Source organism: Colwellia sp. PAMC 21821 (assembly GCF_002077175.1).
Lineage (GTDB): Bacteria > Pseudomonadota > Gammaproteobacteria > Enterobacterales > Alteromonadaceae > Cognaticolwellia.
Window position 1 is genome coordinate 2,998,915 of record NZ_CP014943.1, and the last position, 115,343, is coordinate 3,114,257.

Here is a 115,343-nt window from a genome sequence, read left to right on the forward strand (position 1 = left end):
ATTAACGCGATAAAGCGAGAAGATTAATGAGGTTTTAGTTCGAACATTGTCGTTCTTTCACATGAACATAAAAAAGCAGCATTAAATGCTGCTTTTTTTGATGCTACTATTTGTTACTTCAATTTATCAATTCAATTTATCAATTCAATACACGATACTTTTATAGCGTGGCCGTTAAGCCTTGGTTAATGTCCGCTAAATCTTGTTCAGTAATCGTTCCGCCAGCGCGTTTTAGTGCTAATACATTTTGAATGTAATCATAACGAGTAGAAGATAAGTTACGTTTTGCATTGTATAGGTTTCTAGTGCTGTTAAGTACATCAACAATGGTACGAGTACCCACTTCAAAGCCTGCTTCAGTTGCTTTTAATGCGCTTTGTGCGCTCACTACTGATTGCTCTAATGAACGTATGGCTGATACTGCGGCAATAACGGTATTGTAGGCGTTACGTGTATTTCGCACTACGTTGCGATGTGCTTGTTCCATATTCTGGCTTGCGGCAACATAATTGCTTTGTGCTTGACGAACACTGCTTGTTATTGCGCCGCCTGAATAAATAGGCACAGATAAAGCAATGCCAATTGAGTGGCTATCTAGTGATGGATTATTAAAGTTAGCACCGTTGACTTCATTATCTTGATCGCTGCTACCGTAGCTGCCCGTTAAGCTTAACGTTGGGTAATGTCCTGATCTAGCAATGTTGATATTCTCTTTAGCAATATCAATACTGATTCTTTCTGCGATTAATTCTAAGTTTTTAGCTTCTGCAGTTTGTTGCCATTCGTTAGCACTATCAGGAGATGGGCGAGAAGTACTGAAGCGCTCAGTATTTAAAATATTTAAATCACGAGGATAAATATTGGTGATAACACGTAAAGCTTCTTCGGCATTAAAAACCTTATTTTCGGCTCTGATTTCATCCGTTACGGCATTATCATATTGCGCCTGTGCTTCATGAACATCAGTAATTGCGGTTAAACCAACAGAAAATCTTTGTTTAGTTTGTTCTAACTGGCGTTCGATAGCTGTTTTTTCAGCAATTGAGAATTCTAAATCATCTTTAGCGCTTAATACTTGAAAATATGCTTGTGTAACGCGGACAATTAAATCTTGTTTGGCTAACTGGTAAGTAACATCACTTTGGTGGGCAACTTTTTTGGCATTATCGAGTTTTAACCAAGAGCTATGATTATATAACTGCATGTCTAAGTTAATACCGTAACGAGTAGTATCACTTTTATTCGTTAGAAGTATGCCTGATGATTGGCCAGTATCTGATGTAGGAATAAATTCACTTTCACTTTCTGTATAGCTTGCTGATGCACTTAATTGTGGCAATAATATAGCTCTAGCTTGTTCAATACCTTCTTCTGTCGCTAAAAATTGCGCATGTGCTCTAAGAACAACCGGATCATTGTTTTTTGCTTGCTGATATACTGACAGTAAATCTTCGGCATTAGCTAAAGCGCTACTTGCAGCACATGCAAAGCCAATAAATAGTGCGGTTATTGTTTTTTTCATCTTGAAGCGATTCCTGTAATAATGAACTTGCTATTATCTTTCTAATTGTAACTATCTTATCGCGAATAGGGAATTAGCTAAATAAAATAAGTGTTTAGGGAAGTACTCTAGTGTAACAAAATGTTAAGTGCGAGTGAATCGAAAATTATTTAATTAAACAGAAGAGAGTGAATCATGAGTATGACAAAAGATCCTTTATTACGCTTTAGTTTAGCGGATGTTGAGGTCGTTGAAAAATCGAGAAAATTTCAAGGTTTTTTCGCAATTGATGAGTATCTGTTTCGCCATAAGCTTTATGCGGGTGGCTACAGTAAAGTATTAAAACGAGAGGTTTTTGAACGAGGAGATGCTGTTGGGTTATTACCTTATGATCCGAAAACAGATTCGGTAATATTAATTGAACAATTTCGCTCAGGGGCATTGCGCAGTAACACAGGTCCTTGGCAGTTAGAGCTTATTGCCGGCATGTTTTCAGAAAATGAAATACCACTAGACGTCGCGATTCGCGAAGCCAAAGAAGAGGCTAATTTAGATTTAGCGCCTGAAAACGTGACTAAAGTGATGGATTATCTTTCAAGCGCTGGCGGTATGAGTGAATGTATTCATCTTTATTGTGCGTGTGTAGATAGCGAAAATGTTTCAGGTGTTTATGGTTTAGAGTCAGAAGGTGAAGATATTTTAGTCCACGTGGTTTCGCGAAAAGATGCACAGAAATTACTTGAACAGGGAAAGATCCTTAATGCTGCCACTATTATTGCGTTACAATGGTTAGATCTAAATCTTGATAAGCTTAAATCAAGCTGGAAATAAATGTCTGTTGTTGCAAAAAAATATCGCCCACATTTACCAACGTTAATGTCCTTGTTTGAGGTTAATTATATGTTGCTGCTGCGTGTGCTTGCTGATAAAGAATTGGTCGGAGAGCAGCGCTGTTTCTTTATTTCTGACTTTTTAAGTTATCGAGTTCAGATTAATGAAGTTACAAAATACACAACATTACTGACGATTAACCAAGAAGCAAATATTCACGGCTATAATTTAACCGCATTATTTCGTCCGAAAATGGTGATTCGCTTGTATCATGACGCCCGCATGGCTGAAGTGATCAGTAATCAAGATGTAAAGCAGATACAGCCACGTTATGATTACCCCAATGACAAAATGCATTTACCTGATGAAAAACAACAAGTGAACTATTTTTTAAAAGAATGGTTACAGCTTTGTTTACAATTAGGCCAAGTGCATATCAATATGACTAAAAACTCTTAAGCTGATGTCGCAGAAAATGATCCCTAAAGCACTTACCGTAGCGCAATTGAGTGACAGTCACTTGTTCGCAGATCGCAATGGCAAACACCACCAAGCGAATGTATACCAAAATTTAAAAAATGTGCTGTTGGCAATTAAAAAACAGCCATTGATAGATGCCATTGTTTTCACGGGTGATTTAACTCAAGACCATACAGCAGCATCTTATCAACTGTTTGTTCATGCTTTTGAAGAATGTGAAATTACTACACCGGTCTATTATGTGGCGGGAAACCATGACGAACCAGCACTGCTAAAACAGCACCTTGCCCGTGCACCATTTTGTCAAAATAGCGTAATCGAAAATGATTATTGGCAAGTATTGTTGTTAGAAAGTAAAAGTGCGACCCCTGCAGGTGTTATTGATGAAGTGGAATGTGATAGGGCGGGCAGTATTATTAACTCAACCAAATCGCAATTGTTATTAACCCATCATCATGCTGTTGATGCTGGTTTTTTTATTGATCAACATGGTTTGCTTAATAAAGCACCTTTGCAACAATTACTAACAGCGTATCCTTCAATTAAAGCACTTGGTTGTGGTCATATTCATCAAGCATTAACTTTGCCGGTAAAGCTGCCTCACAGAGAGATAAGTTTATATACCTGTCCTGCTACATCAATTCAGTTTGATGTAAATTCAGAGACTGCGAAGTCGAATGGACAACCACCAGGCTATCAACTATTTACCCTTAAGGATACAGGCGAAATAACCTGTACAGTGTTCTTTGTCTAAACATAAAGAGAAAACAAGTCACGATGATTAATATTTTATACATTCATGGTTTTAACTCGTCGCCACTGTCGATGAAAGCGGAGAATACGCGGAAGTATTTTGCACAACATTTTCCTGAAATAAATTTTCACTGCCCACAAATAGCGTCTTCACCTAATGCGGCTATTAAACAACTTGAAGATATTATTGCCCTTGAGCCTAGTGCTAACTGGTTATTAATGGGGTCATCTTTGGGCGGCTACTTTGCTACTTACTTAGCTGAAAAATATCAACTACAAGCTGTGCTGATTAACCCTGCGGTTAAGCCATTCGAATTAATGACCGATTATCTCGGTGAACAGGTAAACCCTTATACAAAAGAGCGCTATCAAGTTAACGTACAACATATCGTTGAACTAAAAGCGCTCGAACAGCAAAATATATCTAAAAATAATTACTTGGTCATGGTACAAACCGGTGATGAAGTGTTAGATTACCAACAAGCCGTTGAAAAATACCGCCATTGCCAATTGGTGGTGGAGCAAGGTGGCGATCATAGTTTTATTAACTATGAAAATTCCTTGCCTAAAATCGCGTTATTTTTCAATTTACCACTATTACAGCCTAATGATCAGAACATATAAATGAGCGAACAATATAATTCCGACTCCATTGAGGTCTTAAGTGGCCTTGACCCTGTACGCCATCGTCCTGGCATGTATACCGATACCACGCGTCCTAATCATATAGGCCAAGAGGTTATCGATAACTCTGTTGATGAAGCATTAGCAGGGCATGCACAAAATATTACTGTGATTCTTGATAAAGATCAGTCATTAGAAGTTATTGATGATGGCCGTGGTATGCCAATTGATATTCATCCAGAAGAGGGAGTGTCAGGGGTAGAGCTTATTTTTTGTAAGTTGCATGCCGGCGGTAAGTTCTCCAATAAAAATTATCAATTTTCTGGTGGTTTGCACGGTGTGGGGATCTCTGTCGTTAATGCCTTGTCTACCCGAGTAGACGTGTCAGTTAGGCGTGATGGTAAAGTATACGAAATGGCTTTCGAAAGTGGCTATAAAGTAGAAGAGTTAAGAGAAACGGGCACAGTGGGTCGTCGTAATACCGGTACACGTGTTAAATTTTGGCCAGATGCTAGTTACTTTGATTCTGCCAAGTTTTCAGCTCGGAGACTTGTGCATTTATTAAAAGCCAAAGCTGTACTTTGTCCTGGGTTAACCATTAAGTTTCATGATAAAAACGAAGATGAAAAATATCAATGGTGCTACGAAGATGGTTTAGTCGATTACTTAAAAGAGTCGGTTAAAGGTTATGAAAGCTTGCCTGAAGAACCTTTTGTGGGCAGTTTTACTTCGCAACATGAAGCGGCTGACTGGGCGGTGACTTGGTTACCTGAAGGTGGCGAGTCTGTTGGTGAAAGTTATGTAAACTTAATTCCGACAGTACAAGGCGGAACGCATGTTAACGGGCTGCGCCAAGGCTTATTAGAGTCAATGCGTGAATTTTGTGAATTTAGAAACTTGATGCCACGAGGTGTTAAGTTAACGCCAGATGATATTTGGGATAAGTGTTCTTATATTCTTTCAGTAAAAATGGAAGACCCACAATTTGCCGGTCAAACGAAAGAACGACTTTCTTCTCGCCAATGTGCAGCATTTGTTACTGGGGTAGTAAAAGACTCTTTTAGTTTATGGTTGAACGAGCATACAAGTATTGCGGAAACATTAGCTGAATTTTGTATCTTTAATGCTCAACGCCGTTTACGTGCTAGCAAAAAAATTATTCGTAAAAAAGTCACCCAAGGGCCCGCCTTACCAGGTAAGTTAACGGACTGTGGTAGCCAAGATATTTTGCGTACTGAGCTATTTTTAGTTGAGGGTGACTCGGCGGGCGGTAGTGCAAAACAAGCAAGAGATCGTGAAATTCAAGCTATTATGCCGCTGCGGGGTAAAATTTTAAATACTTGGGAAGTTGACCCAGGACAAATATTAGCTTCAGAAGAAGTACATAATATTTCTGTGGCTTTAGGTATTGACCCTGATAGCGATGATTTGTCGGGACTACGTTATGGTAAAATTTGTATTCTTGCCGATGCCGATTCCGATGGTTTACATATTGCGACCTTACTTTGCGCGCTATTTACTCAACATTTCCTGCCTTTGGTACAAGCTGGGCATGTTTATGTTGCTATGCCGCCACTGTATCGTGTTGATGTGGGTAAAGAAGTATTTTACGCCCTAGATGAAGCAGAAAAAGACGGTATTTTGGACCGTATAGAAGCAGAGAAAAAGCGTGGTAAAGTCAACGTACAACGATTCAAAGGTCTAGGTGAAATGAATCCGTTACAATTACGTGAAACTACCATGGATCCGAACACGCGTCGCCTAGTACAGTTGACTGTAGATGACCACTCAGAAACCATGGAATTGATGGACATGTTACTCTCTAAAAAGCGGGCAGGCGATCGTAAAAATTGGTTGCAATCTAAAGGTGATATGGTTGAATTGGATTGATTTTCATCGCTTTATTAACATAGAGCGATGAATCCATTTTATTAATAAGTGTTAAATCGTTTTACACTAATTTAGCATTAACTAAACATTAACTAAAAAAGGTATAGCCGCCAGACTATACCTTTTTGCGTTTATAGGAGAGTTTATGATTGAGCATCGTCTTTTACGCAGTATATGTCATGCGTCTGTGGGCACTAATGACTTAACGGGGGCAAAATCATTTTACACGCCAATATTAGCCATTTTGGGTATAGAGTTGGTCAGCGAATATGAACACGCGGTAGCATACGGTAAAGGCTATCCAGAATTTTGGCTGCAACAACCTTTTGATAAAATGCCGGCGACACTGGGTAACGGTGTTCATTTTGGTTTTGTGGCCTTAAGTAAAAAACAAGTTGATGACTTTTATCATTGCGCAATTGCCTTAGGCGGACGTTGTAATGGCGAACCAGGGGCAAGGCCAGAGTATGGTGACCCTTATTATGGTTGTTTTATTATTGATCTTGATGGTAATAAAATAGAAGCCAGCTATTGGCAAATGACTGAAAAATAATGTTAAAAATTATTTTAGCATGCTATTGTTATCGAAATATTTTTCACTAAAAATAATAGTTTATCATTTACACTAATTCGTTTTATACTGTAATTTGTACATTATCGCGTAAGCTGTTGGGGCGAGAATTTGTTGAAAAGCGTTGTAAAATTAATCTTTCAAAATAGTGCCCCCATTCTGTTTTTTTTATTGTTAATATCTTGTAAATCAAATGCTTTGCAGTCATTAACGGATAATGACTTTAATACATTTTTGATACGGGCAGAGCAGCTCAACAACAGTGATCCCAAAGCCGCATTAATTTTATTAAATAAACACAAAGAAGCCTTAAGCACCCAATCTATCACCAACCAAGTGAATTACTATCGTATTCAGTCTGCGGCGTATGCCGACCAAGCCCTTTATAGTTTAAGCGAAGCATCGTCAGAGTTAGGCTTACAACTCGCTAAAAAAATGAATAACCCAAGCATATTTATCGCAGACCTTGCATATACAAAAGGTTTTTCAATGGAGAGCCTTGGTGATTTCGACGGCGCTTTTCAGCTTTATCAAAATGGTTTAGACGTCGCACGCTCAATGAATGATCAGGAATTAACCGCTCGAGGTTTGATCAATATTGGCGCGATATTATATTTAAAGAAAGATTTTAAACAATCACTCATAATTCTGAATCAGGCATTACAAATTGCTGATCAATTATCAGATGATGCCTTGTTAGGTGATATTAATAGTGAATTGGGCATTTTATATGGTTACATAGGTGAAAAAAGTCAAGCCAACACCTATTTTGAACAGGCCTATCAATACTTTAAGAAAGCAGGTAAGCATAATTATGCGCTTAATAGTTTGCATAATGTTGCTATAAATCATACGAACCATGAGCTTTATGAAGAAGCAATTATAGTTAATAGAATACTGGAAAGTGAAATTCAGCCTAATACTAGCAATCAATTTATTGCTAGTATTTATCGAAACTTATCAAGAGCGTTGTTGAAAAAAGAAGAGCCAGATATTGAAAATGCGTATCGGTATATTATTCTTGCGGGCGAGTACGTTAAAGAAGTTGAGCAGCACTATGTAAAGCTTCAATATTTGATAGAAAAAGCCTTTATACTTGAAAAAATGGAAAACTATCAAGAAGCATTACATAACCTAGAGCAAGCGCAAGTTTTACTCGAAGGAAAATCGAGTGAGGTTTATGATACCAGTGCATTAAATTTACTCAATTTAAGTGCTAGGTTGCATTATGCTTTAGGCCATTACAATCAAGCATATAAAATTCAATCGCAATACTTAACTCAGTCAATAGCTTATAAAAAGGTACGTGAAACCACCGAAATTGATGAGTTAAGATTACAATATGAAAGTGAAGCCGCTCATCGTCATAGAATTATACTAGAGAAAAAACAACGCTTACAAAACTTACAGTTACAACAAATGACCCTGGCGGCTAAGAATCGTCAAGCACTTGTGGCCGTGTTAGCTGTTTTTACGTTGGTATTAGCATGGTGTTTGTTTAGAATTGTTAAAGGCCAAAGAAGGTTAATTCGGGCAACGAGAACTGATGTTTTAACCGGGGTCGCAAATCGTCGTAGATTACTCGAATTAGGCGAAACATATTTCTCGACAGCGAAGTCGAATAAGCAGGCTTTTAGTGTGTACATGATCGATATTGATTTCTTTAAACATATTAATGATCAGTTTGGCCACAGCATTGGCGATAAAGCATTGAAGGAAGTTGCGCTTCAAGGTCAACGTTTAATGAGAGAAAATGACTTTTTTGGCCGCTATGGCGGTGAAGAATTTATCGCGTTATTGCCAAATACCTCTAAGAGTGAAGCCATTGAGGTGGCACAGAGCCTGAGAAAAAATATTGAAAGTGCGAAATGGAAAACTCAACAGATAAAGAAATTAACGATAAGCATTGGTGTTACTACTTTTGAGCAAGACAATTATGCTAACTTTTCAACCTTATTAAAAGCTGCACACGAGCAACTTAGCAAAGCTAAGCAGTCTGGTCGTAATAAGGTTAGCTGTGATGAATAAAGCTATTTTGTTACGGGTCGCCGCATTCGTTGGTTTATCTTTATTAATGAATGCTTTAGCCAATACTAGTGCAATTGCTGAAGAATTTCAGGGTAAGCAACAGGGAGCTAATATACTCGAAAGCTCTGATGTTCAGCCGCAAGAGTCACTGGAAGTTTTGGCTGTAAATGCAGAAATATTATCGCTAGTAAGCTTAAGTGAGCAAGACAAAGCTGCTGCACAAATAGAGTTATTAGCGTTGAATGAGTCTTCGGTGAGGCTTAATGTTGCAGAGCAATACTTACTACTTGTTGTACGCGGCAATATAGCTAACTTACCAGGCCAAGAGCATAAAGTGATTAATTGGCTCAATAAAGCGATAAAGCTTGAGCCGTCGCTGGCTAAAAAACAACTCGATACTCCTTTATTTGCTAATATTTATCTAACATTGGCAAACCTTTATGAAAAACAAGGCGAAGATCAGCAGGCTTATGACAGCAAAAAACAATACATTGAAAAGTATTTTTCGCACTTAAAAGAACAAAAAGAACATCGGGTTAAGCAACTCAATGAAAAATACAATATAGAAAAAAAGCGTGAAGAAAATGAGTTACTTACCCAGAACAGCCAAATAAAGCATTACGCACTAGCAAGTGCAGAGTCGGAGCGTATTCAGCAGCATCGTAATATTGCTATTTTTATTGTTGCTGGAATGGTCTTGTTTTTGCTGCTTTTACGACAGTTTAAAATTCGAAGAGCGTTAAAGTTACTCGCCAAAAGAGACAGTTTAACGCGCTTGCCTAATCGTCGCTCTTTCTTTTCCAGTGGCGATAACTATATGACACAAGCACTGACAGCTGATAAAGAGCTGAGTGTTTTGATGATGGGCATCGATAACTTCAAAACTATTAACGATGAACTTGGACATGAAGTTGGCGACAAGGTTATTTGTCGTGTTGCGGTATTAGCTAGCGAGACTATGCGCTCAAGAGATTTTTTCTCCCGTATTAGTGATGAAGAGTTTGCCGCGATTCTGCCAGATGCCAGTATTGAGCAAGCACGTGCAATTGCAGAACATATACGTGAAAAAATTCAAAACGACACTAAGGTAAATCAAATAAATAATCTTCAAGTTACTGTCAGTATTGGCATTGCCAGCATTCAAGATGTTAAAGGGAACTTTGATAACTTATTACATGCGGCAGATATGGCTATGTATCAAGCAAAAGCCGATGGTCATAACCAAGTGTGTAGCTATTCTACCGATATAAAAGAAAATTAAATTATCAAATTTCTATGACATTTATCGTCTAAAAGTGTTCTTTCCACCGGTATAATCAGCTAAGCTACCCCCAGAACAATAATAATAAAAGTTACGCTTAATAATTCGGCATTAATCGAACTTTTTAGGAAAATACTTCATGTCAGATGCAATCGACTTTAGTTTAGACGGTATTGAACAGCGCCCATTAAGACAGTTCACTGAAGAAGCATATTTAAATTACTCTATGTACGTCATTATGGATCGAGCTTTACCGCATATTGGTGATGGCTTAAAACCGGTGCAACGTCGTATTGTTTATGCAATGTCAGAGCTTGGCTTGTCGGCATTAGCAAAATATAAAAAATCTGCCCGTACTGTTGGTGACGTATTAGGTAAATTTCATCCCCACGGTGACTCTGCTTGCTATGAAGCTATGGTATTAATGGCGCAGCCATTCTCATACCGATACCCGTTAGTTGACGGGCAAGGTAACTGGGGCGCACCAGATGATCCAAAATCTTTTGCGGCCATGCGTTATACCGAAGCGCGTTTATCACGCTTTAGTGAAGTGTTACTGGCAGAATTAGGTCAAGGAACGGTTGATTGGTCGCCTAACTTTGATGGCACCATGAAGGAGCCTAAAACCTTACCTGCGCGTTTACCGCACATATTACTCAATGGTATTACCGGCATTGCGGTGGGTATGGCGACAGATATACCGCCACACAATGTCAGAGAAGTGGCCAATGCGTGTATTCACCTTATTGAACAACCCAAGGCAGAGCTGTCGGAACTACTCGACTTTATCCAAGGGCCCGATTACCCAACAGACGCTGAAATTATAACGCCTAAAGCCGATATTGAAAAAATCTATCAAACCGGTCGCGGTAGCATAAAAATGCGTGCTGTCTATGAACAGTTGCATGGGGAAGTGGTCATTACCGCACTGCCGCATCAGGCATCAGGTGGAAAAATATTAGAACAAATTGCCAATCAAATGCAGGCCAAAAAGCTGCCAATGGTGATTGATTTGCGTGATGAATCAGATCATGAAAACCCGATTCGTTTAGTTGTTGTTCCACGTTCAAATCGTGTTGATATCGAACAACTTATGCAGCACTTGTTTGCCACCACAGATTTGGAAAAAAACTTTCGTGTTAATTTAAACATGATTGGTTTGAACAATAAGCCTGCCGTTAAAGATATTAGAACAATATTAAGTGAATGGTTAGAGTATCGACGTGAAACCGTGCGTCGTCGCTTACAATATCGCTTAGATAAAGTTTTGGCACGCCTGCATCTTTTAGATGGTTTATTAATCGCCTATCTTAATATCGATGAAGTTATCGAGATAATTCGAGGATTTGATAACCCGAAAGCGGAGTTAATCTCTCGTTTTGCTCTTTCAGAAGTCCAAGCCGAATCGATACTAGAAATTAAGCTTCGCCAACTTGCCAAGCTTGAAGAAATTAAGATCCGTGCTGAGCAAGCAGAATTAAATATAGAACGTGAATACCTTGAGAAAATTCTTGGTTCTAAAGCTCGCATGAATACCTTAATGAAAAAAGAAATTCTAGAAGCCGCTGAAAAATATGGTGATGATCGCCGCTCCGTTATTGTTGAGCGCAGTGAGGCAAAAGCCTTATCTGAAAAAGATCTTATGCCAAGTGAGTCAGTGACCGTCGTTGTTTCTCAAAAAGGTTGGGCACGTTGCGCTAAAGGTCATGACATTGACGCAGAAGCCTTAAGCTATAAGTCAGGTGATGAATTTTTATGCTTAGCCAAAGGGCGTAGTAATCGTCCTGTGGTGTTTATTGACTCCGCTGGTAGGGCGTATGCCACTGACGCCCATAGTCTTCCTACAGCGCGTAGCCAAGGTGAACCGCTAACAGGGCGTTTTAATTTGGCCAGTGGTGAATACTTTGAAAAAGTACTTATGGCCGATGACGACTGCCGTTACTTATTAAGTAGTGATGCAGGCTATGGCTTTGTTGGCAGCTTTGCCGATATGGTGAGTCGTAATAAAAATGGTAAGGCATTATTAAGTTTATCTGCGGCCGCGAAGGTGATGACGCCAAAAGTGATCAGCAGTTTAGACACAGAGTTAGTGCTTTCAATTACTTCGGAAGGACGCATGCTGGTTTTTCCTATTAAAGACTTACCTATTTTAAGTAAAGGTAAAGGCAATAAAATTATTAATATTCCGACAGCAAGAGCGAAAGCGCGCGAAGAATATGTAACATTGCTCGAAGTTTTACCCCCTGGTAGCGCTGTTACCTTGCATGCTGGCAAACGCAAGCTCACACTAAAAGCTAGCGATATTGAGCATTATAAAGGAGAGCGAGGTCGTCGAGGTAATAAACTACCAAGAGGTCTACAACGGGTTGACCGTATTGTGGTAGAACAGACAGCTCCGGATATCGAGCCCGAAATCCCTGAAATTTAATCCCTCAGAGTTATTACTGATTAAGCCTTAAGCGTTATTTCTTAGGGCTTTTTTATGTTTGTCAGCTTAGCTGAGAAGTATAAAATAAATCAATGAGGGGTGATATTGGTATTGTTGTGCTTTAATGAATTAGTTTATCAAGGTGCTATAGAAAATCAATGGGAACAACGTTAGTGGTGTTGTTGTTGTTGTTGTTGTTGTTGTTGCAAAAATTAATTTTTTCAATCAATAGTTATAGAAGTCTAACAGTGCCGTATGAATGATTATTTAATATTGAAGATACAATGCATCAGACACAAAAAACCGTAATTAAGTGTTTTTTTCAATATAGGCTGTTACCAACCCATGGCCAAATCTATAAGTTACTAGGTATAACTAATGGGCTAAAAAAGGACTTTATCTTGTTGACCGGGGGGAATCGAACCCCCGTCCGAAAAGCCTACATCCTCGGTATTACATACTTAGTCGATTTTTTATGTAACCACTTGGACGACAATCGACAGGCTTCCTCATGGTAAACTTAATACTATTTCACGGCTCTATCAATTAGTCAGGGGTATTGATACTGAAAATGACTGGATTTGATTTGGAAGAGTGAGAAGTCTAGCCATCGTCCAAAAACCTAAATCCTCTGTAGATGCTTTAAATGTCTAATTTTACTTAAAGTAAATGAATTGGGATGACTACTTTTAAGCGCTCTAGATCGCCATCGCCAACGCCATGTTTTTTGAAATAATAAGACCACTGAGATACTAACTCTACGCTTTCCTTGATAATTTTCTCTGCTTTAAAGCGCTTTAAGCCAAATCGTTCTGATTGCGATAGTAAGTTTTCTATAGTGCCATTACGTCCATCTAAACCTATACCCATTCCATGTTGATTACTTGCACTAATTGGAAGAACGTCATAGGCAGGAGATAAACGCCAGTCTTTATTTTTAAATGAATATAAACACGCGTGATTACGGGTATGGTCATCCGTATTGCCTATTAAAACGTTAAACACCATTCTATGGAATAATTCTGATGCATCATCTGGAACGCTACTATATTTTAAAATAAACTCTGATAAAAAACCGTAACTATAACGATCAACTAACGATGAGTTATTGACTGTATTTAAATTTATTAATGAATTGGCACTAATAAAATGGTGAGTTGGGCGAGCGCCTAACACATCAAAACGTTCTACAAGTAATACGTCGCCATTGTTTGTTTCTAACACTTTGGTGGTGGCAACTCTGCTGGTTAGTTCTTTCAGCATATTCATGGAAGCATGCTCTACTTTCGCATGATTAAATAAGTCTTCTGGGCGATTAAATTTCGCTAAATATGTGATGTCAGCATCTGATACAATTGTTTTTGGCCTAGCCCCCCCATACTTGAACCGTATTCAAAAGCTTTTCTAGCTTCTTTTGGAATTGCATCATCATTTAATATGGCATCTTTAGCTTTTAGAAGCATTGGAATATCTCCCAATGTATTCTTATTTACTTTTGACTTTGAAGAGCTGCTAGAAAGGCTAAAAACTAATGAACCAACCCCCATACCTGCACCAGCTAGCAAAAATTCAAGCGGGTTTTTAGGCTTGGTATTATGTAAAGAAAGTATAACTTTCTCTCCCCAAGAATCAGCCCCAGCATCAGAAAGAACACCAAATGCACCTTTGTGGTTGGTTGTTGAAAATATATTGCTATTCAGAGGTAGGTTAAGTGGGTCAAGTGCAAAAGCGTCGTCTCTTAATAGGTAGCTTTTACCATATCGAAATTCACCATACTTTTTTTTACTATCAAGTGTAACAACCCCACAAATGATAGGTTTATCTTCAAGGCCATCAATAAAGACAAATGCTTTAGAAGTCATTGGATAGCTCCTCACGAACTTTTCTTGATTTACGTGAGCGGTTAACCTCAAGTAATTCAAAGCGCTCATTAACTGCTTCTTGTATTACGTCTGCTAAATCTAAAAAGGAGATAACTTTAAATAGTGCTTTTGAATTCACTCCAATACCGCGTTCAATAGAAGATATTGTGGTACGACTTACACCCACTCTTTTTCCAAGTTCGGTTTGATCCATTGTTTCAGATCTTACAGCCTTCACAAGTTTACCAATAGATTTTAGTAGGTGATCAGTGCTTTTTTGCATTATATTTACATCATTATCCTCTTATGCTTTAAATATAATGCATAAGTTGTGTTTAAGCAATCTTGCATTAAATAAGAAGCAATAGTGGTTAATGCGTTATATTTAAATCAAAAAATAATTTTCTGCGTGTGTTTTAAATTTATGATGATCTTATACCAAATGTAATAAGTTATTGACCAATTTTAAGCGAGGATAAATTGTTCAAGAATACATGTTTATTGTTCCAGACTAAACATAAGTACCTGCATATATGGACCCACTCCGTTTGCAAGACATTTAATCGTTATGTAAGAGAAAATCATTGCTCTCATATATCCGGCCTGTTTATGAAGGATTTTTACCTTCTGGCCCCGATGGTTTTTTGCGCTCACACTCCTCATCATCCCTCCGGCTTTTTTATTAGCCAATGCAGGTACCAGGTTTTGTGCAAGCCAGTCTGACTATCTTACCATCCGATTAATTTATCTTTTGCAACTGAAGTAAAAGGGTTTTACTGTTATCTCATCACTGAAACCAATCTAACTTGCTTCAGTTTTGAGCTTTATTTATATAGCCGGGCGATAACTTTCCCCCTTCGCCATTATTACCCAAGCCATTCTTGCTATTTTATTCGCCACAGCAACGCATGCTTTGTTGTGTCCTCGTCGGGATTTTAACGCTTGTGCCCACAAACTAAATCGGTCAGTTTTGTTTTCACTGTGCCTTAATACTGCCCGGGCCCCGTGGATGTATAGTGTTCTTAAATAACTATTACCGCGTTTACTTATACCGAGTAAGGTGGCCTTTCCACCCGTTGAATGCTGCCCAGGAACAAGCCCAAGCCATGCCGAAAAATGTCGACCATTTACAAAGTCTTTTCCATCTCCTGCAGCTGCATAAGTAGCGCTAGCTGTGATTGCTCCAATACCTAATATTTCATCTAAGCGAACACATATTTCATTTTCTTTATTCATCGTGTTTAAGCGAACTTCACACGCTTTAAACTTCACTTCTGTGACTTGAAATTCAAGCCATAACTCATTAAATATCTCCCGACTTAAATACGTTAACTCATTTGTCGCATCCTCTAAAATATCCGGCAGTTCATTGCGAATTGCAGAAATACCTTTATTGATGACAATGCCATATTCTCCTAACAAGCCTCGTATCTGACTTGCTAATGCTTTACGTTCTTTCTTTATGCGTTCACGTTGTCGATGGAAGTTTTGAATATCTTGTTGTTCTATCGATTTAATTGGCACAAACCTCATGGTCGGGCGTTGCGCTGCCTCTGCAATACCTTCGGCATCGTTATAATCATTTTTATTGCCTTTAACGAAGGGTTTTACATATTGAGGCGCAATAAGTTTTACTTGGTGCCCCAATTCAATAAATTTTCTAGCCCAGTAGTTCGCACTGCCACAAGCTTCCATTACAATTAGGCAAGGCTCTAATGTTGCCATGAAACTCAACACTTGTTTTCTTCTTAATTGTTTCTTTTTTACAAATCGCCCATTTTTATTCACAGCGAACATGTGAAAAATTGATTTTGCAATGTCTAAACCGATTGTAGTAATCTTCATGTTGATCCACTCCGCTTTTATAAATGATTGTTATCACTTTCATTTTGGCCCTAAAGAGGCCTGAAATAAAGTTGGAGTGGGTCCATACCATTATCCCTGCAGGCAAGGCGTTTGATTGATTAGGGCATGGATGCCCGTAAGTAGAACAATGCAGGAGCAATTGTCGAGTAATAGCGGGCGTGTGTGATTGAAAACAACGCAGTTATTGACGATTTAAACCGCCTTAAAATGATCGATTATTTATTTCAATTGGTATTATAGAGTAAGAATGGTTGATTTTGCTTGATTGACTATGGAAAAATTTGAGGAAGGGATTACTTAATATTTCAATAACAATATTTCAATAAAAAATAGCAGACATAAAAAAACCGCAATTAAGCGGTTTTTTCAATATAGACTGTTACCAATCTATTGCCAAATCTATAAGTTACTAGGTATAACGAATAAACTAAAAAAGGACTTTATTTTGGTGGAGCGGGGGACATCTGTCTTTGCTTGTTATCTTATTGTTTTTTAATGCTATAATGTATATTGTGTTTTGGTTGTGGTACTAATTGTGGTACTAAAAATAAAATTCACATCAAAGATGTAAACTCCAGTAGCTTAATAATTCACTTCTTAATTTTTACTTGTTTAACGCCAATGAGTCAGAGAAGAAATACAGGCTTGAATACAAATTAATGGTCAGTTTTACTTGACCACTACAAAGTATCTAAACGTTGTAGTGCGTGCATGCATCGTTTGATTAGAAGTAATAGTAATTAGAGTTTGATGTCAATGCTCACTGAAGTGACTTTATTCTGAGTTTTTCCGTTTTATCCAACTAACAAACTTCTGAAATGATGTTATCTCTTTCGCGTTTGTTTCTGATTGTACTAAAGGCTCTACTTTCGGGTTATGTAACTCATTATGCGTCTTTACCATCAACGACGCTATTTGATATGAATCATTGTTTTCAGAAATAAACCTTATGATTAACTTATCGGGTAAAATATCTCCTAACTTTCTATTAAGGGCGAATACAAAAGCCTTATTTTGTTCTGTAATGGCGTCACGAATCTCCATGTTACTTTACCTCGTACTTGTAAAATATAGACTCAATAGTATTTAGGCCTTCCTTCCATTCATCTTTAGAGTTTGGAGACGTAGCATCATAAACTTGGACGAAAAACCTACATTCAGGCACGCTGTTGACAGCTTTTGTGTAAAAGACACCAAATTGGATCTTAAACTCCTGTAATGAAAAACGTTTATCAAGGGAGCTTTTGCCCATTAGAGATATATAACTTTCTTCACGAGAACTAGGGTAGATTGTATTCACATGAAGTGAATCATCATAGACAGTAACTCTATAAGTATACTGAGCTTTTCCTTCTTCTGTTGCCCAACAAGGTGGGAACTCTAGCCCATTTGATAAATTTGCGACCTGTCCAGTTAGGTTTTTATTATCTACTAAAGCTTTTTTTAGCTGTTTTTTTGTATCAGTTAATTCTTTTTCTATAGCCTCCAAGTTCCTAAACCGGTCACTTACATTATCTAGTTTTTCAGACAATTCAGTATTTTTTGATAGGCAATCTTCTAACTCTTTATTAAGCTTTGTCAAAGCCTTAATCAACTCTGGAATATCTAGGTTGTCTTCTTTTATTCGAGACAGAGTGGTCCAAACATCATTTAATTTCATCTTGGCTAATACCTGCTCGGCAGCATCAGACTCAACAGACTTCTTCAGTGCTTGAACTAACGATCTCATTTGAGCCACAGCTTCGTTTAATTCTAGATTAATTTCTTTTTTGACCGGGTCTTTTAATCCTAATTGAGTATTGATTTTCTCTAACTCATTTGCTAATTCTGTATATTCTTTGGAAGCCTCACGTTTTTTTTCTATTTCTTCACTTAACGTGGAATTCAGTAATACCATCACCACCAATAATGAAAACATTATGATAAGAAGTAGCTCAGTTACTGATAAATTAAATACGTCATCTTGCTTTGTTGCCATTACGTGACGGGCTCTATTGTTCGAGAATCAGGTGTACTTAATTCCATAGTGATAAACTTAGAGGTTTTAACTAAGTTCTCAGCAAATAGTTCAGCGTTCTTTGACATATCCTCGACATCTTTATTCCATTGAGAGGATAGTTTTTGTAGACCTTTACGTCGTTCTTTCAGAGTTTGAATTAGTTTGTTTTCTTCTTCGGTAATAGCTTGAAGGTTTGTATGTTCAGGTATATCTTTATACTCTTCTAAAACATCTTTGTATTCTTTCACAAGGTCAACTAAATGTATTTTGATGCCATCGTCAAGGGTGGAGATGTTTTCAACCTTCTCTTTAATGCTTAAAGTTAGTTTGTCTAATCCACGTACGAATTCTTTTTGACTAGCATCTATTGCTTTGAAATCAGGACTGACATTTTCTATTTCCTGCATTTTTGTGGTAATTGAACTAGTTACTTCCAATAGAGAGTGGTTAAGATCTTTGATTTCTTTATTTGTGCCCTTAAATGTATTACTTAAATCGCCTGTAGATTTAGAGATAACCTTGATTGATTCGCCATACTCTTGCGTGACCTGGTCAAAAAAGTTAGTTAGTGACCCTTTCAGGTGTTCATTCAAGTTTGATAATGATTTTTTGAGGTTAGCTTCAATATTTTCTGAAAGAGTTTCTGCAGATTTTAACCCCTTCATTGAAATATTATCTTGTATTAATTCAAAAGCCTCAATGCTCTTAGTAGTTCTAGACTCAGCTTCCTTTATATTATTAACAATGCATGAGGATAAGAAGTCGTTGGATTTTTTTGTCAGTTCAGATATTGATGTAGATGACTTTTCAGTGAAGTTATTTATAGCAGATAGAGAATCTAGAATTCTATCATCAATTCTTGTAGATAAGTCTTTAATCGATGCCTCACCTAGCTGTATTAATTTATTCTGAGTCGATTCGTAAAGCTCTAGGGACTTTTCATTTCTTAGTTCTGTATCTTCAATATTTTTATCAATAGTTTTAGCTAATCTTGCTAATGTTTTATTTGTCGATCGCATTTGAATATTAAATGTTCTAACGGTTTCATCCAATGATTCTCTAGCAGATAATTGCGATGACTCTATTGTTGTATCAAACTGTTTATAAATAATTCTGAATACTAAACCAAGAAGAGTAGTAGTCATTGCTGCACCAAACTGGGTTAGCATATAAGATGCAGAAAGCACTCCATCTTTAAGGTCAAAATTCATCATTGCAACAATTAATGAAATTAATGTCATGATGAAACCTAAATAATAAATACTATCGGAAAATGTATCTATCAAACTGTGCGGCTCTCCTCCCTTTCTAAACTGGTAATAATAAGAGCACATTATTACGCTTCCCGTGATTATCGCCCAGAAAACATTAGCGCTAGAAATTCTGAGGATTAATATTGCTAGCCCTCCAAATATGCAGTGATAGATGAACGATTTTCTCAGTTGCTCAGCATCAATTTTATATTCCTTGGGAGAAAGGGTTCCTAGTTTTTCTTTCATTGAATTTTCCTCCATTATCTTATCTTCCGTACTTTAAATTCATTAGCTTCTGATGTGATAAAAACATTCTCCCACCACTCCAGTACTCCAGTATTCTGGATTGTTTTTTCTCGGCCTTCCCTCAATAGCCAGTATATTTCAACATCAACACCAAAAAAATCAGGTACTAATGATAGCTTCTGAGAATCTAATTTTATTGACGAGTTATTATAAAAACTAAAATCATCTGAATGTTGTAAAAGATCTGATATTAATATTATATTCTTTAACCTGAGTTTCTTATTGATACCATATAAAGATGATATGTCCGCTAGACTCTCCATAATTGGCGAGGAGTTAGCGTCACCTTTTTCAGTTAAACTTTCAGTGATTGAATATAAATCGGCCATAAAAGACTCATTAAAAGTTTTTGCAATCATATGCTTATTTTCAATAAGTTCGTTAACAGTCTCTTCACTTTGAGGTAGGCACTTATCAAAGAGCGGCAAGGATAAACCTTTGTACTCTCTATCATCCAACTTAAATATAGTTAGCCTTTCACCTTCAGTTAAATCACTCACTTTTGATTCAATAACTTTTGTTATCATTCTGCTCTGACGGGTTAAAAATCCCCCCGTTTTATCAAATAAAATTACTGTCACATCATGGTTAGTATCGACTTCACATAAAGTAGTACTATCAATTTCAGTGGTTGTAGATATGCTCCAAATGGCTAAACCCCTAGTGTTATCAATAACAATAGGCCAATGTATAAAGGTATGTTGTGATTCGAAACATCATTCTCTTCTAAAAGACTCAAGCTGTAATATCCTTCTCTAAAACAAGCTGGTTAACAATGGATAAAAAATCATTTCGAATATCAGAGTATTCATTTTCTCTGAAGTTTTTAATTTTTTGTTTCAGTTCTTTCTGGTGAGCTATGTCTTGCTCAGTCAAAAATAGCTCTAGTTCATCGAAAGTAATGCTATTCATAGAGTCTGGAAGAATCGATTTTTTATCCAGTAATTGGATACAGTCATGAGTAAAACGTTGTCTGCATTCCTGACAAAAACTCTCAAATTCCAATGACTGTTGAGACATAAATGATAAGTAATCTCTTCGTAGCTGGGAAAGTGACTCTTCATCTTCGTCGAAGCTATTAGCAATTGAGTTTAAATTTTCATACTCCTGCTCTAGCTCTTCTTTTAAGTCTGTACGAATATTTTGTACCATTTCATTTGCTTTAGTTTTAATACGAGAAAATTTGTTTTTAGCATTTTCTGCTTTTCGACTTATATCTCCATATCCCGGATATGGTTCATCGTTTTTATAAAATTTAAAGGTTACGAATATAAAGATAGCAATTGTAATAATTACAAGCATCCAACTATCAAAAGTTGATATACCTAAAGGAGATTCAAGTATGGTATTTACAGCCAGCGAAGATGCCGATATGTTGTCTTGATCTAGGGCCGCTCGGTAGTGTCCGATAAAAAGGGATATAAACCCTAGGCAGGAGGCAGCACCAAAAGTACCTAAAATACCTAAAAGACTATTTCTTGGCTCTATATGATGTATATGCATTAAGGAACGAGACATGAAAAATGCAATTAAAATATTAACTCCAGAAATAATAATGGCCATTGCAAAGCCGCCAGCAAGCCCAAATTCACTTCCTTTAGATAGAAAGAATGCATTCAAAATAGCTTCTAAAACCCCCATTAATAAAAGGATCCCATACAGTTTTTCTCTATTTTCTGGGTAATGCGCGGCATGAGTAAGTTTGTTCTTCTCTCTAAACTTATTAACTTCTGCTATAGCTGAATTTTTTCGATTGTTTTCAGTTTGTAAGTCCTTTTTGATATTTTCAAGCATTTGCTTTTTATCTTGATAGCTTGTTTTAGTTAGCTCTCTAATTTTTGACATTCCATCATGCGCTTTAGAGCTTTTTATGTTTTTTTTATGCGAACTTACAACTTCAAAAAGAGCCTTTCTGCATTTTCTCTCATGCTCAATAACTCGTTTCTTACCTTGAAGTTCAATGACTTCATCGTAGGTTTCATTGTTCTGATTGTTGATATTACTAGTTATGGTATGAAAAGCGTTTATTTCAGTAAGGATTACTTCAGATTTAAGTGCGTCAAATATTTTCATGGTTAAAACTTCCTTTTAAATTTGGACACTCAATTTGGCATCTCTACAAGGCAGAAACTATATGAAATTCATAGGTTTCTGTCAATAAAAGCACAGTTAGTTTTATTGTTGTTTTGATATAAATGCATAATAAATGTACCAATATTAAAATTAATGAGTCAAAACCATGGTTTATTCGTCAATATACAAGCTAAAAGTGGTTTAACCTTTACCCAGAGATTGGAGCTATTAATGGCCTAAGAAGTAATTGAAACTTCACTATGTTACCTATTGACAGTAGTGAGTATTAATGAAATTTGTGATGTGATTGGCTAGATAAGCAGATTAGATTGGGTTTAACAGTGGTTTTTGATTGAATACCTCACCAGACCTAGCTTTATCTTCAATGCTGTAAGCTTCTGAGCTGGTATCAACAATAATATACTGATACTCAAAGTTGTCGCGAATATAGCTTTTGGTCATATAATCAAGTTTGTATTCACCAGTAGAAAACTTAGATAAATCATTTGTTGTTAGTGTTGGTATTACAAGGCGGTTTGCAACATAAACGCAAAACTGATTACCGCTAAGCCTGCCTTGTGCGTGACTATTTAACCGAGTTATTAAACCGTATTTTTTCTTATTTTCTTTAACTGCCTTCTCAATTTCTCGACCAGACATGCCGCAATAAATCAATTCGTCACCATGCCATATCGCGTATACGCCAGCAGCTACTGCAAGTATATCTCGATTAGGCCAGTCAGAAAACTTAAAGCGTTTGGAAAAATTCATTGTTAACGCTTCACTAAAATAGCATTGAGCCATTTTTCATTTCTACTAGGACGGTTATCTTCTGATATCCAAGTAAAAATAATACCTATATTATTTAAATTTGAAACAAGAGTGGTAAGGCGTTGTTCGTTGATGTCGGTAAATGAACGGCCATCTTTTTCTCGCTGCTTATCACCATACTTAAATGACATATACCAAGTACCGCCAGGTTTTAGCGCTTCAGCTAGCTTATTAAGTGTTAAAGGTAACTCCACTTCAGGTACATGAAGCAATGAAGCACAACACCAAATAGCTTCATACTTTGCAAGGCTATCAACATCATTAAATAGTGCTAGTTTCACTTCTATGCCAGTATATTCGTTGGCGCGAGAAACAAGCTCAGAACTAGCGTCAAACGCTTCTACGCTATACCCCATATCAAGAAATGCTTTAGTATCCCGACCTGATCCGCAACCAGCATCGAGTATCAATGCACCCTTGCTTAAATTCTTAGTAAAGTGGTGATAGATATTACTCATATCGACATTTACAGTGCCTTCAAAAAAGTCATCTGCGTTGTCTTGGTAAAATTGAATAGTCATATTAAAACGTCATTATGCCTTTTATTTCTGGTTGCCATTCATGTATTAGAGCAGACTTAGCAGAACTATAGCTTTGCTGTAAAAATTGCTTTCGCTTTAGCTCATTGTTACCAGTTTGTTGGATTAGAGTTTCACGCAAGGGCAGGTGGCTATTGATAAAGTATTCGTTTCTCTTATGTAGCCTTCCAAGTAACTCAATTGTTGGTACTCTAGCAAACTTGCCATTTTCACCACGATTACAATTTTTACACGCAAGAACAAGGTTCCATACACCGTTAAGGTTATATACGTGCTCTTTTAGTGTCCAAGGTAAGAAGTGGTCTACATCAGCTAGATTATCAGTTTTAATGCTAATGCTTATTGATGAGTAACAATAAAAACAACGACCTTTTTGGTAGCCGTTTAAGCTATCTCTACAACTCGTAATATCAACTCTACGTTCTTGGCTACCAGTAAATAGTGTATTTAAGTCTCGGTCGTATTCAACAGTAATTAAGTTTCGAGCAAGACCCATTTTCCAGCCTTGCTCAACTAACTTCCAGCGTGCTTCAGTTTCATGTTCCAAGTTATTGAACTGCTCATGCTCAGCAAGTTTAAAGAAGTTGTCCGTTATTCTTATGCCACCGCTCTGTTTACGTTCATCAATAAAAAAACGTTGTTCTATCTCGCTATTGTTTACTACATGAAACGCATCAATAACATTAGCAAAGCCTAGCTTTACCGTTTGCTTGATAAGTTCATCATGACGTAACTTTTCCGTATTAAAGTCGTTACAAGCTGATAGGAACTTACTTGATTTTGAGGTGATTTGTTTAGGTTCAAGCTTTAAGTGCTCACAAAGATTACGACTAAAAGGCTCTGCTAGTTGCTCCATCTTAACCAAATCATTAGATACTGCATTAAGCTCGTAGAGCGACTTGGCTAAAGCAAACTTGTATGAGGCAACATTACGTCCAAACAATATTATTGCTCGCCAGTAATTATCTAAAGTTGGTTCGACTTCGTAAAATTCCATGTTTTTATAAATAAGAGAATAAAAAAGAAACCTTACGGTTAGAATTACTCTATAGCAAGCAATAATCAATTAATAATGACAAGGAGGTTTAAAGTGAGCTTATAAACTTTATTACTGCAATATTTACCAATAAAGTTGCTTAATTTACTAAGGGGCTTCATAACCATGACACTTCCTGTGGTAAGCCAAATTTTCAATATTTATGTTGTGCTTTTTATCAAGGATTAATTTACCTGACTCTTCACCAATAAATTCATAGTTATTTGTGACGGTAAAGCTACCTTTATCAAACATCACATGATGATTTGGACATAAGCATAAAATATTATCTGTACTATCGTCACCGTCATGAGGTTTTCCTAAAGCCCTAATGTGTGCACCTTCAGCATAAAACCCTTTTTTCGTTTTCAACGCTATACCACAAACCTGACATTTAAATTTATATAACTTCTTTATATTCTGAGATATTTTAGTATCTCGGACAATTCTTAGGACTGTACCAGTCTTTCTTTTTACATCTTTCTTATTGTAATCTAGTTCAACTTGCTCTGGCTTCAGTCTTGCTGAGTTATCACCACAATAAATAAGTCTAAATCTACATATTTTGAAATTACTTCTACCAACTTCTTCCCATGCATCAACTACACTAAATAGCCCCGCATAACTATAGCCTTCGGGTGGAGAATAATCTGATTTGTGCTGATGGCCTCTAACAACTCTTACTGGTAATCCCATATCCATACTAACTAATAAGCCTGCATTCCCCGATGTATTCCATGACTGGTTTGCTGTTTGTTTACCGTTTTCATTTCCCCCTGCACCGGTATAAATCATTTCATCACCAAAATCTTCATCGTCCTCATACCCACCTGATAATACAATTGCGCTGGTACCTTCTTTACCATTGCCATCTATACCTTGACCATGATTACGGTGAAAACTACTTGGCATCATTACCTTTCTGTTAGATATCCAATCGCCTTCCTCGAACCCTTCAATACCACCAAAAATTATAGGTCTTGTGGCCATTTTTATTCCTCATTTATTAATTACACATACTATCGCAGAACTTACTAAGTACATTTTTCACTCGTGTTGATTACCTATTAAAGGATAATTATTTTCAATATCACCATAATTTTTCCATTGTTGATTATCTTCCCAATATTTATTTTCTTTTGATAATTCTATCACTTCATTTTCTGATTCAGGCATAGCTAGCTTCATTACCAGCTATTTAAGTGAATCGCTTACTGTTGCGATAGTGTTTATTAGATTCGTAGGGTTTCCTAGAGCTTAAAAGAAATATTATTTTTACCCGAGTACTCTCCAAGTTTGCCTTTACTGGCTTGATTTCAGCTTCTAATACTTTAATTATTTTCTGAGCACCTTCTGCTTTATATAATTGCTTTTGTTTGACAAATTACCAATTAGACGAATAGCCTTTATGGCCTTACTAACTCTTGCTTTTGCTAATGATACAAATTTCTCTCTAGTTCTTTCTTTAGGCATGTTTCATTTCCCGTGTACACCGTTTACTTCTATAAAATTAGGCTATATATCTATTGGTGTAGTACATATTTAATGTGTACGATTACATATTCATTTTGTACTAGATCTTAATGCAAACCCACCTTCACAATATCAATACTGTGACTTCTATTTACGATAATAACCTAATCCAGCACCATTGTTACGGCATAAATCAGGAACACTGCTCTCAACTGATTCACCTTTTTATCATCCGCTTAACTTGCCCATGAACTACCGCAAATTTTATCTAGGCTAAGCCTGTACACCTTATTCACGCATTGAACTAGCTAAGCATTATTCGCATATTAAACTTAAACTTAAACTTACAAGAGTAAAAATGAAAGCACTAACAATCTTGTTAATAACAAGCTTGATCAGCACGACAACCTTAGCGGCCAACCAAGAAATTCAATCGTTTAATAAAGCTAAAAAACTCTTAGAAAATCAGGTTTACAATAATCACCGTAAAACACTCTATTGCGGTGCTAGCTTTGATGCAAAGAAAAAGGTAACACCACCTAAAGGTTTCACTACGACTAAATATGTCAAACGCGCTAAAAAATAGAGTGGGAAGATGTTGTACCGGCAGAGAACTTTGGCCGTAACTATAGCGAGTGGCGTGATGGCCATAAAAAATGTGTTAGTAGTAAAGGGAAATAATTTAGAGGCCGTAAGTGCGCTGAGAAAGTAAATACTGAGTATCGCTATATGCAGGCAGATACGTTTAACCTTTACCCTGCCATTGGCTCTGTGAACGCATTAAGAAGTAACTACAACTTCACTATGCTACCAAGTGCTAAAAGTGACTTTGGTAGTTGCGCAATGAAGATAGATAATCGTACAGCAGAACCGCCAGAAATTGCTAGAGGTCAAATAGCTCGAACTTACCTGTACATGGAGGTCGCTTACAAGCGATATAACATGAGTAAATCACAGCGCCAGCTTATGAATGCTTGGGATAAGATGTATCCTGTAGATGCTTGGGAGTGCACGAGAGCGAAGAAAATAGCTAGCTTGCAACAGAGCGAGAATAAGGTTATCAAAAACAGGTGTAAGTCAGCTGGTGTTTGGTAACTAACCGCCCGTGATAGTACTTAATAGAAGCTATTACAGTCACTAGTTAAAAGCTATTGATACCACAAAAAAGAAATTAGCATAAATGCAGTAATACAGTTTTATATTAGATTTATTGAAAAATAACCATAGTCTCTTGTTAGCTTATGGTTGCAATAGATTCTAGCCAATCTGTAGATGTCTGCATATTGGCTTCTTCAAACCACAGAATACCAATATCCATCCATTTTAATAATTGAATAGCCTTATTATCAGGTTTTTCTGGGAGGAGAATAGCTATATGTGGCTCTTCATCTCCTTTTAGTTCATACCAATAATCAAATAGCTGACCAATAGCCATACGTATATTTGGTTGTTCTATTGAGCTTTTTACCTCAATAACTAAATCGTTTTTATCACCGTTATAGTTTTTAACAAGAACGTCAAACATACATGAGTCGTTACACCCCTCCAATAGGGTAAAACTTGAAAGGCTATTTATTACTTTGTTCGTAAGCTGGTTATGAATTCTTCTTTGCTTGATCGTTCCCGCATGCTTAATGACTTCCACATCAGTTTCATCTTTCAATGAAAGCTCTGTTGTACTTTTTGTGCCTTTCTTTTCTAATAATTTCTTTTTTGCTTTCGCATCTGGAGAACTTATGAAGTCAGGGATGTCTCTTCCTACTTGGTCAACATCAGCAGCATCATTAATACCACCTACTCCGTAAAGCTTGATCATGGCATCATACTGAACAGGTAAACTTTTTCCTTGAACTTCTAATTTATTTAATAAGTTTTTCACCCATTTATTCCCATTGATGAGTGGGAACTTTATTTCTTCATCAAGCATAAAGAAAGTAGGCGTTAAAAAGTACTCCGCCTTCATCAATATATCTGGATGATTTGCCTTTGGTATTCCAGGGGTGTCCTCTATTTGCATAATAATTCGTCTTCTGTCTTCTGAACTCTTGGCAGAGAAAGCGCTTTTATACATAGGTAGTAGTAGGTCAAAATTATCTTCTATCCATATGTAAGCACTATTACGATATGCTTTGTAAAAGTTGGTAAATCCAGTATGCTTCAACACTTCCACGGAAAAGTTTGAGTCTTCAACTATACTTGCAACATCCTTAGCAACAAAATCAATATTTACTTTTTTATAGTTCCTGCTGAATATTGCCGCTAAAGCAGGGATTTTAGTACTTGATATGTAGCTAGCATTTTCACCTTCATAGCTATTGGTTATCCAAGATAATTTTGATAAACCATAAAGTTGCTCAGCTGAAACACTATCTTTTGAAAAGATATACTTTGCAATTCTACGAACTAATCTATTTGTATCTCTTTGTCTATTTGCCCAATCTAAAGACATACTAAGCTTCCTATTCAGTGAGCTAACAACTAATTATGGAGACATTATCAGTAATGCCCGTCCATAACCTTAATTTGATTCGTATTAACACCCCATATTTTCAGCACCTTATAAACAAACATTTGTTCATAAGGTTTTAGATATTACTGACACTTCTAAGTAATGCGACACAATAAATTTATTAGAGAATATAGGGTAAAAAATTAAATGCTAATGTCTTCAATGCGCACGAATAAGTCATTGCAGCGAACTATCTTTCACTGTTCATTGGTTAAAAGCTAAGGCTGACTTTACTAAAAAAGAATTGGCTCTAGGTTAAAATTATTTTAAAAACTTAAACATATTTTTATAAATATTGAAATCTATTCTGCTAATTACTCTCTATGTATCAACGATGTTTTTAACTGTTATTTACTGTAAAAGCAATGTTAATTTCACCCTCATTCGTATTTTGAAAATTAAGTGGTCTGATGTTGTTTATATTTTGAAGAAAGCTGTTTGTGAAAAATATTAGTTGTTTGAAATATAAGGTTATTTTGTTTTTCTGTGTTTTGGATACAATTACCTAACAGCAGCATATGTTTTTTAAACTGCGAATTTGATAAATCAATCCGACTATTTTTATTATTTTGGTTGTTGAAAGTGCATATTTATCGCCTAAATAGTCTATTTAGTCCGTTAAAGTACAGATTTAGTACGTTAAATAATCAAACATCCATGTTAAGTGCTAATTTAGCCCGATAAAGTGTAATTTTAACTAGTTTAAGTGCATTTTTAGGCTGTTAAACTGCGAAAAAAGTGAAAATTATGGGGTTCTACCACGAGTTTTCGCGAAAAAACTGCGAATTTTACACATGTTTTAGGTAGATTAATCATGATATTTAAGTCTACTTGATTGGTAGCTTTTAGCTCTCTTATTGTCATATTGTTTAGAAAAGTTTTTAGCTAAATAACTGATACGGTAAATGCATCCGAAAATAGTATCAAGATAATCAGCTCGACTCCTATCGATAAAGTAAAAGCAGTCTTTAGGGATTGATGAATGACCAGAGAATTCATCTTTCCACATAGTCATAATTAGTTCATTGAATCGGGAAGGGTAATTTATCTTGTGGCCATTTAAAAAGTACGCAACGTGATAATGTTGCTTAATTGATTTATTTATTTCTCTAACCCAGATATAACCTAGGGTTTTACCATATATCTTCTTTATTTTTCTGTTTATCTTTGTATTAAAATCACTCAACGATTTATTATTAACAGAATAGTTATTTACATGAAAGTCTATACGAGTAACTAAAACCCTACTGTACTTGCATAACATAATGTCAAGTTGTTCAATAATTCTATCTAGTATTTGATAATTGATCCCATGTGTAAATTTCATAACTTTAATAACCATTGGCTGATCATTCATTATTGGGTGCAATATATACCCGTACTTTTCTTGAGCTTTTTGATTACGAGATAGCATAATAATCTCTTATATTATAAATAATGCGGCGTTAATACTGCTCCCTCTATACTGGTAGATATAAAGGGAGGGTATAAATAGGGGTGAGGAAAAAGCCAGTTTTATGACTTTTTTAGTTGAAGACGTTCATTAAGGATTAATATTGGCATTATTCATCCAATGACTAATTATGAAGTAAGACCATCCAATAGCTTTACCATTTATCATTAGTGGGGGAGGAAAGTTGCCATTGTTAATACCTTGTATCAGTACTCTCTTTGAAATAGATAAATAAGAACATACTGTTTCAATACGGATTATTCTAAACTCAACAGGAATCTCTATATCGTATAAGGTAGTGAACTTCATATTAGACCTCTCTCGCAGAGCACTTTTCATCAATCCAGTTCAATATTTCCTGATATTTCCAGCGTACGGATCGCCCATTAAGAGATAACTTTATACGACGAGGGAAGCCGCCTGCTTTTTCAAGCATGAAAAGGGAAGTGCGTGATTGCCCTGTTAATATTAGTACTTCCTCTTCGCGAAGTAGACGATTAGGGGAGTTTTCAATTACAAGCATATTTTTCATAAGTTTCCTTGGAATATTAAAAATAATTCAACGCTATTCGATATGTATCGATAACAGTCGTTAATGTTCGAAGGTATTTTGGAGTATTTCTTTGATGTCTTAAATGCCGTATTCCCCCCAAAAATGGCTTTTATGATGGAATTGGATAATTACATCGGTTATGCGACCCAATTGCATTAGAACTACCGGTTATTAACATTAACTACTGCCACTAAATAACATTGACCATCTAATACCAATCTGCACAAAGATGTGATCTAATGCTATTTATTTTTGAAGCAGATACCACGTTTTGGAACAACTCACCTCAGTAGATTTACTCAAGTTATCACGAAAGGAACAAAATGGGCGAAAGCGTATGCGTTTTCTTGCTGTCTCATATTTTTTAGATGGTCTGAGCAGAACCGATATATCAACGACATTAAAAGTCGCTCGTTCAAGTGTTAATCGTTGGGTCACTGCATATTTTTCAAAAGGCTTGTCGGGCCTTGATAGTGTTAGCCCGAAAGGAAGACCGTCCATGCTTTCTCCAAAGCAACTCAGCCAACTTGCTCAATACGTTGAAAATCAGAGTTGCTCAGCGGAGGGAGGTCGACTTATGGGGCAAGACTTTTGTACCTTTATCAAAAAAGAATTCGACATAGATTATCATCGAGATCATGTATATAAAATACTGAAGAAACTAGGATACTCCTGGATAACAAGCCGATCCAAGCATCCTAAGCAATCACAAAGCGTCCAGGACGTTTTTAAAAAGCTTCCAGATGGAAACGATCCTTAACATCCCCTTTAATATTAGCTTAGATAAAGTTGATGTTTGGTTTCAAGATGAAGCACGATTCGGCCAGCAAAATACAACAACAAGGTTATGGGCGAAAACGGGTAGTAGACCGAGAGCAGTAAGACAACAACAGTTCGAATATGCATACATGTTCGGGGCTGTTTGTCCTTCGACAGGCGCTACAGAGGCATTGATCTCACCTGTAATGAATAAAGACGTTATGAAAAAGCATTTAGAACAAATATCACAGGCGACACCCGAAGGTAGATATGCTGTTGTAGTAATGGATGGAGCTGGGTGGCATACGGAAGACACATTTGAAGATTTAAAAAATCTAACCATGATCAAGTTACCCCCTTATTCCCCAGAGTTAAACCCAATTGAGCAAGTGTGGCAATGGCTAAGACAAAACTGCTTGGCCAATAGATGTTTTAATGGCTATGAAAATATAGTTGATGAATGCAGCAATGCTTGGAATATCTTCAGAAGTGACATAAAAAGAGTAATGTCGTTATGCAATCGTGACTGGATTAATCTGATTTAATGCTTATGCAGATTGGTATAATATCATTTAGGTTAACCATTAATTTTAATAAGTAAATCATTGTAATTTTAGGAAAGCAGCCTTTAAGACTAATTTTTATAATGGCAACTGTTCCGACATTGCGGACATTAGCTGTTTTTTGTGTTTTACGGCAGCAGCTAGCCAGGCTTTTGTTAACTTATAAACATATCAGGGGGTGATTTTAACTACAAATCACATATGTTTCAGGGATTGATGTAAGGTCATAGCGGCCAGTTTTTTTCATCTCAGAATGCTAGTTTTACTTGTTGCCCACCTCAGGGCGTGTTGTTATATTTTAAATACTACTAAAAGTAATAGTATTAACAAGTGCATGCAGCACAATGCAACTAATATATTACGTATTACAGTATTATGTTGGCGACCTATCATTGATGGAATTGAGAGTAAAATAAAGACTATTGCTCCTGCACCTATGATTATCATCATAAGTTCAATCTCAGCAAGCCAAGCAACATCGTGCTCTAGACCAAAATGCTCGTATATATATTGGCCTTGTAAAGTAAGTAAAAAACCTAAAAAGACAACTGCTAATAAGTGGAAAAACTTTAAATATTTCACAAGCCTCCAATTAAAATATAACGCCCGCATTTGCGAGTGGCTTGGAGCGTAGCGCAAAGATAGTCCGACAACATGCGCTTGTTAAGCCATTAGTTCTTTCAGGTCAATTTCGAACTCTGATTCAAGAAACTGAATTGTGATTGGTTGATTGTCTAATGATGCTTTAACCTTTTGCGGAGTATAGATGCCGGATTTACTCTTAAATTTTGCATCTTCTCGCTTTAGTGTGACAATCCAATTAACTAAAGCCACATACTCAGACTTTTCTTCTGATTCAGAATTATCCGCCATGTTTTGGCATTTCAATGGCAGTGATAACAAGGGAGAGCCGTTGATATGTACCTGTTGAATAGATAAAGCTTCTTTTGTGATTTTACCTATACCCAAATACCCGCTCTTTGGAAGATAGGCTGCGATTACATCGCCCACTTCAAAACTAAGCATTGCATCTCTAAACCGCGGCTCTTGACCAGCAGAGATGAATCCGTATTTTACGTAATCGTCCCAGTTTCTATGTGGCCCTTCACCGATATTGTAATAATAAAGGCCATTTTGAAAGTCAAACCCTGGGAGCTTTTTGTATAACGTATCGTGTGGGCGGAAATTTTTTGAGTAATGGCCAGATGATACATTCGTAAGCTGCTTACCCAATTTCCACAACAGCGTTTTCTCTACCAATAACGCATCATGCTCTGACAAGCCACGTGCAATCACACGAATAATTGGCTCCAAACCTTCCGTTATTATTGCTCTGATGCGTTTTGATTTCTCACTATCGCTATTTTCGAATAGATGCACATCCTTTCGAGAACCTTTACCTTTCCCGTAATAGAACTCCTCAAAATTTCGAGGATCTATGTAAACGTAAACATAATAATCGGTCATGACTTCCTTAGGGCTTAACAATTTAGTATTTATGCGACACGTAGTTTGTGTTGTATAATCGCTTGTTGGACTGAGGCGATACTTGCTCGGTATATCAGCGTTGGTATTATTTATGCTATGAGGATTTGCTTTTTTGAACTAAACCGCTATAAGGCTCATTTAACTAGGTCACTTGGCTTTCTTGCATCATCCCTGCATGCTCAGCGTTTAATTTAGTCTCCATTACACCTAATTTCGCTCGATTAATCAATCATCTTTTATTCACACACAGCATTACGCTCCAGAGCAGCTAAGCAGGTTACGTCTTGATTTGATTCAGCATACTATGCTGCTAACTCGTTCGTGCTAGATTTACTACCGCTGCCATTAAATTAATCACACCCGTAGGTCTTAAAATGTCGATATTACACAGTTTACAGGGCCATTGCGGGATTATCGAGGGCTTTCTGTGTATGTCTTTGCCTGCTGATAAGGTTGAATTTTATGACTTATAAACCTTAATGTTCGTTGATGACACGCATTCGCTAAAAAGCCGTAGTATTTAAGTGGGGTCAGGTACACTTTATTAATTATCAGACTACCCATAATAACTTCAACAGCAGCAATATTTTAAATTAGGTGTGTTTATTCTGCCCTTATAGTCCGCTTTAGGCTATTTTTAGCCTTTAGAATATGACTAACAAAGATAAGAGTTCCGGCATTAGCTGTTTGTTTAGGTTTACGGCAGCAGCTAGACCATGGAAGAAATATCCATTGTCTGAATTCGCATTCTAAAAATAATGTTCTATAGTTAAATAACGGTACATTAAGGATGATGACGTTATGAAAGGATACCCACCAGTCGTACTTGTTGATACTTGGTTATTTATCGCGACTAATCAACACACAGAGCTAACTCACTCTAAATCACACGCCCTTAACGCCATCGATATTTACATCTAGCATCTTTATACATTGAACAAGTAAAACAGGGTGATGTAGATTCATTCTTATTTGATAAGATTGATTACAATCCCGAATTTACTGCCTTTATGTGATGTGTCTCAATTAAAGTTTAAAGCTTCACAACGACTTTTAAGAATGTTATTTTGGTTTTTCTGTAGAATTGTGATTTTCTCTGCTCTACTACATTCCCATGCATCTACAGGGTACATTTTATCCCATGCTGTCATTAATTGGCGTTGAGCTTTACTCATGTTATATCGCTTATAAGTGTCTTCCATGTAAAGGTAAGTTCGCGCTATCTTTCCTCTCGCGGCTTCAGGTGGCTCTGCCTTACGATTTTCAATTTTCATTGCGCAACTACCAAAATCACTTTTAACATCAGGTAGCATGGTGAAATTATAGTTACTTCTTAAAGCATTAACTGCACCTATGGCAGGATAAAGGTTGAACATGTCTGCTTGCATATATCGATATTCAATATTTACTTTCTCAGCACATTTACGGCCTTTAAATGACTTTCCTCTACTGCTAACGCACTGCTCATGACCATCACGCCATTCACTAAAAGTGCGTCCAAAATTCTCTGCTGGTAATGCGTGTTCCCATTCTATTTTTTTAGCGCGTTTCACATATTTAGCTGTTGTAAAACCCTTCGGCGGTATTACTTCCTTGTTAATAGTAAATGTCGCATCACAATAAAGTGTTTTGCGGTGTTCGCTATACACTTTTTGCTCTAATAACCTTTTGGCTTTACTAAAAGACTGTATCTCTTGGTTTGCTGCTATTGCGGAGGGGGCGATTAAAATGGCAAGCAATAAGCTTATAATTGTTTTCATTCGTATACCTGAGATAAACTATTGTATGAATATGCCTGTCATCTATATTTAGTGCAAGACCTAGCTCTATTTTAGTGGTTTACGTGTTATAGAGAGGGCATTGTCTTTTGTAAAATCATAAAAAAATTAGAGGGAAATTTTAACCATAATTAACTAAACTTCCTGATAGTTTAGCTGAGTTACGATCATTGGAAGACTTGGACTTGAGTTATAATCGATTAATCAACATCCCTGATAAATTGTGTGATTTGAAATTTAAATATCTAAAGTTAGATGATAATCCATTGGTTAAACTATCTAATAGCTTGAGTGGTTGATAAGTGTTAAAAGGATCACGTTATAAGAAATCTATTAACCTTAAGAAAGTGAACATGCTACAGTCAATGCATATACAATAATGTAAAATCAATTAGAAGAACACCTCTGATGGTGGCTTTGTTCACAATCATGCTGAGCGACCTAATGGCAAAAATCTGTCATAAAAATCCAGTATCCTCATCTGTGGAGAACGTCCGCTTTCGTATATTTGATGACATTATTGGGCCATTGACGAGTTACAAAAATAATCTCAGGTGTAACTCAAATGTTAAGTTTTCTCATGCTGTGACGCATTTCTCATTATTTATGACGCACTACAAACGCCCGCTTAAGCGGAAAAATATAGCGGGCTAAAATGTTGAACGAAGTGAAAACAGCCAGCTGTATTTTTCCGTTTGAAGCGCTTGTTATGTTTACTAATCACCATCTACAGTTTCAGCATCCGACCATATAGTTCCATGCTCATCTATAAATGCTTGCTCCGAAGAAGATAAAATTATTAATATAGAATTAAATTCAGCAGGATTTACAAAATCAAGCTCTGTTGTTTCAGCATTTGAGAGCTGAAGGTGGATTTTACCGCCACGAGTGGTGGTATTCCATCCTGAACGAAATTTCACTATTTTGTTCATATTAAATCCTTATAGTTAAATAGAAATATTTTAAATGGCGCTCGAAAGCTAGTTCTGTTTAATTTATCGTCACTTGGTATGATTTACCTATACAGCTATCTGTGACAGGCAGGCTTTCATTACCAACAAACTGCATAGCAACAATTCGTTGCGATGATAAAGTTCCACCTTCAACTATACAAAGCCCATTGTCACAATCATCCCAGTAGAATGGGTATTTGGCTGGATGTTTTGCTGTTCTAGATTTTATATCATATTCAGCATTCATTAATGATGACGCTTCATAATTGAAAAGTAAAAAACCTTTGGTTTTATTTTCAGGGAAACTAATATTCAACTCCGCACAAACACCATCACCACCATTGTATATAACTAGCCTGCTCGTTTCGGTCTCTATTTCTTTTACTAATAAATCTAGAGCTGCTTCTTTTGGAGTCGAGTATAACGCGTAGACTGAAAAAGCTAATGCAGCCAAAACACCAATAGTGGAAAATATGGCACCAAGAGAGTAATTCATCTTTATAATTTTTTAAAACATTCACCAAAACCTTCTTGTAAACATAACGAGGCTGTAGAATTTCTCTTTTAGAAAAAACAGCCTCAAAATTTATTAAAAATTAAGCCTCAAATTGCGTTGCTACGTGAATTCTGAGGCAATATTCCACTAGAAAGTGAACTTTAAAGGCTGTATGAACACAAAAATCATACGTCATTTTTTACTTTGGAGTAACTCTACAACCTCAACGCTTCACTAAGATGCAAATAACAGTTGGTTAAAATAGGCGACGAAGGAGCAAAAGCCAACTATTTTGTTATTTTAGCGATCTGTTAGGCATCAATCTTGACGAAAAGTTTTGAATATCTTCAATAGTAAGTTCGTTACTCGAATTCTCTATCTGTGTAATCAAAAGGCTCAAATCTTCATCACTTAGGTTTTTTTTCGGTGGTTCTATTAACTTAGTTTCATATTCAGCGGGAATTTCATCTACCATCCATTTTTGTACTGAATTATTTTGACTCTCGCTGTTGTCGAAAACATGTTTAGATCTAACTACTTGCTTTTCTTTAGTTAAAACTAGTTTTTTATGGGGCCACCTTGGACCCGCGTGATAAACAACAGCGTACATTACTTTTGCTTTAACACTATTTACTCCAGAGGCCCGCATTGCATAATAGAATGCTAAATGCACCGACTCCCAAGTTCTTATTTTATCTTCACATGCAATATCATGAATAACAGAAGCATTTCTATATTTTCCAGAAAAAGGTGAACCAATAAACGACCAAACCAACTTAGGTATTGATGCGCCATCTATATCCCTATTTTTCGGAGCTAACCAAATCATTCCGTTTGGGTCAGTAAAACTAAAGTCTGAAAGTAATTTCATTTTCCGATTTGTATCAAGCCATTCAGTTTTAACTTTTCCTTTATATTCACCGAAATATTCAGTCGCGGCAAACACAGGTGTATTTATCAATACCAAAACTATTAAATAAATATAAGATCTCATTAGATACTCCTTGCTGTTAATCTCATAGCCAAAGCTCTTAATTCGTCATTATGGGAATATATATCATCGGTAATAAATAAAACCACAAGAACTTAGAATGAAAATGCTAAGCCAACACCAACGTTTGTAACGGAACGCGTGTAATTCGATAAATTCTCAAAAGGACCGAAGTGAGCTTTTATAAAAATAGGTAAATCTATTCGTTCAGATTTAAGGGGTAAAAGAAGGGATACATCAAGCGAGTCTGCATCAGTGAACTCTTTACCAAACCTGTAAAGTCCAGATAATTTCGCATCTTTAAATAACCAAAAGCTCATATCTAATGGGTAATTTAAACTAATATTGATTAGGTCATAATCTTCAAACTTAATACCTTTGTTAGCTAGAGGCCCCCAATTCACATCGGAATCTTGATGCCAATAATATTTCGCACTTATTTGCCAGCTAATATTACTAATGTTGTTGTTTTTTCCTATACTAAAATTTATATAGTTTGCACCGCGGCTTAATCCATCAAAATACTCATAGTCGTTAGTCTCATATGCCTCTTGTGTCCTCAGCTTACCATCTCTATTTCTCCAATGGTTTTCTATTGTTTGTCCATCTGAACGATGCTCTACACCTATATCAACATAGTTAAAGAGAATATCTTCTTTAGGAAGTAGCCACTGAAAATGTATGGCAGGATTACTTATTCTATTAACAACAGGCCCTGAATGCCTAGTGCCCATATAAAAATCAAATTGTCCTGTATATGAAAGATATGAAGCGAAGTTGACTTTGTTATCAGGTAAACATGTATCAAAAGACAGGTTTGTTTCTGTCTTACCTTCATTACCTCGCCTACAATCAAACCATGTATAGGAAAAAGAATAGTTTCCTTCAAGTGCGTCGTTGTCATCTTGCTTGCTATTGAATTGCCAAGTCGCACTGTTTAAGCCGTAAGAATTGAAACGCTGCTCTTTAGCATTATCACTAATGCTAACCGAGTAAGGTAAAGATTTTGAAAAGGAATCAGGTTGAGCTAAAACATTAATGCTGTTTAATAATGTCAGCAGTATTAAAAATCTAGAGTTAATTATCATCATGCTTACCTTCCTTAAAGTTAATTTTTTCTTTAAAGCTATACTTTCTAATTAATTCGTTAAATTTTGGAGTGTTTATCTGATTAGCATTAGTCATTTGCATTAGTTTAATCTGCATTTCTACTTGTTCCGTAGAGGGGGATTCTGTCCTTATCCAACTAAATATTTCCCGAATTTCATTATCTTCTAAAATTCTGGGGGCATATTGATAGCCTGATAACTCTTTCGAAAATTCGAAGCTCTTCAACCTATTTGATGCCTCATCATGCATCGATGGAGAATCTAATAGATGGCTATATTTTTTATCAAAGTAATCACTTGAGTTCTCAGAATCCCATTTACAGGAATTCGTTCCTAATATTACTACCGAGATTATATTTATAGCTTCTTTGGTAACTCTAGATGCTGACAGCGCATCTAAAAACATATTATGAACATCTTGGTAGGGAGCAGTTTGGGCTTTACAATAATAATCGTGAATTACGGATGCTTTACGATATTTTCCAATATAAGGGGAGCCAGTATCACTCCAAAATCTTTTTGGAATCGAAGCGCCATCAATCAGCGAACCTGAAGGTGCTTCCCAAAGATAATTAAACTGGTCTACATAAGCAAAGTCATCTAACAAATACATTTGAACATCATCTATTGCCCATTCAGTTTTAACGCTATTGATGAATTTTTGTGGCTTATTAGATGTTATATATATAGGTGATCGCTTTGGGATATCTCTCCCTATATTTGGCTCCTTAACAAGTTGTGAATCGTTAATAAAAAAAAAGTTTACCAACAAGCTTGTGGCGAATAGTAAGAGTAGTACTCCTATTAGTAAAAGGAGTACTTTTTGAGATGTAGATTTATTTATTAAATTCATTTATTAAAACTTGGAAGAAACAATAAGCATCCAACCTTTTTCGTCAACGCTTCTTAATGCTTTTGATGGGTCGGTATAAGAGGTTATATCACCATCTTTCAAGCTATCTCTTGTTACTTGAAAGTCAGTATCAATGAAATAGCCAAGACCTATAGAAATACCACTTGAATTATCCTTATTTTTAACTGCTACCATCCAGCCAAAGCTTATTATTGAGAGAGGATCATTTTCCTTTTTATACACATTGGTAGCTATAAAAGGACCATGCCCCCACTGCCTTTTTAATAAATGATCTCCCCGCTCAAACAAGTAATGGGTTTCTAGCATTATGGCAATATTAGAGTCAACTTCCTTGTCGATATAAAATGTATTAACTTGATTATCAGCTTCGTCTGTAGTTTCAATCCTGACGTCACTTATATATGTTTCATTGTAATTGAGTAACGCTATACCGGGTGCCCAGTTAAAACCATAAAACTTATTTGTGTCGTCTTGTTCCTTGGCTTCCACAGCTTTGGCTTCAGCAACCACTTTTTTGTTTCCATCGTTTAATGTCTCTATTGCAGCTACTTTAGCTTTAGCATCAGCGATTTGTTGGTCCGTTGCACTACCTGTTTTCAATAGGTTTTCAAGCTCTTCTTTGTATTTAGAAAGTAATAATTCATTTTGTATAAGTACAAGTTCTGGGAAGCGCTTTTGGTCTACTTTTCGTAGTCTATTCTCATCGAGGACACACTCTTTAAGTGAACCAAAACTTTTATATTGAGGATCATTATTTTTGGCTTTAGTATATAGCCCATCATAATGTTGGCTTAAAAGTAGAGGGTGGCAAATAGCTGAAGATATCTTTATTGCCGCTTTTTGAGATATTGAATATACATCAATATCATCGCTGGCAATGGATAGTGTCGAATAAACAAGTGGAATGGCTAGAAGTAAATTTTTCATGATAGTCCCTTAACTATTTTGTTACTTAAGAAGGACTAACTACTTATAAATCAGTTTCATTCCCTAAACTGCATAGAAAAAACCTTTCATCCTTGTTTAAAATAAATATAGCGCAAAACACGAACAACGCAAAGTTATGATACTTAAATCGCAGTTAACCACTTTCTGCACGTTTTGGACGGCTTTCGTAAGGTAGGATTTTGCTTCTTAGACAACAATGGCGGCTGAGCCGAAACCTAAGCGATTTGATAAATAAGTTGTAACCTCTGCTCTCCAATAGAAACGACTATTTATTACTGAAAATTGACCTAAATAATCAAGAGACATAGGGGGCATCACTACCTTGCATAATATTAATCTTATACTAAGATTATTTATTACTAATTAACTTTCAAGGATTGAATGTAATGTATCAAAAACTCCCACCTCCAGCACTCGTCACAACTTGGCTTGATATAATCAACAATAAAGATATGCCTATAGATATTATTAATAAGCGCACCAAGTTAATTAATTATTTTTTTGGCTCTGTTGAGTTTGCTAATAGGTATATTAAACAAAGTCAGTTTAACCACCAGAAGGCATCATAAGGTATTACATATATAACTTTATGCTTTAGATGCTGAGATAAAGATATGACCACTTAGTTACCATATCTTTATCAGGATGATATTTAATATCAAGTGAGTTGTAACTCTTAATATCTGGCTGAAGCTATGTATTAGCAGCCGAGTCTTTTTAGTATTTCTCTTGAGTCTGCAAAGCTAGGCATAGTATAAGAAGTTTTATTATTAATGTTCTTATTACTCGTTTGTTGTTCACAATAATTAGCTTTCCTTGGAAGATCTTGGTCAAAGAAAAAACTAGCCGCATTGCCGTTTAAGTCATAAACAACTTTAAAATATGCTGAGGGGATAGTATGTGTTTCGTCGGCTCCGGGTAATGGTTTTTCAGGCTCTAAATACAAAGTTCCGGTAATAACATATAGTGAGTTTCTGAAACTTACGGCTTTGCGCACAGCAACTTCTAATGCAACCCATGAGCCTTGATTTAAAGCTGACTTTTGAGGCGTTATGTTGGATAGGTAATTTAGCTCTGCCCAATTTTTATGTCCAGCAAAGCTAGCTAATGGCACTTGATGCCCCTTATCTGACTCTAATAACTTATAAATACCTAAAGTTTTTTAGGGTGGCAACGCTAGATGCAATTGGGTGGCACTGATGGTATATACTTTCCAGGAATAGTTAACTAAAGAGTAATTTTTAACTAGAAACCTTTAATTGTTTTATCTTCTTGGGCAGCAAAATAAACCTTAGAAAAAGATTTTCTATGCAAATAGCTCGGAGTTATATTAATTGTCTCCTTATAAAGCTGGCTATGTTTAACCTTAATTTCAAGTTCAATAATATTTTTAAAGTGGGCTATTTTGAGATCAGTAAAAGCTGTATTTAAAGTTAACTTTTCAACAATACCTGCAGAGATCGCTTTTATGGGGAGTTTTAGTAATTGTGTTTTGTATTTCCTTGAAGAAAATAATGAATTACAGCAAGCAATCATGTTTACTTCAAGTTTGATTGGACTATGTAACGTAGGATCGGAACTTGTTTGGTTCTTTTTTGACTCAACAGTGGAGTTGTATAATTCACTGATATTATATTTGAAATCAGACTTGTATACCTCAGATAGATAAGCTTTTAATTTTTGTCCTTGTTCTTTATCAACTTTAGTTCTGGTACCTTTCTTAGGAGTTATAAAACCTTCTTTAATGTACTTATCCATTGTGTCTTTAATAATTGGAAGGTTTGATATTTTAGATTGTAAAAACTCATCAAGTTGTGGCATGGATATATCATTACTAAAAGATTTAAAAGATTCATCATCGGATAGTTTATTAAAAATCATTTGAAATATATCGAAATAACTTTCCCTTTTAATCTTCTTCATTGTTATTGATTTAAGCATGCCTTGTGCTGACTGCTGACCAGCTTCAAAATATTGTTGAAATCCTAGCGCCATATTATAACTACCAATGTTTTGACCTAGTTCAAAAGCGACATTCAGTAAATCAGCTGTAGAAGCATCAATACCTTGTTCTGCTATGATTTTCTCAATATATTTTTTACCATGATATATCTCAGCTCGTTCCGTTTCAGCTAAGTCATAAATAGCTTTTTCGTCCAATGTTACAGGATGATTTTTACCTAGAATTTTTAGAGATTTATTGATGTTTACTAATTTGTTGTAAATATCACTCTTGCTTTTGTCTTTATTAATGATGTCATCAATGTTTTTTTTATCTGCGCTAAATTTTATAAAATCAGCATCGTTAGTAGAAATTGTTTTTTTCCAACTTTTTTCTAGCTTGTCAAAACATAACATATTATAAATCCATATAATTAATTTGAGACTTCTTAATGATAAATTCACTCCACCAATTCATGACTTCCCGTCTTGCTTCAAGGTAATCTGCTCGGTCATATGCCGCTTTAGATTTATCTTCTTCTTGATGAGCTAATGCAACTTCTACTAATTTAGGATCAAATTTTTTCGTATTATTAATAGTGCTACTAGCTAAAGCTCTTAATCCATGTGCTACTAGCCTCCCTTTAAAACCCATACGTTTGATTGCTGCATTTGCTGTTTGTTCATTTGTATGTTTTTTTGGGTCTCTATCTGCGGGGAATATATATTCACGGTGTCCACTAATAGGTTTCATCAACTTAAGTAAATGGTGGGTGTATGGTGTTAGAGGTATTTTATGTTCGCGTCTCATTTTCATTATTGATGCAGGTATTATCCAAGCATCTTTTACCAAATCAATATCTTCCCATTTTGCTCGAGCAGCTTCGTTAGGTCTAGTCATGGTATGAAGCTCCCACTCAATCAGGCATCTTGTTGTGAACTTGATGCTGGCGCGGGCGAGGGTACTTAAAAACTCAGGAAGCTCATCACTATGTATAGTTGGCATCGGTGTCTTTTTAGGTGATTCAAAAGCAGCGCGAATACCTGCTAGTGGATTATGGTGTACAACACCTGTATTAACTGCATAAACCATTATTTCATTTAAGCGTTGGCATAATCGCTTAACTGTTTCTAATGCACCCTTAGCTGCTATTGGTTGGATGGTTTCAATAACTACTTTTGCTTCTAATGAGTGAAGAGGTCTTGCTCCCAGCTCAGGAAAAATATGATTTACCAAAGATTGCCATATATCATCAGCATATTCGGATGATACTTTTGTTCTTTTTAGTATCATCCAATCAGCAGTTACCTTCTCTAATGTATTTATATTAGCTTGTGCTTGCTGGGAATATTGCTGCTCTTTAAACTCTTTTGGGTCTATATCTTTAGCTAATAGCTCCCTCGCTTCTTCTCGTTTTCTTCTTGCATCAGCTAGGCTTGTTGTAGGATATTGACCAAAACTTAAATTGGTTCTTTTTTTACTGAGGGGTTTGTAGTACTTAAAAAGCCAAGTTTTAGTACCTGAAGGTTTAATTGAGAGTAACAATCCATAACCATCAGATTTACTATATTCTTTATCTTTGGCTTTTAACTTACTTATTTGTGAGTCATTTAGCGGCATTACAGTCTTAGCCATTTTTTAGTACCTTAACCATTTCAGTATTATGTAGAGGTTATAGTCATATTTAGTACCACAAGTTTTTATGTTTTATCTTTGTGGTACCATCTATGGTACTAAATTAGTTGAATGTTAGTAAACATCTTTGAATGCTATAGATATAAAAAAACCCGCTATCTCAATGAAATAGCGGGTTAATAATTGTATTCGAATCTCTTCGAATATTGATTTGGTGGAGCGGGGGGAATCGAACCCCCGTCCGAAAAGCCTACATCCTCGGTACTACATGCTTAGTCGATTTTTTATTTAACCAATTGGACGCCAACCGACAGGCTTCGTCATGGTGAGCTTAATACTATTTCGCGGTTCAGCCTTAAGCGTGCTTCCCTCGCTATCCTATTTGGGGTGACCATCGATCCTCTAAACAATAGGAGAATTTTTGAGGCGATGGCTAGCCTAAGCGGCTAGTGCGAACGTTTCGTCGTTTGCAATTATAGTTTTGCGGCTTTTTACCAGGCAAACCGCCCCTGGGCATGCACCTTGGGTTTCATGAATCTCGTCGAATCCTAGATCCGCCCCAAAGCTTTACTCTTTTTCTATAAGCTATATTAGCCTATGTGGTGCATTGTACAATGCTTAGTTTAAATAGACAACGTGGTATTTTTTAACCAGTTACCTGTCTAAGTTTTTATTTTTCATTAAACGACCTTTATCAACCGCCCACTCGCGGTCTTTTATGTCAGCGCGTTTATCGTGATCTTTTTTACCTTTACCTAAATGAAACTCTAATTTAACCCAGCACGCTTTCCAATACATTGCGGTAGCAATTAAAGAATAGCCATCGCGCTCTACAGAAGCGGTGATTTTTTCTAACTCTCTGCGGTTTAATAGTAGTTTTCGGTCACGGTTAGGATCACATACTACGTGGCTAGAAGCGGCATTAAGCGGCATAATTTCAGCGCCGAGTAAATAGGCTTCACCCTCTTTAATGTGCACGTAGCAGTCAGATATATTTACTTTACCGCTGCGTATACTTTTAATTTCCCAGCCTTGTAAGCTCATGCCACCTTCAAACTTATCAGTTAAGGTGTAGTTATGACGCGCTTTTTTATTTAGAGCAATAGTATTGCTGCTTGATGATTTTTTTTTCTTTGCCATTATATTTCCATTCTGTTTACTACCAAAAATAGCAATCGCCAACATTATACGGAGAATCGTTGTTATTTAAATGGCTTATTTATCATTTTTCACTTTAATGCGTTTTTATAAGACATTTGTTATGATAGCGCCCTTGAGAATTGGAGGGCGAATGCCGAACATAAGCCGTAGTGCATTAGTGATGCACAGTGTAGATGATATGTATAATTTAATTAATGATGTGCTTGCTTACCCAAAGTTTCTACCTGATTGTAGCGATAGTAAAATAATTGCTCAAGATGAACAGGGTATGACAGCCGCGTTATTAGTCTCTAAAGGCGGCCTGAAAAAATGGTTTACAACGCAAAACGAGTTAATTAGTAATCAAGAAATTAAAATGAGCTTGGTTGATGGACCATTTAAGTACCTTGTTGGCGGCTGGCAATTAAAAGCATTATCAGATGATGCCTGTAAGATTGAGTTAACGTTAGATTATGAATTTTCTAATAAAATGTTTGATTTAGCCTTCGGTCGGGTATTTAATAATTTAGCTAATAATATGGTACAAGCCTTTACCCAACGAGCAAAAGAAGTTTACGGTTAGTGGTAGTAGCAACGCATTAAAAGAGTTTACAGAAACATGAGCGAACAGGTTATGAATGAAGAGAGTAGTGTGCAAGAGCAATTCGCCATTGAGGTGGTTTATGGCACACCCACGCGACAAGAAATTATTAGCTGTACTGTTGAGCCAAATACTACAATAGAGCAAGCTATTTTAGCTTCTGGCATTATTGATGAGTTTCCTGAAATAGATTTAACGGTTAATAATGTCGGCATATGGAATCGCGCGGCTAAATTAACTGATTTAGTAAAAGACTTAGATCGTATCGAAGTTTATCGCCCGTTGCTTGCCGACCCGAAAGAAGTACGCAAACGCCGAGCAGAAAAAGCCAAGGAAGAAGGCCGAGCTAATAAAATTACGGGTGGTCGGGTTGATCCTCGTCAAGGTAAAACAGGCGAAGCTTGATCTATTATTTCGCTTATATTTAAATAACTCAATACAACTCCACACTAGAAACAAAAAAGCATGCCGTATAGACATGCTTTATATTTCACAAAAACTAATGTTTAGCTTAACGTTTAGTTAGTATGTTAGTTAACCATAGGCACGTGATAGCTTTCTGGTAATTCAAAATCACCTTCGGCATTAACAACTTTGTTGTCATTAAACGTGATGGTAAATTGTTTTTTTGCGTCAAAATCTGTGCTTTTACCTGATTTAAAACGATAAACATAATGCCAAATATCTTTATTAAATGCATCTTCAACAACAGGGCTGCCTAATACAAACTTAACTTGTTCTTTTGTCATGCCAATTTGAAGTTTGTCGATATCTTTTTGCTCTAAATAGTTTCCTTGTGGAATATCTATACGATAAACCCAACTAGAACAGGCAGAAACAGACAAGGCGATTACAATAGCTAATACTCGAAACAACATGGTAATTATATTTATCCTTTATAGTTTGAACGGGGATAATAGCGAAGCGGGCTGACAGATACAAAATAATTTTTAGTTTATTTTACCCGCTTGCTGATGTTTGCTTTATCCAGCTAATAATTCTTGTGCGTTTGCCAGGCTATTTTCGGTAATTTTATCACCTGCTAATAAACGGGCAATTTCTTGGACGCGGCCATTGCTAGAAAGTTCCGTAACGGTTGTTTCTGTATGCTCACCATCGGTTAACTTAGCGACAAATAACTGTTGATGACCTTTACTCGCGACTTGTGGTAAATGCGTTACACAAATTACTTGGGTATTTTTCGCTAACTGTTTTAGTTTAGTACCTACCATTGCCGCCGTAGGCCCGCTGATGCCGACATCCACTTCATCGAATATAAGCGTAGGTGTAACAATTTTGTCAGCTAAAATAACTTGCATCGCTAAACTGATTCTTGACAATTCACCGCCAGAGGCGACTTTGTTCATGGCCTCAAGGGCTTGGCCAGGGTTTAAACTTGCTAAGTAACTCACGGTGTCGCTGCCGTTTACTGATAAGTGTTCATTTTTATCTTGGCAAATATCAATAAAAAATTTGCCATGCTGCATGTTAAGTTCGCCCATGCTTTTCGTGATCATTTTACTGAGTTTAGTTGCGGCTTTTTTTCTTGAATCAGACAAGGTTAATGCCGCGTGCTGATATTTTTGTTTTGCAGTTTCGATATCATCATTAATTTGCGTTAAGCGTGTTTCGTCAGAGCTAAATAGTTGTAACTCTTGTAATAACTGTTGATGAAAACTGGCTAACGCATCAGGCGAAATTTGATGCTTTTTAGCGAGTAACACAGCGGTTGAGTAACGTTCTTCTATTAATGTGTAGGCTTGTGGGTCTAGCTCTAAGCTTTCGTAATAATGCTTAAGTTCTTGGCTTGCGTCTTCTACTTGAATTAATGCTTCGGTAAGTTGCTCTGCAATAGCTTTTAATGCTGGGTCGTAATTACCTAAGGCGGCAATTTGCTCTGCACTGTGTTGTAAACTGTCGACGACATTAAATTGTTCACTTTCAGATAACAGCTGCACAGCAACTAAAGTTTCACTTAAAATGTGTTGACCGTTACTTTGGCGTTTGTAGTCAGTTTCTAGGGTTTCAAATTCGTCAATTTGTAATGAAAACTCGTCTAATTCATTAACTTGATACTGTAGTAGTTGCTGTTTAGATTCGCGTTGGAGTTTGCTTTCTTGTAATAGCTTTGCTTCTTGGGTTAGTTCGCGCCATTGATGATAATAATATTTCACCTCATCTAACAGGTGTTGGTGGCTGGCATAAGCGTCGAGAATATTGCGTTGTTCGGTGGCTTTAACAATTAGCTGATGGTCGTGTTGACCGTGAATGTTGATCAGTAATTGGCCTATTTCTTTAAGTTGCGCTAATGGAACTTGGCTACCATTAATATAAGCTTTCGATCGGCCTTCAGCAGAAATTACCCGGCGAAGAATACATTCGTTATCGAGCAACATGTCATTCTTTTTTAACCAGTTTTTAGCGTGTTTATTCTTAGTTGTATCAAAGGTAGCCGCTAATTCAGCTTTAGCGCAGTTAGGTCGTACTACATTAGTTACCGCTCGATCACCTAGGCAAAGTCCTAGGGCGTCGATAGCAATAGATTTACCTGCACCAGTCTCGCCGGTAATGGTGGTCATGCCTTGCTGCCAATCAATGTCGAGTGAACGCACGATGGCAAAATTTTGAATGTTGAGATGCAATAACATAGTCAGTCCTAGTACCGTTATATAAATGCTCAACCCATGATGAGCGTAAAATAACGACCTTTGATTACAAAAAAACCAGATACTGTTAATTTATACAGTATCTGGTTTTTATTCAAGCTATGTTTGAAATTTTATTTATATTTGGCCATTTTATCGGCCACTGTTTTACGTAAAGTTAGTAGAGTTTATTACCCCAACTTAATTTATTTCTTAGGACATTAAAGTAGTTATGATCAAGTGGGTGTATTAAGCGCAAGGTAAATTCACTTTTTTTAATGATAACTTCATCACCCGGCATAACGGCTAAAATTACATGGCCGTCGCAGCTAACTTGCAAGTTCTCATAGTTTTCATTCGCTAATTTCAGTTTGATTTCACTGTTACCGTCAACCACAATTGGCCGACTAGACAGAGTATGAGGAAACATAGGCACCAGTGAAAGCGCGTTTAAATTAGGCGTTAATATTGGGCCGCCCGCTGACATGGAGTAAGCCGTTGAACCTGTAGGGGTTGACACAATTAGCCCGTCAGAACGTTGGCTGAACATAAAACTGCCATCAATATAAACTTCAAACTCGATCATGTTGGCAACTTTACCCGCATGCAGTACAGCTTCATTAACCGCACTGTTAGAGCTTTTAAGTTTACCGTGGCGATAAACTTCGGCTTCAATAATAAAGCGTTGCTCAGAACGTGACTCGCCTTTTAAAATAGCTTCTAGTGGGGCAATTAAATCGTCAGGAGATAAGTCAGTAAGAAAGCCTAAGTTACCGCGGTTAACACCGATTACGCCAATGTTATAGCAAGCTAAAACTCTTGCGGCGCCAAGCATATAACCGTCACCACCAATAACAATAGCGAGATCAGCTTGATCGCCAATATTGGTTAGTGAAGCCATGTTTACATTGTCAATATTAACGGTTTGCGCGACAGAGTTTTCTATCAGCACTTTATAACCTTGCTGTGACAAATATTGGTGTAATGCTTCTATAGTGGAACTGGCACCTTCATGATGAGGTTTGCCAATTAAGCCAATGGTGTTGTATAAATTACTCATACGGTGCTTATAAATATGTAATATAATTAAGGACTATAAGCAGTTTCGCGCTATTTTACTCGCTTGTAAAGTTGACTTTTTTTTAAATGATTTACTTTTGTGCTTGAATCATAAAAACAAGCCCCCATAATTAGCGTTATTGGTTTTACCTATTTTGAATTTTTAGACCTACTTTGGAGTTTTTCATGGCCAACGAGTCAACAGAGAATAAAAGTGCTGAAGAAATTGCAGCAGACGCATTAGCCGCTGAAATTATTGAGCATGCAGAAGAGCAAGTTGAAGTTCAACTTGATGCTGCCGCTGAAAATATCAGTGCTGAACAAGAAAAAATAAACGCGCTTGAATTAGCCTTAGCTACCGCTAAAGCTACGGTTGCTGATCAAAAAGATTCAGTAATTCGTGCAAAGGCAGAAGTAGACAATGTTCGCCGACGTGCAGCACAAGATGTTGAAAAAGCACGTAAGTTTGCTTTAGAAAAGTTTGCTGCTGAAATGTTAACTACGGTTGATAACCTAGAGCGCGCGTTGCAAAGTATCGATAAAGATGACGAGCGTAATACCGCTATCATTGAAGGTATTGAGTTAACACATCAGGGTTTACTTAGCTCATTAGAGAAGTTTTCGATTCAATCGATTGATCCTCAAGATCAACCATTTAATCCTGAATTACATCAAGCAATGTCAATGCAAGAAGTTGAAGGTGTTGCACCTAATACTGTTATTGCCGTAATGCAAAAAGGTTATGAGCTAAATGGTCGTTTAATTCGACCTGCTATGGTTATGGTGTCAAAAGCTAAACCAAGTGTTGATACTACTGCATAATTTTATTATCCGGTAGTTTGCCATAAGAAAAACCAGACAAGTGTCTGGTTTTTTTATGTGCAAAATTTGTTATCTACCAATGTGCCCAAACAGTTATAAAACAGAGCTCACTAATGTAAATAAGAGAAAAGAAACCCCCGACCTTACTTTTATAGCCTTCACTTCTCGATTCAGGACAAAGCATCCTCGGTGCCTCGGTGGTGAATATCTTTTGTTGTGTTCTTTTGGCTTTTGCGCTTTTACCACTGAGTTCTTTTTAGTAAGAGACTAAGGGCTTCTACCACCGAGGCACCGAGGCGCTGCGCGCTACACCGAGGAGAGATTAGTGATAAGACAGTGAATATGGGTAAGATCTTACTTTCATGTTTTTTGCTCTTCTCGGTGTAGGACGAAGTCCCTCTGTGCCTCGGTGGTGAAATATCTTTTGTTGTGTTCTTTTGGCTTTTGCGCTTTTACCACTGAGTTCTTTTTAGTAAGAGACTAAGGACTTCTACCACCAAGGCACCGAGGCGCTGCGCGCTACACCGAGAAGTGATTGGTGATAAGAAAAGTAAATGTGGGGTGAAATATGTTTTGTGGTTTTTTTTGGTTTTTCGTATTAAGAGATTAAAAGATATTACCACCAAGCGGAGACTCTTATGAATCAGACCTGCATAAAACCGCAACCGTGATGCTAATCAAAAATTCATATTTATTGTTTCGTAAAATTATTAGCTTGTTATTTTAATCTCCTTAATAAATAACGTACCTACTGTGTTTCACTTGCTTTGCTATAAATTGCAAATGCTTAAAGTACTTTCCTAATCGGCTTTAATAAAGAACAGAGCAAAAATAATTTATATTTTTTAAAATTTTTCGATAAAAATAGTTGAAAAGACTTTTTCCTGCCCCCACTAACTGTTCATCAAAAGATTTAATCTTTATTTTTAATATATAAGTATTCGGAGATCGTCAAAATGGGTAAAATTATTGGTATTGATCTAGGAACAACAAACTCTTGTGTTGCTGTTCTAGATGGTGGTAAAGCACGTGTAATTGAAAATGCAGAAGGCGATCGTACAACTCCTTCAATCATTGCTTACACAGAAGAAGGCGAGACTTTAGTTGGACAACCTGCTAAGCGTCAGTCTGTAACTAACCCAAAAAATACATTGTTCGCTATTAAGCGTTTAATCGGTCGTCGTTTTGAAGATGAAGAAGTTCAACGCGATATTAAAATTATGCCTTTTGGCATTGTTAAAGCTGACAACGGTGATGCTTGGGTTACGGCGCGTGATAAAAATATCGCTCCTCCACAAGTTTCTGCTGAAGTTTTAGCAAAAATGAAAAAAACAGCCGAAGACTACTTAGGCGAAAAAGTCACTGAAGCGGTAATTACGGTTCCTGCTTACTTTAACGATGCACAACGTCAAGCAACTAAAGATGCGGGTCGTATTGCTGGTCTTGATGTTAAACGTATCATCAACGAGCCAACGGCTGCTGCACTTGCTTACGGCATGGACAAGCAAGAAGGCGACAAAGTTGTTGCAGTATACGATTTAGGTGGCGGTACATTTGATATCTCTATCATCGAAATTGATGAAGTTGAAGGTGAGCACACGTTTGAAGTACTTGCGACAAACGGCGACACTCACTTAGGTGGTGAAGATTTTGATAACCGTTTAATCAACTACCTAGTAGCTGAATTTAAGAAAGATCAAGGCATGGACTTAACGCAAGATCCATTAGCTATGCAACGTTTGAAAGAAGCAGCAGAAAAAGCGAAATGTGAGCTTTCTTCAGCACAACAAACAGACGTTAACTTGCCTTACATTACTGCTGACGGTTCAGGCCCTAAGCACATGAACATCAAAGTAACGCGTGCTAAATTAGAATCTCTAGTTGAAGACATGGTTAAAGCTACTTTAGGTCCGCTTAAACAAGCACTTAAAGATGCTGACCTTTCAATTAGCGACATTAACGACGTAATCATGGTTGGTGGTCAAACACGTATGCCAATGGTACAAAAAGTTGTTACTGAATTCTTTGGTAAAGAGCCACGTAAAGATGTTAACCCTGATGAAGCTGTAGCGGCAGGTGCTGCGATTCAAGCGGGTGTACTTTCTGGTGATGTAACTGACGTTCTATTATTAGACGTTACACCATTATCATTAGGTATTGAGACAATGGGCGGCGTGATGACGAAAGTTATCGATAAAAACACCACTATCCCAACTAAACAGTCTCAAACGTTCTCAACGGCTGATGATAACCAAGCTGCTGTAACAGTACATGTTATGCAAGGTGAGCGTAAGCAAGCTTCTGCAAACAAATCTTTGGGTCAATTTAACCTTGAAGGTATTGATGCTGCTCCTCGTGGAACGCCACAAATTGAAGTAACATTCGATTTAGATGCTGATGGTATTTTGCACGTAACAGCTAAAGATAAGAACACAGGTAAAGAGCAAAAAATTACCATTAAAGCCTCTTCTGGTTTATCAGATGAAGAAGTAGAGCAAATGGTACGTGACGCTGAAGCAAATGCTGACGAAGATGCGAAATTTGAAGAGCTAGTTCAAGCTCGTAACCAAGCTGATGGCATGGTTCACGCAACACGTAAGCAAATTGAAGAAGCAGGCGACGATTTACCAAGCGAAGACAAAGAAAAAATTGAAGCGGCATTAGCTGAACTTGAAGTTGCGCTTAAAGGCGACAGCAAAGAAGAAATCGATGCTAAGTCTCAAGCGGTTATCGAAGCTTCTGCTAAGTTAATGGAAATTGCTCAAGCTAAAGCGCAAGCACAAAGTGGCGCACCTGAAGGCGAAGCTCCAGAAGCTGATGCATCAGGCGGTGACGATGTAGTTGACGCTGAGTTTGAAGAAGTTAAAGACGACAAATAATTAGTTGTTAGGTTGTAACTGTAACGCTCAATAGCTGCGTTGGACATGCTCACATACACTTGTATGCTCCGCGTGACCGCCTTGCTCTAGAGCGATACAGTGACAACAAAAAACAATTAAACTTTGTGGTTTAGTTCAAACAAATTAAAGCGTCGATAATTATCGGCGCTTTATTATGTAAAAAACTATGTAAAAACTACGTAAAACAGCAACGAAACTTAATTAATACATGATGGTAATTTGCTTAGATTTTTAAGGTGTTAAAGAGAATTCATACCGCGTCTAAGAAAGAAGTTAAACAAATTAGTATCCATAAATTTGAAGTAAAGAAATAAAACCTATGTCAAAACGCGATTATTATGAAGTGCTTGGTGTATCAAAAGATGCAGAAGAGCGAGATATCAAAAAAGCTTACAAACGTTTAGCAATGAAATTTCACCCAGATAGAACGCAAGGTGATAAAGCTAAAGAAGAACAGTTTAAAGAAGTTAAAGAAGCTTATGAAATATTAAACAATGATCAAAAACGCGCGGCGTATGATCAATACGGCCACGCGGCGTTTGAACAAGGCGGTCACGGCGGAGGCGGCGGTTTTGGCGGCGGACAAGACTTCGGTGATGCTTTTGGTGATATTTTTGGTGACATTTTTGGTGGCGGCGGTCGCGGACGTGGTGGTCAATCTCGCCAACGTCGCGGCTCAGATTTACGCTATAACCTCGACCTAAGTCTTGAAGAAGCGGTTAAGGGTAAAACCTTAGAAATTAAAGTACCTACTTTCGTAAGTTGTGATCCATGTGACGGTAGTGGCGCTAAAAAAGGCACCAGTGCAAAAACGTGTTCAACGTGTCACGGCCATGGCCAAGTACAAATGCGTCAGGGCTTATTCGCTGTACAACAAACGTGTCCAACGTGTTCTGGCCAAGGTAAAGTTATTTCAGACCCTTGTACTTCATGTCGCGGTAAAGGGCGTGTAGAGAAAAATAAAACGCTTTCAGTTAAAATTCCACCGGGTGTTGATACCGGCGACAGAATTCGTTTGTCAGGTGAAGGTGAAGCCGGTGAGCATGGTGCACCAGCAGGTGACTTATATGTGCAAGCCAATGTTCGCGACCATAAAATATTTGTTCGTGATGAAAATCATTTGTACTGCGAAGTGCCAATTAGCTTCACAACTGCTGCTTTAGGTGGCGACATTGAAGTACCAACACTTGAAGGCAAAGTTAAGCTTAAAATACCGAAAGAAACTCAAACGGGCAAAATGTTCCGTTTGCGTGGCAAAGGTGTTAAATCAGTTCGCAGTCATTCAGTGGGCGACTTAATGTGTAAAGTTGTGATTGAAACACCGGTAAGTTTATCGGGTGATCAAGCTGACTTATTACGCCAATTAGAAGAAAAAATGGGTAAAAGCACCAGTAAGCATAGCCCGAAAGAAACCGGTTTTTTCGACGGAGTGAAAAAATTCTTCGATGATCTTAAAAGCTAAGATTACTCAAGTATAAACCGACACTAAAATCCCGCACCCTGTTGCGGGATTTTATGTTCAGGCCGTTCCTAGCCATCCATGGCTTCACGGCATTAGTGCATCCATGCACGTCGACGAACGGTATGTCACGATCACATGGATGTGAAAGAGTGACGATGTTCAGGCCGCTCCTAGCCATCCATGGCTTCACGGCATTAGTGCATCCATGCACGTCGCCGTTCTTAGTCATCTCGATAATTGCTAGAGGTGTTGCTGTGATTGAATTTTCAGTTTTATCAGTGTGAATATCATCTTTTTATTTAATCATTTGATTTTGATTATTCTGATATAGTTAACTCGCCTTGATAATTTACCGTGAAGAGAGTGACATTGAATGAGAGTTTTATTTGTTTGCCTGCTAATGGCCTCAGTGAGTTTATATAGTTTTGCTGAGTCTACTCCTGAAGAACTACCGCCGCTTGATCCTGCTTATGTAGGAATTCATGGTATGGTATTACTGAATAAGTCTTCGGGCATTTTTGCGTATAACTTCTCGGGTTATCAAAAACCGCACGATGTGCAATTATTGTATAAACTCGATGTCACAAATATCGCGTTAGTACAATTAGTTCGTGACAACGATATGGTCACGATTAAGCCTAAAGCTTTTAATTTACAGCGTTTAATGCGAGGTGAAAAAGTTGCGCTTGAAGCTGATGTTTACTTGGGGCATTTTGAACGCGATGGCATGTTGGTTTACGAGAGCATGACCTTAAAATTTGCAAAGCAATTGTATATGCGCAAGCTCGATGATATTAAACCTTCAAGTAATCAGCAGGAGTATGATGTTGTAACTTATCGAAAAAACAACAAAATTTATATTCATCGCCTACAACAGCCACCCAGTTATGATCACGTCATCCAAATAGACGTAAATGCGGGGTGTTTGACCAAATTCAATACCACATCCGCGGTCCCGAAACGCAACGAATTACAATATAAGTTTTATAACTGCGGCACCATGAAACCGCTATATTATGAGACGGAAAATTTTGTAACAAATTAGTATTGTTATGCCGGCTAATTAACTAAAAAACAGCTGATAAATCAGCTGTTTTTTAGTTTTATACCAACTTGTTATTATAATATTCGGTGTTATTCTTCATCAAAAATCGGTAATACACCGCTACGGCTGTGCTCAAAAATAAGTGAAGTTTCAACGGTGGTGACTTCTTCGCGCGAAGTAATCGCGTTGAATACAAATTGACGTAAGTGTTCACTATCTTTTACCGACATATGAATAAAATAATCATAACTACCACCCATATGATACAAACTAACTATTTCAGGTAGTTTAAGTAAGTCATCTCTGAGCTTATTCACAATTAATTCTGAGTAAGGTTGCAACTTAATGGCAGCTATCGCTTCAATGTTTCCGCCAATACTTTTGAAGTTAATATCAATAAAGGCATTATTTATAACGCCATTGTGTTTCATACGCTTAACGCGTTCCAAACAGGTTGATGGAGCAATACCAATTTGTGAAGCTAACTCTTTATTGGTGATATCAGCGTCTTTATAGAGTAATGTCAGAATACGTAAATCTATATCATCAAGTTTTTTCATTGCTACTTTCGCCCCTGCGGAATATCACTTAGTTAAATTTTTCTAGTAATTGCTAGATTTATTAAATGCCATATTACCAGTTAAAACATATTAAAAATGAACCTTTATCGATATATCTGTATATTTTCGAATTTTTATCGATTTATTCATTATTTAATATAAAGTTTTTTACAAAATAATACATTTACATATTTGTAAAAAAACACTTTGTGACATATTATGTCCTATTGAAAATAAATAATGAGAACCAATGATTATTAAAAGCGTAAACGATTTCTTAAAGCTTGAAGCTGCCAGTGGCATTATTTTAATGTTTGCTGCTGTAGCGGCCATGATTATCGCCAACTCACCGTTTATGGTTTATTACGACATGCTGTTGAATATTCCTGTTCAAATATCTGTAGGTACTTTCGAAATAGCTAAACCATTATTACTATGGATAAATGACGGCCTAATGGCGCTGTTCTTCTTCCTCGTTGGTTTGGAGCTTAAACGCGAATTTATTGAAGGTGATTTATCGCAACCTGGGCAGGTAACATTGCCCGCTATAGGTGCTTTAGGCGGAATGTTGATACCGGCTTTATGTTATGTTGCTTTTAATTATAATGATCCTGATGCGATTAACGGCTGGGCAATTCCAACCGCAACTGATATTGCTTTTGCCTTAGGTATATTGTCTATCATAGGGAGTAAAGTACCTTTGCAACTTAAGGTGTTTTTAACTTCGTTAGCGATATTTGACGATTTAGGCGCGATTATCGTAATAGCATTATTCTACACCGACCAGCTGTCATTATTATCCTTAGTGGTTGCGGCTAGTATTTTAGCTATTTTATTTGTGATGAATAAACGTGGTGTCACTAATACCGCACCTTATATCTTTTTAGGCATTGTTCTTTGGATAGCGGTACTTAAGTCTGGTGTTCATGCAACATTAGCTGGTGTGGTATTAGCGTTCTTTATTCCTATCAAAGGAAAGGAAGGTGAACCTTCACCATTAAAGTCGCTAGAAGACAATTTACATTCGTTAGTGGCCTTTATTATTTTACCTGTATTTGCCTTTGCCAATGCAGGAATAAGTTTTGCTGGTATTGGTATGGAGCAAGTGATGGCACCCGTACCATTAGGTATTATTGTTGGCTTAGTTGTCGGCAAGCAGCTTGGCGTTTTTGGCTTTTGCTTTATTGCCATCAAGTTAGGTTGGGCAAAATTACCCACTAACGTCAACTGGCGTTTACTTTATGGCGCGGCAATATTGTGTGGTGTCGGCTTTACCATGAGCTTATTTATTGGGTCTTTAGCTTTCGAGCAAGGTAATGGCGTGAATCTAATGTTTCAAGACAGATTAGGTATAGTAATAGGATCATTAATATCAGGTGTTTTTGGCTACTTTATTATTAAAGGTGGAGTCAAAAATATTGAAGAAACTGACGAAATAACCATAAATCCAAATAATACAAAATAAAAAAGGAATAGTTATGAAAGTTGAAAAATTTAATATCCCAGTAAAATCTATCATTGTCGTTGCGGCGATAGTGATCGGTGGCATTAGTTCTGTTTATACCGTCAATGAAGGTCATATAGGCATTGTCAAGCGCTTTAGTGAAGCCAAAGAGCAGGTAAATCCTGGTTTGCATTTTAAAGTGCCATTTATTGATAGTGTTGAAGAAATAGAAGTACGTACCCGTAAAAATGAGGAGAAAATGGCCTCAAGTACTAAAGAGCAAATGCCTGTAACCATAAGTGTTAGTGTAAACTGGACTGTCGATAAAACTGCAGCTTTAGAGTTATTTCGACAATATGGTGGTTTGTCTCAATTTGAGAACAGAATTCTAGATCCGCGTTTTCGAGCGGCAACTAAAGATGTTATACCTCAGTATGATGCAGAAAAGCTAATTCAAGATAGAGCCAGCGCCATTCAAGCAATTGAAGCTAACTTTATTGAAGAAATGAAGGGCTTTCCTGTTACGGTTGATAATATTCAGATTGAGAACATCAGTTTACCGGCAAAATACTTAACCTCTATTGAAACCAAGCAAACAGAGAAAAACTTAGCCGATGCTGAAAAGCATAAGCTAGCAAGACAAAACCTTGAAGCACAACGTGATGTAAATACAGCGAAAGCAAAAGCCGATGGTATTAAGTTAGTGGCAATTGCTGAAGCAGAGTCTATTCGAATAAAAGGGCTGGCAGAAGCAGAGGCCATTACGGCTAAAGCTAAAGCGTTGGGTAATAACCCATTGATTGTTAAGTTAACTGAAGCGCAAAACTGGGATGGAAAATTACCTGCTACCGTATTAGGTAGCAGTAATATGCCTATTTTAGATATGAGAACGACTAAAAATTAAATTTTTAGTGAACACAGTTATTCGGCTTTAATGTTTCTAATATTTTTAAAACGGCGATGTAATAATCGTCGTTTTTCGTTAGAATAGCGTCAATTTTAATAGGCCATAGCGAATTGAACATGCTGAGTGCTTGAGTATTTAAAAGTTTATTTTTATGTCTATACCTAAGCCCATAACATTTACCGACGAAACTGCTGTTGATAATACCGCGCTTCATTATCGCGACTTGATTCAGTTATTCGATAAAGCTTTTTTCGCTGCCTACAATACGCGACTAGTTAAAGGCGGCGATGAGCCTATTTATTTGCCTAGCAACGATCAAACGGCTTTTAATCAAATAATTTTTACTCATGGTTATTTTGCTAGTGCGTTACATGAAATTTCTCATTGGTGCTTGGCAGGTGCCTCACGGCGATTAGTTGAAGACTATGGTTATTGGTATATTCCCGATGGCCGAGATCATGAGCAACAAGCTAAGTTTGAAAGCGTAGAAATAAAACCACAAGCAATAGAGTGGGCGCTTTGTGTTGCCACAGGAAAATACTTTGATGTTTCTACCGATAATCTTTTGGGTGAAGGTGAAACTGACCGAGTGGCGTTTAAAGCTAAGGTATATAAGCAAGTGCTAACTTATTTAGAACAAGGTTTTCCTAAAGATGCTGCAACATTCATTGCCAAATTAGCTAAGCATTACCAAAAGCCTTGGCCTTTAGCCCCTGAACACTTTCAATTTAAGATTAATTAATGTGCTTTTAAGTAGCCATTTGACAAAGATATGCCAAAAATAAAAGAGATTAATGAATGAAAAAATTTAAATTAGGCTTAGTCATTAATCCCATTGCAGGCATTGGTGGTAGTGTGGCATTGAAGGGCAGTGACGGTGTTGGCATTGCTGAACAAGCCATTGCACTTGGCGCGACAGCAAAGTCTAATGCACGAACATTACTTGCGTTGGAAATATTGCTGCCTTACAAAGAAAATATCGTTATTTATACCGCAGCTGGTGACATGGGCGAACATACGGCGAATGCGTTAGGTTTCAATACAGAAGTCGTGCATCAGCCTGCTAATGAAGCAACTTCAGCGCTTGATACCGAGCAGACTGTAAAGACCTTAATTAATCTTGATATTGATTTACTGTTATTTGCTGGCGGCGATGGCACGGCGCGTAATGTTTGCCATATTGTTGAAGATAAATTTCCAGTATTAGGTATTCCTGCTGGTTGTAAAATCCATTCAGGTGTTTATGCTATTACGCCTAAAGCAGCAGGGAGAGTGGTTGAGTTAATGATCACCAATCAGTTGGTCAGTTTAATTGATGCTGATGTCATGGATATTGATGAAAGTTTATTTCGCCAAGGTATAGTCAAAGCAAAGCGCTTTGGTGAAATGCAAGTGCCGTCAGAGTTACGTTATATTCAAGCGGTTAAATCGGGTGGTAAAGAGTCTGACGAATTAGTTTTACAAGACATTGCTGCCGATGTTATTTCAAAAATGGATGATGAACTGTTTATTATCGGCTCAGGCTCAACCACTGCTTTTGTTATGGAAGAGTTGGCGCTTGAAAATACGCTGTTGGGCGTTGATGCAGTATGTGAGCAAGTGTTAATTGAAAGCGATTTAACCGAGCCGAAACTTTGGCAGTTAATTCAACCATATGCACAAGGAAAAGTTAAACTTGTGATCACGCTAATCGGTGGCCAAGGGCATATATTTGGTCGCGGAAATCAACAATTGAGCCCACGCGTTATTCGCGCTATAGGTAAAGAAAATATTCTTATTATTGCGACGAAAACTAAGCTGAATGCGCTGCAAGCTCGACCATTAATTGCCGATACCGGCGATAGCGAACTCGATATAGAATTGTCAGGCTATTTAGCCGTGACTACCGGCTATAATGATCAAGTATTATACCCAGTTGCCAGCCCGCAATAGTGAGCTAGAAAAATTTAAACCTTAAATATTTTAAAACAGGCAATGTTGAACACTTGTCTAAATGAACTTGGAATTAAGTATGCAATTTGAAAACCTTACCGCGTTATATCATTTTTTAGATGAACAAGTAGAACAAGATGTTAGTGCCGACGAGTTATTCGCAGGTAGTTATTTAAGAGGCTTTATAAGTTTGGCTGGCAGTGAATATGGCGATGAGTCACAAGTGTTAACGCAAGCGCTAGCAACAAATATTAGCGAGAAGCTACAAGCGGCTCGCACTGAACTTACGCCGCAAGATCGTCAAATTGTGCAAGATTATTGGTTGGTGCTCCAAACAGCATTTACGGCATAAAATTACTGTTAACTTTTGAATGATTTTTAAAGCAGCTGTTCATTTTGAATTGGCTGCTTTTTCATTTTAGAATATGGTAAATAAACGATTATTTATTTTAGTAATCATTAGCTTTAATACCAAATGTAATAAGTTATTGACCAATTTTAAGCGAGGATAAATTGTTCAAGAATACATGTTTATTGTTCCAGACTAAACATAAGTACCATTATCCCTGCAGGCAAGGCGTTTGATTGATTAGGGCATGGATGCCCGTAAGTAGAACAATGCAGGAGCAATTGTCGAGTAATAGCGGGCGTGTGTGATTGAAAACAACGCAGTTATTGACGATTTAAACCGCCTTAAAATGATCGATTATTTATTTCAATTGGTATAAGCCCAGCCCACAAACTCAATCGAACTTACGACGAATAATATCTCGAATCACAAAGCGATTTGGCGCTAGATTAAATAACTGCTCGTTATTTAAAGGATAAGGCGTACCACAAATATCTGCGGTTAATATATCGGCCAATAATGGCGCTGTACAAAGCCCACGCGCGCCCAACCCAGTCAACATATATAGATTTTCAATGACCGGTGCCGGTTCGTTATAGCGCCAACGTTTATCTTTGCTTAAATGTGGGTACTGTAGCTTATGAGCTTCAATGTTAGGCATGGCACCGACCATAGGTAAGTGATCTGGCGTCATACAGCGCAGGCGCGCTTTGCTACTGGCTATGTCGGTAGTTTGCCATTGTGTTAACCCCGGCAAGCACTTATCTAGCATAGCCAGGTTAAACTGGTCTTCTTCGGCTTTGCTCTCGATATCAAAACTGTGCTTTTGAAACGTAGCTCCGATGCAATGGAGGTTTTTATTGGCCGGTGTTAAATAGCCTTTATGGCAAATAACGGTTGATAGTTTTGCCACTTTCTCATTACTCACCATATTACTGACTTGTCCACGAACTGAAGTTAGCGGTAATTGCTCAATCAGGTTCAGCGGTATGCCTTGGGCACCACCACAATATATGAGAACATTAGCTGGGTAATTTTCTTTATCGGTGTGCAATAGCCATTTACCGTCAGATTTTTGGCTAATACTATTAATTTTACAGCCGGTTTCAATACGCAGGCGATTAGTTAACTCCGCCGCTTTAAATATTTGCTTTACCAGTTGCGCTGGGGCTATCCAGCCCGCTTTTGGAAAAAATAAACCGCCATGGTTTAGCGTTATGCCGGCTAATTCGCTAGCGGTTGCTTTATCAACACTTTGTATGAGATTTTTTGGCCAAACATCAGAGTTGGCAATGTGCTGTTGTCGTAGTGCTAAGGCCGGTTTATAAGATATTTCTAATAGACCGCACCAGTCGTGATCAAAATGAAAGTCCTGCTCGCTGACACTTTTATAAAAACTAACGGCTTGCTCAAAAGCGTGTTGATAAAATAAGCTAATATCGTCAGCTTGTTGGTGAATCAGTGGATACAACGCCGCAATATTATTACTCGATGCACCTTGAGCTACGCTAAAGTCTTGGCAGTACACGGTAACTTTAACCCCCGCTTTTGTTAAAGCATAAGCCGCACAAGCTGAGGCGATACCACCACCGATAATACTGACTTGTTGGGGTTTGGTGATAATAGGGCGTTGCTGATAACCTTTTCCTGAATTAGGGTTTTGCTGAAATACAGCCATCAGCATTTCATCTTTTTTACCTTTGGTCGGGCGCTTCTGAACCCTAAAACCTGCTGAAATTAACTGACGCCGAACTTTACCTGAAACCGTGAAAGTCGATAAAGTTGCCTGCTCTTTGGATAAGCGTGTTATTTGCTGAAAAAGTCCTTCTTGCCACATCTCAGGATTTTTAGCCGGCGAAAAACCATCAAGATACCAAGCGTCAACTATACCTGAAAATCGAGTGTTTCTATCGCTCGCCAATTGCGTTAAGCCTAAAGTAGCGTCGTTGAATATTAACTGCAATGTGACTGTATCATTGAGAAAGTTCAGGGTGATATCTTGCTCAGGGTTGTCAGGATACTGGGCGATTAACTGCTGACTGTATTGTTCAAGCTCGGGCAATATTTTTAACGACTGAGTCAGTTGTGCTTTGGATAAGGGGTATTTCTCGACACTGATAAAGTGCAAAGTGCTTACTGCAGCTGGTTTTGTATTTTGTCGGCTTTGGCTTTGCTTTAATTGGTCAAATGTTGCCAACGTGAGTAAAAAATTTAAACCTGTGCCGAAACCAGTTTCTGCTATGACAAATTTTTTAGGGAACTTTGCTAGCCTTGCTTTAATATTATTGCCGTCAATAAATACGCACTCACTTTGGCTTGTGCCGTGGTTTGTATCAAAATAGATATCTTCAAATTGGCTTGAATAGGGGGAACCGTCACTTTGAAAGGTAATCTTTGTTTGATCAATCACTATATTAACGTCTTCCGTTGTAAGTAAAAAAAGGTTATTTTACATCTTATTACAAAGGACTGTCATAAAAATGAAAACATTCAGTGTACAAGTGTACGCTGGACAGACCAGTATAGGGGGCAAAAGTATGTATGATACGCCCAGATTTTTTAATTGAATATGGTTATTTATATGAAACGTGTAGTTATCACCGGATTAGGTATTGTATCAAGTATTGGTAATGATGCAGAAGAAGTATTAGCATCGTTAAAAGCAGGACGTTCAGGTATTACTCGTGCTGAAAGTTTTGCTGAAATGGGTTTACGCAGTCAAGTTTGGGGCAAACCTGAAATTGAAGTAAAAGACCACATTGACCGTAAAGCCTTACGTTTTATGGGCGAAGCTTCAGCTTTTGCTTATATAGCCATGGATCAAGCAATTAAAGATTCAAAATTAACCCCTGAGCAAGTTTCTAACTTCCGTACCGGTATTGTTGCTGGTTCTGGTGGTGCTTCTTCAGAAAACGTGGTTAATTCAGCCGACATTTTACGTGAAAAAGGCGTTAAACGTGTTGGCCCTTACGCCGTACCAAAAACAATGTCGAGTACAATATCAGCATGTTTAGCAACACCGTTTAAAATTTTAGGCGTTAACTATTCAATTAGTTCTGCCTGTGCCACTAGCGCACATTGTATTGGCCACGCAGCTGAGCTTATTCAACTGGGTAAGCAAGACGTCGTATTTGCAGGTGGCGGTGAAGAAGTTCATTGGTCATTAGCCATGATGTTTGACGGCATGGGCGCATTGTCTTCTAAATATAACGACACACCAGAAATGGCTTCTCGTACTTACGATGCAGACCGTGACGGTTTCGTTATTTCTGGCGGCGGCGGCATGGTTGTTGTTGAAGAACTTGAACACGCTTTAGCACGTGGTGCACATATTTACGCTGAAATTGTTGGCTACGGCGCAACATCAGACGGTTACGATATGGTTGCCCCAAGTGGTGAAGGCGCTATTCGTTGTATGCAACAAGCCATGCAAGGTGTTGACGCTAAAGTTGATTACTTAAATACTCACGGTACTTCTACACCAGTAGGTGATGTTAAAGAACTTGGTGCTATTCAAGCGGTATTTGGCGATAACTCTCCAGCAATTAGTGCCACGAAAGCAATGACAGGTCATGCTTTGGGTGCTGCTGGTGTTCATGAAGCTATTTTCTCAATATTAATGATGGAACATAGCTTTGTTGCCCCATCGATTAATATTAATACTTTAGATGAACAAGCCAAAGGCTTGGACATAGTGACTGAAAAGCGTGATATGGAACTGAACTTAGTGATGTCAAACAGCTTTGGTTTTGGCGGTACTAACGCAACACTTGTTATGCAAAAGTATAAATAGTGACTTAAATTTTTAGCAGCAATGACAGTATTTGTCATTATTCTGAGCTAAATTAAAAAACCGTTAAAATTTAACGGTTTTTTTCTGGGTAAAAAACATCAAAACAATGACAAATATCTCATGGTTACGATGTTTTTCTCGATAAATTTAGCTACAATGTTGCCCTTGTTTGTTATTAATTACGACTGCCTTATCATGCCTCATTGTATTATTGAATATTCTGCTACGATTACTGAAAGTTTGCCAGTAGAGCAGCTAATGCACGCTGTTTATAAAGGTGCAAACCAAAGCGAGCTTTTCGCTGCTGCTGATATTAAAGTGCGCGCATGCGCTTATGATGAATTCTATTTGCCCGGTGCTGAGCATGTCTTCATACATGTTAATTTAAAAATATTATCAGGGCGTGATTTATCACAACGTAAAGTGCTCAGTGACAGTGTTAGTAATCAACTAGAACGCTTGGGTATTGAAAACGCAGCGATTACGGTTGAAGTTACAAAAATAGAAAAAGAAAGTTACGTCAAGAAAATAACATCAGTAGCGTAAAAGGCACATTTTATCTTTACTATTTTGTTAGTTGGAAACGTTAAATGAATATATTTTATGACGAAAATATGCCGTTTGCAGCGGAGTTTTTTGCCGACTTAGGTAAGTTAACGGCGTTTTCTGGCCGCGCTTTGTCACCGACAGCGCTATGTGATGCTGACGTTTTATTAGTGCGCTCAATCACGAAAGTCAATGAAGCCTTGCTAAAGCAAAATAAAAACTTACGCTTTGTTGGCACCGCGACTATTGGCGTTGATCATATAGATCAACAATATTTAGCGGATAGAAACGTTAACTTTCACTCAGCGCCTGGTTGTAATGCCGTTTCTGTCGCTGAGTATGTTCTTAGTGCCTTAGTTATATTGGCTGAACGATATTTAATTTCGTTATCAACTTTAACAGTTGGTATTGTTGGCGCAGGTAATACGGGTTCAAGGTTAAGTGAAAAATTAAGTGCTTTAAATATTAAGCATGTTTTATGTGATCCTTTGTTAGCTGATAACCCTGCGGATAAACGAGAGTTTGTTTCGCTTGAACAAGCGTTGAGTTGCGACGTAGTTTCACTGCACGTGCCATTAACCCGTAAGGGGGAACATGCCACGTATCATTTATTGAATGCTGAGCGATTAGCGCAATTTAATGATAACCAAATACTCATTAACGCTTGTCGCGGTGAAGTTATCGATAATGCTGCATTGTTGAAAATGAAGCAGCAGGGACACCCATTAAAGTTGGTTTTAGATGTTTGGGAGAACGAACCGAATATATTATTGGCTTTAATTTCGTATTGTGAAATTACCACGGCACACATTGCTGGTTATAGCTTAGAAGGAAAAGCTCGTGGCACAGAAATTTTGTATCGGGCATTATGCGAACAATTAGATATTTTACCCAACAAGCGTCTTGCTGACTTTTTGCCGGCATCTGCTATTGGTAAGGTTGAAATTAATCAAGCGTTTGACGAAATACTGCTAAACCAACTTGTAAAAATGGTTTACGATGTTAGGCGTGACGATGCAATTTTTCGTCAACAAATTAATGTTCAAGGATTTGACCATATACGTAAAACTTACCCGACTCGCCGGGAGTTTTCGTCAATAACGGTTAACTTGAATAATGCGTTGAGCTCAGATGCACCACATCAGCTTGGCTTTAATAAATAAACTGGATAAAAAGAGAGAGGATCATGGCACAGAAATTTGATGTTTGCGTACTAGGTGCAACGGGTTTAGTTGGTAAAACAATTATTGAAATATTAGAACAGCGTGATTTTCCTATTAATAAATTATATCCACTAGCCAGTGCACGTTCGGCAGGTGAATTTATTGACTTTAATGGTGAGAGCATAGAAGTTTTAGATGCTGACAATTTTGATTGGAGCCAAGCACAAATAGGTTTCTTTTCAGCAGGTGGTGCTACCTCAGCTAAATATGCGCCGATTGCCGGTGACGCGGGTTGTATTGTTATTGATAATACCTCTGAGTTTCGTTACGACGCCGATATTCCATTAGTGGTTCCAGAAGTAAACCCAGAAGCGCTAGCTGAATACCGTAATCGCAACATTATTGCTAACCCAAATTGTTCAACGATTCAAATGATGGTGGCTTTAAAACCTATCTATGATGCCGTAGGTATTTCGCGCGTTAACGTTTGCACCTATCAGTCAGTCTCTGGCGGTGGTAAAGCAGCGATGGACGAATTAGCGAAACAAACTGCAGATTTATTATCTGGCAAGCCTGTTGAGTCGAAAAACTTCTCTCGTCAAATTGCTTTCAATGTTATTCCACAAATTGATGTATTTCTTGAAAATGGTTACACCAAAGAAGAAATGAAAATGGTTTGGGAAACACAAAAAATTCTTGGCGATGACAGTGTAATGGTTAACCCTACCGCTGTGCGTGTACCGGTATTTTTTGGCCATGGTGAATCATTGCATATTGAAACCAACTCTCCTATTTCTGCTGAAGAAGTAAAAGCGTTGTTAAGCAAAGCACCCGGTATAGTGGTTTGTCATAATGATGAAGACTTTCCAACACAAATTACTGATGCTAGCGGCAAAGACGAAACTTTTGTTGGTCGTATCCGTGAAGATATTAGCCATAATAATGGTATTAATATGTGGATTGTTGCTGATAACGTTCGAAAGGGCGCCGCGACAAACAGCGTTCAAATTGCTGAGTTATTAATCAAAGATCATCTTAGCGAGTATTAATAGTCGTTAAGTGATAGATTTATTAAAGAAAAATGAAAACCCGTCGTTATAATAAGCGACGGGTTTTTTTGTTTTATTTAACTTATATTAAATTAAGGATAAGATAAGAGCAGCTGTATTAATTTGATAACATAGTAAAAAACTATCAGCATTTATCCAAGAACGTAGAAGCAATTATTAATAACTGGAATAATTTTTGCTTTACAAACTCCTGACTTGGGTCCGTCATTGTATTGGCGAATAATCATTATAAATAGGAAATTTTAATGCAAAAATTGTTACGCCTGTGCCTATGGCAGGTACTTATCGTTAGCATTAGCTGTTTTAGTCTACCTATTTCTGCTGAAGACGGCGGCATACGTATTCGTGGCCCGAAATCGACAGATGCTTTTCCTTATGACCGTTATGGCCCAATAACAGGTAAAGATACCTTATGGAATATTGCACTTAAAGTGCGACCAGATCCTCGCTTGTCTGTATACCAAGTCATGCAAGCCCTATATGAAAATAATCCAGAGTCTTTTAAAGATAACAATCTAAATCACATGATCAGTGGTCAGTACTTAAAGCTGCCACCTATAGATGTAATGCGAGCAATTAATCCTGATAACGCACAACAAAAGTCACGTAGTGATGATAAAGCTTGGCAAAATAAAGTCGTAAAAGTCGTTAAAGTTGCGCCTAAAAAAGTACTGTTACCTGAAGAAGCCTCGGTAAATAAAAAAGATTTAGATGCTGCAAAATCTGAAATTAATGTTCAATTACAGGCCATAGACAGCACTCAACAGCAAAGATTAGCTACCATTCAAAATGACGTTTTAGACTCCATCGATGGGCTACAAAGCTTATTAAAAGAAAACGAAGCGTTACGTCAACGTCTTACCAGCTTTAATGACCAACTTGGTGTTATGCAGAGTGAAGTGGCTAAAAGCAAAGAAATTAAAATCCAGATGGACGATATGATTTCGCTGCAACAAGAGCTACTGACAAAAGCTGAAGCGAGAGAGCAAGCGTTATTATTAGAAAAACAGAAAGCCGATCTCGAAGAAGGCAATTTAATGTCGAGTTCATGGTTTGTTGCACTAATGGCAACATTACCCGCGATATTAGTCCTGTCCTTTTTGGCGATTTTATTTCGACGCAAAGCCAATAAAGATAATGACGAAAGTGTAGCGCCGATCAAAAAAGAACAAGTTGTTGAAGCCGAAGCGAAACCGAAAAGTGAACCAATACCAGAAAGTTCAGATAGTGAATTAATATTAGGGGATGATTTAGATTCACTTGATGATGAACTTTCTCTGGATGATGAATTATCTCTAGATTTATCAGAGAACGATGAAGAGCACGATGATTTGTTTTCTGACGATTTAGATTCACTTGATGATGACATAATTCAGCTGGATGATGATTTAGACGACTTGGGTGAACTTGAAGATCTGAGTTTAGATGATGATTCTGAAACGATTTCTTTAGACGATGACATTATCGAAGGTGAAGCTTTAGAAGGCGGTCAGTTAGAGCAAAGTGATTTAGATTCTTTATTTGCCGGACTAGAAGATGAGTTTAGTCCAGATGATGATACCACTTTTGATTCAGACCAAGTTGACCAAAGTGAATTAGGTGACATATTACCGGAAGACTCTGAAAGTAAACCGTCAGACAGTGAAGAATCAAAAGCTCAAAGTGAGTCAGATGATATTGATGCTTTATTAGACGCTGCTGATGAGTCAGATGATATCCCTGTTGAAGATAATATTAGTGAGGTGGCTGAACCTTATGATATGGATGCTTTGTTGGATGCCGTCAGTGAAGCAAAAGATGCCTCAATCACCGAAGATACCCAAGAAATATCAGATCCAGACGATATCGATGACTTATTAGATTCTATAAATGGTCAAAGTGATACCGCAACGGATAAAGATATATCAGATTCAATAGCAGAAGATGACAAAGATATATCTGATCCAGATGATATCGATAACTTATTAGATGCTATAAATGGTCAAAGTGATACCGCAACGGATAAAGATACATCAGATGCAATAGCAGAAGATGACAAAGATATATCTGATCCAGATGATATCGATGACTTATTAGATTCTATAAATGGTCAAAGTGATCCCGCAACGGATAAAGACACATCTGATGCAATAGTAGAAGATGAAACAGATATATCAGATCCAGACGATATAGATGACTTATTAGATGCTATAAATGGTCAAAGTGATACGGAAGCTGATAATGCCTCATCAGATGAAGCAGCAGAAGATGCCAATGACATTGTAGAACCCGATGACATTGACGCCCTGTTAGAGTCGATAAATGATGACGAAGATGAAGCATTAGCAGACACCAATGAAATAGCCGATCCCGATGACATCGACGCCCTGTTAGCGTCGATAAATGATGACGAAGCTGCATCAGCTGATAAAGATACCAGTGATATAGCTGTTCCCGATGACATTGATGCCCTGTTAGAGTCGATAAATGAAGACGAAGTTGCGATAGCAGATGAAGACACCAGTGACATGGCTGAACCTGATGACATTGACGCGCTGTTAGAGTCTATAAATGATGAAGAAGATGCAATAGCAGATGAAGATGCATTAGCAGACACCAATGACATAGGCGCTCCCGATGACATTGATGCGCTGTTAGAGTCTATAAATGATGAAGACGATGCAATAGCAGACACCAATGACATAGCCGACCCCGATGACATTGACGCCCTGTTAGAGTCGATAAATGATGAAGAAGATGAATTAGCAGTTCAAGATTCAGCTATAGAAGATAAAGGAAGTACAGACACTCCAGAAGCTTCTGAAGCAGTATCAGATCCTGATGATATAAACGCATCAACAGCAAAAACCGATCAAGTTGATACGCTGGAAAGTGAGGTTATTAGCAATGATGACATGGCAACACCAGAAACACCTGATAATGAAAATACCGATCTTATAAATAATTTTACAGATGAATATGTACAATCATTTATAGATACGGACTTAAGTCAGTTACCTAATGACAGTGTTGATGACAGTATTGATGGTCGTGTTGACGAGAGTTTGGAAGAGCTTGATACTCCTGCGCTAGATGAAAATTTACCCGAAGAGCCAGAGGACGAAAATTCAAGCGGCAGTAGTGAAGAAATTTCAGATGACTTTGATATCGATGCGTTGATTGACGAAGTAAACCATTCACCAGAAGCTAGTGATGAGCCTCTTGAAGTTGGTGATGATATTCTTGACACTGAATTACTTGATAGTGAGCTGCTGAGTGAAGATACTGGCAACTTAACACAAGAGCCTGACTCTGAGAATATCGATGAAGAAACGTTACAAGCACTATCAGGTGATTTTGACGAATCAACGTTAGCAAATTTGTTGAATGACGAAAAAGATGCTGATGACATGGTGGAATTATCTCCCGATTTTACTGACCGCAATGTACTGGCTGATTTACTCGCTGACGATGATAGTCATGCGCAAAGTAATGTTGAAAAAAATGTTGCGAGTAATGCTGAAGAAGTCGATGGTATGAAAGAACTTGATAATTTAGATTTCGATGACTTATTAGCAAATATTGAAGAAGAGAGTAGTCAATCAGATAGTGATGAGTTCGAATTTAACGAAGACTTTGAAATAGGTGATGACTTTGATCTCGATACCGATGAGGAAGACTTTGAACCCGAAGGAAATGATTCGGCTAAAGCAAGTGAGAAAAAAGATTTTATTTCCGTAGATTCTTTATTATCAGATAGTCTATTAGACGGAAAGCCAACAGAACCTTATGAAAAAATGAATATCGATGTTGGCCTGAGTGAGTTTCCTGAGTTTTCAGGTAATATCACTGAAGATGATGTTGACGATGACGACAATGGTATCGCGGCAAAATTAGATTTGGCAAAGGTTTATATTGAGATTGGCGACCATGACAACGCAGAAGTCATTTTACTCGATGTAATAAAGCTGGGAGATGCACAACAACAATTTGATGCTCAGCAATTATTAGATAACCTAAAAGACTAATACGCTTTAGTATTTTGGATTTAAAGGCTGCATTTTGCAGCCTTTATACTTTTTAATTCTCACAAAGCATTGAATATACCAATTCGATTGGTATAACGCGTAAAATAATGGATAATGTCCTCACCTTAGCAATGGAGGATAAAATGCGTTACGCTTTAGGCATAGAATACGATGGTAGTAACTACTACGGTTGGCAAAGACAAAAGAATGTTATTAGCGTTCAAGAAATGGTAGAAAAGGCTTTATCAAAAATAGCCAATGAACCCATTGAAGTCGTCTGCGCAGGTAGAACCGATACTGGGGTTAATGCGACCAATCAGGTCATCCACTTTGAGACCGAAAAAGTCCGTAAAGATGTCGCTTGGACATTAGGGGTTAATACTAATTTGCCGAAAGATATTGCGGTATCTTGGGTGAAAGAGGTTAATGATGACTTTCATGCTCGCTTTAGTGCAACCGCTAGACGGTATCGTTATATTATTAATAATAATCGTTTACGGTCAGCAATTTTAAGCTCAGGTATTAGCTTTTGCCATTACCCACTTAATGAAAATTTAATGCACCAAGCAGCACAATATTTAGTGGGTCGACATGACTTTACTTCGTTTAGAACCGTGCATTGTCAGTCAAATTCTCCAACTCGTACCTTGCATTATTGTAATGTCTCCCGCCAAGGTGAGTTTGTTATTATTGATATAAAAGGCAATGCATTTTTACACCATATGGTGAGAAATATAGCTGGTAGCTTGATGAAAGTTGGTCAAGAACTGAAACCGGTTAGTTGGCTTAAAGAAGTATTAGAGGCAAAAAATCGTTGTGTTGCGGGTATTACTGCACCATCTGCGGGGCTATATTTTGTTGATGTTGATTACCCTGAAGCGTTTGGTATTCCAAAGCGTAGCCCAGGGCCATTATTTCTACTATAATCAACAATAAGAAGAAAACAGACCAGTTTTTCCTATAATTGTGTAGGTGTTCTATGGTCTAATTCAGAGTATTAGACAAAATTTTATATTTAGTGGTTGTATTTTAAACAATTATTAAATTTTTCATGCATAGGCAAAAATACATTATGAGCTGGATTGAAAAGATTCTCCCAAAAGCAAAAGCGACACAAAAAAGAAATATTCCGGAAGGTGTCTGGAGTAAATGTTCTAGCTGTAACGCGGTACTTTATAAAGTTGAGCTAGATCGACAGATGTCGGTTTGTCCAAAATGTGATCACCATATGCGTATTTCTGCACGCAAGCGCATTGATGGTTTTCTTGACCAAGGCGAGCGCGTAGAGCTAGGTGAAGAATTTGAAGCACAAGACATTCTCAAATTTAAAGATTCTAAACGCTATAAAGATCGAATTTCGGCAGCGCAAAAGAGTACCGGTGAAAAAGATGCCTTGGTTGTTATGCGAGGTGAATTGTGCGGGCAACCTATTGTTGTTGCAGCATTTGAATTCGGTTTCTTAGGTGGCTCAATGGCGTCTGTTGTTGGTGCTCGTTTTGTCAAAGGTGTTGAGTATTGTTTAGAGCATAACGTACCCTTTGTATGTTTCTCTGCCAGTGGCGGTGCCCGTATGCAAGAAGCATTATTTTCATTAATGCAAATGGCCAAAACCAGTGCAGCCTTAGCAAAAATGAGTGAAAAAGGCCTACCTTATGTTTCAGTATTAACTGATCCTACTATGGGCGGCGTTTCTGCAAGTTTAGCTATGCTAGGCGATATTAATGTTGCAGAGCCTAAAGCTTTAATTGGTTTTGCTGGCCCACGCGTTATCGAACAAACAGTTCGTGAAAAACTGCCTGAAGGCTTTCAGCGTAGTGAGTTCTTAAAAGAGAAAGGTGCAATCGATATTATTGTCGATCGTCGCGAAATGCGCAGTACTTTAGCGAGAATGCTTGCTAAGTTTATGGGACAAGATAGCCCAGCAGCATAACGGAAAATTCATGTCAAAAATGATTAAAGGCCATTCAGTGAGAAACAATCTTACTGAATGGCTTTCTTATTTAGAAAACCTACATTCAGTCGAGATAGAACTTGGCTTGAAGCGTATTGCCGCTGTTGCGAAAAATCTCAGTATTGCGTTTCCCACGTCGACAGTTATTACCGTTGCCGGCACTAATGGTAAAGGCACAACCTGTGCGTTTTTAGAAAATGCATTTTTGGCACAAAACTTAACCTGCTCTGTTTATTCTTCTCCGCATATTGAGCGCTTTAATGAGCGTTTACGGCTTAATAAATGTGAAGTTAATGATGATGCATTGGTGAGCGCGTTTGAAACTATAGAAGGCGCACGTGGCGATATATCGCTAACTTACTACGAATACACAACGTTAGCCGCCTTACTTATTTTAACTGCTGAGCAACCTGACGTAATTATTCTGGAAGTCGGTTTAGGTGGTCGCTTAGATGCTACCAATATAATTGACGCTGATGTGGCTGTAATTACCACTATCGATCTTGACCATCAGTCATTCTTGGGGAATACGCGAGAAGCTATCGGTTTTGAAAAAGCCGGTATAATGCGAGCAAATAAAGCTGTTGTCGTTGGTGATACTAACCCACCGAGTTCATTAGCTGCGCACGCGACAGATATTGGCGCCAACCCGTATTATCGTGAGCAAAATTTTACCATCGAACAAGCTAATAATAATACCTGGCATTGGCGCAGTAGTGAAAATGCATTTTCAGCGCTTAATGGCTGTCAAGTACCACAAGATAATGTTGCCACTGCGATAATGGTGTTGCAGCTTTTAGCCGATAAACTCATGCTATCGCTAAATAGTGGGTTTCTTAATCAAATAATTGCTGAAACTAAAGTGGCGGGCCGAATGGAGAAGTTCAGCCTCGATTGTGATGTTATTTTAGATGTAGGGCATAACCCTCAAGCTGCGCGATATTTAGCGTCACAACTGCAGCAATTAAATTATCCTAAAGTACATGCTGTGCTAGGCATGCTCGCTGACAAAGATGCGAGTAATACCATTACACCGCTGTTATCCGCTGTTTCTCATTGGTATGTTGGAACACTTAATGTTCCTAGAGGCCGCGAAGCAAAAAATATAGTAGAATCTACACAAATAGACGCGACTAAGGTGAATTGCTTTGACAATGTCTCTCAGGCATTTAGAATGGCGAAACAGAATGCAAAAGCAACTGATCTTATTCTGGTTTTCGGATCTTTTTATACTGTTGCTGAAATAAGACGTTTGTTAGTTTAGTTATGCTTGGAGTCTAATTTGTCTACACCATTTCAAAATCGTTTAGTTGGTACCATTATTGTGGCAGCTATCGCTATTATATTTTTGCCTGATGTACTTGATGGTGACAAAAAAACTTACCAAGATAATTTTGAGACGATACCTGGCACGCCTGAGGTAGACTTTCCACAAGCGAATAAAGACTTCCCAGAAGACAAACTGGCGAACTTGCCTGTAGCGCCTATTGCTGATGAGCTAGCACTTGACGATCAAAGTGTCATTGATGCATCAAAAGCACTCAAGGAAAAAGACGTTAATGTGTCAACGTTAACTAAAGAATCGTCTTTTTCAGCGCTAGACACCCCCACCCCGATAAAAAAATTGGTAGCTCAAACCGCAAAACAAACACCTAGTAAAGCGATTCCAGAACAAGCTTGGGTAATTCAATTAGGCAGTTTTCGTCATCAAAATAATGTTGATGAGTTGGTCAGCAAATTAAAAGAAGCAGGCTACACAGCCTTTACCAAGCCTATTAATACTAGAGCGGGCAAGTTGACTAAAGTTTTTATTGGACCTGAATTGATTAAATCCTCGTTGGAAGAAAAGCTACCTGCTTTGAAAAAGCTTACTAATGTTCAGGGGAAAATTGCTCGGTTTCACCCTGCTAAATAATAAAATTATTAGCAAATCCTAGCTGCCTTCTGGTAGAATGCGCGCCTCTAATCAATGAGAATATTCGATTTATGGTTTGGATAGATTATGCCATTTTGGCTGTCATCGGCATTTCAGCTTTAATTAGCTTAGTGCGGGGCTTTGTCAAAGAAGCTGTTTCCTTAATTGTGTGGATCAGTGCCTTTTTTGTCGCGAGTAGCTTCTACCTTAACTTGTCGACTCTACTGACCAATATTTCCGATCAACTGCTTCGTAACGCTGCCTCGATTGCTATTCTATTCATTTCCACTTTAATTTTAGGCGCACTCGTTAACTACATCATTGGCCAACTTGTCAGTAAAACTGGCTTGTCAGGTACTGACAGAGTGTTAGGTATTGTATTTGGTGCGCTAAGAGGCGTATTGATCATTGCTGCGGTATTATTTTTTATGGATGCGTTTACACCTGCGTCCTCTAGTACATGGTGGCAAAATTCACAGTTGGTTCCAGAATTTACATTAATAGTTGAATGGTTTTTTGAGTATCTCAAACAATCATCTAGTTTTTTAGCTTAGTATTTAAACTTAGTTCGTCGGAGAATAAGTGCATGTGTGGTATTGTTGGTATTGTTGGTAAAACACCCGTAGGTCAAGCTTTATATGATGGTTTAACGGTATTACAGCATCGTGGCCAAGACGCTGCAGGTATCGTGACCATTCACGAAAATACCTTTAGATTGCGAAAAGGCAACGGCTTAGTGAAAGATGTTTTTCATACTCGCCATATGTTACGTCTGCAAGGTAACATGGGCATTGGCCATATTCGTTATCCTACGGCTGGTACATCAAGTAGTTCAGAAGCGCAGCCATTTTACGCTAACTCACCCTTTGGTATTTCTTTGGCGCATAACGGTAATTTAACCAATGCGGAAGAATTAAAGCTATGGCTTAATACACAAGCCCGTCGCCATGTTAATACCACGTCAGATTCAGAGCTTTTATTAAATATTTTAGGCCACGAATTACAAAATTCTGAGCAACATACATTAGATCAAAGTGATATTTTTACTGCGGTAAGCAATGTCCATAAACGAGTACGTGGCGCCTATGCGACAGTCGCCTTGATTATCGGCTACGGTATGGTGGCATTTCGTGATCCAAATGGTATTCGTCCGCTCGTATTTGGTAAGCGTGAAACTGAGTCTGGTGTTGAATATATGGTGGCATCTGAATCAGTTGCCCTTGATGCTAATGAATTTGAATTTGTTCGTGATGTTGCCCCTGGTGAAGCTATTTTCTTCACAGAATCAGGTGAAATTCATAGCCAGCAATGTGCGGAGAACCCGTCATTTCATCCGTGTATTTTTGAATATGTTTATTTTGCACGCCCAGACTCATCTATTGATAAGATTTCTGTTTACGGATCTCGCGTTGATATGGGTAAAAAACTTGGCGATAAAATTGCTAAGGAATGGGATGACATCGACATAGATGTTGTGATCCCAATCCCTGAAACGTCTTGTGATACAGCGCTAGAAATCGCTCGTCATCTTAATATTCCATATCGTCAGGGCTTTGTTAAAAATCGCTACATTGGCCGCACGTTCATTATGCCAGGACAAGAGCAGCGCAAAAAATCAGTACGTCGTAAACTAAACGCTATCGGGACAGAGTTTATGGGTAAAAATGTTTTACTCGTTGATGACTCTATTGTTCGCGGAACGACTTCAGGTCAAATTATTGAAATGGCAAGAGCGGCGGGTGCGAAGAAAGTATACTTTGCTTCTGCAGCACCAGAAATACGTTTTCCAAATGTTTATGGTATCGATATGCCAAGCGCTAATGAGTTAATTGCACATGGCCGTGAACTAGACGATATATGTCAGCTTATTGGTGCGGACAAGTTAATATTCCAAACCCTAGAAGATTTAGTTTCTGCTGTGTCGACCGCAAATCCAGATATCACAGAATTTGAAACGTCTGTTTTTAATGGCGAATACGTTACAAAAGATATCGATCAAAGCTATTTAGATAGACTAGATGCTATGCGTAATAATGATACTAAAGAAACCTCAGACAAAAATGCTGACTCTATTATTGATATGTATAATGAAGGCGCAGAATAATTAATACACCTAATTAATCAGGGGTATAACTAAAATTTTGCTATAAAAAAACCGCTTTAATAAGCGGTTTTTTTATAATTATTATCGAATCAACTGACGTACTCTACACCTAAGCCAGAGTTGAAAACGATAGCACTTGCCGCCATCAGTGCGACAATCAGTACTAAACCACAAGTGACTACAGAACTCGAATAAATAAAGCCTTTTTCTTCAGGAATATTCATCATAATGGGTACACCTGAATAAAGTAGGTAAACCGAGTAACATAACGCGGCTAACCCTGCGAGTACTACAAACCACAAGACTGGAAATAGTGCGGTTAATCCTGCCATTAATAAAGGTGTAGCGGCATAGGCTGCTAACTCTAATGACTGCGTAAAATCTGGTTTTGAATCAAAAGTTTTTGCCATCCACTGGATTAGAATAGCTAAAGAAAATACACCGAGAATTAACCCAAAATACATAGCAACGGACATAAATAATGCGTTTGACTCTGTTAGTTTAATGGGATCACCTGCGCCAATTGACCAACCTATGTGTGCGGCAGCGTAGTAGCCACAAATTGCTGGAATTAAAGCAATGGTGAGAATATGCACCATAGAATACGTTAGACTTTCGTGACGCTTCTCAATTGTTTGCCACTCTTTTTTAGGTGCAGTATAAAGCCCCCAGATATGATTTAAGATCATGTTATATACCTCTCTCTGTCCCCAAAAATAATGCAGATAGTAGTAAAACTCTGCGACCTTGTATTCAAATCAACTTAGTTGTTTTTATTGTTGATATGCTATTTATGTAAGATGGCGAGTGATTCGTCAAGGGTTGTTTGATATTTCGGCGTAAAAAGATATTATTTAGCCATCTATCAGTCTAATAGAGCCGTTTTCAAGGCAAAAAGTGCTCAACAGACTTTAATACGAACAATTTTCATGACTTCAAGTTCAAAGCCAGCAACGGTTTCTTGAGTAGGATAATAGGTAATATTTACCTGTTGATTTTGTAATGACTTATAAAGCTTTTTTCTACGATATTTAAAAGGTACGTCAATACCCTTTAACATAATAGTATTGACATACCATTCGTCGACTTCTCGCTGAACATGCGAAAGTACGGTTTGATGTTCACTATGGGTAAGGTCTTCGTGTTTATCTGTTAGTGATTTAGCCGCCGTCTTTTTCATTATATTTTTCGCTATATTTCGTCAAGAATAAATTTAGTATATTTGGTTCGTTGAATAATATCATAGCAAATAGTGAACTCTTTTTTTAGTTAATTACGTCACAATTGATAGCGCCTGAAATGTGAAGATATTATTGTCGTTAATTTTATTGCTACAACAATGTCAATTTTTCTAAAAATATTAATGGAGACTACGGTGATATATTCAAATTCAAATTGTTTCGCTAAATAACTAAAACTACCTTCATAAGGTATTTCACTTAAATCAAAGACGCTAGTTTAGTGATTTACGACAAGGGCTTAGCCCTGGCGTACTAGATTTATCGAGTATTAATTAGAAAAATGTAAGTTATTAATGACTCAATAATTATAAAAATTAACCCTAACAAATTATGGATATGTACAAGATGTAAAAATAATATACATCTTAGGCATAGTTAATAGGTGCTGCAGTAACCTATAAATAAAAAGCTTACTTTGATAGATTTTTAGTTTAGTTATTGACTAAAACCTTATGACTTACCTGATTGAGACTATAAAAATAAATACAAAAAGTTCAACCCTTTCAACATGTTTCTCTGTCATATCATATACTGTTAACACAAGTGTTTACTTATTTGTAACATGTCATTAGTATAATTGTGTAAATTTAAAGCACTTTATTTCTAATTACGGAGAAAAAAAGCATGATTGCACCAAAACTAATAAAAACAAGACTTGCAGTTTGTATCGCCCTAAGCACGACTTTAATTTCATTTATCAGCTCTGCTGATGTTAAAGATATTCAAGGTACTCAATTAGAAGCTGACTCAAATATTGTTATAAACCCTGAACATTTGAGTCTTGATAAATATGCAGGCTTTACTTTTAGAGAAAAAAATATAGCCGATTTACCCCAGATTATCGACCAAATTTGGACCGGATATTTAAATTCAGCAAATGGTGGGGTGATAACTTATAACTTTCCTAATGGCAAGGGCTTAACTGGATTATACAATAACCCGAAATATGGTTTTACAGCAGGTGATGGTTTAAGTGGATTTTCTGAAGCTCAAAAAAATGCTGCTCGTGATAGCATTGATCTTTGGGACGACCTTGTTGCGCCTACTTTTGTTGAACGTGGTTCAAGGGGAGCTGACATACAATTTTCTAATAGCTATGATCCTGGTCAGGCCTACGCTTATTATCCAGAATATGCATTTACTAATGCACAAGGCTGGAAATTTTTTGGCGATGTATTTGTTGCCACACCAGAAATTAACTGGACAAATGCATGGTTGAATTTTGGCGGTTATGGGGTGACAACGTTAGTGCATGAAATTGGTCACACGTTAGGTTTAAGCCATCCTGGAGCTTATAACGGTGCTGGCGCTACTACTTATGTTAGCCAAGCTGAATATGCTCAAGACAGTAACCAATATAGCTTGATGTCATATTGGGGCGATGAAGAAACCTCAAATCAACCATTTGGAGGAGGTATTGTAGATTGGAGTACCGGTTTTTATAACTACCCACATACGCCTATGGTGCACGATATTCTAGCCGTTCAAGCAGCTTACGGTGCTGATACTACAACACGTAGCGACGACACCGTTTATGGTTGGAACTCAACTGCTGGTAAAGCGGTTTACGATTTCTCACAGAATCTATTCCCAATCGTTACCATTTATGACGCAGGCGGAAATGACACAATTGACATGTCAGGTGCCAACGCCAGTGTATTTATTGATTTGAATGACGGTGAATATAGTTCTGGTGCGGCTTCTGTGCCAAGTGAAGACGAAATTAATAGACGACGTCAACTGATGCGTGACGCGGGGTTTAGCACTTTAGGTGATGTTGTTTCAGGCCAGAGTGCAGCATGGCAAGCGTTAACAACGTCGGCACATGAAGGTTATCTTGCCTTTGAAACAGGTGTAAGTGGCTTAGGTGTAACTTCGCATGACAATATTGCAATTGCTTATGGTACTACTATTGAAAACGCTATTGGTTCAAGTGAGCGTGATTACCTTAAAGGTAATGAAGCTAACAACATGCTTACAGGTAACGGCGGCGACGATATTATGAATGGTTATGCCGGTGCTGATACCTACAACGGTGGTGCAGGTTATGACACCTTTGTATTTTCAAATATTGAGTCGGGTGACATGATAGTTGACTTTGTTACTGGTGAAGATGTTATTGTGCTTGCGGAAACAGGTGTGGCTTTTAACTTTATCAGCGCTGCTAGTTTCTCTAACACAGCTGGCGAACTTCGTTATGCAAACGGCATGTTAATGGGTGATGTTGATGGCGATGGTGCTGCTGACTTGTCAATTAATTTACATGGTGCAGCATTAGCGGCTAGCGATTTAGTTTTATAAACTACCGTTCTTCTTAATCCAAAAGCCTCTGATAGAGGCTTTTTTTTTGCGTTAATTTCATACCAAGTTAAGCGACGATATAAAAAGCCTCGATAACGATTCACTATAAATTCAGATGGACTTAATTTTATCTGAATTAGTCAGGTGATTTTTGAAGTGGGTATGGTAAAATTTCAAGCTCATTCATGCACATCAATCGTAAGTTCAAATCATGACCGCCGACAAATTATTAATACCAATAAACTCATTTCTTCAGTGCGAAACACCAAAAGAGTGGGTAGAAGAAGCAGTCAAACCAGATAATTTAGCTGTACTTTTAATTGATCATTTAATTTGTGAACTAAAGGCTGCGCAATCGGCGATGTTTATGATCCGAAAGTACGCAGTTGATAAAGCCGGCAGTGATGCACTATTAGCATGGTTACAACCTTTTGAAACCTTAATATATAAACGAGAAGGTGATTGGCGCGAACTTGCAGCTAAAAATAAACTCACAAAATCAGTTATCCCAAAAACCGATTCACCTTATGGGCAAAGTTTAATTGATAAAATGGTGTTGTTGATCAAAGAAGAGCTCCATCATTTTTATCAGGTATTAGAAATCATGGATGAATATGGTGTTGAGTATCGCAGTATTACGCCATGTCGTTATGCTAAAGGTATGTTAAGGCATGTTAAAACCTTCGAACCAGATGCACTGATTGATAAGTTAATTGTCGGTGCCTATATCGAGGCTAGATCTTGTGAGCGTTTTGCTATGTTAGCTCCACACCTTGATAAACGATTGGGCGATTTTTATATATCTTTACTACGCTCTGAAGCGCGCCATTATCAAGATTACTTAACCTTAGCCAAAGAAATAGCGGGTCCAGATCAAAGTGAGAAAGTTGATAACCGTATTGCTTATTTTGCTGAGATAGAAGCTCAATTAATTATCAGCCCAGATAATGACTTTAAATTTCATAGTGGAATGCCAACACTGTAAATTTAAGCACAATTACTACTCGATAAGTATAACCTTAATATGCTTTAATTCATTATGCCAAAAATAATGGTCAGTCAGTTGAAGTTGCTCATGATTTTTACTCTAGGTTTTAACGCTTAACAACACTCAGTAATATGTTTAGTGCTTTTATGCGCTATATATTTATACATTAATAAAGGAATAATTGATGCGTTCTTCGATTGCATTGCTGGGAGCAGTTGTATTTTTGTCTGCTTGCCAATCTAATAGTTCAACACAAACAACTGTCCAAGAATCATCAACGATAGCAGTGCCTAAAATCGCTATACAGGAGCAACTTAGTGAGACAAAGCGCTTAAATCAATGGTTTGAGATTAAATATGAAGCGCAGTTGCAAAATAGCCCGATGATGTTAACTATGTTGGGGCGTAAAGATAAATACGATCAAATCGACGACATGACTGAGGCCTATGAGCAAGCACAATTAGCATTGCAAGCCGCAAGTGTTGATGAGTTAACGGCTAACTTTGATTACAGTAAGTTAACTTCTGAAGCAAAAATGTCATACGATATTTGGCTTTATTTATATCAACAAGCCAAAGCGGCAGCTAAGTTTAATCAACATCGTTATATTTTTGATCAATTTGATGGTGCTCAAGCAAGCGTTGTGCAGTTTTTAATTAATTTTCATCGTGTTGATGACTTAAATGACATGCAGGCATATATCACCCGTATTGCTGGCATTAGTCATGCTATTACTCAATTACTAGAAAGAGCAAAAGTAAATGCAACTGCCGGTACTCGGCCACCAAAGTTTGCCTATGAAGGGGTTATTGAACAATCAAATAACCTAATTTCAGGTATACCATTTTCAAATGCACCAGACGCAAGCGATTCACCATTATGGATGGACATTGAACGAAAAATTCTTGGCTTGGTTGAATCGGAAAAAATTTCTTTAGACCAAGCACAAACATTAAAACTTGCGGCTAAAAAGCAACTGCTTGAGGTTTTTTTACCAAGTTATCAAGCGCTGATAGCCTGGTTTGAAATTGATATAGTTAATACGGTCAGCAATCCTACCGGCGTTTCTTCACAACAAAATGGTCAGGCGTTTTACAGTCAAATGATCGAAGCATCAACCACCACTGAATTAACTGCTGAAGAAATTCATAATATTGGCATTAAAGAAGTTATGCGTATTACCAACGAGATGATCTCGATTAAAGAGCGTGTTGGTTTTGAAGGTGACTTAACAGAATTCTTTGATTTTATTAAAAGCGATGAGCAGTTCTTCTATCCAAATAGCGATACAGGACGACAAGGCTATATATCTGACACACAGGTTTATTTAGATATTATCAATAAGCAGCTACCAAACTACTTTGGTATATTGCCTCAAGCCGGCTTAGTGGTTAAGCGTGTTGAAGCTTTCAGAGAGCAAGATGGTGCAGCGCAACATTACGCGCCTGGTACACCTGATGGCAGTCGCCCTGGGGTTTATTACGCACATTTATCTGACATGTTATCGATGCCAAAGAATGAAATGGAAGGTGTGGCTTATCATGAGGGTAATCCTGGCCATCATATGCAAATCTCTATTGCTCAAGAGCTTACATCAATCCCACAATTTAGAACGCAAACAAGCTTTATTGCCTATGTAGAAGGGTGGGGCTTGTATGCTGAATTATTAGCAAAAGAAATGGGTGGCTACCAAGATGATTACTCTGACTTTGGCCGACTGGTAAATGAAATATGGCGCGCGGTTCGCTTGGTCGTTGATACCGGTCTACATGCCAAAGGCTGGACAGAAGAGCAAGCAATTGCCTACTTTAAAGAAAAAACCCCGGTTGCTGGAGAAGCTATTATCTCTGAAATTCGTCGATATTTAGTATTACCTGGGCAAGCAACCGCTTATAAAATTGGCATGTTGAAAATGGTCGAATTACGTGAAAGTGCGGAACAAAAACTAGGAGATCGTTTCGATATTCGTGGTTTCCACGATACCGTACTGGGAGGTGGTGCAATGCCATTAGCACTATTAGATCGAAGAGTGAATGACTGGATAAAAAGTCAAATGACGAAGTAACGATTAAATTCGGAGCACTATTGGTTGTGAGATGGATATAAATGCCTGAACGAAAGTTCAGGCTAGATTATTTTATCTATTAATGCGCTGAGAATGAGATATGTAAATACACTCTGTCACTCAAATGGTCTGTCCATTAAATCCATAGAATCAGGCGTCACTTTAAGCCAAGCACCTTGTTCATACCAGTCGCCCAGCACGATGCGTTGTGCTTGTTGATTATTGGCTTTAACGTCATGAATGGCCGGTCGGTGAGTATGACCATGGATCAATATTTGGCTTTGGTATTGCTCTAAACAATGCACAACTTCACTGTCAGTGACATCCATAATATCTTGAGACTTCATGGCTGTGGCTGTCGCACTTTGCTCACGATAATTGCTGGCAATTTTGCGCCGAACAAATAAAGGTAAACTTTTTATAATAGCTTGCCACCACCAACTTCGTGATTTTTTACGAAAAGCTTGATAGCCAACATCGCGTGTACAAAGGGTATCGCCATGCATAATGACAACAGGCGTGCCATATAAGTCTATTAGCGTCACTTCAGGCAGTAACTCCATACCTGATTGCTTAGCAAAGCGTTTACCCAATAAAAAGTCGCGATTGCCGTGTATAAAATAAATTTTACAGCCAAGCACCGTTAAGGCTTTAATTGCCTGAGAAATTTCTAAAAGGAAGGGGCTGTTATCGTCGTCGCCTATCCAATACTCGAATAAATCGCCCAAAATATATAGTGTTTGTGCTTTTGGTGCGTCGTTTTTCAAGAAAGATAAAAAACAGGCCGTGATGTCGGGCCTGTTTTGTGCGAGATGTAAATCAGCAATAAAATAAGTTAATGCTGATTTATTATTCACATGAGAAGTTTCACTCATTTCATTTACGTCGGTAATCAAGAATTACGCTACGATTGTTTCTTCAATAATGATTTCTTCTTTTGGTACATCGTCGTGAAAACCATTGCGACCCGTATCAACAAGCGTCATTTTATCGACAATGTCCATACCTTCAACAACTTTAGCAAACACACAGTAACCCCAACCTTGTACGTCTTCACTTTTAAAATTAAGGAAGTCGTTATCAGCTAAGTTAATAAAAAATTGTGCTGAAGCTGAATGTGGCTCTTGCGTACGCGCCATTGCTAAAGTACCACGAGCGTTGGCTAAGCCATTGTTTGCTTCATTTTTGATTGACTCACGGCTGTCTTTTTCGTCCATGCCTGATGCGAAACCACCGCCTTGCGCCATAAACCCTTTAATTACACGGTGAAAAATTGTGCCGTTATAAAAGCCGTCTTCAGCGTATTGTTGGAAGTTTTTTGCAGTTACAGGTGCGTTATCAAAATCTAATTCAATTTTAATTTCGCCTAAGGTCGTTTTAAATGTGATCATTGTTTTTTACTCATAAATCTAAAGGAAATGTAATTAGGCAAATTGTAACTTAATAAAAAAAAGATTTCTCGGCAAAATTTATTCTAAAAATAATCAGTAAATATTACAGCAAATGCAGCCAAGCTAATGATCCATTGTAATACTTGGGGTACAATTGCGTAAATCTCCGTGTGGGGATCGTCGAATTTAATCAAGTATTGATATTACATAGGAAAAAGCGCCGTTATGTTGCAGATTTATAATACCTTAAGCAGGAAAAAAGAAGTTTTTAAACCGATCACTTCCAACAAGGTAGGTTTATATGTTTGTGGTATTACTATTTATGATCGTTGTCATATTGGTCACGCTAGAACCTATGTAGCTTTCGATATTATTGCGCGTTATTTTAAATACTTAGGTTACGACCTAACGCATGTACGTAATATTACCGACGTAGACGATAAAATTATCCAGCGTGCCAATGAAAACGGTGAAAGCTGTGAAGATTTAACGTTACGCATGACCGCACAAATGTATCAAGATTTTGATGACCTTAATATTATGCGCCCAGATATCGCCCCTACAGTTACGGGTCACATGGATGAGATTATTGCTTTAGTTGAACGTCTGATTGAGCGCAAACACGCTTATGTTGCTAGCAATGGTGATGTAATGTTTGAAGTCAGTACCTATAAAGATTACGGCAAATTAAGTTTACAAAATTTAGATATGTTGCAGTCGGGTTCTCGAGTTGACGTTGATGAAGCGAAACGCAGCCCATTAGATTTTGTGTTGTGGAAAATGGCGAAACCTGATGAGCCAAGTTGGGCATCACCTTGGGGGAAAGGTCGTCCAGGTTGGCATATTGAATGTTCAGCGATGAATTTAAAGCACTTGGGTGAACATTTTGATATTCATGGTGGCGGCTCTGATTTACAGTTCCCACACCATGAGAATGAAATCGCTCAATCTTGTTGTGCACATGATACACCATACGTTAACTACTGGATGCATGGTGGTATGGTGCAAATCAACAAAGAAAAGATGTCAAAATCTTTAAATAACTTTTTTACTTTACGCAGTGTGCTTGATGAATATGACGCTGAAAGCGTGCGCTTCTTTTTGACCTCTAGCCATTACCGCAGCCAGTTAAATTATTCACAAGATAACTTAACCCAAGCACGTGCTAGTTTAGAGCGCATCTATACCGCGTTGCGTGATATCACACCGATGAAAGTTGAGTTAAAAGGCAACGAATACGTTCAGCGTTTTGAAAAAGCCATGGATGATGACTTTAACTGTCCTGAAGCTATGCCGGTGTTATTTGAATTAGCGAAAGAGATCAATCGCATCAAAGCAACAGACATAACAGAAGCTTCAAAACTTGCTTTCATTTTAGTCTCGCTTGGTAAAGTATTAGGTGTTGCACAAAATTCACCTGAAGAATTTTTCCAAGGTGGAGATGAAAGTAGTGATGAAGTTGCAGAAATTGAAGCCCTGATCAAACAGCGTAAAGACGCCCGAGCCAATAAAGATTGGGCAATGGCTGATGATGCACGCGATAAGCTGGCAGCGCTTAATATTATCTTAGAAGATAGTGCTGGCGGCACAACGTGGCGTAAAGCTTAATTCGTTTAAGATAAAGTTTTCAATAAAAAAGCCTGCGATTGCAGGCTTTTATGTTTTAGCTAATTATTCAACTGGGTATACGTATTTATAGCGCAATTATTTACTGTGAAATTCTTCACAGGCAATAAGCGTGTTTTCTATTAAGCTAGCGACAGTCATTGGGCCAACGCCACCTGGAACTGGGGTGATATAAGCCGCGCTGTCTTTTGCCTTAGCAAAGCCAACGTCACCGACTAATTTGCCGTTATCTAAACGGTTAATACCCACATCGATAACAATAGCGCCTTTTTTAATCCATTCACCGGGAATAAACTCAGGTTTACCCACGGCAACAACTAATAGGTCGGCATTTCTAATTTTTGTTTCTAAATCTTTTGTGAATCTATGTGTGGTGGTGACGGTACAACCTGCGAGCAACAATTCAAGTGTCATCGGGCGACCTACTATATTAGATGCACCTACAACAACAGCCTCTAAGCCATGAGGATCAACTCCCGTTGATGCAATCAATGTCATTATCCCTTTTGGTGTACAAGGGCGAAGGCCAGGCTGGCGTAATGCGAGCTTACCGACATTGTTAGGGTGAAAGCCGTCAACATCTTTTAATGGATTAATATGCTCAATAATTAAATTTGCGTCTAAACCAGCAGGTAAGGGTAGCTGAACGAGAATGCCATCAATTTCATTATCGTTATTTAATTCATCGATTAAATTAAAAAGTTCATCTTGTGTTGTAGTAGGAGGTAAGTCATAAGAGCGAGATACAAAGCCAACTTCTTCACAGGCTTTTCTTTTACTTCCCACATACACTTGCGATGCGGGATCTGAACCAACTAGAATTACGGCTAACCCAGGTGCACGTAAGCCATTTTCTATACGTTGTTGAACTTTATCTTTAACAGAATGGCGTAATTGTTGGGCGATCAACTTACCGTCAATAAGAGCTGCAGTCATAATTCTTCACAAAAGGCTAATAAACGTGGCTATTTTCGCATATTAGAAAAGCTATTTGTAGAAAATAAATGCTTTGATTGTCGAAAAAATGATTTCTTGGTGAATAATGGTAAAAAAAGCCGATATTTATATTTTAACAGTCATTATGAGTGGTATTTTAACCAAGATGCTGTAAAAGTGAGCGAACGCACATTTATTTAAAAAAAGTGTTTGACGCGCAACGGGCAACTAGGTAATATCCGCACCCGTTGAGAACGCAAGCGTTTTTAACAAATGTCGGTGATTAGCGCAGCTTGGTAGCGCACTTGGTTTGGGTCCAAGGGGTCGCAAGTTCGAATCTTGCATCACCGACCACTTTTTCTTTCTTAATGCTTTAAGCAACTTGAAAGGCTAAGTAAATGGTTTGGGTATTCTGAAGTTCAGTCGAAGTTTGAATTTTGCATCACCGACCACTTTTTCTTTCTTAATGCTTTAAGCAACTTGAAAGGCTAAGTAAATGGTTTGGGTATTCTAAAGTTCAGTCGAAGTTTGAATTTTGCATCACCGACCACTTTTTCTTTCTTAATGCTTTAAGCAACTTGAAAGGCTAAGTAAATGGTTTGGGTATTCTAAAGTTCAGTCGAAGTTTGAATTTTGCATCACCGACCACTTTTTTACTTTTTAAGTGAAAAAGAAATAAACTTTATATATAGTTAAGTTTGTTTTGCATCTGTAGGTAAATGTGCGCCCTTAGCTCAGCTGGATAGAGCAACGCCCTTCTAAGGCGTGGGTCGCAGGTTCGAATCCTGCAGGGCGCGCCATACAGTGGTGGCTATAGCTCAGTTGGTAGAGCCCCGGATTGTGATTCCGGTTGTCGAGGGTTCAAGTCCCTTTAGCCACCCCATTTTTCTGTATGGGTTGTAGTAAAAGTTTGAAAGTATATCGGTGATTAGCGCAGCTTGGTAGCGCACTTGGTTTGGGTCCAAGGGGTCGCAAGTTCGAATCTTGCATCACCGACCACTTCTTTTTTATAACTTTTTGTGATTACTTGAGGTTTTTTTAAACTTAAGTGATGAGTAGGGTGTATTAAGTTCATTCGCAAGTTCGAATTTCATATCACCGACCACTTCTAAATTTCTTATACCTTATTTTTAATCCTTTACCTTTCTTTATTTAGCTTTTTTAGCTGTTTATGACTTCCTATAGCATTAAATTTAATTTATTTGCGTTCTAAGCTCGACTCTTGTTTAAAGCACCGCTATAATTTCGCGTCATTATTTTAATCTGAACATCTTTATTCGGATTTTCCGGGCTCTGTTTGTTAAGTCAAGCAAGCTGAATGCATAACTTTGTTATAAAGTTGTGTTGACTATATTTAGATGCGTTATAGAAAGCGTGCATACGCTAAGTTTTTTGAGGTAATTAAATGCAAGTTTCAGTTGAGACTACACAAGGTTTGGAACGTCGTTTAACGATTTCAGTTCCTGCCGAAACAGTAGATGTTGAAGTTAAAAATCGTCTTCGCCATATCGGTAAAACCCAACGTATCAATGGTTTCCGTCCAGGTAAAGTGCCACCATCAGTTATTCAAAAGCGTTATGGTCAATCAGTTCGTCAAGAAGTTGCTGGCGAATTAATGCAACGTAACTTTGTTGATGCGATTGTAGCTGAGAAATTAAATCCTGCAGGTCGTCCTTCATTCGTTGCTAAAAGCAATGAAGATGGCAAAGCGTTAGAGTTTGAAGCAACATTTGAAATTTACCCTGAAGTTGTTTTAAAAGATCTTGATAAAATCGCAGTAGAACGTCCTGCGGTTGAAGTTACAGATGCTGACCTTGATGAAATGTTTGAAACATTACAAAATCAGCATAAAACGTGGAAAGAAAACAAGCGTAAAACCAAGAAAGGCGACAAGCTAACTATCGATTTCAACGGCCGTGTAGACGGTGAAGAATTTGAAGGTGGCAAAGCTGAAGGTTTTGAACTTGAGTTAGGCTCAGGTCGCATGATCCCAGGTTTCGAAACTGAAATCACGGGCATGAAAGCTGGCGATGAAAAAACTATTACAATTACTTTCCCTGAAGATTACCATGCTGAAAAGCTTAAAGGTAAAGATGCAGAGTTCGATATCGTTGTTCACAAAACTGAAGGTCCAGTGTTACCTGAAGTAGATGACGAGTTTGCTAAACTATTCGGCGTGGAAGAAGGCGGTGTTGCAGCACTTCGCGAAGAAGTTGGTAAAAACATGGCTCGCGAACTTAACCAAGCCGTAAAAGCTAAAGTTAAAGAGCAAGTTATTGAAGGTCTGCTTGAAGTTAACGAATTAGATATTCCAGCGGCACTTGTTGCTCAAGAAGTTGACGTATTGCGCAAGCAAGCTATGCAACGTTTTGCTGGCCAAATGGATCCGAACAACTTACCAGAACTTCCAGCAGAAATGTTTGAAGAACAAGCGAAACGTCGTGTTAAGACCGGTTTGCTTCTTGGTGAAGTGATCAAAGTTAACGAATTAAAAGTTGACGAAGCTAAAGTTACTGACTTAATTGCGTCAGCAGCATCAGCTTATGAAGATCCAGCTGAAGTTATTGAGTACTACAAAACGAACAAAGAACTTGCCCAACAAATGCAAAATGTTGCATTGGAAGAGCAAGCTGTTGAGTTGTTACTTGAAAGCGCAAAAGTAAAAGATAAGAAAGCCAGTTTCAAAGATATCATGAATCCTGAAGGTAAATAGACCTTTTAGATTGACATTTTGCTGAGCAATCGCTTAAATGGCTTATATGGGGACATATGAGCCATTTTTTTATAAAAAGGAAAGTTAGTTGTTTACTTCTCACAATAATTCTCACGATTTAACAAATACGACAGAAAGCGCATTAGTGCCTATGGTTGTTGAGCAAACCGCCAAAGGTGAACGCTCTTACGATATTTATTCAAGACTGCTAAAAGAGCGCGTTATTTTTCTATGTGGTCAGGTAGAAGACCATATGGCCAACTTAATCGTTGCCCAAATGCTATTTTTAGAATCAGAAAGTCCAGATAAAGATATTTATTTATATATCAATTCTCCAGGTGGTTCAGTTACTGCAGGTATGGCTATTTACGACACCATGAAATTCATTAAGCCAAATGTTAGTACAGTATGTATTGGTCAAGCCGCTAGTATGGGCGCATTTTTGCTTTCTGGTGGTGCTAAAGGCAAACGTTACTGTTTACCTAATGCACGTGTGATGATCCATCAGCCGCTGGGTGGCTTTCAAGGTCAAGCATCTGATTTTGAAATACATGCAAAAGAAATTTTGTATATTAAAGGTAAACTTAATCGTTTAATGGCAGAGCATACCGGCCAACCTTTAGAAAAAGTATCTGGCGATACAGACCGTGATAACTTTTTAAGTGCAGAAAGCGCGGTTGAATATGGTTTAGTTGATGCCATATTAGAACAAAGAATCGATAAATAACGGTCTTCTTTGTTATTCGCGTTGTTATTTACGCGATATATGAAATACTGGCCAGTATTAGTTTGTATAAATTTAAAATATTAGAGGTACCGTATGACCGATATGAAAACAGGTGACGGTGATGACGGTAAGTTACTGTACTGCTCATTTTGTGGTAAAAGTCAGCATGAAGTACGTAAGTTAATTGCAGGTCCTTCTGTCTTTGTTTGCGATGAATGTGTTGAACTTTGCAACGATATTATTCGCGAAGAAATTAAAGAAATTTCGCCTAAGCAAGACAAAGAAAGCTTACCTACGCCAATCGAAATTCGTGAAAGCCTAGATGATTATGTCATCGGGCAAGAGCACGCTAAAAAAGTGCTCGCTGTTGCGGTTTATAACCATTATAAGCGATTACGTAATGGTGACTCACACAATGGTGTAGAGCTGAGCAAAAGTAATATTTTGTTAATTGGTCCTACAGGTAGTGGTAAAACATTATTAGCGCAAACCTTAGCGCGCTTATTAGATGTACCATTTACCATGGCTGATGCCACGACACTAACCGAAGCAGGTTACGTGGGTGAAGATGTTGAAAACATTATTCAGAAACTATTGCAAAAGTGTGATTATGACGTTGAAAAAGCTCAACGTGGTATTGTTTATATTGATGAAATTGATAAAATTTCACGTAAATCTGACAATCCGTCTATCACGCGTGATGTTTCGGGCGAAGGTGTTCAACAAGCATTATTAAAACTGATTGAAGGTACTATTGCCTCTGTACCGCCACAAGGTGGTCGTAAGCATCCACAACAAGAGTTTTTACAGGTCGATACCTCTAAAATTCTATTTATTTGTGGTGGTGCCTTTGCCGGACTTGATAAAGTTGTTGAGCAACGTTGTCATACGGGAACAGGTATTGGTTTTGGTGCTACAGTTCGCGGTAAAGAAGACGAGAAAACCTTAACGCAACGTTTTCAAGATGTTGAACCTCAAGATTTAGTTAAATATGGTTTGATCCCAGAGTTTATTGGTCGTCTGCCTGTTGTAGCTACATTAACTGAGCTTGATCAAGACGCGCTTATTCAAATATTACAAGAGCCTAAAAATGCGTTAACTAAGCAATTTACGGCACTTTTTGATATGGAAAATGTTGAGCTTGAGTTTAGAGAAGACGCTCTTACGGCGATTGCCCATAAAGCCATGGAACGTAAAACTGGTGCTCGTGGTTTACGATCTATTGTTGAGGGTGTTCTACTCGAAACTATGTATGAATTACCTTCGCTGGACAATGCCGTTAAAGTTGTTGTTGACGAAGCGGTTATTAAAGGTGAATCTAAGCCGATTATTATTTACGAAACGCAGCAAGATAAAGCGTCTTCGGAGTAAATGTTCGGTAATTAACTTCTAAAAAGTGACGTTAGCCAATTTGGTTAACGTCACTTTTTTTTATTCATCTGTTGAAAGTATTTACAAACACCCCATATACAAATACATATCTGTAAAAATTACATCATACTATTCACCGAGAGAGTAACCAATGACTAAAGAGTTATCTGGCGTAGTTGAAATTCCCGTATTAGCCTTACGTGATGTCGTTGTCTATCCGCAAATGGTTATCCCATTATTTGTTGGTCGCGAAAAATCAATCCGTTGTCTTGATATTGCCAACGAAAATGATAAACAAATTTTCCTTGTTGCACAAAAAGATGCTGCGGTTGATGACCCAGCACAAAACGATTTGTATAAAACCGGTACCATTGCCACTATTTTACAAATGTTAAAATTACCAGACGGTACCGTTAAAGTACTGGTTGAAGGTGTTCGTCGTGCTCAAATTACTGAGTTTGTTGAAACCGATGAATACTTTACTGCTAATGCTGAGTTTCTAAATGTAGAAGGTGCGCCTGATGATAGTACTGAGGTACTTATTCGTTCAGCTATTTCTCAGTTTGAAGGTTACGTTAAATTAAATAAAAAAATACCACCAGAAGTATTAACTTCGGTTTCAGGTATTGATGATGCCGAGCAGTTAGCCGACACCATGGCCGCTCATATGCCACTTAAGTTAGTGGATAAACAAAAAGTATTAGAAATTACCCATGTTTCAGAGCGCCTCGAGTTTTTAATGGCGTTAATGGAAGGGGAAATCGATTTACTGCAAGTTGAGAAAAAAATTCGCACGCGTGTTAAAAAGCAAATGGAAAAAAGCCAGCGTGAGTACTATTTGAATGAGCAAATGAAAGCTATTCAAAAAGAATTAGGTGATGACGAAGAGGGATCTAACGAGGCTGAGCAAATAGAAAAGCAGATTGAAGCTGCTCAAATGCCTAAAGAAGCAAAAGAAAAAACCTTAACAGAATTGAAAAAATTAAAAATGATGTCGCCAATGTCTGCTGAAGCGACTGTTGTGCGAAGCTATATTGATTGGATGATCAGTGTACCGTGGAAAAAGCGCAGTAAATTGAAGCGTGATCTTAAATTAGCCCAAGAAGTGCTAGATAAAGACCATTACGGCCTTGATAAAGTTAAAGAGCGCATCGTAGAGTATTTAGCAGTTCAACAACGTGTTAATCAGCTAAAAGGACCTATTTTATGTTTAGTTGGCCCTCCAGGTGTAGGTAAAACTTCATTAGGGCAATCTATTGCTAAATCTACCGGTCGTAAATATGTGCGTATGGCACTAGGCGGCGTGCGCGATGAAGCTGAAATACGCGGTCATAGACGAACTTATATTGGCTCACTGCCAGGTAAACTTATACAGAAAATAGCAAAAGTCGGCGTGAAGAATCCGTTATTTTTATTAGATGAAATAGATAAAATGGCCTCTGACATGCGTGGCGATCCAGCTTCAGCATTATTAGAAGTATTAGATCCTGAGCAAAACAGCAGCTTTAACGACCATTATTTGGAAGTTGACTATGATCTATCTGATGTGATGTTTGTTGCTACGTCAAACAGCATGGACATTCCTGGTCCATTACTCGATCGTATGGAAGTGATACATTTATCGGGTTATACCGAAGATGAGAAGCTTAATATTGCTAAAAATCATTTACTTAATAAACAAATTGAGCGCAATGGTTTAAAAAGTAAAGAAATTGAAATTGAAGATAGTGCTATTGTTGGTATTATTCGCTATTACACACGCGAGGCCGGTGTTCGTGCGCTAGAACGCGATATCTCTAAGTTATGTCGTAAAGCGGTTAAGTCAATTTTATTAGACAAAAATGTCAAAAAAGTGACCATAAACCAAGATAATCTATCAGAGTTTTTGGGTGTACAGCGCTTTGACTATGGTAAAGCTGACGATGAAAACCGAGTAGGTTTAGTAACCGGCCTTGCTTGGACTCAAGTCGGCGGTGAGTTACTCACCATTGAAACTGCCTCTGTTCCAGGTAAGGGTAAGTTAAGTTATACCGGTTCGCTTGGTGATGTCATGCAGGAGTCGATACAAGCAGCAATGATGGTCGTGCGTAGTCGTACTGAAAAGTTACGTATTAATAGTGATTTTCATGAAAAACGCGATATTCATGTGCATGTACCAGAAGGCGCAACACCGAAAGACGGGCCAAGTGCGGGTATTGGAATGTGTACAGCTTTAGTCTCAAGTTTAACCGGTAATCCGGTGAAAGCTGATGTTGCAATGACGGGCGAAATCACTTTACGTGGTGAAGTACTGGCAATTGGTGGGTTAAAAGAAAAATTACTCGCTGCACATCGTGGTGGTATAAAAACGGTTATTATTCCAAAGGATAATGAACGCGATTTGAAAGAAATTCCTGATAATGTCAAAGCAGATTTAGCCATCTATCCGGTTAAATGGATAGATGAGGTGTTGAAAATTGCCTTAGTACATCCGGTTGATAAGTGGCAGTCAGAGAAATAAATGGCTAAAAAACAGCAGTTTTTGCTCAAAAATGTAAAAAAAATGCAAAAAATTTGCAAAAAACGTAATTAACGCTTTTCAAACGCTGAAACTATGTTAAGTTAATGACGCTGATAACGCTAGAGCCCCTATCTATAGGGGGCATAGTAGAGATAAAAATAATTATCAATATTTTTAGTTTTCTTTAACTCGGCGCTATATGTTCATAAAGAGGCTTAATTAAAGGTTTCTGCAGGACGCTAAAACAGAAGATAGCGCTGAATAATAACAATTGAAGGGGAATACACTGTGAATAAATCTCAACTTATCGAGAAAATTGCTGCGGGTGCTGACATTTCTAAGGCTGCGGCTGGTCGTGCATTAGATTCATTTATCGAAGCAGTTACAGAAGAGTTAAAAGGTGGCGAGCAAGTAGCACTAGTTGGTTTTGGTACTTTCTCAGTACGTGACCGTGCAGCGCGCACAGGCCGTAACCCACAAACGGGTGCGACTATTGAAATCGCAGCAGCTAAAATACCATCTTTCAAAGCTGGTAAAGCACTTAAAGATGCTTGTAACGGCTAATCAATAGCTTTTGCTAAAGATTACTTATTAAGCCGCTTTTATAAGCGGCTTAATTGTATTTGAACTATCATATTTATCTCGCTCATTACCTCGCTCATTACCTCGCTCATTACCTCGCTCATTACCTCGCACATTACCTGATCATTTCTTTTGGTTACCCCAACCAACAATTGTGTTATTTATCCATCTTTGCTGAACCTGAGTGTTATCAAGTTAATTAATCAAATTGATATAAACCACCCCATTTAAAAAAGATTAAGCTGGGTGATACAATTTCATTACAGTTTAACTTTATTTGTTGTGATATTTTAAGCCTCATTGAATTCATCGTGATTCTACTCATTATAAAGATCTGGTGCTCAATGGTAATGAACTTGGTGGGTAGTCTTGAAGCTTGGATAGTAGCCAACAAAGTTCACCCAATTTAGCCGTCAATACGGTTATGGCTATTTGTCTGAAGAGTCAAGCCATATGTTACGATGAACATGCTGTTTTCTCGGTCAGTATTGCTAGGAAAAAGCACTTATAATTGTTACTCTACGACGCTGTAAACAACGTATGAACATTGGTTATTCATTTGGTTGGCGTTATATGAAGTGTTTACATGGTTAAATTCAAACAGATTACTCAATTGCTTTAACAAGGTATAAATTAAATAATATGACTACATTCTGGCTGGCAGTTTTATCATTGATAGTGATTGCATTACTTATTGTCTGGCGTATTTTTTCCTCATCTAAAGATACCCTCGGTGCGGAAAACCTTAACATTCGTCAAGAAACCAATGTCACACTTTATCACGAGCACTTAGCGCTACTCGAACACGACTTAGCAGAAGGTAGTATTGAGCAAGAGAGTTACATTCAATTAAAAGCTGAATTAGATAAAACGCTTTTGCAAGATGCTAATTCAAGCCAACCCCGTGAGGTTGCACCTACAACAAGGTCATGGATATGGCCGGCATGTATAGCATTTAGCATCGTCAGTTTAAGTTTATATAGCTACATGAAACTAGGTGCCTATCAAGTACTAAACGCACCAACAGCCATTAACGAAAACGATGAGCATGGTCAATTGACCCCAGAGCAAATGCTGGCTTTTCGTCTACAGCAGCTTCAGAGCGAAGTAAAAGATAATCCAACGAACTCCCAAGCTTGGTTTAGCTTAGGTCAAACCTATATATCTGTTGGTGAGTTTGATAATGCTATTGAAGCATTTGATCGCGTAATGTCGCAACAAGGCGAGCATGCTGAGTTATTAGGGCCAAAAGCTCAAGCGATGTATTATAAAAATAATCAACGGATAAACGCCGATATTCAAGCGGTAATCGACAAGGCTTTGGGGTTAGATTCGCTAGACGCCTCCACTAATATACTCTTAGGTATGGACAGTTTTAGTAATCGAGACTTTGCTAAGGCAGTGCAGTACTGGGAAGTGGTATTAAATAGTGACCGACCAGGAATAAGCATGCAAGCCTTAGCCGGAGCTGTCGAAGAAGCTAAAAATCAATTACGTCTTAGTGGAGAAGTTGCGCCTACAGAGAGTGTGAGTAAAGCGTTAGATCCAAATTTACCCCACCTTACTGTACAGGTATCATTAGCGTCTAGCGTACAAGAAAAGTTAATGGCTAGTGATGATAAAACGGTATTTATATATGCTATTGCAGCTGATGGTCCTCGCATGCCTTTAGCCGCTGTAAAACTTAAAGCTAGTGATTTGCCTTTAACTATCGTTTTAGATGATTCACAAGCTATGACACCACAAATGCGTTTAAGTAGTGTTGATAAAGTGCACATTTACGCTGTGGTATCCATGCAAGGTAGTGTTGGTATTAAGCCTGGGGACTTTAAAGCAGAAATGCTTAATATAGATGCGATGGAACAAAGCCCAATTACAATGGTAATATCAGAGCAGGTCCAACAAGAGACACTTTAAAGTACTGCGGTAAAGTTATCTCTGATAACAACGCTAGTATTTACATATTGAATATTTGATTTGACGCTAGTCTTGACTAGTTATAATCAGCTAAACTTAGTCGCTATAATGTTTTAACATTGATTTACAGGAATTATCATGATCCCAGAGCTTGGCCATTTCGCACTCATTATCGGATTTGCTTTTGCACTATGTCTAAGCATAGTGCCACTGATTGGTGTAGCGCAGAACAACCAACAATTAATTAATAGTGCCAAACCGTTAAGTTTTGGTCTGTTTTTGTTTATAGGCATTAGTATATTTTTATTAGCCTATAGCTTTACGCAAGATGACTTTTCTGTCAAATATATCGCTAATCACTCCAATAGCTTACTACCATACTACTTCAAGATTAGTGCAGTTTGGGGAGGGCATGAAGGCTCAATGCTTTTTTGGATTTTTGCGTTAACTTGCTGGACTTTCGCTGTCAGTGTTTTTAGTAAACAATTAGAAAAAGAGTTTGTTGCACGTGTTTTGGCGGTTATGGGCATGATCGCGGTGGGTTTTATTTTATTTACACTACTAACCTCTAACCCGTTTGAACGTTTATTACCAAACTTTCCGCTTGAAGGACAAGATTTAAATCCATTATTACAAGATATTGGGTTAATCATTCATCCGCCAATGTTGTATATGGGTTATGTTGGGTTTTCAGTTGCCTTTGCCTTTGCTATTGCTGCCCTAATGGCAGGGAAAATGGATGCCGCATGGGCTCGTTGGTCACGTCCTTGGACGGTAGCTGCTTGGTCATTTTTATCAGTAGGTATCGCCTTAGGTAGCTGGTGGGCATATTATGAACTTGGTTGGGGCGGTTGGTGGTTTTGGGATCCTGTTGAGAATGTTTCATTTATGCCATGGCTGGCCGGTACTGCCTTGATTCATGCATTAGCGGTAACAGAGCAGCGTAACACCTTTAAGCATTGGACATTATTACTGGCTATTTTTACCTTCTCATTGAATTTATTAGGTGCATTTCTAGTACGCTCTGGCGTCATTACTTCCGTACATTCATTTGCGGTAGACCCTGACCGCGGCATGTACTTGCTGGTTTTGTTAGCGGTAGCTGTTGGTGGTTCACTTACCCTTTATGCATTTAGAGCTGCAAATGTTAGTAGTCCTAACCGTTTCACTTTTTATTCACGTGAGAATACTATTCTAGTGGCCATATCAATATTAGTGACTGCGACGGTTACTATTTTATTAGGCACGCTTTACCCTATGATTATTGATGCAATGGGTTTAGGGAAAATATCTGTTGGAGCGCCATATTTTAACGCTGTTTTTGTACCTATGATGATAGCACTGTTTCTATTTATGGGTATTGGACCGCTTATTCGCTGGAAAAAGGCGCGTAAAGGTGAGTTGTCTAAGCACTTAAATATTATCTCTATTACTAGTGTGTTATTTGGTGCCGCGTGGCCATTTATCTTTGCCGGTGAATTTAGTATTAGCGCATTTATTGGTATGACCTTAGGTTGCTGGATTGTCTTGGCGGTGTTAAAAGATGTGTTTAATAATGCTAAACAAGCTGACGGCAGTTTCAAGTTTTCAGCCGTTCCACTAAACCATATAGGTATGGCTGTTGCTCATGCTGGTATTGCTATCACCGTGATCGGTGTAACTATGGTTTCAACCTATGAAAAAGAAATTAACGTAAAAATGGCACCTGGCGAGAGTACAAATTTGTCAGGTTACACTATAGCGTTTGAAGGAACTAAGAATATTTTAGGGCCAAATTATAGTGCGATTCAAGGGCAGGTTAAGGTTTCAATTGATGATGAGTTTGTTACCTTATTAAAACCAGAACAACGTACTTACAAAGTACAACGTACCGGCATGACCGAAGCTGCGATTCATACCACTTTATGGCGTGATATTTACGTTGCATTAGGTGACCCGCTTGAGCAAAACGCTTGGTCAATGCGTTTATATTACAAACCGTTTATTGTTTGGATATGGTTAGGCGCCTTTTTTATGGCAATAGGTGGTTTCTTAGCCATATTGAGTAAACGCTACCGCAAACGCGTATTAGCAACCGAACAAGCATCTAAGCAAGATAAACCCGTAGTTTTACAAGAGGCGTAAATTAGTGAAAAGTATTATTCGTTTTATACCATTAATTTTATTTGTTTTATTAGGGGTATTATTATACCGAGGTTTATTTCTTAATCCGCAAGCAATGCCTTCGGCAATGATAGGTAAGCCGCTGCCGAATTTTGAGCTTCCGATATTAAAATCGACCGACCGACTCGTTGGGCGAGAAGACTTAACCGGTAATATTGTTTTACTTAATGTTTGGGCTACTTGGTGTATACAGTGTAAATATGAACATCCATATTTACTCGATATTATTCGCGATTCGCGCATTAAGCTCTACGGGCTTAATTTTACCGATGACCGCAATGCGGCTTTGAATTGGTTAAAGCAGTACGAAGACCCTTATGAGTTTTCGATCTTCGACGAACAGGGCGCTCTTGGGCTAGATATTGGTGTATTCGGCGCGCCTGAAACCTTTGTTATAGATCACACGGGTATTATTCGTAAACGTTTTGCAGGTCCTATTAATGATCAAGTATGGAAAAAAGAATTTTTACCACTGATTGACACGATAGAAGCTGAAATAGCACAAGGATCGACGTAGTGAAATTTGCACTCAATGATACTTGCTCTATGAGAGTACAACAGCTATTGCGCGTTGTTATTAGTACATTGCTGCTTAGTTTTTTTTGGCTAAGCAGCGCTAATGCAAGCCCAGTAGACACTTTTCAGTTTAACGACGAAACGACTGAATTGCGCTTTCAAATTTTGTCGAAAGAATTACGCTGCCCTAAGTGTCAAAATCAAAATTTAGCCGATTCAAATTCTAAAATTGCCATAGACTTAAGAAAAAACCTGTATAACTTATTACAAGAAGGTAAGACCGATCAGGAAATTATTGATTTTATGGTGTATCGCTACGGTGATTTCGTTTTATACCGTCCACCGCTGAAAGAACAAACTTATATTCTATGGTTTGGCCCTTTAATTATCCTATTCGGCTTTATTATAGGCGTAGTATTCGTCTTAAGAAAACGCAGTAAAGTTAAAGACAATGAACACGATTTATCAGCACAAGAGCAAACTAATTTAGACGATATTCTAAACAAGAAGTAGTTTGAACCTCACTCAATATTGACTCGTTTAATATAGCTACCTACAGCGCTATTTAATTATCCCCCTGCCCGGATGCAGTTTGGTATAAAATCCAGTAGGGATTTTGTCCTGAACAACTCGTGATTAAAATAACGGCCTATATTTGGCCGTTTTCCTACTTATTAAAGTAAAGCGGCCAATTAATAAAATGGCTATTGGCACAATCTAGCCAATGAGAAAATCGCTAATAATCGGTATTATTGTTGCTTGGTTGATGGTTATTTGACCGTTATTTCATCACCAGAGTAAAAGAGTTTCATTTTGATTATTATTGGGCTAACATGCCCGTTCATATTGCGATTTTAAAGCGTATAAGTTAGTAAAGAAGCTAAATTAGTTTGCTATTAAAGTAGGTTTTACTTTAGTTGGTTAACGGCTGTTTAATGATTGTAACGCATAATAGCGGTAAATTAATACCGCAGTTAAAGTCGCGCGGAAAGTACAATACCCTCGTGTAAAGAGATAAAGATGTTAGAAAATATTCGCGAAAGCTCTCAAGGATTAACCGCTAAGATTATTCTTGGTTTTATTATTTTAACCTTCGCTGTAGCCGGCATTGGTAGTTACAACAATTCAGTTGATACTTCAGTAGCTGATGTTAATGGTGAACAAATATCACAAGATGAGTTTAATAAAGCTTATCAAGCACAGCGTAATCGTATGGCGCAGCAATTTGGTGATATGTTTGAAACATTATCAGCTGACCCGAGTTACATGAGTAACTTTCGTAATGGGGTTGTAGATAACTTAATCAACCAAAAGCTTGTTGATCAAAACTCTGAGGCACTAGCTATTCGAGTGGCAGATCAGCGTATTAAAAGCACTATTCGAAATATGCCAGAATTTCAAGTTGACGGTGTTTTTGACAACAACCGTTACTTAGCCATGATTAATCAAGCTGGTTTTTATCAATCATCTGACTTTCGTGACTACTTACGCACTGAAATGACACGTCGCCAATTAACACAAGCATTGGTTGCAAGTGAGTTTAGCCTGCCGTACCAAGAAGATATGTTTACTGCTTTACAAAATCAACAGCGTGATATTCGTTTTGCAACTATTAATGCAGAGCAATTTAAAGCAACTATCGAATTAAGCGATGAAGAAATTAATGATTATTATTTAGCTAATCAATCGCGCTTTGAAAATCAAGAACAAGTGAAAGTAAACTACATTACGCTTGATGTTGAAACTATCGCTAGTAAAGTCGTGTTAACAGATGCAGATGTTAAAGCATATTATCAAAATAACATCAGTCAATATCGTGATGAAGAGCAACGTCGAATTGCCCACATTCTAATTGAGTTTGGTGATGACGAAGCTAAAGCTAAAGCCAGCACAGAGGCGTTACTTGCTAAAATTAATGCCGGTGAAGACTTCGCTGAATTAGCACAAGAACATTCAGCAGATACCTTTAGTGGTGAAAACGGCGGCGATCTAGATTGGATTGAGGCCGGTGTTATGGACAGCGCATTTGACGAAGCAGCCTTTGCATTAAATGGCATTGGTAGTGTTAGTGACGTAATTAAAACCGACTTTGGTTTTCACATCATTAAATTAACGGACTATAAGGCTGAAAAAGTACAAAGTTTAGCTGAAGTGCGTGATGTTATTGTGGCAAAAGCTAAAAATGAAAAAGCGCAAGATAAGTTTTTTGAACTTCAACAAGAAGTCGCTCGTTTAAGTTTTGAGTTTCCTGACAGTTTAGATGACGCAGCAGGCGCCATAAATGCAACGGTTAAAACTTCAGGCTGGTTAACTCGCGGTGCGAATGCAGCACCTTTCGATGTTAGCGGCGTTGTAGATGCAGCTTTTTCTGATATTGTTATTAATGAACAATTAAACTCAGATATTGTTGAAGTTAGTGACAGTTTGGCTATTGTAATGCGCTTAAATAAATACCAAGACGCAAGTGTTAAACCGCTTACTGAAGTCAGCGGTCAAATTCAAAGTATGCTTGTTGCGAAAAAAGCCTCTGAAAAAGCACAGACTGTTGTAGATGAATTGCTTGTCGCATTCAAATCGGGTACCGATATTACTGAGCAATTAGCAGGTTTTGGCGCGACTATGGAAGTTAAAACAGCGGTTACACGTGTTGGAAGTGGTTTAGACGCTAGCTTAGCTCGCGAAGCCTTTAAGTTACCTCGTCCTAGTGAAGATGCAGTATCAGCAACGACAGTTAACCTGAGCAATGGTAATTTAGCGTTACTTGAAGTGCAATCTGTCAATGTAGGTGAAGTTAAAGACTCACCTAACTTGTCGCAGCAGTTAACTCAACAATTGGCACAAGCAGCTTATTTAAGCTACGTTGAATCGTTGAAAGTAGGTGCAGAAATTGTACGCCGAAAAGTACAAGCTCCTACAACCCAATACTAGCTTATAAGTAGTACTACTTATAAGTAATATAAGCTAATAAAGCTTAAAATATAAAACCAGCCAATAGGCTGGTTTTTTGTTTTCAGCGTTTAACAGCAATAGCATTGAGTAATACCATAAGTTGATTAAGTATCTGTTCATTTTTAATGGTTAAAATGAACAATTACGGGATATAAAATTTATAAGTAGCATAACTACTGATTAAATTTTATGCCTTGTCATTAGCCATTTTTCCTTATGAAAAGAGATCATTTAATTAATCAAATTGGTATAATTCATAAATTTTTAGTCATGGGAAATATTCAAGAACACATGTTGATTGTTCCAGACTAAGACTAAGACTAAGACTAAGACTAAGACTAAGACTAAGCACCAGCGTCGACGTAATAGGGTTCACTTATGCTGTGGCGTTATGTTTTTACATCGATGTAAGTTATTAAGTCATGCAGGTTCATCTAAATAAATGACTTGTGACGGCCTATAAGGCAGGTGTATTTTAGGTCTAGGGCACTTTGAAGGGAGTATTCATTTCAATTGGTGGTTTGTATATTACATCACGACTTCACGACATCATTTTAAGTCATAATCTTAACTTTTCTGCATGTGTAGTGCTGGTAGATAGTAGTGATTGTAGATATTAGTGCCTGTAGATAGCAAGGCTGAAAATCAGTCTATTTATGCCGGCCTAACTTCAGTCCGTCAAGCTTAAATCGAAAAACTAATCTGATAAGCCAGTAAACAATTGCAGCGGGTAGTAAATATACTCGCTGCATAGAAAGGCTACTTAAATCGAGAAACTTTCTTAAATTAACTCTTTTAATTTATACAGTAAGTCTAAGGCCATTTTCGGGCTTAAATCGTTCACATCTATTGAGCTTAATTCATCGACAACAGGGTGGTTATTATCCATCAAGGATAACTGCTCAAAAGCTTGAGGTTCATTCGTCATCACCGAAGGGGTTTGCATGTTCTCAAGCTCAGCTAAGCGTTGTTTTGCTCGTTGAATAACACTTCTTGGTACACCGGCAAGTTGTGCGACTTGTAAACCAAAACTTTTACTAGCAGCGCCTTCTTGTACTGTGTGCATAAAGACAATGCTGTCACCATGTTCGACTGCGTCTAGGTGGACATTGGCCAAGGTATCAATTTGTTCAGCCAGTAAGGTTAATTCAAAATAATGACTAGCAAACAGGGTGAACGCTTTAGTTTTTATTGCTAGCATTTCAGCACAGGCCCAAGCCAGTGATAAACCGTCGTAGGTACTGGTGCCACGACCAATTTCATCTAATAGCACTAAACTTTTATGGGTAGCATTGTGTAAAATGTTGGCGGTTTCAGTCATCTCTACCATAAAGGTTGAACGACCACTGGCTAAATCATCAGAAGCACCGATACGAGTAAATATTCTATCAACCATACCTATTTTTGCCGCACTTGCTGGCACATAACAACCAATGTGTGCCAATAATACAATTAACGCAGTTTGACGCATATAAGTCGATTTACCGCCCATGTTAGGACCGGTAATAATCAACATTTCTCGAGTGTCGTTCAGTACAACCGGATTAGCAATAAAAGGTTCAGTGGTCATTTGTTCAACAACAGCATGTCGACCTTCTGCTATATCAATACCGCTGTCTTCTTGTAGTACTGGTTTAACATAATTTAACGTTTGTGCACGTTCAGCGAAGGTCGTTAATACATCTATTTCAGATAACGACTGTGCGAGTAGTTGCAGTTTTTCTAACTCAGGTAATATTTGGTCAAATAACGCTTCATACAAGCGTTTTTCAAGGGCAAGGAACTTACTTTGTGCAGAGAGCACTTTCTCTTCATGTTGCTTTAACTCGTTAGTAATAAAGCGTTCGTTATTTTTTAAGGTTTGTCGGCGAATATAATCGTCGGGTACATCAATCGCTGAGCTTCGGCTCATTTCAATATAGAATCCGTGTACTCTGTTGTAGCCAACTTTTAATGACTGAATACCGGTACGTTCTTTTTCGCGCGCTTCAAGTTGCGCTAAAAACTCTGTTGCTCCATCGCTTAAATCTCGTAGCACATCTAATTCGTCATTATAACCTGGGGCGATTACGCCACCGTCACGAATTAATACTGGTGGGTTTTCAACAATCGCACGTTCTAATAGGGTTTGAGTTACTGGTATTGGCTGACATTGTTTAATCAAGGCGGCTAAGTGAATTTGTGAACAGCTAGCGGTAAGTGCTTGCAAATCAGGTAAGTGCATTAAGGCATTACGTAACCGTGCAAAATCGCGAGGACGGGCAGAGCGTAAAGCAATGCGCGCCACAATACGTTCAATGTCACCAAATGGCTTTAAATTAGCGTTAAGTTCAAACGATAAATCTTGCTGTAGTATCTCTTCAATCGCGTCTTGACGGTTATTTAAAACCGTAAGATCGCGCAGTGGAAAGTGTAACCATCGTTTAAGTAATCTAGAGCCCATTGGTGTAGCTGCTTTATCAAGAATTGCCGCTAAGGTATTTTCATTGCCACCTTGTAGGTTTTGCGTTAATTCTAAATTTCGGCGAGTGGCTGCATCGAGAATTACCGCACTAGAAGCACTTTCACCAATAATGGCCCTAATGTGTGGCATGGCAGTACGTTGGCTATCTTTTACATATTGAAATAAACAGCCTGCTGCTGCGATACCCAATGGTTTGTCTTCAACGCCGAAACCTGACAATGACCGAGTGCCAAATTGTTTATTAAGCAGGGTTTTACTGGTTTCTAAATCAAACTCCCAATCGGGACGTCGGCGTAATCCTTTGCGGCCGACAATAATATTACTAGCGACTAATGATTCAGGGTACAACAGTTCAGCCGGAGATAAACGTTGCAGTTCGGCTTGAACTTGCTCTTCCGTTCTAGGCTCCACTAAAACAAAACGGCCACTGGTCATATCTAAATAAGCTAGACCAAAGCCTTGCGGTGTTTGATGAACCGCAACAATTAAATTATCTTGTCGATCGCTCAGTAGGGCTTCATCACTAACGGTGCCAGGGGTAACTACACGCACAACCTTACGCTCAACCGGACCTTTGCTCGTGGCCGGATCACCAATTTGTTCGCAAATAGCGACTGACTCTCCTAATTTTACTAACTTAGCTAAATAACCATCTACCGCATGATACGGCACACCGGCCATAGGAATTGCATTACCGCCAGTTTTGCCACGTGCGGTTAATGAAATATCGAGTAAATCAGAGGCTTTTTTTGCATCATCAAAAAATAGTTCATAAAAATCGCCCATACGATAAAAAATTAAAATATTAGGAAATTCGGCTTTAATGGTCAGGTACTGACGCATCATAGGGGTGTGTTTAGCAAGTTCTGATTCATTCATTATTTATATTTTTATCGGTTGAGTTGTGCACTAAAGCTGTGTATTTTTTGTTGATATATTTATTCTACATTATCTAATGTTTTCATAGCGAATAAAGAGTCGTCATTTATCTAGATTGCTAGTGGAGACTGTATATGGCGCTATTCTTAGGTTAAAGCGGTAATAGTTTACAACAGGGGTTAGATAACAGGCTAAGTATGCCAATAATTAAAAAAGATATTAACAGAAAATCATCTTCAACGCTCCCTGAAAAGAAGCTTAAAAGAGGAATTTATCGCTAAATTATTTTGGCTATTACCAGGTCGATAAGTGTTTTTTTTGATTTTTTTGTTGTTAATTTAACTGCGCTGGTAGTGCCTATAAAGCCAAGAGGTTATTAATTTGGGTTTTATGTCTAACCAAGCAGGTATTCTCGTTTTTGATATTGAAGTTGTTTGGTTAAATATAAAGCTTATACCATGTTGATTAATTAGTTATTCATTTTTAAAAGTTAAAATGAATAACAACGGCGTTATAAAATTTATAAGTAGAATAGCTACTGAGTAAATTTTATGCCTTGTCATTATCCATTATTCCTCATGAAAAAGTAGAGAACTTTATTAATCAATTTGGCAGTAATTATTGAAGGTAAAGTTAGTAGGCTGATGCATTCCAAGCAATAAAAAAGCCATATGCGAGTTCATTGACTACGATATGGCTTTTTTTTTTTTGAATAAGCTTAACTTTATATGCTAAATACTATTTATTTAAACTTGGCACTCACACTAAATGATGAAGCGCCAATGGTTAACCGCTTAGAATCTGTAGCTAGCACCAAAAGTAATACGACGGTCTGTTATACCTTGAGAACAAAGCATAGCGCCTTCATTCACACAAGATTGTGTAATGTCTGACTCTGTTAAGTTAACAGCCTCAAGGCCAAGGTTTAAGTTTTCATTCACGTCATAACTTACACTGGCGTTAAGTTGTCCTCTAGCATGTGTAACAACAGGGAAACCTAACGTAGAGTTTAAGCTAGCACCCGCAGCAGTATCTTCTGTGCGGAACGCATCACGCCATGTGTAACGTAATCTAGCAGAAAGACCAAACTTCTCGTAGTAAACCGCAATGTTGTAAGCGTCTTCAGAGAAATCTAGTAGACCTCGGTCTGATGTTACGTCGACAAACTGTGCACTATCATAAACGCCGTTTATTGCATTAAAGATGTCTGTTCCACGAGTTGCTGAGGTGTAAAAAGCTGAACCACCGCTATACTCTTGAATAGTATAGTTAGCTACAATACCAAATCCTGATGCCCAACCTAAATCATCTTCGAAGCTTGAAAGGTCATATTGAATAGCCATTTCAATACCTTTTTGCGTTGTTTTAGCTGAATCATTAAGTTTAGTTTCAACATCAACACACAAGCCGGTAGTGTTAGGATCGCCAATTGCATTTGGCTGAACAGCAGGGTTATAAATACCGCCACCAGCACATGTAGGTCCAGCTTCTCTCCAGCCATTTGCTTGAATGATTGCACTTTCTAACTTGTTAACAAATAAGTTAGAACGTTCTTTACTGAAATAACCGATACTGACAACTGCCGCTTCTGCAAAATACCATTCAGCTGAAAGGTCAAATGAGGTTACTTCTTCAGGCTCAAGGGCTGCATTACCAATTTCTATTGATGAATTTTCGTTAGTACCAAATGAAACTGAAGTATTTAAGTCGCCAAAGTTAGGACGAAGAATATCTTTACCCCAACCTAAACGAAGAACAACATCATCATGTACGTCTGCAACCAAATTTAAGCGAGGTAGCGTATAGCTATAATCACCTGTGTTTGTTGTAGGCGACACACTACCATTGACTACCGTATTACCCATTGATTCAATATCTGTTGATATATGACGCAAACCGATGTTACCGCGGATCATTTCATACTCAAAATTTGCTTGTGCATATATAGCATGCGTTTTTTCTTCAATAGTGAAGGCAGCTGTATCTGAAGGTGTAAGGTCAGCAAAATCTTGGTTGCCACCGTGTGCCACAAGTGCAGCTTCTAATGTTTCTATTACACCGTCTGGATCATTGAACGCAAGATCTGGGTTTACAATTAAGAAGTTACGAAGTGCTAATTCTCGACCATCTGCATCACCGAAGTGACTAGGCCCGGCAACAAGAAGATCTGCGAATAAAGCGCCATTTGGGCTATCAACCATTTTACTGAAGCCACCAATACGATCAGATATTGAAACAGATTCATGTTTGGTTATGTTATAGCGGTAACCAAAGTCAACAGAAGTTACAATGTTATCATCTACAAAATATGTAGAATCTATACGAAATGCATCTTCTGAATTTTCAGTAGTACTTCTACTAATATCTACTTGATCCAATACCACATTATTAGGATCGAGTAGATTTGCAACAGTTGGTGCGAATGGCGAAGCAAAATCGATACCAAATGCCAACGAGTTACCCGTTAAGTCATAAATAAATGGCACACTGTTATCATTACTAGAGCCATCAAGTGGCGTAAGCGGGTTAGGATTAATAAAGTTCAATTGTGTGTTTAAAGATGGTGTAACCGTATCAGAGCTTGCACTTGAAAGTTCAGCACTTACAAATAAGTTATCACCTTGCCACTCTCCACCTAATCTAAATACTTGCGTATCGGTAACACGGGCACCTGTATCACTATTAAAACGCAAATTCGGATCGTCGTCATCAACCGAGTTTATTGGCTGAATTGTGCCTCTACTTGCGGCTTGAATACTACCAAGGTTTACACCATCAAGTGAGCCAAAGTTTATGGTTTCAAACTCATCTGGCACAGTATAGTTAAGTACGCTGGACACACCTGAACCTTGAACTCGTGTACTTTCTTGACGACGCTCTTGGTCGGTAATAATCGCATCGAAGAAAAACTTCATGTTGTCGTTAGGAGCAAATTCAAACGTTGTCGCAAGGTTTGTCGTTTCATATTCAAAATTTTCTAATTCCTGATTCAGGAATTGAATACCAAGAAAATCGAAGTCTTGAGCCGCAGGTCTTTTAGTTGCCTGATCTTCTACAACAGGGTTACCGTCGCTGTTGTATCGTGTAACAACAGCGTTTCTATTTTCAACAAGGCTACCGTCGCGATCAACACGAGGGCGGAAAGAGGTGGCTTCTTGTTTAGCGTAGCTACCACTTATAACAAAACCAAACTTACCAGAATCTAGTTCCCAATTATCACCGTATGCACCTGATACTCTTGGTTGAACACCGTCGGTCGTTAAGCTGCTATCTTCACCTTGTACACGAAGAGAGCCTAATGTTTCAGTTAACTCAAGCGGGCGAATAGTACGTAAATTTACCGTACCACCTACAGAGCCTTCAGTCGTTTTAGCTTCTGGTGACTTGGTTATTTCAACACCAGCGATAATAGCAGCTGAAAGATCTTCAAAATTCATCCCACTACGACCAGCACCTGAGCCTACAGTAGACGCACCGTTAATTTCAACGCGGTTAGAGTTGCTACCACGGATTTGAACGCCGGTACCAATACCAGCTGTTCTCGTAATTTGAATACCAGTAACATTCTCAAGAACCTCTGCAAGGTTTTGGTCAGGCAGTTTACCAATATCTGTAGCCATGATAATTTCGACTAGATTAGCCGTATCACGCTTTTCAGCTAGTGCACTGGTAAGCGAGCTTCGCATACCAGTTACTTGAATTACTTCAACTGATTTTTTTGCTTGTGCTTCTGTTTCTGCTTCTTGTGCACTTACCGAAGCCGCAAAAGTCAGCGAGGTAGCTGAAAGCACCGCTAAGGTTATTTTAGATAATTGTTGTCTCATAGATTTCCCCTGTGTAGTTTTTTTGAAATTAATTTTGCAAACATCTCAAAAGCCACATCTTTAGTTAATAAAGTCGTCCTCTAGAATTGCAAACTCCCTAAAAGTAAAATATTAAGTACTCAAAAAGAATTACCATAGATAGTTACAATAAAAACCTAAAAGGTCAATCATTTGGTAATACAAAATAAGTGTTAATAATGATAATCTGTATTACCAATTATTGTGTTATGGTTTTATTTTTGGCTAATGGTTACTATTGGTTGTCGGTAAGCGTCTGAATTATAGATTTAATTCTATTTTTTTTGATTTTATTGAAAATTATTAAGTTACATTAAAGTAAATTTTTTATTCCAATTTTATGTTTATTTTTGTTATCTATATATTTTAACGGTCTAAATGAGTTCGATATATAGCCATGTTTTTTCGTTTAAATTGTTAATTGGTCGACCAAGGGTTGTGGTGTTGTATTAATTCTTCTTATTCATAGGTATGTGAATAAGAAGAAAATAATTGTGTTTTTTCGACACTAAAAATGTAGTCAGAAGTTTATATTATGAAGTTGTACAGTTAAGGAACGTGGTAAGCCGGCTTTCATTGTAATAATTTTAGGAGGTACAAAAAGATTAAAGCTTATACTGAAACTTTGATTTTTTGGATGCTTCGATAAGTGGTTAAGGCTTTTTAATAACAGCGCTTTACTATCTAATTAAATCAACACTGTGTAAGTAAATTACTAGATTAAAGTGACAATATAAACGGTAGGGTGCAATTAAATTGATTAACCAGCATAGAGAACTTTCAAATATAATTATACTAACAAGTGAAATACGATGTAACTAGCAGTCTAATCGTATTAGTAACTTTTTACACTAAAAATATTGAAAGTTACATTTGTTAAAAAAGCCGTTATATTTTAATGGTATAAAAGTACCTGTAGGTTATTTTTTTGTTGAAAAATAAATAAATCAATAAAAAACTTGATACTGTACGACTATACAGTATACTTTGCTCAATTAAACGAATTAAGCACCTAAATCATTCTGGAGCAACAAATGAACGATAACAAAGAAAAAGCATTATCAGCTGCCTTAAGCCAAATCGAACGCCAATTTGGTAAAGGTTCAATTATGAAATTGGGTGATAACCGCAGCATGGACGTTGAAACAATTTCAACAGGTTCATTAGGTTTAGATATCGCACTTGGTGCTGGTGGTTTGCCGCTTGGCCGTGTTGTTGAAATTTATGGTCCAGAATCGAGTGGTAAAACGACACTAACACTTGAAGTTATTGCCGAAGCGCAACGTAATGGTAAAATTTGTGCCTTTGTTGATGCTGAGCATGCACTTGACCCAATCTATGCTGAAAAACTAGGTGTTAATATTAACGAGTTATTAGTTTCTCAACCAGATACTGGTGAACAAGCGCTTGAAATTTGTGACATGTTAACGCGCTCTGGTGCTATTGACATTATCGTAGTTGACTCGGTTGCTGCTTTAACACCAAAAGCTGAGATTGAAGGCGATATGGGTGATTCACACATGGGCCTTCAAGCACGTATGCTTTCACAAGCTATGCGTAAACTTACCGGTAACTTGAAACAGTCAAATACCATGATTATCTTTATCAACCAAATTCGTATGAAGATTGGTGTTATGTTTGGTAGCCCAGAAACTACAACAGGTGGTAATGCATTAAAATTCTATGCCTCAGTTCGTTTAGATATACGTCGTATTGGCGCAGTTAAAAATGGTGATGAAATAGTCGGTAACGAAACCCGTGTTAAAGTGGTTAAAAACAAAATTGCACCACCATTTAAACAAGTTGAATTTCAAATTTTATACGGCGAAGGCATTAACAGCTTAGGTGAGCTAGTAGACTTAGGTGTTAAAAATGAAATGGTAGAAAAAGCCGGTGCTTGGTATAGCTATAAAGGTGATAAAATTGGTCAAGGTAAAGCTAACGCAGCTAAATACCTAAAAGAAAACCCTAAAGTAGCAAAAGAAATTGATACGCGCTTACGTGAATTATTGTTGCCTAAAACAAAACCCGCTGAAGCTGAAACAAAAGCTGAAGCAAAAGTTGAAGCTGTAGCTAAATAATAGCTCAGTATAAAGTTTAATGATAAAGCCACTGCCAAGTGGCTTTTTTTTGTCCCGAATAAAAGTATTGTCATCATTTTCAGCCAAAAATCATAATGTTGCTATGTCGTCATTTTACCAACGTCACTCATTACCTAGTTATTCTTATTGGCTGAAATAATCAACAGATAGGGCATTTATTTAATCATTACCACGGCATGGATACCGCTTATTAGGCAATGCAGGAACATATTAGCCTGAACAACTAATTATTAAAATGCAGGACTGTTTTTTGCCTTTATTCCTAGAAATAAAATAGGCTATTTAATTTATTGATGGTGATAAATATAATTCGGTATTACCAATAGCCACTTAATTGAATGATTTAAATAAATATAATTTAACGTAAATTTGACGAGTTAATACTTAGGCTTGTTTGGTTTTGTTATATTTTTATATCTACTATAACAAATGCTTAATAGTATTTTTAACGCAAGAAGTAGGTGGTAAGTAAAGTAATGAACAGCCAGTGTTGAAGTAAACTCAAACCACATACAACCAATTGCCATAAAGGGCTGAAGTGCAGGTTATTACCAATAGCTATTGATTGGTTGACAGTTATTGTTGTTTTGGTTAGTATTTGGTTGTTCCTTATTGTTTTGAGTGTTTCTAAACAATAAGTTTGTATAGATGCAGTTTTAACAGTAAGTGTTTATACCAAAATTATTAATGAGTGGAATTTAAGGTTAGTCGATAGGTTTGTATACCCGAAATTAATCTAAGACATAATTGATTTAGCCTTATTTACTCAAAAAAATTAGCATGGCGCCTAATGAGGTGATCAATGTTGGCTCTCAGATAAACAAACACTAATATTTTTAGGAGTTAGATATGACAAAACCTATCATAGGTTTCATCGGCCTTGGTCTCATGGGCGGTAACATGGTTGAAAACTTACAAACTCGTGGTTTTCAAGTAAACGTAATGGATCTTAATAAAGATGCTGTTGCAAAAGTTATAGCTCGTGGTAACGCTACTGAAGTTACTTCAGGTAAAGAGTTGGCTGAAAAAAGCGATATTGTAATGCTTGCCCTAACTACTTCAAAAGTAGTTGAGTTAGTTGTTTATGCTGAAGATGGTATCTTAGCTGGTATGAGTGAAGGCAAAACATTAATTGACTTCGGTACTTCTATTCCGGATTCTACTCGTAAAATTGGTGCTGACCTTGCGAAAAAAGGCGCTGGCATGATTGATGCTCCTTTAGGTCGCACACCTGCTCACGCTAAGGATGGTTTACTTAACATTATGGCTGCTGGCGATCAGGAAACATTTAATAAAGTTAAACCCGTTTTAGAACAGCAAGGTGAAAATGTATTTTATCTTGGTGCTCTTGGTGCAGGCCACACAACTAAGTTGATCAATAACTTTATTGGAATGACTACCGTTACTGCCATGTCACAAGCTTTTGCTGTAGCTAAAGCTGCTGGTGTTGATGGTCAACAATTATTCGACATTATGTCTGCAGGACCTTCTAATTCTCCTTTCATGCAGTTCACTAAGTTCTATGCCGTAGACGGTGAAGAAAAATTAGGTTTCTCTGTTGCGAACGCAAACAAAGATCTTGGTTATTTCAACCAAATGGTTTCAGATTTAGGCGGTGAGTCTTTAATTGCTCAAGGTACTTCTGCTAATCTACAAGCTGCTGTTGATGCTGGTCTTGGTCAAAACGATGTGCCAGTTATTTTTGATTACTTCAATAGTACATTAGAGAAGTAATTCGACAGTAACTTTATACCAAAGGGCTTACTTAGGCGCTTTGGTATTATTACCATTAGCGACTGTAAAACAGTTGTAATGTAATAGGGTTATAAAGAAACGGGTAGATACACAGATTCTAGTTTGATTGATTTAATAAAAAAGGCCTCTATAAAAGGCCTTTTTTATTTATTATACAATAAGTTAATATGAATTAAATATCGACAGGGTTGGGGATTGAGTAAAGCCCACGAGTTTCGCTATTCTTTTGCCTAATTTCTTCTAAAGCTCTTAACTCTACAGCATCAAACAAGGCATTTATTAAGCGGTTAAAGTGACCATGCATAGCAAGTCTTGCCTGGGTAGAGTCACCAGACTTTAAAGCCTGATATATTGCGGTATGCTCAGCGAGAGTTTTAGAATTATCTTTACTACATACACTGTCATAATCTTTTATGATTTCGGGCGTAGAAGAGCGCAGCTTCCAAAGGTTTTGGGCGGATAAAATCATCGCGCTATTGCGGGTAGCATTGGCAATAATTTGATGGAACTCTTTATCGGCCTCAGCAATAAATTCGCCTTTCTCCATATCAACTAAGGTTTGGTGTAGACGTGCTAGTTCATCTTCGGTAATTGTTGTCGCAGCAATGGCAGCAACTTCACCTTCAATTAATGCGCGTGCTTGAGTAACTTCAAAAGCGTTAACTTGCTTATTAGAACCTATTAATTGGTTAACCGGCTTCAAGACATATACGCCTGAGCCTGTTTTTACTTCGATTTTTTCTCGAACTTCTAAAGCTATTATAGCCTCACGAATTGTAGGTCTACTGACTTTAAAAGTTTCTGCTAATTCTCTTTCTGGTGGTAAACGACTACCAGGGGAGTATATTCCAGAATCTATTAAAGCTTCTATTTTATCTACAATACCCCAAAACAGCCTGCGGTTGCTGCCCATATATTTTCCTTAGCTAACTTTATTAAAGTAATGACGTCTATCACTAATGATATCGTTTTCTCTGGCTTATGGCAAAACTAATAAGCCTTGGCTTTATCCAGTTATATATTATTTTGGTCTACAGGTAAATATAATTATGGTTTACCTGTTATGCAAAAAAGTTTAATTTTACTATTACCAATTTCTCTTTATCTGGTAATGTGATTTGGTTGACAATTGGTATTAAGATCAGTTAAATTGAATTGATTGTTATTTGGAAGTAATGCGTGAGCTATTTATTGCATCAGAAAAGGCGCTACACGGCCCATAAATGCTAAAGGTGGTAAGACAC

Annotated in this window: 95 protein-coding genes, 4 tRNA genes, 1 other RNA gene and 1 pseudogene (1 of these 101 running past the window's edge); 55 read left to right on the forward strand and 46 right to left on the reverse strand. The window is 37.7% G+C overall.

The features are described from left to right. Positions 1-27: the 3' portion of a bifunctional D-glycero-beta-D-manno-heptose-7-phosphate kinase/D-glycero-beta-D-manno-heptose 1-phosphate adenylyltransferase HldE gene (gene hldE / locus A3Q33_RS12775; RefSeq protein WP_081180286.1), read on the forward strand. 1,401 nt of this gene lie to the left of the window's left edge; 27 of the gene's 1,428 nt are visible here — the last part of the coding sequence; the start codon falls outside the window, past its left edge; its stop codon occupies positions 25-27. A 133-nt stretch (positions 28-160) separates the two neighbouring features. Here the strand turns inward: hldE and tolC are convergent, their stop codons facing one another. Further along, the gene (gene tolC, locus A3Q33_RS12780; RefSeq protein ID WP_081180287.1) at positions 161-1,522 is read right to left on the reverse strand and encodes an outer membrane channel protein TolC; all 1,362 of its coding nucleotides are present in this window, start codon (positions 1,520-1,522) and stop codon (positions 161-163) included. Between the two features lie 174 nt (positions 1,523-1,696). On the opposite strand from tolC, the gene A3Q33_RS12785 reads away from it, so the two are divergent. The 9 genes from A3Q33_RS12785 (at position 1,697) to parC (ending at position 12,367) form a co-directional block, all read left to right on the forward strand. Next, the gene (locus tag A3Q33_RS12785; protein WP_081180288.1) at positions 1,697-2,332 is read left to right on the forward strand and encodes an NUDIX domain-containing protein; all 636 of its coding nucleotides are present in this window, start codon (positions 1,697-1,699) and stop codon (positions 2,330-2,332) included. Then, positions 2,333-2,791: a DUF1249 domain-containing protein gene (locus A3Q33_RS12790; protein ID WP_081180289.1), complete on the forward strand. Its 459-nt coding sequence runs from the start codon at positions 2,333-2,335 to the stop codon at positions 2,789-2,791. It begins immediately after the preceding gene. 16 nt (positions 2,792-2,807) lie between these two features. Continuing rightward, positions 2,808-3,566 (forward strand): metallophosphoesterase, encoded by a 759-nt coding sequence (locus tag A3Q33_RS12795; RefSeq protein ID WP_231295666.1) that lies wholly within the window; start codon positions 2,808-2,810, stop codon positions 3,564-3,566. A gap of 23 nt (positions 3,567-3,589) precedes the next feature. After that, positions 3,590-4,189, forward strand: a complete 600-nt coding sequence (locus A3Q33_RS12800) for a YqiA/YcfP family alpha/beta fold hydrolase (RefSeq protein ID WP_081180291.1) — start codon at positions 3,590-3,592, stop codon at positions 4,187-4,189. After that, the gene (gene parE / locus A3Q33_RS12805; protein ID WP_081180292.1) at positions 4,190-6,079 is read left to right on the forward strand and encodes a DNA topoisomerase IV subunit B; all 1,890 of its coding nucleotides are present in this window, start codon (positions 4,190-4,192) and stop codon (positions 6,077-6,079) included. It abuts the gene before it with no gap. Positions 6,080-6,224: 145 nt separating this feature from the next. After that, complete coding sequence (locus tag A3Q33_RS12810) at positions 6,225-6,632, forward strand: VOC family protein (protein ID WP_081180293.1); 408 nt, start codon at positions 6,225-6,227, stop codon at positions 6,630-6,632. 129 nt (positions 6,633-6,761) lie between these two features. Continuing rightward, on the forward strand, positions 6,762-8,678 hold the full coding sequence (locus A3Q33_RS12815) for a tetratricopeptide repeat-containing diguanylate cyclase (RefSeq protein ID WP_081180294.1): 1,917 nt from the start codon (positions 6,762-6,764) through the stop codon (positions 8,676-8,678). Then, positions 8,671-9,939, forward strand: coding sequence for a GGDEF domain-containing protein (locus A3Q33_RS12820; RefSeq protein ID WP_081180295.1), 1,269 nt, complete (start codon positions 8,671-8,673; stop codon positions 9,937-9,939). Before A3Q33_RS12815 ends, A3Q33_RS12820 begins: the two co-directional genes overlap by 8 nt. A 139-nt stretch (positions 9,940-10,078) precedes the next feature. Further along, the gene (gene parC / locus A3Q33_RS12825; RefSeq protein WP_081180296.1) at positions 10,079-12,367 is read left to right on the forward strand and encodes a DNA topoisomerase IV subunit A; all 2,289 of its coding nucleotides are present in this window, start codon (positions 10,079-10,081) and stop codon (positions 12,365-12,367) included. A gap of 660 nt (positions 12,368-13,027) precedes the next feature. Here parC and A3Q33_RS20850 read toward each other — a convergent pair. The 14 genes from A3Q33_RS20850 to A3Q33_RS20985 all read right to left on the reverse strand — a co-directional run bounded on the left by A3Q33_RS20850 (position 13,028) and on the right by A3Q33_RS20985 (position 25,308). Further along, positions 13,028-13,759 carry a type II toxin-antitoxin system HipA family toxin gene (locus A3Q33_RS20850; protein ID WP_353615528.1) on the reverse strand — a complete coding sequence of 244 codons (732 nt, stop codon included), beginning with the start codon at positions 13,757-13,759 and terminating at the stop codon, positions 13,028-13,030. Then, on the reverse strand, positions 13,693-14,229 hold the full coding sequence (locus tag A3Q33_RS20855) for a HipA N-terminal domain-containing protein (RefSeq protein WP_231295667.1): 537 nt from the start codon (positions 14,227-14,229) through the stop codon (positions 13,693-13,695). The genes A3Q33_RS20850 and A3Q33_RS20855 overlap by 67 nt, the downstream gene beginning before the upstream one ends. Further along, positions 14,219-14,467 (reverse strand): helix-turn-helix domain-containing protein, encoded by a 249-nt coding sequence (locus A3Q33_RS12835; protein ID WP_196797954.1) that lies wholly within the window; start codon positions 14,465-14,467, stop codon positions 14,219-14,221. Before A3Q33_RS12835 ends, A3Q33_RS20855 begins: the two co-directional genes overlap by 11 nt. 590 nt (positions 14,468-15,057) lie before the next feature. Further along, positions 15,058-16,074, reverse strand: a complete 1,017-nt coding sequence (locus tag A3Q33_RS12845; RefSeq protein WP_081178157.1) for an IS110 family RNA-guided transposase — start codon at positions 16,072-16,074, stop codon at positions 15,058-15,060. 795 nt (positions 16,075-16,869) lie between these two features. Further along, positions 16,870-17,139: a hypothetical protein gene (locus A3Q33_RS12850; protein ID WP_081180299.1), complete on the reverse strand. Its 270-nt coding sequence runs from the start codon at positions 17,137-17,139 to the stop codon at positions 16,870-16,872. Between the two features lies 1 nt (position 17,140). Then, positions 17,141-18,073, reverse strand: a complete 933-nt coding sequence (locus tag A3Q33_RS12855) for an AAA family ATPase (RefSeq protein WP_081180300.1) — start codon at positions 18,071-18,073, stop codon at positions 17,141-17,143. Beyond that, positions 18,073-19,593 (reverse strand): hypothetical protein, encoded by a 1,521-nt coding sequence (locus A3Q33_RS12860; protein WP_155866766.1) that lies wholly within the window; start codon positions 19,591-19,593, stop codon positions 18,073-18,075. Before A3Q33_RS12860 ends, A3Q33_RS12855 begins: the two co-directional genes overlap by 1 nt. A gap of 14 nt (positions 19,594-19,607) precedes the next feature. Then, positions 19,608-20,234 (reverse strand): hypothetical protein, encoded by a 627-nt coding sequence (locus A3Q33_RS12865; RefSeq protein WP_155866767.1) that lies wholly within the window; start codon positions 20,232-20,234, stop codon positions 19,608-19,610. Positions 20,235-20,388: 154 nt separating this feature from the next. Then, positions 20,389-21,726 carry an ABC transporter permease gene (locus A3Q33_RS12870; protein WP_081180303.1) on the reverse strand — a complete coding sequence of 446 codons (1,338 nt, stop codon included), beginning with the start codon at positions 21,724-21,726 and terminating at the stop codon, positions 20,389-20,391. 324 nt (positions 21,727-22,050) lie between these two features. Then, complete coding sequence (locus tag A3Q33_RS12875; RefSeq protein WP_081180304.1) at positions 22,051-22,497, reverse strand: hypothetical protein; 447 nt, start codon at positions 22,495-22,497, stop codon at positions 22,051-22,053. A 2-nt stretch (positions 22,498-22,499) separates the two neighbouring features. Then, positions 22,500-23,078, reverse strand: coding sequence for a class I SAM-dependent methyltransferase (locus A3Q33_RS12880; RefSeq protein ID WP_081180305.1), 579 nt, complete (start codon positions 23,076-23,078; stop codon positions 22,500-22,502). Position 23,079: 1 nt separating this feature from the next. Then, on the reverse strand, positions 23,080-24,093 hold the full coding sequence (locus tag A3Q33_RS12885; RefSeq protein WP_081180306.1) for an HNH endonuclease domain-containing protein: 1,014 nt from the start codon (positions 24,091-24,093) through the stop codon (positions 23,080-23,082). Positions 24,094-24,240: 147 nt separating this feature from the next. After that, on the reverse strand, positions 24,241-25,122 hold the full coding sequence (locus A3Q33_RS12890; protein ID WP_081180307.1) for a YDG/SRA domain-containing protein: 882 nt from the start codon (positions 25,120-25,122) through the stop codon (positions 24,241-24,243). A 57-nt stretch (positions 25,123-25,179) separates the two neighbouring features. After that, positions 25,180-25,308 (reverse strand): hypothetical protein, encoded by a 129-nt coding sequence (locus A3Q33_RS20985; RefSeq protein WP_286160890.1) that lies wholly within the window; start codon positions 25,306-25,308, stop codon positions 25,180-25,182. Between the two features lie 655 nt (positions 25,309-25,963). Here A3Q33_RS20985 and A3Q33_RS12895 point away from each other — a divergent pair. Then, positions 25,964-26,700, forward strand: a pseudogene (locus A3Q33_RS12895) (endonuclease). Positions 26,701-26,839: 139 nt separating this feature from the next. Here A3Q33_RS12895 and A3Q33_RS12900 read toward each other — a convergent pair. The 4 genes from A3Q33_RS12900 to A3Q33_RS12915 all read right to left on the reverse strand — a co-directional run bounded on the left by A3Q33_RS12900 (position 26,840) and on the right by A3Q33_RS12915 (position 30,099). Further along, a complete protein-coding gene (locus A3Q33_RS12900) occupies positions 26,840-28,054 on the reverse strand; it encodes a hypothetical protein (RefSeq protein ID WP_081180308.1) in 1,215 nt (404 codons plus the stop codon). Between the two features lie 868 nt (positions 28,055-28,922). Then, positions 28,923-29,528 carry a YagK/YfjJ domain-containing protein gene (locus tag A3Q33_RS12905; RefSeq protein WP_081180309.1) on the reverse strand — a complete coding sequence of 202 codons (606 nt, stop codon included), beginning with the start codon at positions 29,526-29,528 and terminating at the stop codon, positions 28,923-28,925. Positions 29,529-29,657: 129 nt separating this feature from the next. After that, on the reverse strand, positions 29,658-29,906 hold the full coding sequence (locus A3Q33_RS21055) for a helix-turn-helix transcriptional regulator (protein ID WP_081180310.1): 249 nt from the start codon (positions 29,904-29,906) through the stop codon (positions 29,658-29,660). Then, positions 29,878-30,099 carry a helix-turn-helix transcriptional regulator gene (locus A3Q33_RS12915; protein WP_081180311.1) on the reverse strand — a complete coding sequence of 74 codons (222 nt, stop codon included), beginning with the start codon at positions 30,097-30,099 and terminating at the stop codon, positions 29,878-29,880. The genes A3Q33_RS21055 and A3Q33_RS12915 overlap by 29 nt, the downstream gene beginning before the upstream one ends. 358 nt (positions 30,100-30,457) lie before the next feature. On the opposite strand from A3Q33_RS12915, the gene A3Q33_RS12920 reads away from it, so the two are divergent. Continuing rightward, a protein-coding gene (locus A3Q33_RS12920) for an IS630 family transposase (RefSeq protein WP_502687237.1) occupies positions 30,458-31,424 on the forward strand; the annotation gives its coding sequence in 2 pieces (ribosomal slippage) (positions 30,458-30,858 and positions 30,857-31,424; 969 coding nt in all). 309 nt (positions 31,425-31,733) lie between these two features. Here the strand turns inward: A3Q33_RS12920 and A3Q33_RS12925 are convergent. The 3 genes from A3Q33_RS12925 to A3Q33_RS12935 form a co-directional block, all read right to left on the reverse strand. Continuing rightward, positions 31,734-32,024, reverse strand: a complete 291-nt coding sequence (locus A3Q33_RS12925) for a hypothetical protein (RefSeq protein ID WP_081180312.1) — start codon at positions 32,022-32,024, stop codon at positions 31,734-31,736. An 81-nt stretch (positions 32,025-32,105) separates the two neighbouring features. Next, positions 32,106-32,909, reverse strand: coding sequence for a GIY-YIG nuclease family protein (locus tag A3Q33_RS12930; protein WP_081180313.1), 804 nt, complete (start codon positions 32,907-32,909; stop codon positions 32,106-32,108). Positions 32,910-33,952: 1,043 nt separating this feature from the next. Further along, positions 33,953-34,690, reverse strand: a complete 738-nt coding sequence (locus A3Q33_RS12935; RefSeq protein ID WP_155866769.1) for an endonuclease — start codon at positions 34,688-34,690, stop codon at positions 33,953-33,955. Between the two features lie 188 nt (positions 34,691-34,878). Here A3Q33_RS12935 and A3Q33_RS21060 point away from each other — a divergent pair, with 188 nt between their 5' ends. Further along, positions 34,879-35,007 (forward strand): hypothetical protein, encoded by a 129-nt coding sequence (locus A3Q33_RS21060; RefSeq protein ID WP_353615502.1) that lies wholly within the window; start codon positions 34,879-34,881, stop codon positions 35,005-35,007. Positions 35,008-35,424: 417 nt separating this feature from the next. Here the strand turns inward: A3Q33_RS21060 and A3Q33_RS12940 are convergent, their stop codons facing one another. The 11 genes from A3Q33_RS12940 to smpB all read right to left on the reverse strand — a co-directional run bounded on the left by A3Q33_RS12940 (position 35,425) and on the right by smpB (position 44,796). Continuing rightward, on the reverse strand, positions 35,425-35,640 hold the full coding sequence (locus A3Q33_RS12940) for a hypothetical protein (RefSeq protein WP_081180315.1): 216 nt from the start codon (positions 35,638-35,640) through the stop codon (positions 35,425-35,427). Between the two features lie 58 nt (positions 35,641-35,698). Beyond that, entirely contained in the window at positions 35,699-36,157 is a 459-nt protein-coding gene (locus A3Q33_RS12945; RefSeq protein ID WP_081180316.1) for a hypothetical protein, read from the reverse strand. A 295-nt stretch (positions 36,158-36,452) separates the two neighbouring features. After that, on the reverse strand, positions 36,453-37,151 hold the full coding sequence (locus A3Q33_RS12950) for a DUF1353 domain-containing protein (protein ID WP_081180317.1): 699 nt from the start codon (positions 37,149-37,151) through the stop codon (positions 36,453-36,455). A gap of 92 nt (positions 37,152-37,243) precedes the next feature. Further along, the gene (locus tag A3Q33_RS12955) at positions 37,244-38,239 is read right to left on the reverse strand and encodes a hypothetical protein (RefSeq protein WP_081180318.1); all 996 of its coding nucleotides are present in this window, start codon (positions 38,237-38,239) and stop codon (positions 37,244-37,246) included. After that, positions 38,226-39,110: a DUF1353 domain-containing protein gene (locus A3Q33_RS12960; RefSeq protein WP_081180319.1), complete on the reverse strand. Its 885-nt coding sequence runs from the start codon at positions 39,108-39,110 to the stop codon at positions 38,226-38,228. The genes A3Q33_RS12955 and A3Q33_RS12960 overlap by 14 nt, the downstream gene beginning before the upstream one ends. A gap of 3 nt (positions 39,111-39,113) precedes the next feature. Beyond that, positions 39,114-40,058 (reverse strand): hypothetical protein, encoded by a 945-nt coding sequence (locus tag A3Q33_RS12965; protein WP_081180320.1) that lies wholly within the window; start codon positions 40,056-40,058, stop codon positions 39,114-39,116. Positions 40,059-40,779: 721 nt separating this feature from the next. After that, positions 40,780-41,193: a DNA/RNA non-specific endonuclease gene (locus A3Q33_RS12975; protein WP_231295668.1), complete on the reverse strand. Its 414-nt coding sequence runs from the start codon at positions 41,191-41,193 to the stop codon at positions 40,780-40,782. A gap of 131 nt (positions 41,194-41,324) precedes the next feature. Continuing rightward, the gene (locus A3Q33_RS12980; protein ID WP_081180323.1) at positions 41,325-42,437 is read right to left on the reverse strand and encodes a hypothetical protein; all 1,113 of its coding nucleotides are present in this window, start codon (positions 42,435-42,437) and stop codon (positions 41,325-41,327) included. 1 nt (position 42,438) lies between these two features. Continuing rightward, complete coding sequence (locus tag A3Q33_RS12985; RefSeq protein WP_081180324.1) at positions 42,439-43,656, reverse strand: integrase domain-containing protein; 1,218 nt, start codon at positions 43,654-43,656, stop codon at positions 42,439-42,441. Between the two features lie 212 nt (positions 43,657-43,868). Beyond that, positions 43,869-44,217, reverse strand: a transfer-messenger RNA (tmRNA) gene (ssrA, locus tag A3Q33_RS12990). 93 nt (positions 44,218-44,310) lie between these two features. After that, complete coding sequence (gene smpB, locus A3Q33_RS12995) at positions 44,311-44,796, reverse strand: SsrA-binding protein SmpB (RefSeq protein ID WP_081152077.1); 486 nt, start codon at positions 44,794-44,796, stop codon at positions 44,311-44,313. A 151-nt stretch (positions 44,797-44,947) separates the two neighbouring features. On the opposite strand from smpB, the gene A3Q33_RS13000 reads away from it, so the two are divergent. Beyond that, positions 44,948-45,379 (forward strand): SRPBCC family protein, encoded by a 432-nt coding sequence (locus tag A3Q33_RS13000; RefSeq protein ID WP_081180325.1) that lies wholly within the window; start codon positions 44,948-44,950, stop codon positions 45,377-45,379. A 36-nt stretch (positions 45,380-45,415) separates the two neighbouring features. Next, positions 45,416-45,802: an RnfH family protein gene (locus A3Q33_RS13005; protein ID WP_081180326.1), complete on the forward strand. Its 387-nt coding sequence runs from the start codon at positions 45,416-45,418 to the stop codon at positions 45,800-45,802. Between the two features lie 125 nt (positions 45,803-45,927). Here the strand turns inward: A3Q33_RS13005 and A3Q33_RS13010 are convergent, their stop codons facing one another. From A3Q33_RS13010 to nadK, 3 genes are all read right to left on the reverse strand, one after another. Next, complete coding sequence (locus tag A3Q33_RS13010) at positions 45,928-46,275, reverse strand: outer membrane protein assembly factor BamE (RefSeq protein WP_196797956.1); 348 nt, start codon at positions 46,273-46,275, stop codon at positions 45,928-45,930. Positions 46,276-46,380: 105 nt separating this feature from the next. Next, entirely contained in the window at positions 46,381-48,045 is a 1,665-nt protein-coding gene (gene recN / locus A3Q33_RS13015) for a DNA repair protein RecN (RefSeq protein ID WP_081180328.1), read from the reverse strand. A gap of 175 nt (positions 48,046-48,220) precedes the next feature. Continuing rightward, complete coding sequence (gene nadK, locus A3Q33_RS13020; protein WP_081180329.1) at positions 48,221-49,102, reverse strand: NAD(+) kinase; 882 nt, start codon at positions 49,100-49,102, stop codon at positions 48,221-48,223. Between the two features lie 185 nt (positions 49,103-49,287). Between nadK and grpE the strand changes: the two genes are divergently transcribed. From grpE to A3Q33_RS13040, 4 genes are all read left to right on the forward strand, one after another. After that, entirely contained in the window at positions 49,288-49,923 is a 636-nt protein-coding gene (grpE, locus tag A3Q33_RS13025) for a nucleotide exchange factor GrpE (protein WP_081180330.1), read from the forward strand. Positions 49,924-50,879: 956 nt separating this feature from the next. Next, a complete protein-coding gene (gene dnaK / locus A3Q33_RS13030; RefSeq protein ID WP_081180331.1) occupies positions 50,880-52,802 on the forward strand; it encodes a molecular chaperone DnaK in 1,923 nt (640 codons plus the stop codon). 340 nt (positions 52,803-53,142) lie between these two features. Then, a complete protein-coding gene (gene dnaJ / locus A3Q33_RS13035) occupies positions 53,143-54,285 on the forward strand; it encodes a molecular chaperone DnaJ (protein ID WP_081180332.1) in 1,143 nt (380 codons plus the stop codon). A 373-nt stretch (positions 54,286-54,658) separates the two neighbouring features. Further along, the gene (locus A3Q33_RS13040) at positions 54,659-55,330 is read left to right on the forward strand and encodes a hypothetical protein (RefSeq protein WP_081180333.1); all 672 of its coding nucleotides are present in this window, start codon (positions 54,659-54,661) and stop codon (positions 55,328-55,330) included. Positions 55,331-55,419: 89 nt separating this feature from the next. On the opposite strand, the gene A3Q33_RS13045 is transcribed toward A3Q33_RS13040, so the two are convergent. After that, the gene (locus A3Q33_RS13045) at positions 55,420-55,890 is read right to left on the reverse strand and encodes an Lrp/AsnC family transcriptional regulator (protein ID WP_081180334.1); all 471 of its coding nucleotides are present in this window, start codon (positions 55,888-55,890) and stop codon (positions 55,420-55,422) included. 250 nt (positions 55,891-56,140) lie between these two features. Here A3Q33_RS13045 and nhaA point away from each other — a divergent pair, with 250 nt between their 5' ends. From nhaA to A3Q33_RS13070, 5 genes are all read left to right on the forward strand, one after another. Next, positions 56,141-57,355, forward strand: a complete 1,215-nt coding sequence (gene nhaA / locus A3Q33_RS13050) for a Na+/H+ antiporter NhaA (protein WP_155866770.1) — start codon at positions 56,141-56,143, stop codon at positions 57,353-57,355. Positions 57,356-57,368: 13 nt separating this feature from the next. Beyond that, a complete protein-coding gene (locus A3Q33_RS13055; protein WP_081180335.1) occupies positions 57,369-58,238 on the forward strand; it encodes a prohibitin family protein in 870 nt (289 codons plus the stop codon). A gap of 154 nt (positions 58,239-58,392) precedes the next feature. Further along, on the forward strand, positions 58,393-58,983 hold the full coding sequence (locus tag A3Q33_RS13060; RefSeq protein ID WP_081180336.1) for an elongation factor P hydroxylase: 591 nt from the start codon (positions 58,393-58,395) through the stop codon (positions 58,981-58,983). 56 nt (positions 58,984-59,039) lie between these two features. Then, positions 59,040-60,173: an ATP-NAD kinase family protein gene (locus A3Q33_RS13065; RefSeq protein ID WP_081180337.1), complete on the forward strand. Its 1,134-nt coding sequence runs from the start codon at positions 59,040-59,042 to the stop codon at positions 60,171-60,173. A gap of 79 nt (positions 60,174-60,252) precedes the next feature. Further along, positions 60,253-60,525 carry a YfcL family protein gene (locus A3Q33_RS13070; protein WP_231295669.1) on the forward strand — a complete coding sequence of 91 codons (273 nt, stop codon included), beginning with the start codon at positions 60,253-60,255 and terminating at the stop codon, positions 60,523-60,525. Between the two features lie 391 nt (positions 60,526-60,916). On the opposite strand, the gene mnmC is transcribed toward A3Q33_RS13070, so the two are convergent. Then, positions 60,917-62,932 (reverse strand): bifunctional tRNA (5-methylaminomethyl-2-thiouridine)(34)-methyltransferase MnmC2/FAD-dependent 5-carboxymethylaminomethyl-2-thiouridine(34) oxidoreductase MnmC1, encoded by a 2,016-nt coding sequence (mnmC, locus tag A3Q33_RS13075; protein ID WP_231295670.1) that lies wholly within the window; start codon positions 62,930-62,932, stop codon positions 60,917-60,919. A gap of 171 nt (positions 62,933-63,103) precedes the next feature. Between mnmC and fabB the strand changes: the two genes are divergently transcribed. From fabB to purF, 11 genes are all read left to right on the forward strand, one after another. Next, the gene (gene fabB / locus A3Q33_RS13080; RefSeq protein ID WP_081180340.1) at positions 63,104-64,315 is read left to right on the forward strand and encodes a beta-ketoacyl-ACP synthase I; all 1,212 of its coding nucleotides are present in this window, start codon (positions 63,104-63,106) and stop codon (positions 64,313-64,315) included. A 195-nt stretch (positions 64,316-64,510) separates the two neighbouring features. Next, positions 64,511-64,861 carry a 5-carboxymethyl-2-hydroxymuconate Delta-isomerase gene (locus A3Q33_RS13085; protein ID WP_081152102.1) on the forward strand — a complete coding sequence of 117 codons (351 nt, stop codon included), beginning with the start codon at positions 64,511-64,513 and terminating at the stop codon, positions 64,859-64,861. Positions 64,862-64,905: 44 nt separating this feature from the next. After that, positions 64,906-66,024, forward strand: coding sequence for a 4-phosphoerythronate dehydrogenase (locus A3Q33_RS13090; protein WP_081180341.1), 1,119 nt, complete (start codon positions 64,906-64,908; stop codon positions 66,022-66,024). A 23-nt stretch (positions 66,025-66,047) separates the two neighbouring features. Further along, a complete protein-coding gene (locus A3Q33_RS13095; protein ID WP_081180342.1) occupies positions 66,048-67,073 on the forward strand; it encodes an aspartate-semialdehyde dehydrogenase in 1,026 nt (341 codons plus the stop codon). 266 nt (positions 67,074-67,339) lie between these two features. Beyond that, positions 67,340-71,101, forward strand: a complete 3,762-nt coding sequence (locus A3Q33_RS13100; RefSeq protein ID WP_081180343.1) for a FimV/HubP family polar landmark protein — start codon at positions 67,340-67,342, stop codon at positions 71,099-71,101. Positions 71,102-71,244: 143 nt separating this feature from the next. Beyond that, positions 71,245-72,027: a tRNA pseudouridine(38-40) synthase TruA gene (truA, locus tag A3Q33_RS13105; RefSeq protein ID WP_081180344.1), complete on the forward strand. Its 783-nt coding sequence runs from the start codon at positions 71,245-71,247 to the stop codon at positions 72,025-72,027. Positions 72,028-72,173: 146 nt separating this feature from the next. Next, complete coding sequence (gene accD, locus A3Q33_RS13110) at positions 72,174-73,031, forward strand: acetyl-CoA carboxylase, carboxyltransferase subunit beta (protein WP_081152108.1); 858 nt, start codon at positions 72,174-72,176, stop codon at positions 73,029-73,031. A gap of 10 nt (positions 73,032-73,041) precedes the next feature. Next, entirely contained in the window at positions 73,042-74,316 is a 1,275-nt protein-coding gene (gene folC, locus A3Q33_RS13115) for a bifunctional tetrahydrofolate synthase/dihydrofolate synthase (RefSeq protein WP_081180345.1), read from the forward strand. A gap of 18 nt (positions 74,317-74,334) precedes the next feature. After that, the gene (locus A3Q33_RS13120; protein WP_081180346.1) at positions 74,335-74,967 is read left to right on the forward strand and encodes an SPOR domain-containing protein; all 633 of its coding nucleotides are present in this window, start codon (positions 74,335-74,337) and stop codon (positions 74,965-74,967) included. A 71-nt stretch (positions 74,968-75,038) separates the two neighbouring features. Next, complete coding sequence (locus tag A3Q33_RS13125; protein WP_081180347.1) at positions 75,039-75,521, forward strand: CvpA family protein; 483 nt, start codon at positions 75,039-75,041, stop codon at positions 75,519-75,521. Between the two features lie 32 nt (positions 75,522-75,553). Further along, positions 75,554-77,071, forward strand: coding sequence for an amidophosphoribosyltransferase (gene purF, locus A3Q33_RS13130; RefSeq protein WP_081180348.1), 1,518 nt, complete (start codon positions 75,554-75,556; stop codon positions 77,069-77,071). An 89-nt stretch (positions 77,072-77,160) separates the two neighbouring features. Here the strand turns inward: purF and A3Q33_RS13135 are convergent, their stop codons facing one another. Next, the gene (locus A3Q33_RS13135) at positions 77,161-77,760 is read right to left on the reverse strand and encodes a Yip1 family protein (protein ID WP_081180349.1); all 600 of its coding nucleotides are present in this window, start codon (positions 77,758-77,760) and stop codon (positions 77,161-77,163) included. A 212-nt stretch (positions 77,761-77,972) separates the two neighbouring features. Next, positions 77,973-78,251, reverse strand: coding sequence for a hypothetical protein (locus A3Q33_RS13140; protein ID WP_081180350.1), 279 nt, complete (start codon positions 78,249-78,251; stop codon positions 77,973-77,975). A gap of 685 nt (positions 78,252-78,936) precedes the next feature. On the opposite strand from A3Q33_RS13140, the gene A3Q33_RS13145 reads away from it, so the two are divergent. The 3 genes from A3Q33_RS13145 (at position 78,937) to A3Q33_RS13155 (ending at position 83,666) form a co-directional block, all read left to right on the forward strand. Further along, positions 78,937-80,613: a M10 family metallopeptidase C-terminal domain-containing protein gene (locus A3Q33_RS13145; protein ID WP_081180351.1), complete on the forward strand. Its 1,677-nt coding sequence runs from the start codon at positions 78,937-78,939 to the stop codon at positions 80,611-80,613. Between the two features lie 211 nt (positions 80,614-80,824). After that, on the forward strand, positions 80,825-81,598 hold the full coding sequence (miaE, locus tag A3Q33_RS13150) for a tRNA isopentenyl-2-thiomethyl-A-37 hydroxylase MiaE (protein ID WP_081180352.1): 774 nt from the start codon (positions 80,825-80,827) through the stop codon (positions 81,596-81,598). Positions 81,599-81,785: 187 nt separating this feature from the next. After that, complete coding sequence (locus tag A3Q33_RS13155; protein ID WP_081180353.1) at positions 81,786-83,666, forward strand: DUF885 domain-containing protein; 1,881 nt, start codon at positions 81,786-81,788, stop codon at positions 83,664-83,666. 116 nt (positions 83,667-83,782) lie between these two features. Here the strand turns inward: A3Q33_RS13155 and A3Q33_RS13160 are convergent, their stop codons facing one another. Together A3Q33_RS13160 and A3Q33_RS13165 are read right to left on the reverse strand one after the other, a co-directional pair. Beyond that, positions 83,783-84,541, reverse strand: coding sequence for a UDP-2,3-diacylglucosamine diphosphatase (locus A3Q33_RS13160; RefSeq protein ID WP_081182586.1), 759 nt, complete (start codon positions 84,539-84,541; stop codon positions 83,783-83,785). Positions 84,542-84,565: 24 nt separating this feature from the next. Then, positions 84,566-85,057: a peptidylprolyl isomerase gene (locus A3Q33_RS13165; protein ID WP_081152133.1), complete on the reverse strand. Its 492-nt coding sequence runs from the start codon at positions 85,055-85,057 to the stop codon at positions 84,566-84,568. Between the two features lie 225 nt (positions 85,058-85,282). Between A3Q33_RS13165 and cysS the strand changes: the two genes are divergently transcribed. Continuing rightward, positions 85,283-86,665, forward strand: coding sequence for a cysteine--tRNA ligase (cysS, locus tag A3Q33_RS13170; RefSeq protein WP_081180354.1), 1,383 nt, complete (start codon positions 85,283-85,285; stop codon positions 86,663-86,665). 96 nt (positions 86,666-86,761) lie between these two features. On the opposite strand, the gene folD is transcribed toward cysS, so the two are convergent. Further along, positions 86,762-87,619, reverse strand: a complete 858-nt coding sequence (gene folD / locus A3Q33_RS13175; protein WP_081180355.1) for a bifunctional methylenetetrahydrofolate dehydrogenase/methenyltetrahydrofolate cyclohydrolase FolD — start codon at positions 87,617-87,619, stop codon at positions 86,762-86,764. A gap of 277 nt (positions 87,620-87,896) precedes the next feature. Between folD and A3Q33_RS13180 the strand changes: the two genes are divergently transcribed. The 14 genes from A3Q33_RS13180 to A3Q33_RS13245 all read left to right on the forward strand — a co-directional run bounded on the left by A3Q33_RS13180 (position 87,897) and on the right by A3Q33_RS13245 (position 103,036). Then, positions 87,897-87,973, forward strand: a tRNA-Pro gene (locus tag A3Q33_RS13180). A gap of 369 nt (positions 87,974-88,342) precedes the next feature. Next, a tRNA-Arg gene (locus A3Q33_RS13185) sits at positions 88,343-88,419 on the forward strand. Positions 88,420-88,426: 7 nt separating this feature from the next. Next, positions 88,427-88,502 (forward strand) — tRNA-His (locus A3Q33_RS13190). A gap of 39 nt (positions 88,503-88,541) precedes the next feature. Next, positions 88,542-88,618: transfer RNA gene (locus A3Q33_RS13195), tRNA-Pro, on the forward strand. Positions 88,619-89,024: 406 nt separating this feature from the next. Continuing rightward, entirely contained in the window at positions 89,025-90,332 is a 1,308-nt protein-coding gene (gene tig, locus A3Q33_RS13200) for a trigger factor (protein ID WP_081180356.1), read from the forward strand. 88 nt (positions 90,333-90,420) lie between these two features. Next, positions 90,421-91,059, forward strand: a complete 639-nt coding sequence (gene clpP / locus A3Q33_RS13205; RefSeq protein ID WP_081180357.1) for an ATP-dependent Clp endopeptidase proteolytic subunit ClpP — start codon at positions 90,421-90,423, stop codon at positions 91,057-91,059. A gap of 93 nt (positions 91,060-91,152) precedes the next feature. Beyond that, the gene (clpX, locus tag A3Q33_RS13210; RefSeq protein WP_081152141.1) at positions 91,153-92,430 is read left to right on the forward strand and encodes an ATP-dependent protease ATP-binding subunit ClpX; all 1,278 of its coding nucleotides are present in this window, start codon (positions 91,153-91,155) and stop codon (positions 92,428-92,430) included. A gap of 151 nt (positions 92,431-92,581) precedes the next feature. Further along, the gene (gene lon, locus A3Q33_RS13215) at positions 92,582-94,930 is read left to right on the forward strand and encodes an endopeptidase La (RefSeq protein ID WP_081180358.1); all 2,349 of its coding nucleotides are present in this window, start codon (positions 92,582-92,584) and stop codon (positions 94,928-94,930) included. 288 nt (positions 94,931-95,218) lie between these two features. Continuing rightward, positions 95,219-95,494 carry a nucleoid-associated protein HU-beta gene (gene hupB / locus A3Q33_RS13220; RefSeq protein ID WP_077285373.1) on the forward strand — a complete coding sequence of 92 codons (276 nt, stop codon included), beginning with the start codon at positions 95,219-95,221 and terminating at the stop codon, positions 95,492-95,494. Between the two features lie 660 nt (positions 95,495-96,154). Further along, positions 96,155-97,429, forward strand: coding sequence for a c-type cytochrome biogenesis protein CcmI (ccmI, locus tag A3Q33_RS13225; protein WP_081180359.1), 1,275 nt, complete (start codon positions 96,155-96,157; stop codon positions 97,427-97,429). 138 nt (positions 97,430-97,567) lie between these two features. After that, positions 97,568-99,553: a heme lyase CcmF/NrfE family subunit gene (locus tag A3Q33_RS13230; RefSeq protein ID WP_081180360.1), complete on the forward strand. Its 1,986-nt coding sequence runs from the start codon at positions 97,568-97,570 to the stop codon at positions 99,551-99,553. A gap of 4 nt (positions 99,554-99,557) precedes the next feature. Next, entirely contained in the window at positions 99,558-100,109 is a 552-nt protein-coding gene (locus A3Q33_RS13235) for a DsbE family thiol:disulfide interchange protein (RefSeq protein ID WP_081152147.1), read from the forward strand. Further along, a complete protein-coding gene (locus tag A3Q33_RS13240) occupies positions 100,109-100,621 on the forward strand; it encodes a cytochrome c-type biogenesis protein (RefSeq protein WP_231295671.1) in 513 nt (170 codons plus the stop codon). The genes A3Q33_RS13235 and A3Q33_RS13240 overlap by 1 nt, the downstream gene beginning before the upstream one ends. 507 nt (positions 100,622-101,128) lie before the next feature. After that, positions 101,129-103,036 (forward strand): SurA N-terminal domain-containing protein, encoded by a 1,908-nt coding sequence (locus tag A3Q33_RS13245; RefSeq protein WP_081180361.1) that lies wholly within the window; start codon positions 101,129-101,131, stop codon positions 103,034-103,036. An 802-nt stretch (positions 103,037-103,838) separates the two neighbouring features. Here the strand turns inward: A3Q33_RS13245 and mutS are convergent. Together mutS and A3Q33_RS13255 are read right to left on the reverse strand one after the other, a co-directional pair. Then, complete coding sequence (gene mutS / locus A3Q33_RS13250; protein WP_081180362.1) at positions 103,839-106,400, reverse strand: DNA mismatch repair protein MutS; 2,562 nt, start codon at positions 106,398-106,400, stop codon at positions 103,839-103,841. 794 nt (positions 106,401-107,194) lie between these two features. Next, positions 107,195-110,224 (reverse strand): TonB-dependent receptor, encoded by a 3,030-nt coding sequence (locus tag A3Q33_RS13255; protein ID WP_081180363.1) that lies wholly within the window; start codon positions 110,222-110,224, stop codon positions 107,195-107,197. Positions 110,225-111,276: 1,052 nt separating this feature from the next. Between A3Q33_RS13255 and recA the strand changes: the two genes are divergently transcribed. Beyond that, positions 111,277-112,323: a recombinase RecA gene (recA, locus tag A3Q33_RS13260; protein WP_081180364.1), complete on the forward strand. Its 1,047-nt coding sequence runs from the start codon at positions 111,277-111,279 to the stop codon at positions 112,321-112,323. Between the two features lie 870 nt (positions 112,324-113,193). Next, on the forward strand, positions 113,194-114,078 hold the full coding sequence (locus tag A3Q33_RS13265; RefSeq protein ID WP_081180365.1) for an NAD(P)-dependent oxidoreductase: 885 nt from the start codon (positions 113,194-113,196) through the stop codon (positions 114,076-114,078). Between the two features lie 193 nt (positions 114,079-114,271). Here the strand turns inward: A3Q33_RS13265 and A3Q33_RS13270 are convergent, their stop codons facing one another. Beyond that, entirely contained in the window at positions 114,272-115,012 is a 741-nt protein-coding gene (locus tag A3Q33_RS13270) for a FadR/GntR family transcriptional regulator (RefSeq protein ID WP_081152169.1), read from the reverse strand. Between the last annotated feature and the right edge of the window lie 331 nt (positions 115,013-115,343).

Excerpts from the sequence above, each read along its gene's own strand:
- A3Q33_RS13070 (WP_231295669.1), top strand. The coding sequence starts at position 60,253 with ATGCAATTTGAAAACCTTACCGCGTTATATCATTTTTTAGATGAACAA.
- A3Q33_RS12810 (WP_081180293.1), top strand. The coding sequence starts at position 6,225 with ATGATTGAGCATCGTCTTTTACGCAGTATATGTCATGCGTCTGTGGGC.
- A3Q33_RS12790 (WP_081180289.1), top strand. The coding sequence starts at position 2,333 with ATGTCTGTTGTTGCAAAAAAATATCGCCCACATTTACCAACGTTAATG.
- nadK (WP_081180329.1), bottom strand. The coding sequence starts at position 49,102 with ATGAGTAATTTATACAACACCATTGGCTTAATTGGCAAACCTCATCAT.
- A3Q33_RS12820 (WP_081180295.1), top strand. The coding sequence starts at position 8,671 with ATGAATAAAGCTATTTTGTTACGGGTCGCCGCATTCGTTGGTTTATCT.
- folC (WP_081180345.1), top strand. The coding sequence starts at position 73,042 with ATGTCAAAAATGATTAAAGGCCATTCAGTGAGAAACAATCTTACTGAA.
- A3Q33_RS12885 (WP_081180306.1), bottom strand. The coding sequence starts at position 24,093 with ATGGAATTTTACGAAGTCGAACCAACTTTAGATAATTACTGGCGAGCA.
- dnaJ (WP_081180332.1), top strand. The coding sequence starts at position 53,143 with ATGTCAAAACGCGATTATTATGAAGTGCTTGGTGTATCAAAAGATGCA.
- A3Q33_RS12955 (WP_081180318.1), bottom strand. The coding sequence starts at position 38,239 with ATGATGATAATTAACTCTAGATTTTTAATACTGCTGACATTATTAAAC.
- A3Q33_RS13155 (WP_081180353.1), top strand. The coding sequence starts at position 81,786 with ATGCGTTCTTCGATTGCATTGCTGGGAGCAGTTGTATTTTTGTCTGCT.
- A3Q33_RS12800 (WP_081180291.1), top strand. The coding sequence starts at position 3,590 with ATGATTAATATTTTATACATTCATGGTTTTAACTCGTCGCCACTGTCG.
- A3Q33_RS13085 (WP_081152102.1), top strand. The coding sequence starts at position 64,511 with ATGCCTCATTGTATTATTGAATATTCTGCTACGATTACTGAAAGTTTG.
- ccmI (WP_081180359.1), top strand. The coding sequence starts at position 96,155 with ATGACTACATTCTGGCTGGCAGTTTTATCATTGATAGTGATTGCATTA.
- smpB (WP_081152077.1), bottom strand. The coding sequence starts at position 44,796 with ATGGCAAAGAAAAAAAAATCATCAAGCAGCAATACTATTGCTCTAAAT.
- A3Q33_RS13245 (WP_081180361.1), top strand. The coding sequence starts at position 101,129 with ATGTTAGAAAATATTCGCGAAAGCTCTCAAGGATTAACCGCTAAGATT.
- A3Q33_RS12980 (WP_081180323.1), bottom strand. The coding sequence starts at position 42,437 with ATGTTATGTTTTGACAAGCTAGAAAAAAGTTGGAAAAAAACAATTTCT.
- A3Q33_RS13140 (WP_081180350.1), bottom strand. The coding sequence starts at position 78,251 with ATGAAAAAGACGGCGGCTAAATCACTAACAGATAAACACGAAGACCTT.
- A3Q33_RS12845 (WP_081178157.1), bottom strand. The coding sequence starts at position 16,074 with ATGAAGATTACTACAATCGGTTTAGACATTGCAAAATCAATTTTTCAC.
- A3Q33_RS13055 (WP_081180335.1), top strand. The coding sequence starts at position 57,369 with ATGAAAGTTGAAAAATTTAATATCCCAGTAAAATCTATCATTGTCGTT.
- A3Q33_RS12850 (WP_081180299.1), bottom strand. The coding sequence starts at position 17,139 with ATGGAGATTCGTGACGCCATTACAGAACAAAATAAGGCTTTTGTATTC.
- clpX (WP_081152141.1), top strand. The coding sequence starts at position 91,153 with ATGACCGATATGAAAACAGGTGACGGTGATGACGGTAAGTTACTGTAC.
- A3Q33_RS12940 (WP_081180315.1), bottom strand. The coding sequence starts at position 35,640 with ATGAACAAAATAGTGAAATTTCGTTCAGGATGGAATACCACCACTCGT.
- A3Q33_RS13230 (WP_081180360.1), top strand. The coding sequence starts at position 97,568 with ATGATCCCAGAGCTTGGCCATTTCGCACTCATTATCGGATTTGCTTTT.
- recN (WP_081180328.1), bottom strand. The coding sequence starts at position 48,045 with ATGTTATTGCATCTCAACATTCAAAATTTTGCCATCGTGCGTTCACTC.
- A3Q33_RS12985 (WP_081180324.1), bottom strand. The coding sequence starts at position 43,656 with ATGGCTAAGACTGTAATGCCGCTAAATGACTCACAAATAAGTAAGTTA.
- A3Q33_RS13265 (WP_081180365.1), top strand. The coding sequence starts at position 113,194 with ATGACAAAACCTATCATAGGTTTCATCGGCCTTGGTCTCATGGGCGGT.
- A3Q33_RS12785 (WP_081180288.1), top strand. The coding sequence starts at position 1,697 with ATGAGTATGACAAAAGATCCTTTATTACGCTTTAGTTTAGCGGATGTT.
- A3Q33_RS20985 (WP_286160890.1), bottom strand. The coding sequence starts at position 25,308 with ATGCCTGAATCAGAAAATGAAGTGATAGAATTATCAAAAGAAAATAAA.
- grpE (WP_081180330.1), top strand. The coding sequence starts at position 49,288 with ATGGCCAACGAGTCAACAGAGAATAAAAGTGCTGAAGAAATTGCAGCA.
- A3Q33_RS20855 (WP_231295667.1), bottom strand. The coding sequence starts at position 14,229 with ATGACTTCTAAAGCATTTGTCTTTATTGATGGCCTTGAAGATAAACCT.
- mutS (WP_081180362.1), bottom strand. The coding sequence starts at position 106,400 with ATGAATGAATCAGAACTTGCTAAACACACCCCTATGATGCGTCAGTAC.
- tig (WP_081180356.1), top strand. The coding sequence starts at position 89,025 with ATGCAAGTTTCAGTTGAGACTACACAAGGTTTGGAACGTCGTTTAACG.
- A3Q33_RS13160 (WP_081182586.1), bottom strand. The coding sequence starts at position 84,541 with ATGAGTGAAACTTCTCATGTGAATAATAAATCAGCATTAACTTATTTT.
- purF (WP_081180348.1), top strand. The coding sequence starts at position 75,554 with ATGTGTGGTATTGTTGGTATTGTTGGTAAAACACCCGTAGGTCAAGCT.
- A3Q33_RS12945 (WP_081180316.1), bottom strand. The coding sequence starts at position 36,157 with ATGAATTACTCTCTTGGTGCCATATTTTCCACTATTGGTGTTTTGGCT.
- A3Q33_RS12905 (WP_081180309.1), bottom strand. The coding sequence starts at position 29,528 with ATGCTATCTCGTAATCAAAAAGCTCAAGAAAAGTACGGGTATATATTG.
- dnaK (WP_081180331.1), top strand. The coding sequence starts at position 50,880 with ATGGGTAAAATTATTGGTATTGATCTAGGAACAACAAACTCTTGTGTT.
- A3Q33_RS13090 (WP_081180341.1), top strand. The coding sequence starts at position 64,906 with ATGAATATATTTTATGACGAAAATATGCCGTTTGCAGCGGAGTTTTTT.
- nhaA (WP_155866770.1), top strand. The coding sequence starts at position 56,141 with ATGATTATTAAAAGCGTAAACGATTTCTTAAAGCTTGAAGCTGCCAGT.
- A3Q33_RS13040 (WP_081180333.1), top strand. The coding sequence starts at position 54,659 with ATGAGAGTTTTATTTGTTTGCCTGCTAATGGCCTCAGTGAGTTTATAT.
- A3Q33_RS12930 (WP_081180313.1), bottom strand. The coding sequence starts at position 32,909 with ATGACCGATTATTATGTTTACGTTTACATAGATCCTCGAAATTTTGAG.
- A3Q33_RS13100 (WP_081180343.1), top strand. The coding sequence starts at position 67,340 with ATGCAAAAATTGTTACGCCTGTGCCTATGGCAGGTACTTATCGTTAGC.
- A3Q33_RS12890 (WP_081180307.1), bottom strand. The coding sequence starts at position 25,122 with ATGGCCACAAGACCTATAATTTTTGGTGGTATTGAAGGGTTCGAGGAA.
- A3Q33_RS12860 (WP_155866766.1), bottom strand. The coding sequence starts at position 19,593 with ATGAAAGAAAAACTAGGAACCCTTTCTCCCAAGGAATATAAAATTGAT.
- A3Q33_RS12950 (WP_081180317.1), bottom strand. The coding sequence starts at position 37,151 with ATGAGATCTTATATTTATTTAATAGTTTTGGTATTGATAAATACACCT.
- A3Q33_RS13000 (WP_081180325.1), top strand. The coding sequence starts at position 44,948 with ATGCCGAACATAAGCCGTAGTGCATTAGTGATGCACAGTGTAGATGAT.
- A3Q33_RS12900 (WP_081180308.1), bottom strand. The coding sequence starts at position 28,054 with ATGTCTTTAGATTGGGCAAATAGACAAAGAGATACAAATAGATTAGTT.
- A3Q33_RS12870 (WP_081180303.1), bottom strand. The coding sequence starts at position 21,726 with ATGAAAATATTTGACGCACTTAAATCTGAAGTAATCCTTACTGAAATA.
- parE (WP_081180292.1), top strand. The coding sequence starts at position 4,190 with ATGAGCGAACAATATAATTCCGACTCCATTGAGGTCTTAAGTGGCCTT.
- A3Q33_RS12960 (WP_081180319.1), bottom strand. The coding sequence starts at position 39,110 with ATGAATTTAATAAATAAATCTACATCTCAAAAAGTACTCCTTTTACTA.
- A3Q33_RS12795 (WP_231295666.1), top strand. The coding sequence starts at position 2,808 with ATGATCCCTAAAGCACTTACCGTAGCGCAATTGAGTGACAGTCACTTG.
- folD (WP_081180355.1), bottom strand. The coding sequence starts at position 87,619 with ATGACTGCAGCTCTTATTGACGGTAAGTTGATCGCCCAACAATTACGC.
- A3Q33_RS13065 (WP_081180337.1), top strand. The coding sequence starts at position 59,040 with ATGAAAAAATTTAAATTAGGCTTAGTCATTAATCCCATTGCAGGCATT.
- A3Q33_RS12855 (WP_081180300.1), bottom strand. The coding sequence starts at position 18,073 with ATGGCAACAAAGCAAGATGACGTATTTAATTTATCAGTAACTGAGCTA.
- A3Q33_RS13255 (WP_081180363.1), bottom strand. The coding sequence starts at position 110,224 with ATGAGACAACAATTATCTAAAATAACCTTAGCGGTGCTTTCAGCTACC.
- parC (WP_081180296.1), top strand. The coding sequence starts at position 10,079 with ATGTCAGATGCAATCGACTTTAGTTTAGACGGTATTGAACAGCGCCCA.
- A3Q33_RS13045 (WP_081180334.1), bottom strand. The coding sequence starts at position 55,890 with ATGAAAAAACTTGATGATATAGATTTACGTATTCTGACATTACTCTAT.
- tolC (WP_081180287.1), bottom strand. The coding sequence starts at position 1,522 with ATGAAAAAAACAATAACCGCACTATTTATTGGCTTTGCATGTGCTGCA.
- A3Q33_RS13060 (WP_081180336.1), top strand. The coding sequence starts at position 58,393 with ATGTCTATACCTAAGCCCATAACATTTACCGACGAAACTGCTGTTGAT.
- fabB (WP_081180340.1), top strand. The coding sequence starts at position 63,104 with ATGAAACGTGTAGTTATCACCGGATTAGGTATTGTATCAAGTATTGGT.
- A3Q33_RS13135 (WP_081180349.1), bottom strand. The coding sequence starts at position 77,760 with ATGATCTTAAATCATATCTGGGGGCTTTATACTGCACCTAAAAAAGAG.
- A3Q33_RS12915 (WP_081180311.1), bottom strand. The coding sequence starts at position 30,099 with ATGAAAAATATGCTTGTAATTGAAAACTCCCCTAATCGTCTACTTCGC.
- A3Q33_RS12965 (WP_081180320.1), bottom strand. The coding sequence starts at position 40,058 with ATGAAAAATTTACTTCTAGCCATTCCACTTGTTTATTCGACACTATCC.
- A3Q33_RS13095 (WP_081180342.1), top strand. The coding sequence starts at position 66,048 with ATGGCACAGAAATTTGATGTTTGCGTACTAGGTGCAACGGGTTTAGTT.
- A3Q33_RS13005 (WP_081180326.1), top strand. The coding sequence starts at position 45,416 with ATGAGCGAACAGGTTATGAATGAAGAGAGTAGTGTGCAAGAGCAATTC.
- lon (WP_081180358.1), top strand. The coding sequence starts at position 92,582 with ATGACTAAAGAGTTATCTGGCGTAGTTGAAATTCCCGTATTAGCCTTA.
- A3Q33_RS13010 (WP_196797956.1), bottom strand. The coding sequence starts at position 46,275 with ATGTTGTTTCGAGTATTAGCTATTGTAATCGCCTTGTCTGTTTCTGCC.
- A3Q33_RS21055 (WP_081180310.1), bottom strand. The coding sequence starts at position 29,906 with ATGAAAAGTGCTCTGCGAGAGAGGTCTAATATGAAGTTCACTACCTTA.
- miaE (WP_081180352.1), top strand. The coding sequence starts at position 80,825 with ATGACCGCCGACAAATTATTAATACCAATAAACTCATTTCTTCAGTGC.
- A3Q33_RS13145 (WP_081180351.1), top strand. The coding sequence starts at position 78,937 with ATGATTGCACCAAAACTAATAAAAACAAGACTTGCAGTTTGTATCGCC.
- accD (WP_081152108.1), top strand. The coding sequence starts at position 72,174 with ATGAGCTGGATTGAAAAGATTCTCCCAAAAGCAAAAGCGACACAAAAA.
- A3Q33_RS13125 (WP_081180347.1), top strand. The coding sequence starts at position 75,039 with ATGGTTTGGATAGATTATGCCATTTTGGCTGTCATCGGCATTTCAGCT.
- truA (WP_081180344.1), top strand. The coding sequence starts at position 71,245 with ATGCGTTACGCTTTAGGCATAGAATACGATGGTAGTAACTACTACGGT.
- recA (WP_081180364.1), top strand. The coding sequence starts at position 111,277 with ATGAACGATAACAAAGAAAAAGCATTATCAGCTGCCTTAAGCCAAATC.
- A3Q33_RS12935 (WP_155866769.1), bottom strand. The coding sequence starts at position 34,690 with ATGAAAACAATTATAAGCTTATTGCTTGCCATTTTAATCGCCCCCTCC.
- A3Q33_RS13165 (WP_081152133.1), bottom strand. The coding sequence starts at position 85,057 with ATGATCACATTTAAAACGACCTTAGGCGAAATTAAAATTGAATTAGAT.
- A3Q33_RS12875 (WP_081180304.1), bottom strand. The coding sequence starts at position 22,497 with ATGAATTTTTCCAAACGCTTTAAGTTTTCTGACTGGCCTAATCGAGAT.
- A3Q33_RS13270 (WP_081152169.1), bottom strand. The coding sequence starts at position 115,012 with ATGGGCAGCAACCGCAGGCTGTTTTGGGGTATTGTAGATAAAATAGAA.
- cysS (WP_081180354.1), top strand. The coding sequence starts at position 85,283 with ATGTTGCAGATTTATAATACCTTAAGCAGGAAAAAAGAAGTTTTTAAA.
- A3Q33_RS12880 (WP_081180305.1), bottom strand. The coding sequence starts at position 23,078 with ATGACTATTCAATTTTACCAAGACAACGCAGATGACTTTTTTGAAGGC.